93 protein-coding genes and 1 tRNA gene (1 of these 94 only partly in view) are annotated in these 115,343 nt (G+C 32.4%); 43 read left to right on the forward strand and 51 right to left on the reverse strand.

Annotation, left to right across the window (positions count from 1 at the left end; translation table 11 throughout):
• Positions 1-2: 2 nt before the first annotated feature.
• From metF to EQ921_RS09845, 3 genes are all read left to right on the forward strand, one after another.
• Entirely contained in the window at positions 3-956 is a 954-nt protein-coding gene (metF, locus tag EQ921_RS09835) for a methylenetetrahydrofolate reductase [NAD(P)H] (RefSeq protein WP_128331527.1), read from the forward strand.
• Positions 957-1,319 carry a dihydroneopterin aldolase gene (gene folB / locus EQ921_RS09840; RefSeq protein ID WP_128149279.1) on the forward strand — a complete coding sequence of 121 codons (363 nt, stop codon included), beginning with the start codon at positions 957-959 and terminating at the stop codon, positions 1,317-1,319.
• Positions 1,320-1,369: 50 nt separating this feature from the next.
• Positions 1,370-1,440: transfer RNA gene (locus tag EQ921_RS09845), tRNA-Cys, on the forward strand.
• A 196-nt stretch (positions 1,441-1,636) separates the two neighbouring features.
• On the opposite strand, the gene EQ921_RS09850 is transcribed toward EQ921_RS09845, so the two are convergent.
• A complete protein-coding gene (locus EQ921_RS09850) occupies positions 1,637-2,089 on the reverse strand; it encodes an HAD domain-containing protein (protein ID WP_128331528.1) in 453 nt (150 codons plus the stop codon).
• A gap of 168 nt (positions 2,090-2,257) precedes the next feature.
• Between EQ921_RS09850 and xrtK the strand changes: the two genes are divergently transcribed.
• Both xrtK and EQ921_RS09860 read left to right on the forward strand, forming a co-directional pair.
• Positions 2,258-2,803 carry an exosortase K gene (xrtK, locus tag EQ921_RS09855; RefSeq protein ID WP_255424479.1) on the forward strand — a complete coding sequence of 182 codons (546 nt, stop codon included), beginning with the start codon at positions 2,258-2,260 and terminating at the stop codon, positions 2,801-2,803.
• A gap of 280 nt (positions 2,804-3,083) precedes the next feature.
• Entirely contained in the window at positions 3,084-5,633 is a 2,550-nt protein-coding gene (locus EQ921_RS09860; protein WP_255424480.1) for an MSEP-CTERM sorting domain-containing protein, read from the forward strand.
• A 34-nt stretch (positions 5,634-5,667) separates the two neighbouring features.
• On the opposite strand, the gene EQ921_RS09865 is transcribed toward EQ921_RS09860, so the two are convergent.
• On the reverse strand, positions 5,668-6,849 hold the full coding sequence (locus EQ921_RS09865; protein ID WP_128331531.1) for an acetyl-CoA C-acyltransferase: 1,182 nt from the start codon (positions 6,847-6,849) through the stop codon (positions 5,668-5,670).
• Positions 6,850-7,169: 320 nt separating this feature from the next.
• On the opposite strand from EQ921_RS09865, the gene EQ921_RS09870 reads away from it, so the two are divergent.
• From EQ921_RS09870 to EQ921_RS09880, 3 genes are all read left to right on the forward strand, one after another.
• Positions 7,170-7,880 (forward strand): DUF981 family protein, encoded by a 711-nt coding sequence (locus EQ921_RS09870; protein WP_128331532.1) that lies wholly within the window; start codon positions 7,170-7,172, stop codon positions 7,878-7,880.
• Positions 7,881-7,978: 98 nt separating this feature from the next.
• Positions 7,979-8,479 carry a GbsR/MarR family transcriptional regulator gene (locus tag EQ921_RS09875; protein ID WP_128331533.1) on the forward strand — a complete coding sequence of 167 codons (501 nt, stop codon included), beginning with the start codon at positions 7,979-7,981 and terminating at the stop codon, positions 8,477-8,479.
• 29 nt (positions 8,480-8,508) lie between these two features.
• Positions 8,509-9,216: a YqjF family protein gene (locus EQ921_RS09880; protein WP_128331534.1), complete on the forward strand. Its 708-nt coding sequence runs from the start codon at positions 8,509-8,511 to the stop codon at positions 9,214-9,216.
• Here the strand turns inward: EQ921_RS09880 and EQ921_RS09885 are convergent.
• From EQ921_RS09885 to EQ921_RS09905, 5 genes are all read right to left on the reverse strand, one after another.
• Entirely contained in the window at positions 9,206-9,925 is a 720-nt protein-coding gene (locus tag EQ921_RS09885; RefSeq protein ID WP_128331535.1) for a DUF4184 family protein, read from the reverse strand. The two genes, EQ921_RS09880 and EQ921_RS09885, sit on opposite strands and share 11 nt — an antisense overlap.
• Positions 9,926-10,990 (reverse strand): 2Fe-2S iron-sulfur cluster-binding protein, encoded by a 1,065-nt coding sequence (locus EQ921_RS09890; protein ID WP_128149325.1) that lies wholly within the window; start codon positions 10,988-10,990, stop codon positions 9,926-9,928.
• 124 nt (positions 10,991-11,114) lie between these two features.
• On the reverse strand, positions 11,115-11,522 hold the full coding sequence (locus EQ921_RS09895; RefSeq protein WP_128149327.1) for a hypothetical protein: 408 nt from the start codon (positions 11,520-11,522) through the stop codon (positions 11,115-11,117).
• A gap of 261 nt (positions 11,523-11,783) precedes the next feature.
• Positions 11,784-12,761 carry a hypothetical protein gene (locus tag EQ921_RS09900; protein ID WP_128149329.1) on the reverse strand — a complete coding sequence of 326 codons (978 nt, stop codon included), beginning with the start codon at positions 12,759-12,761 and terminating at the stop codon, positions 11,784-11,786.
• A 148-nt stretch (positions 12,762-12,909) separates the two neighbouring features.
• A complete protein-coding gene (locus EQ921_RS09905; protein ID WP_128149332.1) occupies positions 12,910-13,365 on the reverse strand; it encodes a type I restriction enzyme HsdR N-terminal domain-containing protein in 456 nt (151 codons plus the stop codon).
• A gap of 10 nt (positions 13,366-13,375) precedes the next feature.
• Here EQ921_RS09905 and holA point away from each other — a divergent pair, with 10 nt between their 5' ends.
• The 13 genes from holA (at position 13,376) to hisIE (ending at position 24,099) form a co-directional block, all read left to right on the forward strand.
• Entirely contained in the window at positions 13,376-14,386 is a 1,011-nt protein-coding gene (gene holA / locus EQ921_RS09910; protein WP_128331536.1) for a DNA polymerase III subunit delta, read from the forward strand.
• Between the two features lie 8 nt (positions 14,387-14,394).
• A complete protein-coding gene (locus tag EQ921_RS09915) occupies positions 14,395-15,210 on the forward strand; it encodes a hypothetical protein (protein ID WP_128331537.1) in 816 nt (271 codons plus the stop codon).
• Between the two features lie 153 nt (positions 15,211-15,363).
• Positions 15,364-15,654, forward strand: a complete 291-nt coding sequence (locus EQ921_RS09920) for a putative quinol monooxygenase (RefSeq protein ID WP_128149338.1) — start codon at positions 15,364-15,366, stop codon at positions 15,652-15,654.
• A 317-nt stretch (positions 15,655-15,971) separates the two neighbouring features.
• Positions 15,972-16,829, forward strand: coding sequence for an ATP phosphoribosyltransferase (gene hisG, locus EQ921_RS09925; protein WP_128149340.1), 858 nt, complete (start codon positions 15,972-15,974; stop codon positions 16,827-16,829).
• Between the two features lie 24 nt (positions 16,830-16,853).
• Positions 16,854-18,128, forward strand: coding sequence for a histidinol dehydrogenase (gene hisD / locus EQ921_RS09930; RefSeq protein WP_128331538.1), 1,275 nt, complete (start codon positions 16,854-16,856; stop codon positions 18,126-18,128).
• Between the two features lie 6 nt (positions 18,129-18,134).
• Positions 18,135-18,725 (forward strand): hypothetical protein, encoded by a 591-nt coding sequence (locus EQ921_RS09935; RefSeq protein WP_128331539.1) that lies wholly within the window; start codon positions 18,135-18,137, stop codon positions 18,723-18,725.
• 10 nt (positions 18,726-18,735) lie between these two features.
• Positions 18,736-19,767, forward strand: coding sequence for a histidinol-phosphate transaminase (gene hisC / locus EQ921_RS09940; RefSeq protein WP_185144513.1), 1,032 nt, complete (start codon positions 18,736-18,738; stop codon positions 19,765-19,767).
• A gap of 6 nt (positions 19,768-19,773) precedes the next feature.
• Complete coding sequence (hisB, locus tag EQ921_RS09945; RefSeq protein ID WP_128331541.1) at positions 19,774-20,868, forward strand: bifunctional histidinol-phosphatase/imidazoleglycerol-phosphate dehydratase HisB; 1,095 nt, start codon at positions 19,774-19,776, stop codon at positions 20,866-20,868.
• A gap of 15 nt (positions 20,869-20,883) precedes the next feature.
• Entirely contained in the window at positions 20,884-21,462 is a 579-nt protein-coding gene (gene hisH / locus EQ921_RS09950; RefSeq protein ID WP_128331542.1) for an imidazole glycerol phosphate synthase subunit HisH, read from the forward strand.
• Positions 21,463-21,510: 48 nt separating this feature from the next.
• Positions 21,511-22,233: a 1-(5-phosphoribosyl)-5-[(5-phosphoribosylamino)methylideneamino]imidazole-4-carboxamide isomerase gene (hisA, locus tag EQ921_RS09955; protein ID WP_128331543.1), complete on the forward strand. Its 723-nt coding sequence runs from the start codon at positions 21,511-21,513 to the stop codon at positions 22,231-22,233.
• Between the two features lie 30 nt (positions 22,234-22,263).
• Positions 22,264-23,022: an imidazole glycerol phosphate synthase subunit HisF gene (gene hisF, locus EQ921_RS09960; protein WP_128331544.1), complete on the forward strand. Its 759-nt coding sequence runs from the start codon at positions 22,264-22,266 to the stop codon at positions 23,020-23,022.
• Between the two features lie 83 nt (positions 23,023-23,105).
• The gene (locus EQ921_RS09965) at positions 23,106-23,465 is read left to right on the forward strand and encodes an MmcQ/YjbR family DNA-binding protein (protein ID WP_128331545.1); all 360 of its coding nucleotides are present in this window, start codon (positions 23,106-23,108) and stop codon (positions 23,463-23,465) included.
• Between the two features lie 34 nt (positions 23,466-23,499).
• Positions 23,500-24,099, forward strand: a complete 600-nt coding sequence (gene hisIE, locus EQ921_RS09970; RefSeq protein ID WP_128331546.1) for a bifunctional phosphoribosyl-AMP cyclohydrolase/phosphoribosyl-ATP diphosphatase HisIE — start codon at positions 23,500-23,502, stop codon at positions 24,097-24,099.
• Positions 24,100-24,655: 556 nt separating this feature from the next.
• On the opposite strand, the gene EQ921_RS09975 is transcribed toward hisIE, so the two are convergent.
• The 3 genes from EQ921_RS09975 to EQ921_RS09985 form a co-directional block, all read right to left on the reverse strand.
• A complete protein-coding gene (locus tag EQ921_RS09975) occupies positions 24,656-25,525 on the reverse strand; it encodes an AraC family transcriptional regulator (RefSeq protein WP_128149358.1) in 870 nt (289 codons plus the stop codon).
• A gap of 687 nt (positions 25,526-26,212) precedes the next feature.
• A complete protein-coding gene (gene ligA, locus EQ921_RS09980; protein ID WP_128149360.1) occupies positions 26,213-28,210 on the reverse strand; it encodes an NAD-dependent DNA ligase LigA in 1,998 nt (665 codons plus the stop codon).
• 108 nt (positions 28,211-28,318) lie between these two features.
• Positions 28,319-29,116, reverse strand: a complete 798-nt coding sequence (locus EQ921_RS09985; RefSeq protein WP_128331547.1) for a glycosyltransferase family 25 protein — start codon at positions 29,114-29,116, stop codon at positions 28,319-28,321.
• A gap of 149 nt (positions 29,117-29,265) precedes the next feature.
• On the opposite strand from EQ921_RS09985, the gene EQ921_RS09990 reads away from it, so the two are divergent.
• The gene (locus EQ921_RS09990) at positions 29,266-30,075 is read left to right on the forward strand and encodes an enoyl-ACP reductase (RefSeq protein ID WP_128149364.1); all 810 of its coding nucleotides are present in this window, start codon (positions 29,266-29,268) and stop codon (positions 30,073-30,075) included.
• A 65-nt stretch (positions 30,076-30,140) separates the two neighbouring features.
• On the opposite strand, the gene EQ921_RS09995 is transcribed toward EQ921_RS09990, so the two are convergent.
• The gene (locus EQ921_RS09995) at positions 30,141-30,698 is read right to left on the reverse strand and encodes a hypothetical protein (RefSeq protein ID WP_128149366.1); all 558 of its coding nucleotides are present in this window, start codon (positions 30,696-30,698) and stop codon (positions 30,141-30,143) included.
• 100 nt (positions 30,699-30,798) lie between these two features.
• Between EQ921_RS09995 and EQ921_RS10000 the strand changes: the two genes are divergently transcribed.
• From EQ921_RS10000 to EQ921_RS10030, 7 genes are all read left to right on the forward strand, one after another.
• A complete protein-coding gene (locus tag EQ921_RS10000) occupies positions 30,799-32,709 on the forward strand; it encodes an ATP-binding cassette domain-containing protein (protein ID WP_128331548.1) in 1,911 nt (636 codons plus the stop codon).
• Positions 32,710-32,834: 125 nt separating this feature from the next.
• On the forward strand, positions 32,835-33,710 hold the full coding sequence (locus tag EQ921_RS10005; RefSeq protein ID WP_128331549.1) for a sulfite exporter TauE/SafE family protein: 876 nt from the start codon (positions 32,835-32,837) through the stop codon (positions 33,708-33,710).
• Between the two features lie 13 nt (positions 33,711-33,723).
• Positions 33,724-34,122, forward strand: a complete 399-nt coding sequence (locus EQ921_RS10010) for a DUF1634 domain-containing protein (RefSeq protein WP_128149372.1) — start codon at positions 33,724-33,726, stop codon at positions 34,120-34,122.
• Positions 34,123-34,236: 114 nt separating this feature from the next.
• A complete protein-coding gene (locus tag EQ921_RS10015; RefSeq protein WP_164875622.1) occupies positions 34,237-36,384 on the forward strand; it encodes an FUSC family membrane protein in 2,148 nt (715 codons plus the stop codon).
• Positions 36,385-36,776: 392 nt separating this feature from the next.
• On the forward strand, positions 36,777-37,001 hold the full coding sequence (locus EQ921_RS10020) for a hypothetical protein (RefSeq protein ID WP_128149376.1): 225 nt from the start codon (positions 36,777-36,779) through the stop codon (positions 36,999-37,001).
• A 184-nt stretch (positions 37,002-37,185) separates the two neighbouring features.
• Positions 37,186-37,893, forward strand: a complete 708-nt coding sequence (locus EQ921_RS10025; RefSeq protein WP_128331551.1) for a GLPGLI family protein — start codon at positions 37,186-37,188, stop codon at positions 37,891-37,893.
• Positions 37,894-37,913: 20 nt separating this feature from the next.
• Complete coding sequence (locus EQ921_RS10030) at positions 37,914-40,535, forward strand: carboxypeptidase-like regulatory domain-containing protein (RefSeq protein WP_164875623.1); 2,622 nt, start codon at positions 37,914-37,916, stop codon at positions 40,533-40,535.
• Between the two features lie 6 nt (positions 40,536-40,541).
• On the opposite strand, the gene EQ921_RS10035 is transcribed toward EQ921_RS10030, so the two are convergent.
• From EQ921_RS10035 to pepE, 4 genes are all read right to left on the reverse strand, one after another.
• Positions 40,542-40,985 (reverse strand): YqaA family protein, encoded by a 444-nt coding sequence (locus EQ921_RS10035; protein ID WP_128331553.1) that lies wholly within the window; start codon positions 40,983-40,985, stop codon positions 40,542-40,544.
• A gap of 12 nt (positions 40,986-40,997) precedes the next feature.
• Positions 40,998-41,747: a 1-acyl-sn-glycerol-3-phosphate acyltransferase gene (locus EQ921_RS10040; RefSeq protein WP_255424475.1), complete on the reverse strand. Its 750-nt coding sequence runs from the start codon at positions 41,745-41,747 to the stop codon at positions 40,998-41,000.
• A 7-nt stretch (positions 41,748-41,754) separates the two neighbouring features.
• Entirely contained in the window at positions 41,755-42,723 is a 969-nt protein-coding gene (locus EQ921_RS10045; RefSeq protein WP_128331554.1) for a type I phosphomannose isomerase catalytic subunit, read from the reverse strand.
• Between the two features lie 70 nt (positions 42,724-42,793).
• On the reverse strand, positions 42,794-43,486 hold the full coding sequence (gene pepE / locus EQ921_RS10050; protein ID WP_128331555.1) for a dipeptidase PepE: 693 nt from the start codon (positions 43,484-43,486) through the stop codon (positions 42,794-42,796).
• Between the two features lie 151 nt (positions 43,487-43,637).
• Here pepE and EQ921_RS10055 point away from each other — a divergent pair, with 151 nt between their 5' ends.
• Together EQ921_RS10055 and EQ921_RS10060 are read left to right on the forward strand one after the other, a co-directional pair.
• On the forward strand, positions 43,638-44,264 hold the full coding sequence (locus EQ921_RS10055; RefSeq protein WP_128149389.1) for a hypothetical protein: 627 nt from the start codon (positions 43,638-43,640) through the stop codon (positions 44,262-44,264).
• A 14-nt stretch (positions 44,265-44,278) separates the two neighbouring features.
• Entirely contained in the window at positions 44,279-44,692 is a 414-nt protein-coding gene (locus tag EQ921_RS10060; protein WP_128331556.1) for a hypothetical protein, read from the forward strand.
• A gap of 75 nt (positions 44,693-44,767) precedes the next feature.
• Here the strand turns inward: EQ921_RS10060 and EQ921_RS10065 are convergent, their stop codons facing one another.
• Positions 44,768-45,430: a murein L,D-transpeptidase catalytic domain-containing protein gene (locus EQ921_RS10065; RefSeq protein WP_128331557.1), complete on the reverse strand. Its 663-nt coding sequence runs from the start codon at positions 45,428-45,430 to the stop codon at positions 44,768-44,770.
• Positions 45,431-45,634: 204 nt separating this feature from the next.
• Between EQ921_RS10065 and EQ921_RS10070 the strand changes: the two genes are divergently transcribed.
• Genes EQ921_RS10070 through aspS form a run of 3 tightly spaced genes read left to right on the forward strand, consistent with a single transcriptional unit; the run spans position 45,635 to position 49,346 of the window.
• Complete coding sequence (locus EQ921_RS10070; protein ID WP_128331558.1) at positions 45,635-46,528, forward strand: CorA family divalent cation transporter; 894 nt, start codon at positions 45,635-45,637, stop codon at positions 46,526-46,528.
• Positions 46,529-46,558: 30 nt separating this feature from the next.
• Complete coding sequence (locus tag EQ921_RS10075; RefSeq protein ID WP_128331559.1) at positions 46,559-47,533, forward strand: hypothetical protein; 975 nt, start codon at positions 46,559-46,561, stop codon at positions 47,531-47,533.
• 58 nt (positions 47,534-47,591) lie between these two features.
• A complete protein-coding gene (gene aspS / locus EQ921_RS10080) occupies positions 47,592-49,346 on the forward strand; it encodes an aspartate--tRNA ligase (protein WP_128331560.1) in 1,755 nt (584 codons plus the stop codon).
• A gap of 291 nt (positions 49,347-49,637) precedes the next feature.
• On the opposite strand, the gene EQ921_RS10085 is transcribed toward aspS, so the two are convergent.
• Positions 49,638-52,082: a M48 family metallopeptidase gene (locus tag EQ921_RS10085; protein ID WP_128331561.1), complete on the reverse strand. Its 2,445-nt coding sequence runs from the start codon at positions 52,080-52,082 to the stop codon at positions 49,638-49,640.
• Positions 52,083-52,230: 148 nt separating this feature from the next.
• Between EQ921_RS10085 and EQ921_RS10090 the strand changes: the two genes are divergently transcribed.
• Positions 52,231-52,989, forward strand: coding sequence for a Kdo domain containing protein (locus tag EQ921_RS10090; RefSeq protein ID WP_128149403.1), 759 nt, complete (start codon positions 52,231-52,233; stop codon positions 52,987-52,989).
• On the opposite strand, the gene EQ921_RS10095 is transcribed toward EQ921_RS10090, so the two are convergent.
• The 3 genes from EQ921_RS10095 to EQ921_RS10105 are packed head-to-tail and all read right to left on the reverse strand — an operon-like array spanning position 52,975 to position 55,989.
• On the reverse strand, positions 52,975-54,561 hold the full coding sequence (locus tag EQ921_RS10095; RefSeq protein ID WP_128331562.1) for a glycosyltransferase family 39 protein: 1,587 nt from the start codon (positions 54,559-54,561) through the stop codon (positions 52,975-52,977). The two genes, EQ921_RS10090 and EQ921_RS10095, sit on opposite strands and share 15 nt — an antisense overlap.
• 43 nt (positions 54,562-54,604) lie before the next feature.
• On the reverse strand, positions 54,605-55,276 hold the full coding sequence (locus tag EQ921_RS10100) for a lipid-A-disaccharide synthase N-terminal domain-containing protein (RefSeq protein WP_370449523.1): 672 nt from the start codon (positions 55,274-55,276) through the stop codon (positions 54,605-54,607).
• Positions 55,273-55,989 carry a glycosyltransferase family 2 protein gene (locus tag EQ921_RS10105; RefSeq protein WP_128149407.1) on the reverse strand — a complete coding sequence of 239 codons (717 nt, stop codon included), beginning with the start codon at positions 55,987-55,989 and terminating at the stop codon, positions 55,273-55,275. Before EQ921_RS10105 ends, EQ921_RS10100 begins: the two co-directional genes overlap by 4 nt.
• A gap of 160 nt (positions 55,990-56,149) precedes the next feature.
• On the opposite strand from EQ921_RS10105, the gene mdh reads away from it, so the two are divergent.
• Entirely contained in the window at positions 56,150-57,088 is a 939-nt protein-coding gene (gene mdh, locus EQ921_RS10110; protein WP_128331563.1) for a malate dehydrogenase, read from the forward strand.
• Positions 57,089-57,399: 311 nt separating this feature from the next.
• Here the strand turns inward: mdh and EQ921_RS10115 are convergent, their stop codons facing one another.
• On the reverse strand, positions 57,400-58,182 hold the full coding sequence (locus EQ921_RS10115; RefSeq protein WP_128331564.1) for a hypothetical protein: 783 nt from the start codon (positions 58,180-58,182) through the stop codon (positions 57,400-57,402).
• Positions 58,183-58,359: 177 nt separating this feature from the next.
• Between EQ921_RS10115 and EQ921_RS10120 the strand changes: the two genes are divergently transcribed.
• From EQ921_RS10120 to EQ921_RS10130, 3 genes are read left to right on the forward strand one after another with little or no spacing between them, the layout of a single operon-like run.
• The gene (locus EQ921_RS10120; protein ID WP_128331565.1) at positions 58,360-59,643 is read left to right on the forward strand and encodes a solute carrier family 23 protein; all 1,284 of its coding nucleotides are present in this window, start codon (positions 58,360-58,362) and stop codon (positions 59,641-59,643) included.
• Positions 59,644-59,696: 53 nt separating this feature from the next.
• On the forward strand, positions 59,697-60,974 hold the full coding sequence (gene murF, locus EQ921_RS10125) for a UDP-N-acetylmuramoyl-tripeptide--D-alanyl-D-alanine ligase (protein WP_128331566.1): 1,278 nt from the start codon (positions 59,697-59,699) through the stop codon (positions 60,972-60,974).
• A gap of 2 nt (positions 60,975-60,976) precedes the next feature.
• Positions 60,977-61,861 carry a bestrophin family protein gene (locus tag EQ921_RS10130; RefSeq protein WP_128331567.1) on the forward strand — a complete coding sequence of 295 codons (885 nt, stop codon included), beginning with the start codon at positions 60,977-60,979 and terminating at the stop codon, positions 61,859-61,861.
• Between the two features lie 55 nt (positions 61,862-61,916).
• Here EQ921_RS10130 and EQ921_RS10135 read toward each other — a convergent pair whose 3' ends face one another.
• The 5 genes from EQ921_RS10135 to EQ921_RS10155 all read right to left on the reverse strand — a co-directional run bounded on the left by EQ921_RS10135 (position 61,917) and on the right by EQ921_RS10155 (position 67,936).
• Positions 61,917-62,432, reverse strand: a complete 516-nt coding sequence (locus tag EQ921_RS10135) for an OmpH family outer membrane protein (RefSeq protein WP_128331568.1) — start codon at positions 62,430-62,432, stop codon at positions 61,917-61,919.
• 26 nt (positions 62,433-62,458) lie between these two features.
• Positions 62,459-63,622, reverse strand: coding sequence for an OmpH family outer membrane protein (locus tag EQ921_RS10140; protein ID WP_128331569.1), 1,164 nt, complete (start codon positions 63,620-63,622; stop codon positions 62,459-62,461).
• A 105-nt stretch (positions 63,623-63,727) separates the two neighbouring features.
• Positions 63,728-66,307 carry an outer membrane protein assembly factor BamA gene (gene bamA / locus EQ921_RS10145; protein ID WP_128331570.1) on the reverse strand — a complete coding sequence of 860 codons (2,580 nt, stop codon included), beginning with the start codon at positions 66,305-66,307 and terminating at the stop codon, positions 63,728-63,730.
• A gap of 20 nt (positions 66,308-66,327) precedes the next feature.
• Positions 66,328-67,074 carry an isoprenyl transferase gene (locus tag EQ921_RS10150; protein ID WP_128149425.1) on the reverse strand — a complete coding sequence of 249 codons (747 nt, stop codon included), beginning with the start codon at positions 67,072-67,074 and terminating at the stop codon, positions 66,328-66,330.
• Between the two features lie 10 nt (positions 67,075-67,084).
• Positions 67,085-67,936 (reverse strand): DUF6089 family protein, encoded by an 852-nt coding sequence (locus tag EQ921_RS10155; RefSeq protein WP_128331571.1) that lies wholly within the window; start codon positions 67,934-67,936, stop codon positions 67,085-67,087.
• A gap of 263 nt (positions 67,937-68,199) precedes the next feature.
• Here EQ921_RS10155 and EQ921_RS10160 point away from each other — a divergent pair, with 263 nt between their 5' ends.
• Both EQ921_RS10160 and EQ921_RS10165 read left to right on the forward strand, forming a co-directional pair.
• Positions 68,200-69,177 carry a polyprenyl synthetase family protein gene (locus tag EQ921_RS10160; protein WP_128149429.1) on the forward strand — a complete coding sequence of 326 codons (978 nt, stop codon included), beginning with the start codon at positions 68,200-68,202 and terminating at the stop codon, positions 69,175-69,177.
• A gap of 271 nt (positions 69,178-69,448) precedes the next feature.
• Positions 69,449-70,606, forward strand: coding sequence for an acyltransferase family protein (locus tag EQ921_RS10165; RefSeq protein WP_128331572.1), 1,158 nt, complete (start codon positions 69,449-69,451; stop codon positions 70,604-70,606).
• A gap of 5 nt (positions 70,607-70,611) precedes the next feature.
• On the opposite strand, the gene EQ921_RS10170 is transcribed toward EQ921_RS10165, so the two are convergent.
• From EQ921_RS10170 to EQ921_RS10220, 11 genes are all read right to left on the reverse strand, one after another.
• The gene (locus tag EQ921_RS10170) at positions 70,612-71,184 is read right to left on the reverse strand and encodes a pentapeptide repeat-containing protein (RefSeq protein WP_128331573.1); all 573 of its coding nucleotides are present in this window, start codon (positions 71,182-71,184) and stop codon (positions 70,612-70,614) included.
• A 179-nt stretch (positions 71,185-71,363) separates the two neighbouring features.
• The gene (locus tag EQ921_RS10175) at positions 71,364-71,579 is read right to left on the reverse strand and encodes a hypothetical protein (RefSeq protein ID WP_128331574.1); all 216 of its coding nucleotides are present in this window, start codon (positions 71,577-71,579) and stop codon (positions 71,364-71,366) included.
• 354 nt (positions 71,580-71,933) lie between these two features.
• Positions 71,934-74,102: a S9 family peptidase gene (locus tag EQ921_RS10180; protein ID WP_370449524.1), complete on the reverse strand. Its 2,169-nt coding sequence runs from the start codon at positions 74,100-74,102 to the stop codon at positions 71,934-71,936.
• Positions 74,103-74,235: 133 nt separating this feature from the next.
• Positions 74,236-78,513 carry a leucine-rich repeat protein gene (locus tag EQ921_RS10185; protein WP_128331575.1) on the reverse strand — a complete coding sequence of 1,426 codons (4,278 nt, stop codon included), beginning with the start codon at positions 78,511-78,513 and terminating at the stop codon, positions 74,236-74,238.
• A 287-nt stretch (positions 78,514-78,800) separates the two neighbouring features.
• A complete protein-coding gene (locus tag EQ921_RS10190; RefSeq protein WP_128331576.1) occupies positions 78,801-83,759 on the reverse strand; it encodes a leucine-rich repeat protein in 4,959 nt (1,652 codons plus the stop codon).
• 293 nt (positions 83,760-84,052) lie between these two features.
• Positions 84,053-88,780, reverse strand: a complete 4,728-nt coding sequence (locus EQ921_RS10195; RefSeq protein ID WP_128331577.1) for a leucine-rich repeat domain-containing protein — start codon at positions 88,778-88,780, stop codon at positions 84,053-84,055.
• Positions 88,781-89,180: 400 nt separating this feature from the next.
• Positions 89,181-89,858 carry a MarC family protein gene (locus EQ921_RS10200; RefSeq protein WP_128331578.1) on the reverse strand — a complete coding sequence of 226 codons (678 nt, stop codon included), beginning with the start codon at positions 89,856-89,858 and terminating at the stop codon, positions 89,181-89,183.
• A 174-nt stretch (positions 89,859-90,032) separates the two neighbouring features.
• Positions 90,033-91,277 carry an NADH-quinone oxidoreductase subunit D gene (locus tag EQ921_RS10205; protein ID WP_128149442.1) on the reverse strand — a complete coding sequence of 415 codons (1,245 nt, stop codon included), beginning with the start codon at positions 91,275-91,277 and terminating at the stop codon, positions 90,033-90,035.
• Between the two features lie 32 nt (positions 91,278-91,309).
• On the reverse strand, positions 91,310-91,804 hold the full coding sequence (locus tag EQ921_RS10210) for an NADH-quinone oxidoreductase subunit C (protein ID WP_128331632.1): 495 nt from the start codon (positions 91,802-91,804) through the stop codon (positions 91,310-91,312).
• A 22-nt stretch (positions 91,805-91,826) separates the two neighbouring features.
• Entirely contained in the window at positions 91,827-92,372 is a 546-nt protein-coding gene (locus tag EQ921_RS10215) for an NADH-quinone oxidoreductase subunit B (RefSeq protein WP_128149444.1), read from the reverse strand.
• 42 nt (positions 92,373-92,414) lie between these two features.
• Complete coding sequence (locus EQ921_RS10220; RefSeq protein ID WP_128149446.1) at positions 92,415-92,780, reverse strand: NADH-quinone oxidoreductase subunit A; 366 nt, start codon at positions 92,778-92,780, stop codon at positions 92,415-92,417.
• Positions 92,781-93,039: 259 nt separating this feature from the next.
• On the opposite strand from EQ921_RS10220, the gene EQ921_RS10225 reads away from it, so the two are divergent.
• Positions 93,040-95,496 carry a TonB-dependent receptor gene (locus EQ921_RS10225; RefSeq protein ID WP_128331579.1) on the forward strand — a complete coding sequence of 819 codons (2,457 nt, stop codon included), beginning with the start codon at positions 93,040-93,042 and terminating at the stop codon, positions 95,494-95,496.
• A gap of 166 nt (positions 95,497-95,662) precedes the next feature.
• Here the strand turns inward: EQ921_RS10225 and EQ921_RS10230 are convergent, their stop codons facing one another.
• The 8 genes from EQ921_RS10230 to EQ921_RS10265 all read right to left on the reverse strand — a co-directional run bounded on the left by EQ921_RS10230 (position 95,663) and on the right by EQ921_RS10265 (position 106,032).
• A complete protein-coding gene (locus EQ921_RS10230; protein ID WP_128331580.1) occupies positions 95,663-96,427 on the reverse strand; it encodes a TIGR03915 family putative DNA repair protein in 765 nt (254 codons plus the stop codon).
• Positions 96,428-96,445: 18 nt separating this feature from the next.
• Positions 96,446-97,708: a putative DNA modification/repair radical SAM protein gene (locus tag EQ921_RS10235; protein ID WP_221410489.1), complete on the reverse strand. Its 1,263-nt coding sequence runs from the start codon at positions 97,706-97,708 to the stop codon at positions 96,446-96,448.
• A gap of 154 nt (positions 97,709-97,862) precedes the next feature.
• Positions 97,863-98,996 (reverse strand): efflux RND transporter periplasmic adaptor subunit, encoded by a 1,134-nt coding sequence (locus EQ921_RS10240; protein WP_128149452.1) that lies wholly within the window; start codon positions 98,994-98,996, stop codon positions 97,863-97,865.
• An 8-nt stretch (positions 98,997-99,004) separates the two neighbouring features.
• Positions 99,005-103,312, reverse strand: a complete 4,308-nt coding sequence (locus tag EQ921_RS10245) for a CusA/CzcA family heavy metal efflux RND transporter (protein WP_128331581.1) — start codon at positions 103,310-103,312, stop codon at positions 99,005-99,007.
• A gap of 313 nt (positions 103,313-103,625) precedes the next feature.
• Positions 103,626-104,024 (reverse strand): hypothetical protein, encoded by a 399-nt coding sequence (locus tag EQ921_RS10250; RefSeq protein WP_164875624.1) that lies wholly within the window; start codon positions 104,022-104,024, stop codon positions 103,626-103,628.
• Positions 104,025-104,134: 110 nt separating this feature from the next.
• Complete coding sequence (gene rfbD / locus EQ921_RS10255; protein ID WP_128331583.1) at positions 104,135-104,983, reverse strand: dTDP-4-dehydrorhamnose reductase; 849 nt, start codon at positions 104,981-104,983, stop codon at positions 104,135-104,137.
• Entirely contained in the window at positions 104,980-105,537 is a 558-nt protein-coding gene (gene rfbC / locus EQ921_RS10260; protein ID WP_128149460.1) for a dTDP-4-dehydrorhamnose 3,5-epimerase, read from the reverse strand. Before rfbC ends, rfbD begins: the two co-directional genes overlap by 4 nt.
• Positions 105,538-106,032: a thioesterase family protein gene (locus EQ921_RS10265; RefSeq protein WP_128149462.1), complete on the reverse strand. Its 495-nt coding sequence runs from the start codon at positions 106,030-106,032 to the stop codon at positions 105,538-105,540.
• Between the two features lie 160 nt (positions 106,033-106,192).
• Between EQ921_RS10265 and der the strand changes: the two genes are divergently transcribed.
• Positions 106,193-107,500 (forward strand): ribosome biogenesis GTPase Der, encoded by a 1,308-nt coding sequence (der, locus tag EQ921_RS10270; RefSeq protein ID WP_128331584.1) that lies wholly within the window; start codon positions 106,193-106,195, stop codon positions 107,498-107,500.
• A gap of 120 nt (positions 107,501-107,620) precedes the next feature.
• Here the strand turns inward: der and EQ921_RS10275 are convergent, their stop codons facing one another.
• The 6 genes from EQ921_RS10275 to EQ921_RS10300 all read right to left on the reverse strand — a co-directional run.
• Positions 107,621-108,220 carry a hypothetical protein gene (locus EQ921_RS10275; RefSeq protein ID WP_228427688.1) on the reverse strand — a complete coding sequence of 200 codons (600 nt, stop codon included), beginning with the start codon at positions 108,218-108,220 and terminating at the stop codon, positions 107,621-107,623.
• A gap of 203 nt (positions 108,221-108,423) precedes the next feature.
• The gene (locus EQ921_RS10280; protein ID WP_128149466.1) at positions 108,424-109,764 is read right to left on the reverse strand and encodes a quinol:cytochrome C oxidoreductase; all 1,341 of its coding nucleotides are present in this window, start codon (positions 109,762-109,764) and stop codon (positions 108,424-108,426) included.
• 4 nt (positions 109,765-109,768) lie between these two features.
• Entirely contained in the window at positions 109,769-110,407 is a 639-nt protein-coding gene (locus EQ921_RS10285) for a cytochrome c (protein WP_128149468.1), read from the reverse strand.
• Complete coding sequence (locus EQ921_RS10290; protein ID WP_128149470.1) at positions 110,391-110,933, reverse strand: DUF3341 domain-containing protein; 543 nt, start codon at positions 110,931-110,933, stop codon at positions 110,391-110,393. Before EQ921_RS10290 ends, EQ921_RS10285 begins: the two co-directional genes overlap by 17 nt.
• Positions 110,920-112,320 (reverse strand): NrfD/PsrC family molybdoenzyme membrane anchor subunit, encoded by a 1,401-nt coding sequence (gene nrfD, locus EQ921_RS10295; protein WP_128149472.1) that lies wholly within the window; start codon positions 112,318-112,320, stop codon positions 110,920-110,922. Before nrfD ends, EQ921_RS10290 begins: the two co-directional genes overlap by 14 nt.
• A gap of 18 nt (positions 112,321-112,338) precedes the next feature.
• Positions 112,339-115,343, reverse strand: the 3' portion of a protein-coding gene (locus EQ921_RS10300) for a TAT-variant-translocated molybdopterin oxidoreductase (protein WP_128331585.1). Its footprint extends 187 nt past the window's final position; 3,005 of the gene's 3,192 nt are visible here — the last part of the coding sequence; the start codon falls outside the window, past its right edge; its stop codon occupies positions 112,339-112,341.

A 115,343-nucleotide genomic window follows, 5' to 3' on the forward strand; every position in this document is an offset into this window, starting at 1 on the left:
TTATGAAAGTTACTGAACATATAGAAAAAGCACAAGGGAAAACCCTATTCTCTTTCGAAATTCTTCCTCCCAAAAAAGGAGATAACCTCCAAAGCATTTTTTCAAATATAGATCCTTTAATGGAGTTTGATCCTCCATTTATCGAGGTAACCTATCACAGAGAAGAATATGAATATAAAGAGACACCTGAGGGATATATACAAAAAATTGTTACGCGTAAACGACCGGGAACGGTAGGTATTTGTGCTGCTATACAACACAAATATAGCATTGATGCTGTTCCGCATGTTATATGCGGTGGATTTGACAAGGAAGAAACTGAAAATTTATTAATCGATCTTAATTTCCTTGGGATAGATAATGTTTTGGTACTAAGAGGTGATCCAATTAAAAGTGAGGGCGTTTTTAAACCTGTGCCTCACGGGCATTCCTATGCCAATGAACTTACCCGTCAGATTTCGGATATGAATCATGGAAAATATCTCCATGAGGAATATGCCGATGGTGCTACAGATTTCTGTATAGGTGTGGCCGGATATCCGGAAAAACACTTCGAAAGCCCTAACATGGATACGGATTTACACTATCTTAAGAAAAAAATAAACGCAGGCGCCAATTACATCGTCACTCAATTATTTTACAACAATCAAAAATATTTTGATTTTGTGAAACGATGTCGTGAAATTGGGATTACTGTTCCGATAATACCTGGTATTAAGCCTATATCTATTAAAAAACATTTAACCATACTTCCTAATATATTTCATATTGACATGCCACAGGAATTGGTTTTAGAAGTTGAAAAATGTAAGACAAACAAAGAAGTATATGAAGTAGGTATTGAATGGGCAGTAAATCAGTGTAAAGAATTGATGGATCATGGAGTGCCGGTTCTTCATTTTTACTCTATGGGCAGAAGTGAAAATATTCGAAGAATAGCAGAAAAATTATTTTAGATGCAGAAAATAGAATTAAAAAATATAAAAATATACGCCTATCATGGATGTATGGAGGAAGAAGCAATAGTTGGTTCTTTTTATCTGGTAAATTTAATCGTATGGCTTGATTTGTCAGAGGCTGGAAAAACCGATAATCTTGAACAGACAGTTAATTATGGAGAACTCACTCAAATAGTAAAAGACCAAATGGCTATTCGTTCTAATCTTTTGGAGAATCTTGCCTATCGTATTCTGACAGAAATTGAAAACAAATATAAAAGTATTAAAAAAGCCCGGGTTTCAGTTTCAAAAATTAATCCACCGGTGAACGCAGACTTAGATGAAGTAAAAGTTACATTTGAAAAGAATTTTTCAATATAATATATAGTTTAATTAAAAAATAATTGTAAATTTGCAGTCCTATTAAACAAGGCTTCGTGGCCGAGCGGCTAGGCAGAGGTCTGCAAAACCTTGTACAGCGGTTCGAATCCGCTCGAAGCCTCAGAAGAAACCACCTATGAAAAGGTGGTTTTTTTATTATATTTCTTATCTAAAATATGACTAAATTTAAATTAGTTTATCCACGGTTTCTTTTAGATTTCTTTCTGAACAAGTATTTTTCTGCTTCTAATAACAGAGCTTCTTTTATTGATTCCAGTTCATTTTTCTACATTCCTAAGCTTATTGCAATAATAAATTTATACGTTTTTTAAAAGTACAATTGCTTCATTTGCTAACTCATCTGTCAGGCCAATCAGAGGACTGGTTAGAATTAATCTTTTTTTCAGTTCAAAAGGTAATCCATTAAGTGATTTATCATCATCAATAATTATAAATTGATTATCATACTTACTATTCTGACATTCAATCAATATTTCTTGTTTTCTACTTAAATAAGGCTGTTTACTTTCAAATCTATCAACAGATACAAAAATATTTCTGGATGCAAAGACCTTATTCCATTGTTCAAGTGTGAATCTAAACCTATGAGAAGTTGTTAATATTATTGAAGCATTTGTTGCCTTAATAATTTTATTTAAGGATTCTACTGCAATATCTTTAAATATATAAAAACCATCATTTAAAACTTCAGGTTTCTTCCAAGAAGCTGCTGAAACCATTACTCCGTCAATATCCAATAAGATATGCATACACAAAGATATGTATTTTATGTATGTTATAAGTATAAATATATAAAAACCAGATTTTAAGCGAATATAAATTATTTCTTTTTGACAAAAAACTTGTTATAATTAAAAATGTATTAACTTTGTTTTTCAAAGTACTTTATACATTTAATTACTTTTAAATAAAATATGATGAAACATAGAAATTTTACACACAATCTTATAGTACTAATAATCATAACTATTTTAAAATTAATATATAAATATTCGGAAATGGATGATCTTCACTTTCTTCTGGAACCAACAAGCAAAATCGTCGGTTTCCTCAACAATTCATCTTCAATTTTTATCAAGGACGCCGGATATTACCACGAAAGTTTAAATATAATAATCAATAAATCCTGTTCCGGATTTAACTTTTTAATCTTATGTTTTGCTATCCATATATTCTCAATAATTCCTTTACTATATACTGCTCAACAGCGAGTGTATGCATTTTTCATATTGTTTCTAGGTAGTTATTTTTTAACGATAGTTATTAATTCTTGCCGAATAGTACTTATTATTTTACTAAATAAACTCTTGGTTGCTTACGGATTTTCCATCAACTGGATGCATCAGGCTGCCGGAACTTTTGTATATCTATTTTTCCTCATAGTTATTTACTTAACTTTTAATCACTTAATCGCTCGATTCGCTTTTATTAAATCAATGAAAAACGATGAAAAATTTGCTTAATCCTAAGTGGCTTTTGTTTATAAACAGCCTACCTGTAATTATATTGTTTATTCTTCTGAAAAATAACTATGATACAATTCTAAGCCTTCTTGATGAGTCATCAATAAAAACGGCTCATTATATAGGCACATTCTTATTACTCATAGGAATAGTAAATCTGATTTATGCACTATTCAGCATTTTCAAAAAAAAGAAGGTTTCTTTATATTGTGGTATTTTCTCACTTATAATCAATATTTTGTTTCTATATATTTTCACATAATACTTCAGGGATATTTTCCTGTTTTCAATTCCCCAATGGATGATTTCTGAATATATACAACTTTATCCCTGGACTTTTCTAATGCCTTCTCTTTTTTATTCTTTATTAGTAATTGTGCTAAGACTTACACCTGAAAATAAAACTTACAGTGTTTGGCAAAGTTTTTTATATGCTGTACTGATTCCTGTTTTCTGGTTTTTAATTATTCAAGTAATTATTCCTCTACGACTAAATTTGCCTTACAATTTCAGCGAACATCTTACCATAGTCTTTATCATTGTTACTATACTTTTATTCTTTTTTTTACTGATACGGGGAATTTATATTCTTACCTTAAGAAAAAATGAACTATGGAAAAAATATGAATTACTATGGAAAATTCCTGTCGCTTTAATTTTACCTCTTCTAGGGTTGTATATTAATAATTCTGAATTTAAACATTGGAATTGGACCTTATTTAATCAAAAAGGAGGTATTTTTGGAGATTTTAATAGTCTATGGTTTTATATTCTGGCAATCATTAATGGATCTTTGATTTGTATTCCTGATGCAAAAAAAACCATCATCCGATTGCTTCTTTTTCTAGGAAAAAGTATAACCTTTGCTTATACCTTGTACTTTTTTCTAGTATTTATTCCTTTTCTCCCTTTATCCATATTTGCTATAGTCATTTTGGGTCTCGGTTTTTTACTACTCACTCCTCTTATTTTATTTATTCTCTATATTCATGAACTATCTAAAGATTTCCTATTTCTACAACAATATTATTCAAAAAATATTCTTCGAATAACTTCTTTCTTAGCATTCTTACTCATACCCACATTCATTACTATTGTTTACCTAAACGACCGTAAAAATCTAAATGAAGCACTAGATTATGTATATCATCCGGATTATTCACAAGAATACTCTATTGATACTCAATCTTTATCTAAATCACTTCAAACAATCAAGTATTATAAACAAAAAAACAACAATACATTACTAAGTACTAGCAATATACCCTATTTATCTTCTTATTTTAATTGGCTGGTATTAGATAATCTTACACTTAGTGATACTAAAATCGATTATTTAGAACAAATATTTTTCGGATATAATAAAGATGAAAACAGGGGTATTGCACAAAACACTTTTATCCCTACTCAATCTAAAGACTCTGTAAAAATTTCAAATATTGAAGTCAAGAGCCATTTTGATATTCAACAAAAAGCATGGAAAAGCTCAGTTGACTTTAAAATTACCAATTATACAAATTCTAGAACGGCAGAATACCAAACCTTTTTTGAACTTCCAGCTGGTTGTTGGATAAGTAATTATTATCTATATGTAAACGATAGAAAAGAATCAGGGATTTTAGCTGAAAAAAAATCTGCTTTATGGGTTTATTCGCAAATTGTTAATTATAGACAAGATCCGGGGATTTTGTATTATCTTACAGGAAATAAAGTTGCTTTTCGGGTTTTTCCATTTTTAGAAAATGAAACACGAAAAACAGGGATAGAATTTATACATAAGGACCCCATACAATTGTCTATTGACGGACATGCTATTCAGTTAGGGAAAGTTGAGTATAACAACCAAATTATTGAAAGTGCTAATAAAAATATTCTATACATTCCTGCCGAAAGAAAACAGTTTCTTTCTAAGGTGCAAAGAAAACCTTATTATCATTTTATTATTGATATTTCCTCGGACAGCAAACAGGCTAAAAACAACTATATACAAAGAATTGAATCTTTGCTTTCCAGAAATTATTTAGACGTATCCAAGACTCGAATATCTTTAGTAAACAGCTATATTTCTCCAGTATATTCTGCTAATGATAATTGGCCAAATGTCCTAAAAAATGAACATAATAAAGGGGGATTTTTTTTAGACAGGGCTATTAAGAGTCTTCTTGTTAATACTTACCTGAAAACAGAAGAAATATATCCTATCATAGTGATAGTTACAGACAGTTTAGAAAATGCTATTATTGAAAATAATTTCGCAGATCTATCTTTTACTTTTCCTGAAAGTTCTATTTTTTATCATTTAGATAAAAATGGAGTTTTAAATTCCCATTCATTAATTTCAAATCCTAAAATTATCTTAGAAAGAAATATTTATCCTGATTTTACCGCTGAAGTACTTGCTTACCCAAACGTTGAAAAACCGATTGGTTATTTGACAGATGATGATTCTGCCTGCTATTTATTAAAGAAAGAAATGATTTCACTTAATGAAGCTGAACTTAAAGCAAAAGACTGGAACTCTTCTCTGGAGATCCAAGGAGTGTGGATGTCACAGATAATAAACCCTAAAGCATTTAAAGAAAACTGGACTCAACTTGTAAAATACAGCTTTCTCGCTCAAATTATGAACCCCGCCACCTCTTTTATAGTTGTAGAAAACGAGGCTCAAAAAGCAGTATTGAAAAATAAACAAAATCAGGTATTAAAATCAAACCAAGCTCTTGACTTTGATGATGAAACCGAACGTATGAGCGAACCAGGAATCATTTTACTTTTTATTTTTCTATTCATTTTTATATTGATCAAAAAAAAGAAAGTCAGACTCAATTGAGTCTGACTTTCTTTTTTATTGTATAAATGTTTATCTATAAATTTTCAATAATAATAGCACTCGCTCCTCCTCCTCCATTGCAGATAGCTGCAGCTCCGTATCGGGCATTATTTTGCTTTAACACATTGATAAGAGTAACTATTATACGGGAACCACTATTTCCTAATGGATGCCCTAATGATACAGCTCCTCCATTTACATTAACCTTTTCAGAATTTAAATTCAGCAGATGTGTATTTGCCAAACCTACTACAGAGAAAGCTTCATTAAATTCAAAATAATCTATATCTTCTAATGACAAGTCGGCTTTTTTAAGAGCTACAGGAATTGCTTTGGAAGGAGCTATAGTAAATTTATCGGGCGCACACGATGCATCGCCGTATCCAACTATTTTAGCTAAAGGCTTTAAATTTAATTCCTTTGCTTTTTCCGCAGTCATTAAAACTAACGCAGAAGCACCGTCATTTAATGTTGACGCATTGGCTGCTGTAACCGTTCCTTCTTTTTGAAAAGCTGCCGATAGTTGTTTTAATTTTTCAAAATTAACATTTTTATATTCTTCGTCTTCCGACACAATCACAGGTTCTTTCTTTCTCTGAGGTACAGTTACAGGAATTACCTCTTCATTAAAACATCCGTTATCCCAGGCATTTTTAGACCTCGTATAAGAAGCAATTGCAAACTCATCCTGTTCTTCTCTTGTAAAATTATATTCTGTAGCACAGGCATCAGCAAACATACCCATATGAAGCTGGTCATATACATCTACCAATCCGTCTTTCAACAAACCATCTATCATTTTTTGGTCTCCAAATTTATTACCGGTTCTGCCATTAGTAACATAGTAGGGAACATTTGACATTGATTCCATTCCTCCGGCAACTACAATTTCGTTATCTTCAGACTGAATAGATTGAGCTCCGATAATAACAGCTTTCATACCTGAGGCACAAACTTTATTAACAGCAGTACATGGAACCGTATCCGGTATTCCTGCAATTAAAGAAGCTTGTTTTGCAGGAGCTTGTCCCAGATTAGCCTGCATGACATTGCCCATAAAAACTTCCTGAACCAACGATTTATTTAGTTGTATTTTATTTAATGCACCTTCTATAGCTACTGCTCCCAGTTGAGTCGCTGAAAGAGAAGACAAACTTCCTAGAAAACTTCCAATTGGAGTTCGTACAGCTGATACGATAACAATATCTTTTTTCATTTTTATTACTTATTTTACCAATTTTTGAGAATAGTTATAACAAATATACAGTATTTAATCAGAAATAAGTAGTACTATTATTAAGAACTCAAAGGTTTACATAACTTATTTTACTCTATTTGATTTTAATTATGAATTTTAATCCTATTGAATTTGTTCTCTAAATTGATTAAGTAAACTTAAAATGGTTCACCACTAAAAAAGAAAATTTTAAATATAAAATAGATCAAAAAATATATAGCGATTCAGATAAAAAATCTTTGATTTATGAATCTATAATTTTATAAATTTATAGTCAGTAACTTAAAATACATAAATAAATGGATCATTTACATATTGACTGGTCACAACTGCCAACGTATAATACAATTATGGCATTATTCTCCGGAGCTTCTTTGATTTCTGTTGCTCATACTGGTAAAAAAATATTAACCGGGGAAGTAAACCCTAAAGGGTGGAGCCTTAATTTTTTTGTATTAGGATTTGTTCTTACTTTAACCGGAGCTCATATGACACTTACCTGGCCGCTAGCTAAATATTTCCCATTCGATAATATCATTTTTGGAGAACCAGTTCTAGCCCTTGGTGTTCTAAATTTAGTACTTTCTTTTCTCTTTTGGAACAAAGCGGATGAGATACTTCACAGTATTTATCCTTTGCAATATATTTGTAAACTTTTATCTCCTCTAAAAATTATTTTCTATGGATTAGGCTTGATGTTAATTAGTATCAGCATAGCGGGTGTAAATTTTGAATTCTTTGCAGCTCCTAAAGAAGAACCTGTATCAGGATATTTTGCAGACTATCCATGGCTGGAGGCCTGGGGATTATCTTCTGTTTTCTTTGGAGCGGGTGTAGCCGCTTTTTTATCTGCTTATTTTATTACTCATTATCAAAAGCAAACAATACAAACCAGCTGGATTGCAATGTTGGATTATATCGCTCTTAATGTTACGGGATGGTTCTTCCTGATTTTCGGGGCATTAAACTATTATACTCATATTGGATTAATTCTGAAAACCGGCCAATGATAAAATATTTTTTTTATTTAAAATATAAATATCAATAAATTAAAATATTTTATTTTCAGTAATTATTGAAAGTTTAGAATTTTTTGTATATTTGATTCATGGAATTAAATGAAGCAAAAGAAAAATATATCAAGACTTGGGGAACTTTAGCCTCACAATGGGGTACTAACAGAACCATGGCCCAGATTCATGCACTTTTACTTATAAGTCCCAAAGTCTTATCTACAGAAGAAATAATGTTAGAGCTTAAAATATCCAGAGGGAATGCTAATACAAATATTAGGTCTTTGATGGATTGGGGACTCGTAAAAAAAGAATTGATTGCTGGAGACAGGAAAGAATATTTTAAGGCGGAAAAAGACGCTCTTGAAATGTTTAAGCGAATAGTTAAGGAACGTAAGAAAAGAGAATTAGAATCAATCATTCAGACTATGGATGAACTTCAAAGCATTGATGATCAATCAGAGGAAGGAAAAGAGTTTAAAAAGGTTATTGGAGATATTCATAGCGTTACTAAGAAGTCTAACCGTATTATTGAAATAATATTGAAACTAGACAATCACTGGCTTTTTGAAAGAGTAGTAAAAATACTCAAATAAATTAATTTATTAACATTAAATATTACATTATGAGCTTTTTAACCGCAGAATGGAGAAAACTAATTATGGCAAATTATATAATTCCTAAAGAATTAGTTACTCCTTATCTTCCTAAAGGAACAGAAATAGACACCTGGAATAACAACTGCTACGTAAGTTTGGTTGGCTTTATGTTTTTAAACACTAAAGTTTTAGGTATAAAAATACCTTATCACATTAACTTTGAAGAAGTAAACTTACGTTTTTATGTAAAACGCAAAGAGGGTAATTCAATAAAAAGAGGTGTTGTTTTTATAAAAGAAATTGTACCCAAAGCCGCTATAACGCTAGTAGCTAATAATTTATATAAAGAAAACTACGAAACAAAAAAAATGAATCATCAATGGGATATTTCAGATAAATTAAATATTTCTTATCAATGGAAAGCTAAAAAAGAATGGCAAAGTATGGAAGTTACGGCATTGAATACACCACAAATTATGGAGAAAAACTCTGAAGCTGAATTTATAGCTGAACATTATTGGGGATACGCAGAAATTAACAAAAATAAAACCATGGAATACGAAGTGACTCACCCCAGATGGAAAACTTACCCTATAGAAAACTATTCTATTCAAGTTGATTTTACTAAAGTTTACGGCAATGAGTTTGCCCTGCTGAATTCTATACAACCAGCATCTGTATTTCTTATTGAAGGTTCTGAAATTACAATAGAAAAAAATAAAATTACATCTTAGCTGGCTTAATAAATTTTGAATAACAGCCAATAACTATGGTCCCAATAAAAGCAACAAAAATAGGTGTAACTATCATATTTCCAATGGCTAATTTTTCAGGTTCCAGTACAAAGCGTATGCATGTAAAAATAATTGTCCATAGGATTAAAAAATGCCAATAATTATTTTCGGATTTTAAATTTAAACACTTATTATCAGGAAGAATTATTATTGACCAGCAAATCAGAATAGCTCCTAACAAAGTACTAATATGCTGAAGTAATTTATATACAGGAATATGAGAAACTTCTCCTTGTAAGATGCTTAATTTAGTTACAAAATATCCATCAAAATGGGTAAATGCATCCCAGAACAAATGTGAAAATGTTCCTAACAAAATTGAAAAAATTACTTGAATTTTATGATTTTTCCAATACACAATCCAATTGAAAGATTTAAATTTATATACTTTTGATTTGATAAATAAAGGTAAATGATCTATCAAAGGGTTACGAATTAATTGATGATACAGAAAAGCGAACAACAAACATAAAGGTAAATCCATATAGAAAATCCCAGCCAGGGTATGACCTTGTTTACCTATCACCTGCATTGATATAAAATACTCAAAATCAGGGCTCATACTTCCCAACACTAACCCTGTAAATGAAAAATACTTACAGCTTTTCAAAGGTAAAATTAAAGCCGGATGGCTAAAAGTAAAGGGCATTTATTGTTCATCCATATTAATAACCAAAGCTTCTGACTTAGGCTGAGCTACACAAGTTAATATTTTACCTTCAGAAATATCTTCTTCTGTTAATATTAGATTTTCACCTAGTACTACATCTCCAGAAATTTTAATACATTGGCAGGTACCGCAAACTCCGCCTTTACAGGAGAACGGAGCATCAATCCCGCTGTCAAGAAGAGCATCCAGTAAAGAAGAACCATTATTTATCCAGTTCATACTACGGGTTTCACCTTCATAAGTGTACGTAACTTTTACTTCTTTCACTGTAGATCTTTGAATTTGTTCATCATAAAAAACTTTCTCAATTGGCTCATATAATTCGTAATGAATATTTTTCTTGGGAATCCCATTCCCATAAATAGCATTAGCCAGAGTAACTATCATCTCTTTGGGGCCACAAATCAAAGCTTCATCCACCTCATCCCAATCCATGATTTGATTAATGATTAGCTCAACTTTGTGTTCATCTAAAATTCCTTTATATAATTTATCTTTAATATCTTGTTCAGAGTAGAAATGGTGAAGAAAAAAATTTTCAGGATAAGCCTGATGCAATTCTTCTAGCTCATGCTTAAAAATAACTTCTTTTTCGTGAGAATTACCATAGAACAAATAAAAATTAACTCCTTTTTCTTTATAGAGTGTATCTTTAATTATACTCATGATAGGAGTAATACCACTGCCTGCAGAAAAAGCTACAATAGTCCTTTTTTCATTGGGACGGGAAGGTATTCCAAAGGTTCCCATAGGGGCAGAAACGTTTAAAAATGTGCCATTTCTCACATTATCCTGAATATATCCCGACACTAGAGAATGAGAAGTTTTTTTGACTGCTATGGATATATAATTTTCATACGGTGCTGTACATATAGAATACTCCCGCTCTATTATTTCTCCATCAATAGTAAATTGAAATCTTAAAAACTGACCGGGCTTCCATATAAATACATGTTTTAAATGCTCCGGAACTAATAGGTCAATTTGTAAAGTACTTGAAGTCAACTTTTTTACATTATGTACTACTAACGAATAAAATTTCATAATTTAACTAAACATTTTCTTTATCCGCTAAAATTAACTATAAAAACAGGTAACAATCAACAAATAATAATTAAGTTTTTAAATAAGTCTATAAATGAAACATAAAGTTAGCATCTGCATCTTATTAATTCTGAGAAGGCATATCTTCTATTGAGATAATACTATCTACAATATATTTGGTATATCCTCTCCAAGGCAAAGCTCCGAAATATTCTTTATAATGTAATTTTACATCCTTTCCTGTAACACTCATTAATTTTTGTGCCAATTCTTTATTTTTTATTGAAAATTCAAATTCATTGGACTGAACACCCCCTGAAACCGGAGATTTGAACCCTGTCTGAATTAGCTTTCCTTCGTAGGTTTTAAAGAATATTCCCTTATGCATAACATAATTTAATTGGCCTGCTTTGACGCTACTATCTCCATAAGGAAGATAAAAGTACACAAAAAAAGCTCCTATGCTTACAATGATAATTCCAACTATTATTTTTATTATAGTACTTTTCCAAGTACCCGACTTTTTTTCCATATTATTTTTTAAAAGTATTTAACACAAAATCCCTGCTATTTTTATTGATAAATAAATAAAATGCAAGATAAGAAATATACTAACTTCTTTAATTCTTTTTAGACGACTATACAGTAATAAAAAAGTAGCTTTGAAGAATTATGGAAGTAGCTACCATATATTATATATTTTGTTGTAAAATCACAGCTCTATACTTTTTATAAAACATTGCAATTTATTTATATACAATATAACCAGAATTATCATTTAATATGGCATTACTTACTTGACAATTGCAAGAGATTGAGTTTTAACTGTAAGTTCATCATCATCAAAAACGCTGTATCGGATAATCACATTACCTTCTTTCTGTTTATCTACCTCTATGGGTACTACTCCATTTTCCCATTGACTACAATGCGTAGAAAATGGCTCAACTGCATATACCCAAGCTCCGTTTTTAAATGTCCATACATAATAACTATGCCAGCAACTGGTAAACCACTCAGGCAAAAATCCAATCTCATCACTCCCATTATTATTTAGATCGCCTTCGTTAACCAAGGTTCCACCAATACAATTTTTAACGGGTATTGAGGGTAAGTCCTGAGTTGAAAAACGTATGTAGCAAATGCACTCTCCTAAACAATCGGCTTCTTCTTCTTTGATTTGAGGCTTTTCTATCCACATATATTCTGACAGACCATCTCCATTGTAATCACCCTTAACCGCATTTTTAGGAATACGATTCTCTCTGTTTGAATGTTCCTTACCCAAAACTTTATCCGTAAGTAAATCACCCTCTACTTTAATTTTCCAGTTTTTACCTGCTTTTTTAAAAATCAGATAGGAAGGATATTTAAGTTTCTTACCTCTAATTACCACTTCTTTTTCAAAACTGCATTTAACTTCATTATCATTTAAGTTTTCCAGACTGATATCATTTACAATAATTTGATTAAAATCAGGATATTTTCTAAAAAAAATCAATTTATCCTCTATACACGAATTTTTATCTTTATATGCCCCATAATACATCACAGAATCTGAATACAGAGCGGCAAATATCCCTACATCTTTCAAAATATGAGCTCTATTCCAGTTCCAAACCAGATGATTAAAATCAATTTGCTGATTCACTTCTTCTGCTATAGTTTCTTTATTTTTTGATTTACACCCTATCATTATAAGCTGTAAGAATATTAACAACCATATAGCGGATATATATCTATATTCTTTATTAATTTTATACTTTTTCATTATCAGATTAAAAAAAACTATACTAGTCTTATTTTATTTAACTATAAACAAAAATAAGAACTCAAATCAATTAATCATAATTAATTATAAAAATAATTGATTAAATTTTTATTGTTAAAAAATATTGAGAAAAAATTCAACTAACTGCTTAGATTTTACCCCTGTAATTTAAGGAATCAATTACTTTATATTCGTTATGATTTTGATCATAATAAAAGTAAATATGATGCATCCCATTAGTAAGCATTAAGAAATCAGCTTTTATTTGTAAATTATATCGGGCTGCCTGTTCAAAAGTTTCACGAGTCAACAATATTTCCGGAGCTTTACATTCTACCAGTAACCATGGCTGTAATTTATTATTTATTAAAATGTCTATACGCTTGGTTTGCCTGTTAAGCTCTATTTTCTTTTCAATTACAAATGCTGAATCTGTAATTTGATTTTGTTTTTTTAAAAAACGAATCGTGTGTTGTCTCACCCATTCTTCAGGTGTCAGGATTAACCATTTTTTCCTAACTTCGTCAAAAATATACCAAAGAGAATTACTCTCTTTGATTTGAAATTTATACTTTTCAGGAAAATTTAAAATTGGCAGTTCCATTATTCTGATTATGAAAGAATACAATAATTTGGTCAAAGATATTAAAAACAAAAAGTTTTTACCTATTTATTTTTTAGAAGGCGAAGAACCTTTTTATATAGACAAAATAAGTACCCTTCTTGAAGAAAATGTATTAAATGAGGATGAGAAAGCCTTTAACCAGAATATTATATACGGCACGGAATCCGATTTGGATCAGATTATTTCTCTGGCCAAGCAGTTCCCTATGGGATCCGAGAAACAACTGGTTATAATTAAAGAGGCAAAGGGGCTTGCCTTTGATAAATCAGATACTTTTGAAAATTACATAAAAAACCCTCAGCCTTCCACCGTGTTGGCTATTAATTATAAATATAAATCGCTTGACAAAAGAAAATCCTTAACCAAATTACTTAATAAACAAGGATACCTATTTTCCAGCGAGAAGCTTTATGACAATCAGGTTCCTGCATGGATAGGCTCTTTATGCCAGTCATTAGGGTTGGACATTGATGAAAAATCAAAAGCACTTCTTTCTGAGTTTTTAGGAACTGACCTTTCCCGCATTGATAATGAAATACATAAGATAAAGCTTATACTGGGAAATTCAAATAAAATTACTCCGGAAATAATCGAACGTAACATTGGAATAAGCAAAGAATATAATAACTTTGAATTAAGGAAAGCCATAGTAGAAAAAAATTTAAGCCAGGTGTATAAGATTGTGGATTATTTTGAAAAAAACCCAAAAGCAAATCCTATTGTATTAACTTTTGGAACCTTAATTAGTCTTTTTACCAATATTCTTATTGTACATACGCTTCCGATTAAAACACCTCAAAATATAGCGAAAGAATTAAGAATCAATCCTTTTTTTGCCAATGAATATTTAACCGCCATTAAAAACTATTCGTTAAAAAAAACAACGGCCTGCATAGCTTTTTTGAGAGATGCAGATATGAAATCTAAGGGTGTGGATGTATCTTCACAAGCAACTACCAAAGACATACTAATGGAAATGCTTTACAAAATTTTACATTAAACACACGTATGAATTTACCTCAAAGCTCTCATAAAATCGGAATTATTGGATGCGGATGGCTTGGATTTCGTTTAGCTAAATATCTGTCTGCTCAATATGCTTTAACTGTTACTACCACGACTCCATCAAAAGTCCCTTTATTGAATAGTGAAGGTTTTTCATCTCATCTGCTGGATTTATCGAGCATTTTTTTTGAAAGTAACACACATTTAAAAAATGAATTATCAGAAACCACTCATATAATTCTCAGCATTCCATTCTCTAAAAAAGCCCTCTTGTCTGAGATAAAAATTAAAATTAAAAATTTACTTACTCTTTTAGAAGGATATAGGGGTATTGTTATTTTATTCAGCAGCATTGGCATATATCCGGATACAGGGCAACCCATATCAGAAGATACCATTGATCCTTGCTTATTAAATAAAAACCTACACTATGTCGAAAATTCTTTGCAAAGTGCTTTCTCTGATCTTTTAATTTTACGATTAGGAGGATTAATGGGCGATGATCGTTTCTTTTCAAAGTACTTTAAAAATAAGCCTATTCCCAATCCTTACAGCAGAGTCAATCACATTCATTATACTGATATCTGCAGGCTTGTGAAAAAATTGATTGAATATAATTACAATAAAAAAACTTACAATCTGGTTGCTCCTTTACACCCAACCAAAGTTGAGTTATTTAATTTCCAAATGAATAAAAAAGAAAATGATATTGTTCAATCAGAAAATACTTTTCAATCCGGAAAAATCGTTTCTTCAGAAAAAATAACTACGGAATTAAACTATCAATTTACTTATCCGGATCCACTTAACTTCAAATAATATATAATATACATATACTTTCATCACAGAAATAAGTTGATGTTTTTGTCCCCTAATAAAGATTTAATATAAAGCATTGCGGTTTACGAAATTAGTTGTGTACATGTAAAATATTAGTATATTTACTGAGAACACAAATAAATTTAAAATCACATGTCCGAGTTAAAAATCATAGCAGGAATCCTTTTAAAACCTGAACATAAAGAAGAAGTAAAAAAAGCACTTTTTACTATTGTAGACGAAAGCAGAAAAGAAGAAGGAAATATATCTTACGATCTTCATCAGGACACCAAAGAACCTCTTAAGTATATATTTATAGAAGTCTGGAAATCTCAGCAAGCTATTGACTCACATAATACAAGTATCCATTTTCGAAATTTCGTCAAAAGTATAGAAGGTAAATTTGATAGCCTCGAAATAGATATTATAAAAAAAGTATATTAAACAAAATACCTAATCAGTCAGTAAATAAAATCGGATTTTAATTTAAGAGTTGATAAACAAATACGAGACAAAAATATATTTATTTATAATATTTTTATCAGATTAGTATTGCCATTTAATATTTTTTTATACATTTGTATACAAATAAAGAAAGAAATGACTTTTACACATTTACATCATCATCATTTAAGATCTTGCAAGCAGGCGAGCTAGATGTTGATTTTGTATATGTAATAACAAAATAGATAAATAAAAACCGCCTGAGTAATCCGGCGGTTTTTTTATTGGGGATTATTCAGGTCTAAAAAATACAGAAAATGAACAAACTGAAAATTGCTATTCAGAAAAGCGGTCGCCTAAGTGATAAATCTCTGGAATTACTAAGAGAATGTGGTATCAAAATATCTAATGGAAATCAAAAACTTAAGACGGTATCTTCCAATTTTCCCATTGAAATACTTTTTTTACGTGATGATGATATTCCGCAGTATGTTGAACAAAACGTTGCTGATGTCGGAATATTAGGTGAAAACGAAGTTTGGGAAAAAGAACGAAAAGTGGAAACCATAAAAAAAGTGGGTTTTGGAAATTGCAGGTTATCTTTAGCTATTCCTAAAGATGAAAACTATACCGGCATTTCCTATTTTAATCACAAAAAAATTGCTACCAGCTATCCTAAAATTCTAAGTAAATTCTGCAAAGAAAATAACCTGAATGTAGAAATTGAAGAGATAAGCGGAAGCGTTGAAATAGCACCCGGTATAGGACTTGCCAATTGTATTTTCGATATTGTAAGCACCGGTAGCACTCTCTTAATGAATGGATTAAAAGAGGTTGAAACTATTACAGAAAGTGAAGCTGTCATCATTAAATCTACTAATCTTTCCAACGAAAAACAGCAAATACTGAATCAATTACTTTTCAGAATTCAATCGGTGCTATATTCAAGAGAAAATAAATACATACTGCTTAATGCACCCAATGATAAAATAAAAGATATTATTTCTCTACTTCCCGGAATGAGAAGTCCGACAGTTCTACCTTTGGCTGAAGAAGGCTGGAGCAGTATTCACTCGGTAATTAAAGAAGATGATTTCTGGGAAATTATTGATCAGCTCAAAGAAATAGGTGCACAGGGAATTTTAGTTATTCCGATTGAAAAAATGATTCTTTAATTGATGCTTTTAAATTCATAAATAATGAAAATTGTAAATTATCCCGATAAAGAAGTATGGACCGATTTAACAAAGCGGCCGGAAAATGAAAAAAAATTTTTACAGGAAACCGTACAAAATATATTTTCTGAAGTTGAAAAAGACGGAGATTCTGCATTACTAAAATTTACTCTTCAATTTGATCAGGCAGAAATTAATGAAATTAAAGTAAATCAGACAGAATTTATTGAAGCAGAAAAATTAGTGTCTGTAGAACTTAAAGAAGCAATTAAACAAGCTATTCTAAATATAGAAAAATTTCATAGTTCGCAACAGGAAAAACCTAAAACTATTGAAACCCAATCAGGAGTTGAATGTTGGAGAGAATCCAGGGCAATAGAGAAAGTAGGTTTATATATACCCGGAGGAAGTGCTCCCCTGTTTTCCACCGTATTAATGTTGGGGATTCCGGCAAAACTGGCTGGATGCAAACAAATAATTTTATGTACCCCTCCGGACAAAAACGGAAATATTCATCCCGCTATCCTATTCGCTGCACAATCTGTCGGAATTTCGGAAGTTTACAAAGTTGGTGGAATACAAGCTATTGCAGCACTTACTTTAGGCACCGAATCCATACCTTCTGTATATAAAATATTTGGACCCGGAAACCAATATGTTACCGCAGCCAAACAATACGCTCAGGAATTTAAAGTCTGCATTGACCTTCCCGCTGGTCCGAGTGAAGTATTGGTGATTGCCGATTCTCAGGCAAACCCGGAATTCGTTGCGGCAGATTTACTTTCTCAGGCAGAACATGGTGCAGATAGCCAGGTTATTCTCCTGAGTACTGATGAATCAATCTTAAAGCAAACCGTAAATGCTGTAACAACTCAGTTAGAAAAACTCCCACGAAAAGAAGTTACACAAAAAGCACTCAATAACAGTAGGGGAATTTTATTTAATTCTTTAGATGAATGTTTCAATTTCAGCAATTTATATGCTCCCGAACATTTAATTTTAGCTATTGGTAAAGCTAAAGAATATACACAGAAAATAGAAAATGCGGGGTCTGTTTTTTTAGGAAATTACAGTTGTGAAAGTGCTGGTGACTATGCAAGCGGAACCAATCATACCCTTCCCACCAATGGATATGCCCGAAATTATAGCGGAGTTTCTTTGGATAGTTTTATTAAAAAAATAACTTTTCAGGAATTGAGTAGAGAGGGACTTCAGAATATTGGACAAACCATTGAACTAATGGCAGAAGCAGAAGAACTATTTGCTCATAAAAATGCAGTAAGCATACGATTAAAATAACCTTATATGAACAGTGAGATCAAATATATAGAACTAAAATCAGGTTATTCTCATAATGGCCCTGCTTGGATTGGATTTGTGAACTTTTCTAAAAGTAAACAAACTATTTATTTTAATGGTAAAGCTTTTAAAAAAATTGGTGCATCAAAAATTCTAGGAAACTATTATGATCTCCAAACAATGGAAAAATATTGGATTTCTGGAGTTAAAAAAGATATGACTGATCGTTATAAAAGCTCAACAGGTGAAATGTTTATAGAAAAAAAAGCTATTGAAGAATATTTAAAAGTTATACAAAAAGGCAATTTGGCAAAACATTTTACTATTTGTAAAGTTATAGAATCACCTTCTATTGATGAAACTTATGAATTAGAAAATGAAAAACTAAACTTTCTAAATCAATCTATTCATGTCAATAATAGACTTAAAAAACCTAATGAAATGACCGATGAAGAACTTGGTTATTTCATTGATTATTTTGAAGAAGAATCAATTAGATTACCTTTTCTCAAAGGACGAAAGTTTGCAAGAAATAAAGTAAAAGAACTAGAATTAGAAAAATTAAAACGAAATAAAAAAGTTATACCTACAATCTAAAATAAAAATAATGCAAATAAATATAAATCAATTAGCCCGTCCCAATGTTATCGCTATGCAACCCTACTCTTCTGCAAGAGATGAGTCCGGCGGTGTAGAGGGTATTTTTCTAGATGCCAATGAAAATCCTTTTGGGGAAAACAACCGATATCCCGATCCTTATCAACAGGAACTCAAACAAAAATTAAGTCAGGTTAAAAATATTTCTACCGATAAGATTTTTGTAGGTAATGGAAGTGATGAAATTATTGATCATATTTATCGGGTTTTTTGTAATCCCGGAAAAGACAAAGTTATGTTTTTCAGCCCTACCTTCGGAATGTATCAGGTTGCCGCAGAACTTAACGAAGTAGAGATTATAGACATTCCCTTAACTTCCGATTTTCAAATTAATTTAGAGGAAGCTCAAAAATATTTTGCAGACCCTCACTTAAAAGTAATAGTAATTTGTACCCCTAACAATCCTACCGGAAATAACATCAATTCTAAAGACATTGATTTTATTTTAGATAATTTTAAGGGAATTATTGCGATTGATGAAGCTTATATTGAATTTACCGATCAAAATTCCTATTTAGATAAAGTAAACAATTTTCCGAATCTTATTATTTTCCAAACTTTAAGTAAAGCTTGGGGTATTGCGGGTGCCCGCGTAGGAATTGCCTATGCTAATCCAGAAATTATTCAGTTATTAAATAAAGTAAAGCATCCGTATAACATCAGTGTTTTAAATCAAAAAGCAGCGTTAGAGTCGTTAAGCCAGAAGGAAGAGTTCGAAAAAAGAAAAAAAATAATTCTTGACGAAAAGGAAAAAATACGTCAAGAACTTGAGAAGTTATCTAAGGTTACTAAAATATTTCCTTCGGATACGAATTTTTTTCTGGTTGAGTTTACCGATGCCAATCAAGTTTTTCAGGAACTTCTAGACCAGGCTATAGTGGTTAGAAATCAATCTTCTAAAATTAAAAACTGCCTGCGAATCACAGTAGGATCTCCTGAAGAGAATGAAAAATTAATTGCTGCTTTAAAAAAACTAAACTAACTGACTATGAAAAAAGTATTATTTATAGACAGGGACGGAACGTTGGTAATTGAACCTCCTGTAGATTATCAGCTGGATAGTCTGGAAAAACTTGAATTTTATCCGGGAGTATTCCAGAATTTAGCTAAAATTGCGACGGAAATGGATTATGAACTGGTTATGGTAACTAATCAGGATGGTTTAGGCACTGATTCTTTTCCGGAAGAAACTTTCTGGCCTGCACAAAATAAAATAATTCAGGCTTTTGAAAATGAAGGAATTAAATTTTATGAAATTCTCATTGATAAAAGCTTTGAACATGAAAATCTTCCTTCCCGAAAACCTGAAACCGGAATGCTCACGCATTATATAAAAGGAAATTACGATTTAACCAATTCATATGTGATCGGAGATCGTCTTACGGATGTTCAGCTGGCAAAAAATCTAGGGTCAAAATCCATTTATATGGGGAACGAAAAAAATTCAGAAGCTACTTTACAAACTCAAAACTGGGCTGAAATTTATCAGTTTCTTAAAAAACAACCTCGTAAAGGAAAGGTTGTACGAAATACCAACGAAACCAAAATATCAGTAGAAATAAATCTGGATGGTTCCGGAAAAAGTTCTATTCATACCGGTTTAGGATTCTATGATCATATGCTGGAACAAATTGCCAAACATGGAAACATGGACTTATACATACAAGTTAATGGCGATTTATACGTAGATGAGCATCACACGATTGAAGATACAGGGATTGCCTTAGGAGAAGCTATTCTACAAGCATTAGGTAGTAAAAAAGGTATTGAGCGCTATGGATTTCTTCTACCAATGGATGATTGTCTGGCACAGGTAGGCATTGATTTTGGGGGACGCCCGTGGATTGTCTGGGATGCTGAATTTAAACGCGAAAAAATTGGCGAACTTCCTACGGAAATGTTCTATCATTTCTTTAAGTCTTTTAGTGATAATGCCAAATGCAATCTGAATATAAAAGCAGAAGGTGAAAATGAACATCATAAAATAGAAGCTATATTTAAGGCTTTTGCCAAATCAATAAAGATGGCTGTAAAACAAACCGATGATAATTTTTCCTTACCCAGCACCAAAGGGGTATTATAATTAAATCCAAAATTCATGATAGCTATAATCAAGTATAACGCCGGAAACATCAAATCTGTACAAAATGCGCTTTCCCGATTAGGGGTTGAATCGGTAGTTACAGACGATAAAAAAACCATTCGGAATGCCGATAAAATTATCTTTCCAGGAGTTGGAGAAGCCGGTAGTGCCATGTCTTACTTACGGGAAAGAGGTATGGATACTTTAATTCGATCTCTTACCCAACCTTTCTTGGGAATTTGCTTAGGTCAGCAATTAATGTGTAAACATTCCGAAGAAGGAAATACGGACTGCCTGGACATTTTTGAGGTAGAAGTACGAAAATTTCCACCCGCGGATATTGTTCCGCACATGGGCTGGAATACCATTTATGATTTGAGGGGCGAAATTTTTAAAAATAATTCTGAAAACGAAGATGTTTACTTTGTACATAGTTATTATGCCGATATATGCATTAATACGGCTGCAACATGTAATTACATTTTACCATTTAGTGCTGCCCTGCATAAAAATAATTTTTATGCCACCCAGTTTCATCCGGAAAAATCTGCCGATGTGGGAGAAAAAATACTGAAAAGTTTTGTTGCATTATAACAGAAATAAAACCAATATTTAATAAATCCATATTTAGAATCTTTTATTATGAGAATTATACCCGCCATTGATATAATTAACGGTAAGTGCGTACGACTCACCAAAGGTGATTATTCTACGGAAAAAATATACAGGGAAGATCCTTTAGATGCTGCCAAAGAATTTGAAGATGCTGGAATCAGCTATTTGCATCTAGTTGATTTGGATGGTGCAAAATCCAGCCGAATTATTAACTATAAAACCTTGCATAAAATAGCTTCTCAAACTTCTTTAAAAATTGATTTTGGAGGAGGATTGAAAAGTGATGAGGATCTGAAAATAGCATTTGAAAACGGTGCTTCACAAATAACAGGCGGAAGTATTGCCGTAAAAAATTCTGAGATATTTAAATCCTGGCTTACAACCTACGGAAATGACAAGATTATTTTAGGAGCCGATTGTAATAATCGTATGATTGCCACTCAAGGCTGGCTGGAATCTTCATCTTTGGAGGTCACGGATTTTATTCAAAAATATGAAACCCTGGGGGTAAAATATGTAATTTGTACAGATATATCTAAAGACGGAATGTTGGAAGGTACGTCTAACGAACTATATAAGGAAATTTTAGATAAAACTTCTGTAAAACTTATTGCCAGCGGTGGGGTTTCTTCTATGGATGATTTATACACACTTAGAGAAATGGGATGCGAAGGTGCCATTGTAGGTAAAGCAATTTATGAAGGTAAAATCCGTATTCAGGATCTAAATTCATTTAATACGAAACAATAATTAGAATTAACAACTTAATATTAATAAATTTTGCTAAAAAAACGTATTATACCCTGCCTGGACATAAAAAACGGAAGAACGGTTAAAGGAATCAATTTTGTTAGCCTTATTGATGCCGGAGATCCTGTAGAACTGGCAAAAGCGTATGTTAATCAGGGAGCCGATGAATTGGTATTCTTAGATATAACCGCTACGATAGAAAACCGCTCAACCTTATTACATCTAGTAGAAAGAATTGCTCATGAAATTAATATACCCTTTACCGTAGGTGGAGGAATTAATTCTGTCGATGATGTTTCTTCTCTTATAAAAGCTGGAGCCGATAAAGTAAGTATAAATTCTTCTGCTGTAAAAAGGCCTGAATTGATTTCTGAAATTGCCTCGCAATTTGGTAATCAGTGTGTAGTAGTAGCCATTGATACCAAACATGAAAATGACGGATGGAAAGTTTACACTCATGGCGGGCGTACTCCCACTCCTTTATTTACTATCGACTGGGCTAAAAAAGCGGAAGAATTAGGCGCAGGTGAAATACTGCTCACTTCCATGAACAATGATGGCACTAAAAATGGATTTGCTATTAATATAACCGGAGAAGTTGCCTCACAAGTCAATATACCAGTAATTGCTTCGGGAGGTGCAGGTAGCGAAGAACATTTTTCTGATATATTTATTCGAACAAGTGCATCGGCAGCACTTGCTGCCAGCATTTTTCATTTTAATGAAATTCCGATTCCCAGATTAAAAAGTTTCCTTGCTGATAAAAACATCCCGGTGCGTCAAAGCTAATAATGAATTGAAATAAAGATCTCATAACAGATAATTTTCAATGGAACAATAAATAAATTGATAACTTACTTTATATTTTTAAAATGGATATTGAAGCGTTCAGAGATTATTGCTTATCCGTAAAAGGAGCTATTGAAAGTTTTCCTTTCAATGATAATACTCTTGTATTTAAAGTAATGAATAAAATGTTTGCTTATGGCTCTATTGACCCAAAAGATGGTGAATTTAATTTTAATATGAAATGTAATTCTGACATGAGTATTGACTTGAGAGAAAAATATTGCGGAATATGCAAAGGAAAACATACGACTTCTAATTTATGGAATGCAGTATACCTGAATAGAGATGTACCTGATTCACTTATCAAAGAACTTATACAACATTCAGTGGCAGAAGTAATAAAAAATTACCTAAAACAAAACAAGCTGAATATCGCCAATTAAATCATAAATAACTTATATTACTATTATTAATCAAATGAATATAGATTTTACTAAAAGTAACGGATTAGTTCCTGTGATTATACAGGATTATTTAACATTGCAGGTGCTCATGCTGGGCTATATGAACGAGGAAGCCTTTGAAAAGACAAAAAATGAAGGTAAAGTAACCTTTTTTAGTCGTAGTAAAAACCGTCTTTGGACTAAAGGAGAAACATCTAAAAATTTCCTATGGGTTAAAGATATAAAACTTGATTGCGATAAGGACACCCTTTTAATTAAGGTTTTACCAGACGGTCCCACCTGCCACACAGGAAGCTATTCTTGTTTTGACGAACAAACTTCACAAGGATTTGTTTATGAATTACAAGATATCATAAACCGTAGAATTAATGAAAAAACAGAAAATTCTTATACTTATAAGTTGTATCAGCGTGGAATAAACAAGGTGGCTCAAAAAGTTGGAGAAGAAGCTGTGGAAGTTGTAATTGAAGCTAAAGACAATGACGATAATCTTTTTAAAAATGAAGCGGCTGATTTATTATACCACTATTTAATATTACTAAAAGCTAAAGGTTTTAAACTCGAAGATATTGAAAATGTATTAATGAACAGACACAGGGATCTAAAAAGATAAGCTGTAAAGGGATATGGGCCTTTACAGCTTATTAAAGTAGTAACTTAAAAAGATAGTTTTTTTGAAAATTCAATGTTTAGTTTTTATTATTTTATCTATATCTTGTGTTTATAATTACATTCAGTAAGTCAAAACATTGAATTCAATTTTAAATTATACCAAATTAATTAGTGCTAACATTACCTGTTTTTCTATAACACAAAATTAGACTTATTTCTTTGGGTATAATTACATAAAACTTCCCGATGTTTACATAAACCCGCCTTTTTTAAAATAAAAAAAATAAAAAGAAAGAGCTACATCTATGAGCCTGATTAAAAAAACCAAACTGATAGATGTAGCTCTTAGTAATTCAATGTTTTCTAATTATTAATATAATTTATACCCTTTTTAATTATACTAGATTATAAATTCATTGAATAGTTATATATAGATGATTAGTGTTAAAATCTATAATAAATCAATCCTCGTTTTCATTCATTCTGACAAAATTCACCTTACATTTAAACACTTTATGGTCTTATTATCTTATTTAATACTCAATACTTATATTGACTTATTTAGCGATATTTTCTTTTCTTATTTTTCCAGGTGTAATTCCAAAATAGGATTTACAAAATTCATTCAGATGTGCCGGTGAGGCGAAACCAAATTCTAAACTTATTTCTTTTAAAGTTTTATGAGTACAGTTTATCTCATGATAGATATTCTTAGCTCTTTGTTCCTTTAACCATTGGGATGGAGGAACGTTAAAAGCTTTTTTAAATCTTTTTTCAAATCCCGATACACTATAATGGGTCAAATCTGCCAAATCCTTAACCGTTTTAGCCTTGTAATGATTTAAAAGTATCTGATTAGAGAAACTGGTATCATTAGTCAGCAAAGGATAAAAAAACCCCAACAACTCTTTCTTAGGATAATAGCCTCTTAAAATAAAAAACAATTCTTTAAGTTTTATTTCAAATAACGAGATACATTTTAGTCCGTCTTTAACTATAATGTATAACAGCTGCATATAACTTTGTAAAATTTCGTTGCCTTGAAGTGTGGTTTGTTCTTCCAGATCGGAAACATTTTCATCTTTCAGAAGTCTTTCAATTGAATATCTGTCGCACAATTTTATATGCGATCGGAGTCTAAGTACACAAATAGATGTATCTTTTTCCGCTTTTGATACAAATTTTGTTCCAGCCGGAAGAATTATAGCTTTCGACTGTGATAAATTTTCTCCCGAGAAGCCGTTAAACAAAAATTTAATTTTTCCTTTAACAACGTATACTATTTTATTTTCCTGAGTTGAAATATCCCAATTTTCATTCTTATGTAAATCCACCACTTCTATCAAAGGGTTAGCTCCGTCATCGTAGTTACGACAAGAAATATGCTCCTTTGTATAAAGTAATTCAATATCTTTACTTCCCTGCATTAGTTTTATCTCAACTTATAGTATAAACTATTATCGTTTAAAATATTTCAATAATCCACATTCTTTATTCTATAATAAAAATTCAAACAAATTATTTAAATTTTTATTAATATATCTTAATATTTACTAAATAGCTATTTAACAAACACTAAAATTACAATCAGGCAATTAAATTAATTATAAAAAAAATAGTTATACACAATAATGTAGACAAAAGTAAACAAAAAGCCTATACGAAACAAGCATATAGCTAACAATTTGTAATAAAATCTAAACATTTTCAAAAAAAATGACAGATAAATTATCATATTTTACTCTCATTTATTTCATTAATTAAATATATTAAAATACAACTAAGCTTCTAATTACATATTTAATAAAAAAAAATAACAAAAATTTTTATATTGGCAACTAATTATTTTAACATATATTCAATATTATCTGCATAAAAAACAAATTAATTTAATTACATCCCCTAATTAATTAGAACTTTTACAAAAAAATCAATTATTTAATACGTTACACTACTAAAAAAACACCTCATTTACGAATAATTTATATTTTAAAGAAAAAATAAAAAAATTATGAAAATATAAATATTACATAAAATTAAACTTATCCGTAAAATATTATAAATTAATATGAAGTTAATATTTTTAATTTATTAAGCTATAGAAAAATTTTATTTTATTGTTTTATTAATTCAAGAAACTCGTATTCATCTAAAATTTGAACAGTTCCAAGTTGTTGTGCCTTTTTCAACTTAGATCCGGCTTTTTCGCCAACGATCAAATAATTTAAATTTTTACTTACAGACGATACATTTTTCCCACCATGCTCTTCAACCATCTCTTCTGCTCTTTCTCTGGTAAATGCTGTTAGTTTTCCTGTAAATAAAAATGTCTTATTTTCAAGAACATCCGACACCTGTGAATTTATTTCTTCAGACTCAAATTTAAGGCCAGCCTCTTTTAATTTACGTATAACTTCCAGATGTTTGGGTTCTTTGAAATACTCCTGAATACTTACAGCTATTTTTTCACCGACATCATCTGTATGTATCAATTCTTCTAACGTTGCTTCTCTTAACTTTTCAATATTTTTAAATCGCTTGACGAGTTTTTTTGCCATCGTTTCCCCTACATGTCTGATTCCCAAAGCAAAAAGAACCTTTTCAAAAGGCACTTCCTTTGATTTAGCTATTCCGTCAATTATATTTTGAGCCGATTTATCAGCCATTCTATCTAAATGTACCAATTGCTCTTTCTTCAGTGAATAAAAATCAGAAACATCAGTTACCAAGCCCTGCTCATGCAACATAATCACAGTTTCAGCACCAACACTATCTATATTCATAGCTTTACGTGATACAAAATGTTCAAGCCTTCCGGCAACCTGAGGGGGACAAGTTTCCTCGTTTGGACAAAAGTTTGCCGCTTCTCCCGGTTTTCGGATCAATGCAGTTCCACATGCCGGACAATTTTTAATAAATTGAATATGCTGGGTATCAGGTTCCCTTTTATCGTAGCTGACATCTACAATTTTGGGTATAATCTCTCCTCCTTTTTCAACAAATACATAGTCATTGATACGCAAATCCATATTGTTGATAAAATCTTCGTTGTGCAAGGAAGCTCTTTTGACGACTGTTCCCGAAAGTAATACCGGCATTAAATTAGCTACCGGAGTGACAGCTCCAGTCCTTCCTACCTGATAATCTATACTCAGTAATTGTGTTTCAACCTTTTCTGCTTTAAATTTATATGCTATAGCCCAACGAGGTGATTTTGCCGTATATCCTAATTCTTCTTGTTCCGATACAGAATTTACTTTAATTACCACTCCGTCGATTTCAAATGGAAGCTGGTATCTTTCAGTATCCCAATGATGAATAAACCCGTATATTTCATCCAGATTTTTACACAGTCGAGAATAATTCCCAACTTTAAAACCTAATTCTTTTGCGTGTTTTAATGAATCCCACTGAGTTGAATATTGTATATCATCTGAAATTACGTAATACAGGTAACAATCCAAACCTCTTTTCGCAGTTTCAGTATTATCCTGCAGTTTCAAACTTCCACTTGCCGTATTTCTAGGATTTGCATAAGGCTCAAGTCCCTCTTTAATTCGTTCAATGTTTAACTTCTCTAATGATTTTTTAGGCATGATTATTTCTCCACGCACATAAAAACGCTCGGGAAAATTCCCTGACAGCTCTAAAGGAACAGAACGAATAGTTCTTACATTGGAGGTAACTTCATCTCCCTGAAATCCATCCCCACGGGTAACTGCCTGAACTATTTTCCCATTTTCATATAAAATACTGATGGATAAGCCGTCATACTTCAATTCACATACATATTCAACCTCATCGGATATAGATTTAGTTACTCTGTCCACCCAATCTTTTATATCTTCAAATGAATAACTATTATCAAGAGAATACATTCGTTTTTCGTGAACAACAGTTGGGAAGTTTTTAGTAATTTGCCCGCCTACCCGATGTGTAGGTGAATTTGGATCATCGTATTGAGGATAATCCTTTTCTAACTGCTTTAATTCTTCAAGCATTTTGTCAAACTCGTAATCAGAGACTTCCGATTCATCCAATACATAATACTTGTAGTTCAGTGTATTTATATCTTGACGTAAAACTTGGATTCTGGCTTGTATATCATTCATATTTGGGATACAATTTAAAACCAAAAATACTAAAAGAAGTACTTAAAAAAAATTTTAGTCCCAAGATTTACTTAAATGATAAGAAATATACAGATATATTAACTAATATTAAGATATTTTTTTATTTTTCTTAGCTATAAAACTATCATAAAAAGGTTTCCATCCATGATGATGTATCAAATAGAAATATTTAGGAAAAAAACGGTTTATTTCATAGACTATCTGACGAGGAACATTCGATTTTCTCAATTTTTTAACCAGCTGTATCTGGGTTGCCATACCGCCTGATCTTACTATTGAAGGTAATAAATTATAAATTCTAAGGTTGAATTCCCACGGATGTTGAAGATCGCAATCAATAGGTCTTCTGACAATCGGTCGAGCACTCATTATTTTGCTTAAAAACTTTTCAGCTGCTGAACGTGTCCATATTGCTGCAATAGTTGTAATGGGAACACTGGTACCACAGGCTGCAATAAAGTGATTTTCATCAATATCTTCAATCTTAATGTGCCTTCTCTTACCATTAAAAAGTTTTAGGACATCCCAATCAGCTTTTTTATCCTGATTTATGTGATGAACTGCAATACTTTTTTCAACTACTTTTTTAAAATCATCACTTAACACAGCATCATCTTCAATAATAACAGCATATAAATATTCCGAAGCAACTAAAGTCTGAAGAGCTTTGACATGACTCAGATAACAGCCAATTTCACCAGGTACCAAATTTCTATCATATTTATTTTTTAATAAATATTCACTCCCATTTAGTAATGCTCCATCCACTGCCGGAATCCTCTCAAAATGTATCTGCTGTTTATCAAATTCTTTTTTCATAAACTCCAGCCGATCCTGAGACCTATCCAGGTTTATTAAGTAGGTTGTATAAAGAGCATTATTCATTTTTATCTCGTTTAATTTCCATATATATTTAGGGGACAAAGGTACTTATTTTTATAAATTTTTGTAGAATATTTTAATATAATGCCTTAGAATTATGATATAAAAAAATAATTTCTAAATTTGTCTCGTTAACTTTTTAAAAGAATAATATGTCTTACGGATTATTGAAAGGTAAAAAAGGAATTATTTTCGGAGCTTTGGATATTAACTCTATTGCATGGAAAGTAGCTGAACAAGCACATGCAGAAGGTGCAGAATTTGTTTTAACAAATGCACCAGTAGCTTTGAGGATGGGAGAACTTAATGCCCTTGCCGAAAAAACAGGCTCAGATATCGTTCCTGCAGATGCTACTTCTATGGAGGATCTGGAAAAACTTTTCGATCATGCACTTGCTAAATTTGGGAAATTGGATTTTATTCTACACTCTATAGGAATGTCTATAAATGTTCGTAAGGGAAAAGAATATACTGATATAAATTATGAATGGCTGGCTAAAGGATGGGATATATCTGCTGTTTCATTTCATAAGGTAATGAAAACCGCGTGGGATAAAGATGCGATGAATGAATGGGGAAGCATTCTGGCTCTTTCTTACATTGCTGCTCAAAGAACCTTCCCTGGCTATAATGATATGGCTGACAATAAAGCTTATCTGGAAAGTATTGCCAGAAGTTTTGGTTACGAATGGGGATTAAAGAAAAAGGTAAGGGTTAATACTATTTCTCAGTCTCCTACCCCTACAACTGCCGGACAAGGAGTTAAGGGTTTTGGAGGATTTATTGAGTTTGCTGAAGAGATCTCTCCTCTTGGAAACGCTTCGGCCGACGATTGTGCTGGTTATTGTATTTCTTTATTCTCTGATTTTACTAAAAAAGTTACTTTACAAAACCTATTCCACGACGGAGGTTTCTCTAATGTTGGAGTAAGTGAATTAGTAATGAAACGTTATGGAAAATAAAATTTCACACTATATAAAAAAAGAGACTCTAAATGAGTCTCTTTTTTATTTATTATAAATTATTTTTATTTGCTAACTTCTGTAGATGTCGAAATATTTTTCATTTTTGATTCATCAATATTATAGTATTTTATTACACTTGCATAGTCATTATAATCAACTGCAGGTGTAGTACTTTTTGTACTTGGAAAAAAGCCGGGAATTATAACTATTCTAAATACTTGATTAGTTAAGAAATTAGGTGTAAGTGTTTTTATATCGTAATTTGCATCCATATAAATTGTAAAATCTTCTTTACTGAAATCAAAACTGTGAGTAATAGTTCCTGAGTCATTAGTAAATGAACTAGGCAATAGCACCCAAACCGGTGAGCCGGAAGTTGTAGTATCTACCTGTCTGTATATTAACAATTGATCTGAATCATAATCCAATCTAAAATTTAGTCTATACTGATAAGAATAAATTGAATTTGCTGTAAACACCGGATTAACCAACTCATGAACTTCTGCAATAGTATCCTTATCTACTGTATTAACAGGTTGTGGATTGTCATCATTGCTACAGGATACCGTATTAAGACTGAAAAATATAGTCAATACTAAAAGTGGAATAATTTTCTTCATAAGATTTATTTTAAACAAATATAATTATTTCTATTTGACAATATAAAACGCAATTAAGTTTAAAATAGTATTTTTGCATGTTTAAAAAATTTAAGAGAAAATGATTTTAGTTCAAAACCTGGGATTACATTTTGCAGGAAGATATTTATTTGAGAGTGTTAATTTTAGAATTAATAAAAATGATCGCATTGGACTCGCAGGAAAAAATGGTGCAGGAAAATCTACATTGTTGAAAATTCTTTCCGGAGAACAACCTTCAACTGAAGGTAACGTGGAAAAGGAAGGAGAAGTACGTATTGGCTTTTTGAAACAAGATCTGGATTTTGAAAAAGGGAGAACTGTTTGGGATGAAGCAAAACAGGCATTTAAAGAACTTAATCTTATCAACGATCGTATAGATACCATTAATCATGAATTGGCTACACGTACTGATTATGAATCAGACGATTATCACAAACTGATTCACGATCTTACTGATCTTACTGATCGGTTTTCACATCTTGGGGGATACAATACCGAGGGTGAGATTGAAAAAATCTTAAAAGGTCTTGGATTCCGGGAATCAGACTTCACCAAACTTACTGATGATTTCTCAGGTGGATGGAGAATGCGTATTGAATTAGCAAAACTGCTGCTTGAGGAGAATGATGTTCTTCTTTTAGATGAGCCTACCAACCATTTGGACATAGAATCTATCATCTGGCTGGAAAGTTTTTTGGTTAATTATAAAGGAGCTGTAGTATTGGTTTCGCACGATAAACAATTTCTTACTAATGTTACGAATCGTACTATTGAAATTTCAAACCGTACCATACAGGATTATAAAGCCAATTACACCAAATATCTTATTTTAAGACAAGAAAGAAAAGAAAAATTACTTCAATCCCAAAAGAATCAAGAGCAGGAAATTAAGCGTACAGAACAATTAATTGAAAAATTCCGTGCTAAAGCGAGTAAGGCTTCGTTTGCACAATCTTTGATTAAAAAATTGGATAAGGTTGAACGTATTGAAATAGAAGACGAAGATGTTACCCGATTCAATATCAGATTTGAACCTAGTGTTACTCCCGGTAAAATAATTTTTAAAGCAGAGGGACTTGGAAAATCATTTGGAGAACATATTGTTTTTCAGGGAGCTGATTTTTTTATAGAACGAGGCGAAAAAATTGCTTTTGTCGGACAGAACGGGCAAGGAAAGACAACATTGGCAAAAATTATGGAAGGTTTACTTCCTTACGATGGTGCTTTAGAAACAGGACATAATGTACAAATAGGATATTTTGCTCAAAATCAGGCTGAAGTCCTGAATGGAAATAAAACCATACTGGAAGAAGCGGAAGATTCTGCTACTGAAGAATCAAGACCAAGAGTAAGAGATTTGTTAGGCTCATTCCTTTTTCAAGGAGATGAGGTACAAAAAAAAGTTTCTGTCTTATCCGGAGGTGAAAGAAACCGCCTGGCTCTTTGTAAGCTACTGCTTCGTCCTTTTAACACGTTAATTATGGATGAGCCTACCAATCACCTCGACTTGCAATCGAAAGCCATTCTTAAGCAGGCCCTCAAAAATTTTAAAGGCACCCTTTTACTGGTATCTCATGACAGGGAATTCCTGGACGGGCTGGTTGATAAAATTTTCGAATTTAGAAATGGTGAAGTTAAGGAATTCTTAGGCGGAATTACTGAATATCTCGATTATCGTAAGAAAGAGAATATGAGAGAGGTGGATATGGAAAAATCTACAATGGCCGTTAAAAAAGTTTCTGTTTCTGAGACATCTAATAAAACTGATAAGGAAACTGAATTTAAGTCTAAAGAACAAAAAGCCTTAGAAAACAAATTAGCTAAGGTTGAATCTGAAATAGAACGTGTGGAGTCTAAGATTCAAAAAGCAGAAAAACATTTTGCAGAAAAAAATCCTGCTGAAAAGGAACTTGAAGAATACACCCATATGAAAGAACAGCTAAGTAGCTTAAATCAGGAATGGGAAAAAATTTTTAATCAAATAAATTAAACTATTAAGCCTGATAAAATCAGGCTTTTTTTACAGGAAAAGGTAATACATTTTTCTCTTTTATACATATCTTAGATTTAATCTGTATTCTTTACCTTTGCTGAAACCAATAATACTCATAAGCTGTGACTATACTTTATTTTACCCTGATTTTATTTTTGGGAGCCATTGCAGCCGGAATGCTAGGCTCATTAACAGGACTTGGCGGCGGAGTTGTAATTATACCTTTACTCACTTTAGGCTTTGATGTTGATATTAAATATGCTGTTGGGACAGCTTTGGTAACGTCAATCGCAACATCCTCAGGAGCAGCTGCAGCCTATATTAAAGAAGGCATAACCAATGTACGTATAGGTATGTTTCTGGAAATTGCAACTACAGCTGGTGCCGTACTTGGAGCTTTAGTCGCCGTTTATTTACCTATTTCATCTATATACATTATTTTAGGAATTACCCTTATTTTTTCTTCAGTTATGACTGTCAGAAAGAAAAATCAAAGTATTGATTATTCCAAACCGGGAAGTAAATTAGGGACAATTTTAAAGCTTAATGGTTCATATCCTACTTCTGAAGGAATACAAAATTATAATGTAAGAAATGTAGCCGGAGGATTTTCTTTAATGACTCTTGCTGGTATTCTTTCCGGAATTTTAGGAATTGGTTCTGGTTCCTTGAAGGTTTTAGCTATGGACACGGCTATGAAAATTCCATTTAAAGTTTCAACTACAACTTCCAATTTTATGGTGGGTGTAACAGCTGCTGCCAGTGCTGTAATATATTTTCAAAGAGGACAGATTAATCCGGAATTAGCTATGCCTATCGTATTAGGAGTTCTGATTGGTGCTTTTTTTGGTTCAAAAATATTAATGCGGATTGATGTATCATTACTGCGAAAAATTTTTAGTATTGTAATTGCAATTTTAGCTTTACAAATGATATATAGAGGTATAGAACCTAGCCTGGTAGAATGGTTTCCACATATCAATTTTCCAAAAATTTAATACATCTGGTAAAATGGCAAATTTATTTACTAAATCGTTTTGGGTAGAACGTGATGTTGAACTTCTTATTGGCAAATTATTACGCTATGGTGTAATAATTTCTTCCTGTATAACCATTTTGGGTGGTTTAATTTACATATATCAACACCCTCATGAAAAACCGAATTTTGAAGTATTTACCGGAACCTCTGAATATTTGAGGGAAATACCTACTATTATCCCCAGAGTCTTTGAATGGGATGGATTAGCTATCATTCAATTGGGGGTTGCTGTCCTTATCGCAACTCCTATTGTCAGAATAGCTTTTTCAATTTTTGCTTTTGCTGTTGAAAAAGATCGTATGTACGTTATTATTACCTGTATAGTTCTGGCAATCATCCTTTCCAATTTATTTTTTGGTATCGAAGGATAATCTTAAAAGACTTACTTTTCTTTAACCAGACTTATTCAATTAATGTATCAAAAAATAAAACATATAGTTTCCGAAAGTACTTTTTTTATTTTCAGCTTTTATTTTAGCAGGGGTTTGAGAATAGCTTTTGTAATGCTTATGCCTATGATTATTGGTATTTTGTTTAACCGTTTGGACATTGGCGTACTGGCTTCTTCTGGTGCTTTGGTAGCAGGAATAGGAGATAATCCGGGAACTATTAAAATAAAACTATATACACAGTCTATAGGAGCTGTATTTTATTTTTTGGTCGTTCTAATCAGTCAGTTGTTATTGCCTTATACCTCTCATGTCGTGTCTTTTGGTTTATGGGTAACCTTTAGTGGTTTCTTTTTTTCACTTTTATTTATCTATGGTTCCCGAGCAGTAAGCATTAGTACTTCTGCGTTATTATGTATTGTATATGCCTGTAGTTTTCAATCACATGATATATTTACGAATACTTTAGCCATGATGTCCGGTGTTGTGTTTTACGGAATTGTTTCACTGGGACTTTGGCGTATTCAACCCTATCGCGTTATAGAGCAAAAGCTTAGTGAGAATATTAAACAGTTAGGAGAATATACCGACCTTCTCTATCATTATTTTCTGATAAAAAGTAATTCACCGGGAAAGAAGCAAAAACTAAACGATATTCTTATTAAAATTTTTGAAAAACAGGAAAAAATTCATGCTACCCATGAAGATATACGTGAAAATCTCTTTCGACTGCGTATCAACGCAAAAAGCTTTTCCGCTAAAGGAAGGAGAATGACGCTTATTTTCAGTGCTTTGATAGATTTATATGAGCAGCTCATTTCTTTAAATATCCAAGATGATAAGCTTATTTACTCGCTGGAAAAAAGCGGATTAAAGCAGGATTTTACTACCGGTTTATTAAATATGAGGCTGATTCTTGATGGTATTAACTGGTCTATAAATTTACATAAAAAAGTTACTATTACTATAGATACTTCTTTGCTTACTAAGTTTAAAGAACATATTTTAAATATTGAAAACGGTAGTGTTGCCTGTAGGGATGTTAATGTTCATGCGTTAAAACATGTAAGATTTATTTTCAGATCCTTTTACAAACAAACCCAAATTATTAAATCCATTATCAACGGAAACTTCAATAATGAAAAAACAACTTATGAGGATTTACAATTAGAAAAATTTACACAAGAATACAATTATAATTTTACCACATTAAAAGCTAATTTAAACTTACGTTCCAACATATTCAGGCATGCCCTACGTGTAAGCATGGCAATACTTTTATCATATTTTATATGTATTGCCTTGGAAATCAAATATTTTTCATGGGTTTACCTGACCATTATTCTTATCCTTAAACCTGTATACGGAAATACAAAGAACTATGCTATTCAACGTTTACAAGGAACGGCTGCCGGGGCAGTTATTACTTTGCTTTTGCTTTTACTGACTCAAAACGTATATGTTATTACTTTTCTGACGGTTATCTGTATTGTAGGTGCTTATAGTTTTATTCCCATCAACTACAAGGTAGGAGTTGCTTTTGTAACTATTTTTGTCATCCTTTTAATTTTCTTGGAACATCAGGGGAGCGATAATTGGATTAATATATATCACAGACTGGGAGGAACTGCCATTGCCGTAATTATAGCTTTTATTCTCAGTTTTCTCTTTTTACCTACCTGGGAGTATAAAATTCTCCCCACTCTCATCAGTAAATTATTAAATTATAATTTAAATTATTTTAAAAAACTGACTTTTAATTTACAACATGAAGATAAATTATCTGATACTGAGGTTAAATTGGCCCGAAAGGATGTTTTGTTAGGAACTTCAAATTTATCCAGTTCTTTTCAACGAATTATATCTGAACCTTCTTTATCTAAAGATTATAAATCTGATATTTATAATATTCAGACACTTATAAACTTACTTTCTACGAGAATTTCTGCATTAAGAACTTATACTTTTACATCGCAAAAAAATACAATTACAGAAACAGATAATCGTTTGATACAATTAATCGAGCAAACATTAACCAATTGTATTAGCTTGATACAAAACAGGAATCCTGGAGAAGAAAGCAACTGGCAGGAAGAGGAATTTAATTTGAATTTAAATAATCAAAGTTTAAATACTTATCAGCTTAAAGAAATTTATATACTTTCCCAGCAAATATATAACTACGTAAAAAAATTAAAAGAATTTCATGAATGGAAAAATTCTCAATTCGAATTTTCTTTGTGATATTTCTTTTCTATTAAAATCTTATTTTATAAATATAAGTTAATCTTATAAAAAATAGCAAAAAAAAACATACTATGTTTTTATTAAAAAAAACGAGTATGTTTTTACAATTTATTGATTCTTCTTCTTAAAAATTTATAAAATGCTGAATATTTCACAATTGAAGGCTTACACAAAAATCAAACCAATATTTTAGCTTATTGCATTGTAATAATTTAATATTTACTTTTGTTTCATATTAAGATTAAAACATTAGTATAATCATCAATTATATATTTTAAATATTGATAGTCGCGAATATCAACATAAAAATTAATTGATGATTATGTCGGAAAATCCGAAACAGCGACATTTAAAAATCTGAAAGTAGGAATTTTTAAACTTATTAAATTATGAAAAAACTATTATTTTCGGCAGCGATTATAGTTGCCGGCCTTGCCACTTCAACACAGGCAAAAGCAGACACGTTACCATTAGCCATTGAAAACAATTACACAACCGTAACAACTACTTCCAAAATGTCACTGGAAGATGAAGCTGTTTACAGATGCGTTTACTGGTATTCATATTGGTTGAATGGAAAACTATATCATAGATATAGATGCTATGTAGCTTAAATGTCATAAATATTATTATTTTCAGTTTATTATACTTAGTTATTTTATCCTGATTTTAATTATAAATCAATCAAACATAGTGTATAATTCATAGTATAAACAATGTACATCGCTAGTGTATAAATTTTATACTATGAATTATCTTATTTACTATTGAAATTTATCACAATTAAAGATCCGAAAAATGAAAAGATACTTACTTAATACTATTATAATTATAATAACAGTTTTCACTCCGTTACACTTATACAGCCAAACATATAAAATAGTTTATAAAACTATTTTTAATTTAGACAAAATTAAAAGTGAAAGCCCAGAGGGAGAAGCAGTTCAAAATTTAAATTTATTTTTTTCGGAACCGTTTACTTATAATTTATATTATAAAAATGGAATTTCATTATTTTTAAAAGACAAGTCTATACAAAATAAAGACAACACTAAAATCATTGAAATTGGTGCAAATGATCAAACCTATAAAAATATGCAAGAAAATTTATATGTATATCAATCTGATTTTTTTGGAAAACTTTTTCTTGTAACAGACAAACTTAATAATACAAAGTGGAAATTTACAGGAGATGAAAAAAAGATTGATTCTTATACATGCAAAAAAGCCACGACTTTATCTGAAAGTCAAGGACCTATAACTGCATGGTATACTACGGATTTAGCTATTCCGGATGGTCCGGAAAACTATTGCGGCCTGCCGGGATTAATTGTTGAACTTGAACAGGAATACCAAACTTATAGACTTGTTTCAATTGATTTCAACTCCGATTATGAAATTGTAAAACCTACGAAAGGAAAAGCTATATCTCAAAATGATTATAATATTTTATTAAAAGAAAAAATTCAAGAAATACAGGACGGAACTATTGAAGAAACATTTTAAAAACAACTACTTTGAAAATTTTGTCTTTTAAATTTATATGTATATTTTCAGCCTCCCTTATTGCTAATTTTACGATTGCTCAAAATCTCTATTTTATCGAAGGGAAAATATATAATTCTGACGATACGGCTATACCTTATGCATCAGTTCAACTAACTGATTCAGCAAGCAACCTAACCATCGGATATAGTATTTCCGATCATGAAGGTTACTACAAAATTGAACATATTCCTTCCGGAAATTACCATATTGAGATAAATCATATTGAATACAATAAAAGTATAGAGAGTCTGTTTTTATCTAAAAGCAAAACTCAAAATTTCAATTTATATAAAAAAGAAAAAGAATTAGAAGAAATTACTATTATAAATAAAGTTATAAAAAGTAAGGGAGATACTATTTCTTATAATTTAAATTCTTTTACCAACGGGCATGAAGAAAAATTAAAAGATATTCTTAATAAATTACCGGGAATTGAAGTAAACGATGGAAATATAAAGGTAAACGGAAAAATTATTGACAAATTATTAATTAACGGAAACGACTTTTTTGGAAACAATCATAAACTAGCTACGGACAATTTAAATGCTCAGATGATTAAGTCCGTTGATGTATTAAAGAATTATCAAAATTCTCTACTAGCTAAAAACTTGGAAGGAGGCCAACAAACAGCCCTAAACGTAGATATAAAAAAAGAATATCAAAACAAAATTACCGGAGATATATCCTTATTTTCATCGTATAAAGAAATGTATAACTCTCAACTCAATTTATTTAAATTTGGATCTAAATCATCTATAAGTTTTATAGGAAATGCTGGAAATACCGGAAAAAACGGATTTACTATCGATGATTATCTGAAATTAAACACGGATGTCCGAAATGAACTTATGAATAACGAAATTTCTTCTATGAAAGAAATGAGTGATTTCCTACCTAACTTTTTACTGACCGATAATAATATTATAAAAAGAAATAATCAATTGGGAAGTTTAAATATCTCTTTTATACCCAATGAGAAGTTAAAAATATCGGCTTATTCTATACTAAACAATGTAAGCCAAAGAGAAAAAATATTTTCAGAAAAATTATTTTTAGATAACAATTCAGAGATATCTGATAAAAACAACACAAAAGGAAATTTATTATTTAATCAGACGTATTTAAAAATTAACTATGATATTAATAACCACATATCAATATCCTATTCCGGAGCTTTGGAACCTGCTTACAATAAAGGAACTGGAATTACTGAATCAAATAATAAAATTAATATTCTCTCTTACGATGAAAATTTATCTACTAAAAATTTAAAATTTTCTCAACAATTTAGTTTTTTATATAAATTTTCAGAAAAAAATTTAGTCACCTTTAATCTTTATCAGGAACTAAAAGATGATAGAAATAAATATACAATTTCCTCATCTGAACCTCTATTTCACTATAATAACCTTAGCCTACAACAAAGAAGTTATCGAAAAAATGACGAAAAAGGTATCATTTCTAAGTTTACTCATAAATTTAATATATTTACTTTGAAAGGAAATTTGGGATATATATGGAAAAGAAATATATTTAAAAATACAATTGTTCAGGAGCTTACTAATGAACACATACCTATATCAACTAATTATTTGTTCTTAAAAACCGGAATCAGTAATTCTACTCATTTTTTACAATACCTACTTGACTTTGAAATAAGAGACTATAAATTATCCTTTAATCCTGAAAAATCTAAATCTACTTTTTTTTTACCAAAAGCTAAGTTAAAACTTGAGTTTACTCCAACTCACACTCTTTCCATTTATTACACAAAAGATATTACATATCTCTCTGCTGATAAATTTAATCAACAAAATTATTTAAACGACTATTATAGCTTGTTTACAAAAAGTTTAATTGAAAGTAACAAAGAGCTTTTGAATTCAACCACAGGCATTGAGTATTTATTCTTAAATCTTTATAATGGTACAAATTTAATTATTAATACTAATTTTAATCAGACTTCAAACACTCCTGTAACAAATAACAATTCACTAAATAATTATACAGTTATTAATTACATAAACTCAAAAAATAAAAAATCATGGAATGTAAATCTGATATTTGAAGCTAAACTAAAATTTATTAAATCCAGAATCAGCTTTAACAATGATTATAGCCTTTCGTTTGAAGATACTTTCACAAATCAGGAAAAAGACCCCATGAAATCTTCATTTATTTTTAATGAAATAGCCTTAAAATCTTACAGTAAGAAAGCATTTTTAAATTATGAATCCGGTATTAAATTATCAAACAATATTTCTAGTTATAAAAACCAAAAAAACTCACTAAAAAGATCTCAAATTACTCCTTTTTTCAATTTATACTTTAAATTTTCAGAAAACTTAAAAGGATCATGGACTAATAATTATACTGTTTACCGAAGTGGTCAGATAAAGAAAGATATTTATAATTTGGGCTTTAAAATCATATACAAAAATAAACTGTCTTCCTGGAAATACTGGATCGAAGGAAATGATATTTTAAATATAGCTGGTTCAGAAACAATTGAAACCTCTACCACTAATAATATTTTACAAAGAAATATTTATCATAAGCTGCCAGGTTATGCCGGAGTCGGAATGAGTTATAATTTGTAGCTGAAACTATTTAAACCACTCAACACCATACATTATGATTATATAACGAGCCAATTTACCTAAAAACATAGAGAATGTTACTATATAAATATTAGCTCTCATATACCCTAAAGCAACCGGAATTATATCGCCAACAACCGGAAGAAATGAAAAAAAAGCCATGGATGCTCCTTTACCTTCTAACCAATTATGCATTTTATCAATTTTATCTTTCTTTATTTTCAGGTATTTTTCAATCCATTCAATCTTACCCAGCTTACCCAAAAAATAATTAGTCATTCCTCCTAAGCTATTTCCAAGGGTTGCTATAATAACACAAAGCCAAGGTTCACCTCCTATTGCTAAAATTCCCCCTAACACTACCTCAGAACTAAATGGTAAAATTGTAGCTGCTAGAAAAGAAGCTAAAAATAACCCATAATACCCATATTCTATCAATCCATCTAACATAACTGAATGAATCTATTTAAGTTCCGGATGGATAATCGGAGTATCTTTAATTTGTTCATAAATCAGATGATATGTTTGATCTTTTAACTCTTCTTTTGATTTATTTAAAGGATACAAAATATCTAACCTTTCCACCTTCACTTTTCCGGGATAACCTAGAGTAAATACAAACGGAAACATATTATTAAGATTATGAATAGCATAAACAACTATGGGCGCATTACAGTAAAGAGAAGATATAAATGCTCCATCTTTAAAATTTGCGAGAATAGTATCCCTGTCAGGCACACCTCCCTCGGGGAAAAGAACCACATTTTTATTTTCCATAGTAATAGTTTTCTTAACAGCCGGAAACACATCCGCTCTGCTTTTTTTATCTGATCGATCTACCGAAATTGAAATCTTCTTAAAAATTCTTCCAAAAACAGGGTACCTCTCCAGTTCCTTTTTACCTACAAATACAATAGGATGATTGGGATGAAGAATAAACATTAATGCTACATCCATAACAGATGTATGATTTGACACTAAAATATAATTTTTTTTAGGATCCAGTTTTTGGCTGTACTTAAGAGTATAAGTAAAACCCATTCCATAAAACAAAACATATGACCACAATCTCATAAAAAAATAGGTCAGTTTATCATTTTTCTGGTACGTTAACAAATAAATGGTTGTACCGATAAAAAGGGTACATAAGGCTGCCAGAATATAAAACCATATTTTCCAAATAATGACTAAAATTTTTCTTATAAATTCCATAAAGTAGTTAAATATGAACTTCTAAAAGTGTTAATGGTTGGTTTATTAAAGATTTTATCGTTACTTCATCAAGCGAAGCTGGAAGTAAAACAGTTTGACCTTTGTTTATTTCTATTTGACCGGATTCACTTTCTAAAACCCCTTTTCCTTCTAAAATAATTATTATTTTAAATGTATTTGTTAATTTCTCAATTTTCAACAATTCATGAATAATCTTTTTGGAAGTTGTAAAGTATGGCGATTGAACCAACAGCTCATTATCAGAAGTTTTATTATAATGTATAAAAGGATCCTTAATATATGAAAAATCAGAAACATCTGCAGCTTGTTGCAGATGCAGTTCTCTTTTCTTACCGTCTTTATCTACTCTATTATAATCATAGATACGATAAGTAATATCTGAGGTTTGCTGAATTTCTGCAACCATAATTCCTTTACCTAAAGCATGAACCCGGCCTGCAGGAATATATACAACATCACCTTTTTGAGGGTGAATTTTCCGTAAAACAGATTCAATTTCCCCTTCTTTTTCCTTTTGTAAGAAAATTTCTTTATTCACATCTGGTTCGAAACCCACGATAATTTCTGACTCAGGATCAGATTCTAATACATACCACATTTCGGTTTTACCAAAAGAGTTATGATACTTTTTTGCATATGCGTCATCTGGATGAACCTGTACGGATAAAGGCGCATCAGCATCTAAAAACTTTATCAGAAGAGGGAAGTCCAAACCAAATTTTTTATAAACTTCAGTACCTAAAAGCTTTTCTTTATATTCAGTTATTAAATCATTTAAATTACGTCCTTTATGAGCACCATTTGCTATCTTACTTACAAAGCCCGGAACAGTAGATATCTCCCAGCTCTCTCCAATATTTTCTTCAGTAATCTTTTTCCCAAAAGCAGTTAATTTATTCCCTCCCCATATTCTATAGTGGTAAGAAGGCTGAAATAATAATGGATATAATGACATATATTGTAAAATTTAATTAATACAAAATTAATACATTTAAATAAATTGAATTTACGAAAGGCAATTCTGCTTACTGAATTAAAAAGGATAAATCATCATCAGAATTAAATTCTTTGGGTTCCTCTCCATATTTAAATATACGAACCGTACGGTTTCCCTGCAATTTGATTTTGCCTTTATGATAAGACAGCAATGTATTTTCTCTTAATCCGGCTACATATATATTTCTGTTCAGTTCTATAAATTCTTCTATTCTTTCCTCTCTTGTTTCCCCTCTATGCCCATCAGGGTTAGCATCCATATAATGAGGGTTTATTTGGAAAGGTATTAATCCTAATGTTTCAAAACTTGAGGGTTCAACAACGGGCATATCATTAGTAGTCCTTAAAGTCGGACATGCAATATTAGAACCTGCACTCCATCCAATATATGGAATCCCCGAATTTACATGTTCTTTAATCTCATTCATTAAATCATATTCGTGCAAAGTTTTAACCAACTGCCAGGTATTCCCTCCACCTACCACTATAGCTTTAGATTTTCTAACGGCCTCTTTAGGATTACTAAAATGATGAATGCTCTTCACCTGACGTTCAATTCCACTCCAAGCCAGATTAACTCGTTCCTCATATTGAACATAAGAAAGCCGAACCGCTGCATAAGGTATAAATAATATATCCGTATCAACCTTATCTAAAAATTCATGTATATAATTGGTTGAAAAATCAGCATGTGTGGAATTACTTAATAATAATAACTTCATTAGACTATTTTATTGTAAAATTAACTTTTATTAACAAAACACGGTGTTTCATAAAATTATTTATCCATTCATCTTATACGCAAACAAAGAATTAAAATATTCATAACGTATAAATTTTAATTTTAATATTTTTGAATAAAATTTATAGAAGATGGAAATTAAAACTCTTGCAGAGCGTTTATTAGGCAGACAAATACTAACTAATGAGGGAACTAAAAATTCTGAAATTGAAAAAGTGGAATTAAAATATGACCTTAAATTACCCAAATCTTTAAAAGATCTATATTTATTTGCCGGTAAAAACACCCTACTTCTTGAAGCTTTTAATCGCTTTGCATTACCTGCACAACTGGAAATAAGCGACAATAAAATGGTTTTTCTGGAAGAAAATCAGAATATATGTTACTGGGGGTTTGAAATTGACAAAAATACGAATAACCCTAAAGTATACCAGCTAATTAATGAGAATGAATGGTATGAAGAACAGGTACTATTAAACGAATTTTTAACAATCATGCTTTATTATCAATGCGCTCAGGGCGGGTATGAGTATTGTGCAACTTCAGGTATAACTTTTGAAGATTTAGATATTTTTGTTCACACTGAATGGGAGGATGTTGTTCGTTACAATGGCTTACAAATTTATTGGAAAGCAGATTGCCTTTTATGGTATGTTTACGATAAGGAAAATAAAATCGTTGACGATCTATATTTTTCCGCTAGAACACAAGAGGCTTATAAATCGCATGTACAAAAATATGAGTTAGAAGAATTGTAACATAAAGTATAAGTATGTTATCTAATCCTAATTTCAGAAAATTGGATGCCTCGGATCAATGGTATTTGGGACATGAATTTGAGGATATTTACTTAGTAAATCTAATAACTTTGAAAAGTATTGAATTGGGAAGCATGTACGGCGACCCAACATGCGGAATTATTGATAAAAATGACCAATGGTGCATAGCTGGTGGAGAATATATTGTAATTTGGTATAATCAGAAAATATCTTTTATCACTGATGAAATTTTAAAAGATACCCACGCGATACGACAAATCGGCTCATTGAAAGTTGAAATATTAACTGATCCCTGGTCTGAGAATTGTGCTATCTGGGAATTAGATATAAAATCGGATACAATTAGAAAACTAAAAGATTTCAACTACTATAACGATAAAGAATATACAGAGAATGTGATATGGTAAAGTTTTGACATAAAAGAATTTGACTATATATATTGATCACACGAAAAATCTGTTTAACAAAATTACACTTTGTGTTTAATAAAAAATCCATAAAAGTGTAGGTCTTTTCTGCGCCTTTAATTTAGAGTCTAAATACCTCATCATAGGATCACTTGTTACAGGACAACCCAAACTCCAGCCCATCGGTAAATGCTTAGGAGCTATTTCATTGTCAGGAACGGGAGTATAGGAATGTAACACAATGACTCTTTTATACGCATTGGAGTTGGTAGGCTCCAAACCATGCATTTTATAATGTATGTTAATACCCCATTGGCTATAAGAACGAACTCCTAACTTATACTTTCCCAAAGAACTACAATAACTTCCATCTTTATTACTGAAAACAGGGGTTTCTTCAGTGCTTTTTAAGTCTCCAGTTCCCATTCCATGAGCACATAAAGCATTTCTGATAATTGTATCTTTTTTAAAATCCCAAACAAACATTCGGTTCTTTCCTGATGGTATTTTCATATCTATCAAAATACAAAAATCCTGATTGAAATTATTTTTTTTACAAAATGTATAGGATTCTTTTGATTTCTTTTTAATATCATCATAATTATCCTTATTTTGTGAATAAACATCTTTTAGTATTGTTTTTGCCCCTATATCTTTACATTTATAAAAATTGGAGAAAATATACCCGAAAATACATACAATAATAAATAATCTTAGAATTTTAACGAATCTATACATATAATTAATACAGTTATAGAATATTTAACTGTAATTTATATAATTTTATTGCACAATAACTATATGTATTGAACTTATTAATTGACATAAGTTCCGTGTTCACTAAAATAATAGTCATAACTTGTAACTATACATAGAGTTTACTATTTATTTATTAAATAATGAATTTTAAATTAGTAAATTTACTGAAAGAAGATTTTTTTTATGTCAGTAAAAACCTTGCAACAGCCAAGTTACCAATGGATTGATTTATTAAATCCGGAAAAAGAAGAGTTACAAACCATTGCAAATCAGTGTAATCTTAATTACTATAACCTTGCTGACAGTCTGGAGCCTAATCACCTGCCTAAATTTGAGACGGAAAACGATATTAATTTTTTTATTGTCCGGATGGTTCATAAAAATGCTAAAAAAGAATCTAATATTGAAAATCTTTCAAACAAAATAGCTATTTTTTATAATGATAAAATTATTGTATCCATCCATCGTGTCAAAATGGACTTTCTTTCCGCTATTGAAGAAAAATACATAAATTCTGGGAAAGCTGCTACAACCACCAGTGTAATTATAAAAATTCTATATTCAGTCTTACAAACATATAACGATTCTATTATTGCAACAATAAATAAGCTCGATTTTTTCGAAAACCGCTTATTTACGAAACATCCCTCCTCTTTAGTTCTTCAAAATATTTATTCATTAAAACGTAAAACCAATCTTTGCACAAAAATGCTCATTCTTACAGAAGAGGTTATAAAATCAGTTAAACCCTCAAAACAAGAAAAGGCATCTTATCAGGATTTAAAAGATTTATATGTTAAATTAACTACCCTGCATGAACAGGTGATTGAAGATTTAAACAATTTGCTGAATCTTTATATTTCTCTTTCCTCACAGAAAACCAATGAAATTATGAAGACACTCACCATTTTTTCCATTTTTTTTATGCCACTTACGTTTATTGCCGGTATTTATGGAATGAATTTTAAATACATGCCTGAGCTTGGCCAAAAATGGGGTTACCCCATAATTATGCTTTCTATGTTGCTAATTACCCTTCTGATATATTTCTGGTTGAAAAAAAAGAAATGGTTATAGTTTATAATTAACACGCATCAATAAATTGCTATGAAAAAAATTATTTTATTTGTAATCCTAACTTTACTAATTGTTTTTTCTATTTGTTTATATGCCTTAGGCTTTAAAATACCACAAAAAGACATACATAAAGATTGGCCTCATTTTCCTGAAACAACATTTTCTGAATTTAAAACTACAAAATACGATTCCATGCATATCATTTTTGCTTTTAAAATTCCGAATCACCCTTATATGTTTATTTACTATAATACAGAAAATATTGATCCAGCACAAATTCGTGAACATCCTGAATTACTTAATAATAAAAACAAAATAGGCGTTTTTGATATTAATTTAAACCCTGTTTACTTCAAAAAATTTTCAAATACTTTGAATAAAAGTTATCTCTTTATAAAACAAGACCGTATTTATGAGCTAATTATAGATGAAAAAGATAGTTTAAAAAGCGAACTTTATTATTCTTCTATCTCACCAAATTTATCTTACCATAAAAAAGCATTTTTATTTGTAAAAGATACAAATGAAGCATTTCTAAATAATCACGGAAAAGATTTAATTCCTGAAGAATCTATTGGCAGTCGTTATGAGGACAAATTTTATTACTTTTTATTAATAGATAAATATACAGATGAAGTTTATGCATATAAACAATTAAAAAATCAAGAAGACATTACCCGTAAATATTCTTCTTTACAATATAGTGATGATTCTATGGATGAAGAATATCCGAAAATTCAACTTATTGATTCTATTTTTTCGAAAAACCATCTGACAACCAAACCTCCTCTTAGTTTCACTCCAATGATTAAGTCATATTACACGTACTACTATAGCTTAACTATTAACAATAAAGTTACTTATTTTAAAATTAAAGCATTAGATTCCGATTTTATAAACCGAAACTTCACCCCCATTTTAGTTTCACAAAAAAAATATTTTTTTTTAGAAAATAATCTTGCCTATCCCGGAGAGAGAATTCTCTTCAGTATATCGACTGATTAAAATTTCTATTTTTATTCGGTTGATTATCGCTATTTTTGTAAACAAATATTGTTAAGATATGTACAGAACAAATACTTGTGGTGAACTGACCGAATCAAATGTGAATGAAACCGTAACCCTTAGCGGATGGGTACAAGGTGTGCGGGATATGGGTTTTGTGATTTGGGTGGATTTAAGAGATCGCTACGGAATTACCCAATTGGTTTTTGACGAACAAAGGTCTTCCCCGGAGTTAATGGAACAAGCTCGCAAACTAGGTCGTGAATTTGTTATACAAACAACCGGAAAAGTGATTGAACGGACAAGCAAAAATCCTAATATTCCCACCGGAAATATTGAATTATTGGTTGAAAACTTATCCATTTTAAATTCTTCTTTAACTCCGCCTTTTACTATTGAAGATGAAACTGATGGAGGCGAGGAATTACGAATGAAATACAGATATCTCGATATACGAAGAAATCCGGTAAAAGATAAATTAATTTTCAGAAGTAAAGTAGCACAGTTAGTTAGAAATTATCTTTCTAATGAAGGTTTTATTGAAGTAGAAACTCCGGTTCTCATTAAATCAACTCCTGAAGGAGCCCGTGATTTCGTAGTTCCGTCAAGAATGAATCCGGGGCAGTTTTATGCTCTCCCACAATCACCACAAACCTTTAAACAGCTCCTTATGGTAGGTGGTCTGGATAAGTATTTTCAGATTGTAAAATGTTTCAGGGATGAAGACCTTAGAGCAGACCGTCAACCCGAGTTTACTCAAATTGATTGTGAAATGTCTTTTGTTGAGCAGGAGGACGTTATTCAAACATTTGAAGGTTTAACCAAGCATTTACTAAAAAAGCTTAAAAATGTTGAATTTGAACAATTCCCTCGTATGAGCTATGAGGAAGCAATGAGAAAATACGGTAATGATAAACCCGATATTCGCTTTGGAATGCAATTTATCGAATTAAATGATGAATTGAAAAACAACGGATTTAAAATATTTGATGAAGCTGAATTGGTTGTCGGTATTAATGCCGAAGGATGTGCCAGCTATACCCGTAAGCAGATAGACGCTTTAACTGATTGGGTAAAACGTCCGCAAATAGGTGCCAGTGTAATGGTATATGTGAGATATAATGAAGACGGAACTATTAAATCTTCTGTTGACAAATTTTATTCCGAGGAACAATTACGTAAAGTTATCGAAAAAGCAAAATCTCAACCTGGCGACTTAATCCTAATTCTTTCTGGAAATGCAGATAAGGTTCGACCTCAGCTTAGTGCGCTACGTATGGAAGTTGCTGAAAAACAAGGATTAAGAAATCCGGAAGTTTTTGCACCTTTATGGGTGGTCGACTTTCCGCTGTTAGAATGGGATGAAGAAGAAAAACGATTTGCAGCCATGCACCACCCGTTTACATCTCCCAAGCCGGAAGATATTCCTTTACTTGAAAAAGAGCCCGGAAAAGTGCGTGCAAATGCTTATGATCTGGTTCTAAACGGAAACGAAATTGGAGGAGGTTCAGTACGTATATTTGATAAAGAACTACAATCAAAAATGTTTTCTTTATTAGGATTTAGTCCGGAAGATGCTGAAGCACAGTTTGGTTTTTTAATGAATGCATTTAAATTTGGAGCTCCCCCTCATGCAGGTCTGGCTTTTGGCTTTGATCGCCTGGTTGCTCTACTTGGAGGGCAGGAAGTCATTCGTGATTATATAGCATTTCCTAAAAACAATTCAGGAAGAGATGTTATGATTGATGCTCCATCCCCTATTCATCAACAACAGCTTGATGAGCTTGAAATAGCATTATCTCCGAAAAAATGATAAATAAACTTTTTAAATAAAAAATAAAGCCTTTGTTAAATAACAAAGGCTTTTCTTTACAAACTAATAAAATAAAACCAATTTATGTGAATACACAGAAATGAAAAAATTACTTTTTATCACTATAAAAATGAATCGTAAGTAATTTTCATTTTTTTATTACTGCAAATATAGTTTATTTATTTAGAATGATTATAAATAATTTACTGATTTTAATCATATCTTAATTTTTTACAGAAAAAATACAGAGAAACCCACACTTATTAGAATCTTAAGATGCAACTTACAACATTAATCTTCAGGAATTCCCGGATTTCTGCGATCAATATAAGAAGGTTGTTGATTTGTATTTTCAATTCTTCGGCCTTGTGGATCATAGCTTTTATAAACATTGTCCGGATCTGTAGGATCTAATGTGTTTATATCTTTCCTTTGATTTACATTGTGTGGTAGTGAAGTATTTTCTTTTTCCTTTTTTGTGAAAAAATCTAGTAATTCAGCTGCTTTTTTTCCTTCCTCTCTATTTTCAAAAGCCGTGGCAACTCTTTGCAGACCGTCCATAAAAGCCTGTTTATTTCCCATTCTTCCATCACAAAAAACGGAAAGAAGAGAAAACTTAGCAATAATCTCATCTGTCGGATAGTTTTTCAATGCCTGCTCAGACATCTCTTTCACTTCTGAATATTTTCCCTGCTCATATTTTTTATATGCCTCTTCGTAATACCTTGTTGCTGTACCAGATTTTGATTTAAAAATATCTATATCTGGATTTAAAATACTTTCTGCATATTTAGATCCTGGATATTTAGATAACACCAAATCGGCGTACTTACGAGAAATTTCAGGATTTATTTCTTTATTGTAACGATAGAGGTTATACATGGCAGAAAGTGCTACAGACTCATCCATTGGAGGAGTAGATAGTAAATGTTCTAAAGAAGTATTGGCTGATTTTAAATCTCTTAACTTATCATAATATAAGATACCTAAAGCTAGTTCAGTGGTATCCCGTTCCATTTTCAACTTTTCAAGATCCACACGGCTGGAAGGTATTTTTTCAGTATAGAATTCTACTTCAAATCTCCTAGGATTTTTAACTTCTTTTTGTCCTAACAAATCATTTTTAACTTCATCCAGACTGGATATTTTTTTACTCATCCTCCAATTATCTACAAGTGAACGACTTCCCCATAATTTTCTGAATTCAGATTGTCCGGATTGTTTAAGATTGCTATTATAAAAATACCATTTTCCACCTGTCGTAGGAGTTCCTGAAACTAATCCCATTGAACCATCTGCTAAAGTTTCGGTAGCAAAAACAACATTATTGTCTCTTTGCATCTGCTTTTCCATCTCTATTCTAGCTTTTTCCTCCTGATCTTTCAGCTTTGAGATATATTTTCCGTAATACTCATTTCTCTGTTCGGGAGTCATATTTGCAACCGAAAGTATACTATCATTTTTTTTAACCAGATAATATTTTGATGTTAAATCTTTCAAGGCCTTGTTTTTAACTTCAAGTCTGGCTTTCATAGAAGGATCTACAAATCTGGAAACTGCACTATCATAATAAGCTCCTGCATATACATAATCGGGTTTTGAAAAATAAACATCTCCTACTGCCTGGTATGTTAATGCCCGTACCTGAGGATCACTCTCTCTCTCCTTCAATGATTGTAAAAAACATTCCATTGCCTGTTTTTCTCTGCTTTGTTTAGCGGCAACCAGTCCCATAGCATAATACAATTCATTTTTTCTTGATTGATACAGTCCCTGTCTGGTCAGCTTTTTCAGAAAGGACATTCTTTCCTTATAGGCTAGGCTGTCACCTGTAAACAACCTGGACAAAGCTATTTGTGATTTGATTTCAAGTTCTGGAGAAGGCTTTTTATCATAAGCCATCTGATAGTACTCTGCTGCTGATTTTTCTTTTTTCAGCTTTTCCGAAAGCTGACCCTGAATAAAACTATAACGTCCCCTTTCATATTTTCCTTTATGATATTTTTTTGCAACCTCCAATGCAGCAATCCCTTCTTTAAATCTATCTTCATCCATTAAAAATTGAGAATATGCTTTCGTCAGTAATTTAATATCTTTCTTTTTCAAATCTTCTTTCAGTAATTTATCAAACTGTTCATTAGCTTCAAAAGAATTACCCGCAAGTGCGTGGGATAGAGCTATATACACCTTACCTTCATTAACTTTATTATTTTTAACCATTGCAGCATTCATATAGTTTAAATAATTTAAAGCTTCAAAAGGATCTTTTTTATAATAACTGGCTTTTCCTAATAGAAGATAGGCTTCAGCAAGCATAGAGTTATATTCTTTGCCTTTGACCTGCATAGAATGATTTTCAATAGCTTTTTTTCCTTTTTCAATTACCCTATCCAAACCCTGAGCCTGAGATTGCACTGTATTCTGATTATTTCCGTTTAATAATCCGTAAGGATTAAATTCTTTTTTGGATGGATTGCTGTAAGTAGTAGAAAGACTCAAATCTTCCGAACTTTCCGTAAATGGATCTATCGGATCAACTTTTAACAAAACAGAAAAATTATCTTTATATCCTTCTCTTTTTGATTTCTGATCTTCTTCAAGAGCTACATTTCCATTAAATATAGTATTATACCAGGAAGTAATTCTGTGATAAGTGCGGTTAGTAATTCCTGTTTTTTTAGTAGAACATGAAACTATAAAACTCAATAAAAGTAAGATATAAAGTATTTTTTTCATTTATTTTATTAACTTATAGCAAAGCTACTAAAAAAACGAAAATATCTTATATTTGTTGTCTTAAAAAGCACAATTAAGCTACTAACTAAAAGATTATCTGAATTGATAAATTTTAATTAGTAAATTTAATGTTAAATTGAATAAATTAATGCAAAATTATATACTTGCTGAAAAATATATAAGTTACAAAAAAAAATTGTATTCTATTATAGAAGATTTTGATACATTCACTGATATTTTAGGTAACCCGGAGAGAAATATAATCAAAAAGATTCCTTTTCAAAATGATTGCATAGCTGTAAAAAGCTTTAAAAAACCACATTTCATCAATAAAATTGCCTATAAATATTTCAGGAAATCTAAGGCCGAACGCTCGTTTTTACATGGAGAAAAACTTTTAAAATTAGGAATATTAAATCCTGAACCTATCGCTTATATTGAAAATTCAGACCTTATAGGTATCACTTCCAGTTTTTATATATCCTATTACACTCCTTATGACTTTACTATTCGCGAAGTGTATGATCAACCTGATGCCATTCAATGTGTTCGGGCATACGCCAGATTTTCTCATTTTGTACATTCCAAAGGAGTTTTTATTAAAGATAATACGCCGGGTAATACGCTGGTCATTCGGAAAGATAATAAATATGAAATGTATTTAGTGGACTTAAATCGCATGCAGTTTCATAATGAATTAACTTTTGACCAAAAAATGAAAAGTCTTTCCAATAATATTAAAGAACAACCTTATCTTGATATTTTTATGAATGAATATGCTTTGGCTTCCGGATATGCCATTGAGGAAATAAAAGAAAAAATATTCTTTTATCAGGGAGAATTTGCAAGAAAAATGAAGTCTAAAGCTAAATTAAAGAAAAGGCTTAGAAAATTATTTCCTGTATAGTATAAACAATTCTCGGTGAAGTCGATCTCTGTAATCTTCTGAGCCCGGAGAAACCGTATTCAGATCAACGTAAGAAAGATTTTTAATTTCATATTTACTACTGAACTTTTTCATTAAAGACTCCGAATCTCCTTTAATGCATAATATTCCAATAGGCTGCCCAGATTCATTTTCCAGTTTTTCTGCAAGCTCGTATTCGTTAATTACCGGCATTTTTTTCCCATACTCCCATACAATTTCCGGAGTCATGCTGTTAAATGTATAAAGTTCAATATTCTTATTTAGAACTCGCTTTAAATCCTCTACGGATTTGTAGTTGGAATTATGTAAGAAACTTTTTGACAAAGGAAAAATAAAGGCGATTACTACACATTGTACTACTACTACCATGTAAAAAGCTTTGTCAAATATTGTTTTGGTTAGATAATAGCAAATAAGCACTCCTGAAATAAACATAGCTACAGAGGACATTATTACCCATACTTTCTGACTATAGATACTATCCTTAAAAAAGAAATAAAGAACTGCCGGATATACAATACCGACAATACCCACTAAACCTAAAGATATATTGCCAAGAATTCTATCAATTTTCTTTTTTGTTCCACAAGTCAGATAATTAATATAAAAACCTGTATTTAAAGCTAATGGGATAAGTACAGGTAATAAATAACGGGTCTTTTTTTCAGGTATAATACTTAGAAGGATTACTGATGCCAGCGTCCATATTAAAGTAAATTGATAGGCTTTGATATTAGAAACTCTTGATTTCATGTACGGGTATAATAGACCTAAAAATGCTGCGAGAGTCCAAATCCCAGATTGCGTAAAGAAACTCCAATAGTAAAAAACTGATTTGGAATTATAATCGTTAACCCATCGGGAAGTTTCAACTTTTGCCATTGAAGCAAAGGTTTCGGGATCTGCCCAATGCACGTAGGTTGTCCAGGAAATACCTGTAAATATTCCTAAAATCGTATATAAAAGTATTGCCAGAATATGTTTTCTTTCATTTCTGAATGAATATCTGTACACCCATCCATAGGCAATTAAAAATGGCAATAATAATGCATATAATGAGATAGGACCCTTACTTAAAATAGAAAATGCTAAAAAAACGGCTCCTATAACAGCATTTTTAAAAGGATTTTTACGTATTCTGAGTATTTCCCATAAATAGTATATGGAAACAATCATAAAACTGTGACAATACATATCCCACTGGTTATCTCTTCCAGCAAAATAAATATAAAAAGATGTAATTGCAATCAATCCGTTTTGCAGACTATTAAGTCCGGAAAGACCTAATTTCAAAGAAAATTTATATAAGTATACCACTAATAAAATGGTTATAAAAGCTACGGGTAAACGTAAAGACAAATTAGAGTCAAATCCCAGGATTGATCCAAAGACAGCCGTTATCCAGGTTGGCAAAGGAGGTTTCTCGTAGCGAGGTTCACCATTCATTGTCGTTAAAATCCAATGATTGTCCTGAACCATTTCACGGGCTGTAATAAAATTTCTGGCTTCCATAATATTAACCGGCAGAATCCCAAGGTTGGAAACTAACATGATTAAGGAGACGATAAAAAGAAATATAAGATGTTTTCCAGGATTATTCAGCATAATTACTTTTTCTTACTATTATAATATTTCTTGTGTAAACAATAATTCCCATACAATGTCCTGCAAAAAGCACCGGATCTTTTCTTATGATAGAGTAAATAAAAATCATTAGGGAACCGGTAAGACTGAGAATCCAAAAACCTAAGGGCAATTCTGATTTCTTTATCCTTTCTGAATAAATCCACTGATAAATAAATCTCATAGTAAATAATACTTGTCCTAAACTTCCCCAAATTAAAAGCCATAAGGGTATATTTTCTCTACTAAAAAGCTTATTTATATTGATAGTCCCATTCCAAAGAGCTAAGGAAATAGCCAAAATCGGAAAGAAATACACAAAATAACGAAACACTATATGATATTTCATCCAGGCATTATGTAATTGGATATTACGAATATAAATATAATAAGTAATAACCTGGCCTAACATAATTGAAAAATCGTGTCTCAGATATCCATAGATAAATAAAAAGAAAGAGGCCACCAGACTTACCTGCCAAAAAATGAGATCAGAGGTTACTTTTTTATTTTTTTCAGCAGAAATCCACTGTATAATCATACGGCTTGAAAATAGCAATTGTGCTAAAAAGCCTATAGACAGTGTTATGTACTTAAGCATTTTAACATTGACAATGAAAACTTCTGTGAACGAATGATTCATAATTCTTTTTCTGAAACCACATAGTTAATATATTTTTTCTTCATCCACAGGTAAGCAAAACAATCACTTAAAGGACCAAACAAGCGGTTCCATAAGTGAAATTTAGATTTCCCTGCTATTCTTTCAAAATGCTGAACAGGAACCTGTTTCACTTTTCCACCCTGAAGCAATATCATTGCAGGGAGAAAACGATGCAAACCTTTAAACATAGGAATTTTTTTAGCAAAGTCCGTACGTATAATTTTCAATGGACAACCGGTATCATCCATACCGTCATGGGTAAAAGCTCTGCGTATTCCGTTAGCTATCTTTGAAGATAAATTCTTAACGAAGCTGTCTTTACGCTGAGCCCTTACTCCGGTTACCAGCTGATATTCTCCGGCATATTCCAAAAGAATGTTAAAATCGGAAGGTGCTGTCTGCAAATCGGCATCAATATATCCCACCCAGGGAGTATCGGCATAATCAAAGCCTGCTTTTATTGCGGGACTCAGACCGTAATTACGATCAAAAGAGATATAAGTGAAATTAGAATCCTGACTGCATATAGTCTTTATAGCCCCCAGACTGTTATCTTTAGAACCATCGTTAACAAAGAGAATTTTAGTTTTTTTATTAGCATTATTTATGTAAGCTTGCATTTCTTTAACTACACGCTCGAGATTATCTTCCTCGTTATAAACGGGAATAATAATCGTTAGTTCGTATCCCATTAAAATACCTGATTATTATTTTATATAAAATTATTATTTTTTTTTAAATTACACCTACAAATTCAAGTTAAAAAAAGCTGACAAACGACATTTTATTTGTTGTACGAATGGCTTAACTTTGAATAAATTTAATAATAACATAATTAAAAAATACAAAAACATGAAAGTAACTGTAGTAGGTGCCGGAGCCGTTGGAGCCACTTGTGCCGATAATATTGCAAGAAAAGAAATTGTTGACGAACTGGTAATTGTTGATATAAAAGAGGGATTTGCCGAGGGAAAAGCTTTGGATTTGACCCAGACCACTTCTCTTTTAGGTTTTGATACAACTATAACCGGAAGCACCAATGACTATTCTAAAACGGCAGGCACCAGTGTTGCTGTAATAACTTCAGGTATCCCCAGAAAACCTGGAATGACCCGTGAAGATTTAATCGGAACCAATGCAGGAATTGTTAAAGAAGTTGCTTCCAATATTTTAAAATATTCTCCGGATGCTATTTTAGTCATCATTTCCAACCCTATGGATACGATGACTTACTTAGCTCTTAAATCTTTAGGTTTACCTAAAAACCGTGTAATAGGTATGGGAGGTGCCTTAGATTCTTCTCGTTTTAAGACTTATTTATCTTTAGCCAGTGGTGCTTCTCAGAATGATATTCAAGCTACGGTTATCGGCGGACATGGAGATACGACTATGATTCCTTTAACACGTCTGGCTTCTTGTCAGGGAGTGCCTTTCTCTAAAATATTAACTAACGAACAACTTGATAAAGTGGCTGCAGACACTATGGTTGGTGGAGCTACTTTAACTAAATTATTGGGTACTTCTGCATGGTATGCACCGGGTGCTGCCGGAGCTGCCGTAGTGGAATCTATCATCCGTGATGAGAAAAAAGTGATTCCTTGTTCTGTATTTCTGGAAGGTGAATATGGTGAATCTGATATTTGTATTGGTGTTCCTGTAGTTTTAGGTAAAAACGGTATTGAAAAAATTGTAGAACTGGATCTTAATGAAGAAGAAAAAGCAAAATTCAAAGCTTCAGCTGATGCCGTTAGAAATATGAATAATGTATTACATGAAATGAAAGTTCTCTAAGAATTTTCGTTAAAATATTTTCATTCAATAAAAAAACAGCTTACATGGTAAGCTGTTTTTTTTATTATTGAAGAATTCTTTATTTATTATCGTGGAAAATTAATACTTATTTCTTATAAATATTTTATCTTTTAAAAATACCCGATAAATTTAATAGTATTTTTAATAAACCAATACTATTATCGAATTAATATTTACTTATTATCTTATTTAAATTATACTTATGTTTTTACATCTAAGGCTTTTTATTCAGTATTAATATATTTTAATATTATCTCATTAAACATTACCAATAAAATTTAATAAAAACATTAGTCAATTTCTTCAATTAGACGATTTACTAATTCCTGACTAAATTTTCTTAACTTTAATTCGTAAGAGTTCAAATAATTGTTTAAAAAGTTTTTAGGTTTAGTATTTTTAGCATTATCAAACATGACATATTCCGGTTCTTTAAAAATGGGCTGTCCCAGATTATTATATAATTTTTTACTTTTTGCAAAAGGAACCATGGTAGACGATGAGCCTTCACTGTAGTTAGAATAATCTATATTTTCTATAGTAATCCTTCCTTTTTTTTGAATTTCACCAAATTTTTCACTTAAAAGCTTATAATCTACGATTAGATTTGAAATATCTGATTCTGCTTCTCCTTCTCTGGATGTTATATTTATTAATATTATAAGAAGAACTCCTTTACTGAATTTTATATTAAAATAATTGGGAATACTTTTTACCGTTAATTCAATTTTCCTACCATGTAATTTTTCTTTTAATGAGTCTGTACCTGAATAATCTTTAATGTAACGATTTACTAAGCCTATCGGAATGGATTTTAAACTAACCTTATATTCGCTTTCACCTCCCCATGCTATAATATAGGGATAAATGGCTGTTCTTATTTTTTGTACTGCGAATAAGGTGTCTGTAAATTCTTCATTTACAATACTTACATTATTTTCTTTTAACCGGTTATCATAAGTTTGCAAATATGCATAACGATTGTTAAGTGAATCTGTCAGGAACTTTTCACCTTTGCATCCGGTTAATAGTAGTAAAAGAACAAGAACACAAAATAAACGGTAGGCACTCATATCTTTATTTTTTTTAAAAATACTATTAATACTTAAAAATCAGAAATGATTTTAATCATAGGTGATAAACAATTTTTTAAGCAAAATCACTAGCATGCTACGTTTTTACTAATTGATTGTTTTTTTAAGAGTGGAAATCTTAATTTTGCGAAAAAATCATATTAGAAACAATAATTAATGGAAAACAAATCGATAGTCTTAAATATTCATGATAAGCCTAAGTTCTTACAATGGTTTACACTAAGCTTTCAACATCTTTTTGCTATGTTTGGATCGACAGTTTTGGTACCTACACTTACAGGAATGGATCCTGCAGTAGCCCTGGTATCTAGCGGATTAGCTACCCTTGCATTTATAGCTATTACTCAGGGAAAAGTTCCTTCATATCTGGGTTCTTCATTTGCTTTTATAAGTCCTATTATAGCTATTAAAGCAGCCTCAGGTGCAGAAGGAATAATGGTCGGAAGTTTTATAGTGGGATGCATTTATGCTCTTATTGCCCTAATCATAAACCGTACAGGGGTTTCCTGGTTAATGAAATTACTTCCGCCTATTGTAGTAGGTCCTATTATTATGGTTATTGGGTTAAGCCTTTCATCTACAGCGATAGATATGATTACTAATAATTCGGGTTCTTATGATATTAAGTTTGTTGCCGTAGGTTTAATCAGTTTAATTATAACTATTATAATAGCCATTTTCACTAAAGGTTTTATTAGTGTTATTCCTGTTTTGATAGGAATTGTCGGAGGCTACTTATTTTCAATACCTATGGGTCTTGTAGATTTTGAACCGATCAAAAACGCTGCATGGTTTCAAATTCCTGATTTTGAAATTCCATTTTATACTTTTACTCCACATTTTTCATGGTCTATTTTTTTGTTGATGGCTCCTGTAGCCATTGTTCCCATAGCTGAGCACATCGGACACCAATTAGTTCTGGGAAAAGTTATTAACAAAGATTTAGTTAAAGACCCGGGCCTAGATAAATCCCTTTTCGGTGATGGTATGGCTACCATTATAGCTTCTGTCATTGGCGGGCCTCCTAATACGACTTACGGTGAAAACATAGGCGTTCTTGCAATTACGAGAGCTTACAGTATATATCTTTTTATAGGGGCTGCTATTTTTGCTATCGGTTTTGGCTTTTGCGGGAAGATAGCTGCTTTACTTAAATCAATTCCGGTTCCTGTCATGGGTGGAATTTCAATACTGCTGTTCGGTATTATTGCTTCGAGCGGCTTACGTATGGTGGTAGACAGCAAGGTAAATTTCGCTTCTAAGAGAAACCTTATCATATCATCCGTCATTCTCGTTTTAGGTATCGGGGGGGCATCCATTCATCTCGGAAATTCGTTTTCACTGGAAGGCATGGCTTTAGCATCCCTTACCGGTGTTATGCTTAACCAAATTCTTCCGGGGAAAGAAGTAGTTAATTTTGATTCCATGTTTAAAGAGTAACTACTATACATTTAATTTTTTCTTAGTTTTACGCATATTTATTTTTATATATCATGACCGTACCAGAACTTTACTCTCTATATCTGCAATCGTCAGGAATTACAACTGACAGCAGAAAAATAAATAAAAACCAACTATTTTTTGCTTTAAAAGGTGATAATTTTAATGGAAACCTTTATGCTTCACAGGCAATGGAGCAAGGCGCGTTAGCCTGTGTAGTAGATGAGCAAAAATATGCAGACCCTCAGAAAGGAATTTTTTATTTTGAGAATAGCTTATTTGCTTTACAGAACCTTGCCAGACATCACAGAAAACAACTCAATATACCTGTTATAGGTATCACCGGAAGTAATGGTAAAACGACTTCTAAAGAACTTATTGCTTCTGTATTAAAGGAAAAATATAACGTTTTGTTTACCCAAGGGAACTTAAACAATCATATTGGAGTTCCTCTTACTGTATTATCTATTCAGCCTAAGCATGAAATAGCTATCATAGAAATGGGAGCCAATCATCAGAAAGAAATAGAATTATTGGCTGGTATTTCCATGCCTGATATAGGTTATATAACCAACTTTGGCAAAGCTCACCTGGAAGGATTCGGAGGATTTGAAGGAGTTATTAAAGGCAAATCTGAACTCTATGCTTTTCTGAAAGAATCTAATGGTACTGCATTAGTTAATACAGACGATCCTAAACAAGTTGAATTAACCCAAGATATTAAACAAATCACATTTGGTTCAGAAGGTGTTTATAGGTTTGGTTTGAAAGAATCTGATCACTTTGTCAGTGTATCCTATAAAGATAACAAATTCAATTCACAACTCACAGGTATTTATAATTTTTCAAACATCTGCGCAGCTGCCAGCCTTGGCTTTTATTTAGGATTAACAGCATTTCAGGTTAAAAATGGAATTGAAAATTATCAACCTCGCAATCAACGTTCTCAGATAGTTAAAAAAAATGGTGTCAGGCTATTATTAGATACCTATAATGCTAATCCTAGCAGCATGGAAGCTTCATTGAAAAATTTCTCTTCTTTTGAAGGCTCTAAAGCAATTATTATAGGGGATATGTTTGAGCTGGGAGATAGCTCCGCAGATGAACATCAAAAGATTGCCGAATTAGCTCAAAATTTGAATTTTGAATATATATTCTTAGTAGGAAGTAATTTTTCCACAACCACTACTACGGCTTCTCAAATTAAAAAATTTAAGTCTACGGAAGATATGAGTAATTATTTAAAAAATAATTCTCTTACATCCGAAAATATTTTATTAAAAGGTTCCAGAGGTATGGCTCTAGAAAAATTAATTGATTTTATTTATTAATTATGATTATTTACAATCCTAAAGGTTGGTTTTCTTTTGTATTTAAAATATATAAAGCGGATACTATTACCAAGCTATGGCCTATGCTGGTAGTAACCGGAATTTTTGCTTTTATCATAGCTTATGTAGAAATTAATTATATAGAAATTGATAAAATGAAAGCTTCCAGCTATGTGACCGTAGGACAAAGTCTTGTGGGTTTCGTACTATCCTTGGTATTGGTTTTCAGAACCAATACAGCTTATGATCGCTGGTGGGAAGGAAGAAAGTTATGGGGGCAATTAACAAACATTTCCAGAAATCTGTCCATTAAGCTTCATGCCTTGCTCCCTTCTCATGATAAAGAAAACAGGGAATTTTTCATTAAATATATCCCTTTATTTGCACAGATTCTTCACAGACATTTAACCAATGATACCACTCGTTATACTTTAGATGAGCATGAAAATTCTGATGATACAACAGAATTTCGATACTCTCCAAGTCAGGTAGCCGTTAAGCTAACTCATAAAATTGTTCAATTAAACAAAGAAAATATACTTACAGGTGAACAATTATTGTTTATTAATCAGGAACTTAAAGGTTTTATGGATGTTTGTGGAGGTTGTGAGAGAATAAAAAATACGCCTATCCCGTTTTCCTATGTTTTATTTATCAAAAAGTTTATTGCTTTGTACGTATTTAGTATGCCTATAGGATATGTTATAAATTTAGGATATTGGGTAGTCCCTCTGGTAATGTTTGTTTTTTATGTACTTATTAGTTTGGAACTGGTAGCAGAAGATATTGAAGATCCATTTAATAACGGAGATAATGATATACCTACAAAAAAAATTGCTGAGAACATAAAAAAGAGTTGTTTAGACATTCTTGCAAAAAATAAATAATAAAAAAAGCTATCCTTTGCGGATAGCTTTTTAAACTTAGCTTGTAAATTTAATTTTATTTTAAGCCTAATTTAGCTTTTACTTCGTCTAAGATGTTTGGACCTGCAGCATAAATAAGTGAAGGCTGAGATGTATCAAAAACATAAAGATATCCTTTAGCTTTAGCTACATCATTTACAGCATTCTGAGCTTTTTTAGTGATCGGATCATATAAGTCATCTTGTTTTTTCTCTAATTCTTTAGCTGCTGTTTCTCTCAAAGCCAACAGGTTTTGATTGTCTTTCTGAAATTCTTCCTGATATTTCTGGAATTCTTTTTCTTGCTCTGCTTGAGGTTTTTTAGCTATTTCCTCCTGAATCTTCTGATATTTAGCCGTAAAAGCATCTTCTTGTTTTTTTAGTTCTGCTTTTTTCTGATCTGCTAAAGTTTTTAATTGATCGTCAGCTGATTTTTTTTCTGGCATTAAATTCAGTAATTCGATGGAATTAAGGTGAGCTATATTCTGAGCTTTAGCTAACTGGAAAACTCCTGCGAATACTGTTAAAAGGAATACGAATGTAATTTTCTTCATTTTATTTCGCTTTTTGATATTATTAATTAATTATTCTCTTGTTTCTTTTTTTTTGGAACATACTTACTGCCGTATCCAGATTTTTGCTTGGTTTCGGTAGTAGATGTTTCTTTAGTTTCCACTTCTTTTGATTCTGCTTCTTCTTCTTTTACCGATTCTTTAGTTTCTGTTTTTTCTTCTGTCTTTTTAACCTCTTTCTTTTTTGGTACATATTTATTACCATAGGAAGATTTAGTATCTGAACTTGTAGTTTTCTTTTCTGTAGTTTTTATCGTACTATCCTTTGCCTTTGTATCGGAAGTCTTAGTATCCTTATCTGAGTTTTTCTTAACCTCTTCGGATTTTACCTCCGTTTTTTTTATTTCTTTCTTTTTAGGTACGTATTTACTACCATATCCTGATTTTTTGGTTTCAGCTTCTTCTTTAACTTCTTCCCCTTCATTTAACTGAATGTCTTCCCTGATTGATTCACTATCTTCAACTGATTCCTGATCCGTTTCCTGATTAGCATTCTGCTTGCTTTTAGGTACATACTTGCTACCATATCCGCTTTTAGATTTGGATGTTGATGTTGTGTTTTTATTTCCTGAATTTTTAGCTTCTTTATTAGATTGGACTTTCTTAGAAGAATCTGAATTTTTTCCTGAACTTCCTGGCTTGTTATCTTTTTCAGAATCAATGCTAGTTCCTCCTAATTGTTTGATAACTTTATCTGTTAAATCATATTTGGAATCTGTAAACACCATGATTAAATCAGAAGACTTATCAAAAATAAAATTATATCTGTCTTTAGCTGCTAAAGTATTAATAGCATTCCAAATTTGATCCTGTAACGGTTTAATCAAATTGCGACGTAAACTTGTAGACTCACCATTAGCACCAAACTTTTTTTCTATGTAACTATTTAATCCCTTTTCAGTACTATCTATAACAGCTATCTTAGTTTTTCTCTGTTCTTCTGTTAATAAAACTTTCTCATTTTCATATTCAGTCCTTAACTTATCTAAATTAGACTGTTTACTTAATATTTCATTCTGCCATTTTTTTACTTCTGCATTAAGCCTATCTTCCGATTGTTGATACTGAGGCATTTGCTTAAGTATGACCTGAGTATCCACATAGCCCATTTTCTGAGCGTTGATTTGGCTAAAAAACAACAGTATTAATGTATATAGTATCAGTTTTTTCATTTGAAATGTTTTAAAATCTTTTCTAAAATCATACCAAGTTTAGACAAAAATATAATTAATTGTGAATCTATCCTAATTAATTTTATCTGTTTTTAAGTTAAGGTTTTAAAACTGCTGTCCGAATATAAAGTGAGTTTCCCATCCATTAGCACTGGTTGAGTTAATAGTTTTATCAAATCCTTTAGCAAAGTCAAACCCTAGCATACCGAACTGAGGCATAAAAATCCTAACTCCGAAACCGGCCGATCTTTTTAATTCAAACGGATTAAACGATTTATTATTGCTCCAGGTATTACCTGCTTCTACAAAACCTAAGGCATATATTTTAGTAGCTCCTCCCATCAGTACCGGGTAACGCAATTCCATCATGAAACGCGCATAAGAGGTACCTCCTCCTAAAGGAGTTATATCATTAGTTTGTCCTCCGAAAGAAGATGAATCTTTATATCCTCGTAAAGGAATAATTTCCCTTCCGTCAAATCTGTTTCCGTATAGACCTGTACCTCCAAGGTAAAACCTTTCAAAAGGCGGTGTTCCTATATTGTTATTATAACTGCTTAAGAAACCAAATTCTCCTCCGGCTTTCAATACAAATTTACCCACTAACTCTTTATACCAATAAGCCTTCATTTTTATTTTATAATATTCAAGCCACTTGTATTTTTCCCTATCCGTTTTTTTGCTATAATCTTCATTATTTAATGCTGAATATGGAGGAGTTAACTTTAATGATAATTCGAATTCTGAACCCATAGTAGGGAAAATCGGATCTAATCCAGCGGAATATCTTCCTATGTTAGCATATACACTGAAATTGTTACTTTCTCCATCAGTCCAGTCTTTAGCACCAGACTCATTAACAATACTAAAAGGATAGTTTTTAAATGAATATAATTGATAATTAATTCCGTAGGATAATCTGAAATAATCATCCGGCCAGTTTAAACGAGTAGTTAGCCCAACCTGTGCTCCATAAATGTTTAATTTATTTCTACCGGTTGTTGTATAATACCTGTCATAATTTAAAATAGTACTATATAAAGATACTGTTAATGATGTTGGTCTTTTCCCTGTAATCCAAGGCTCTGTAAAAGAAACACTATAATTCTGATAATTACTTCCTGCCTGAGCTCTTAAAGATACACTTTGTCCATCTCCCATAGGAATAGGCTTCCATGCTTTTTTCTTAAAGAAATCATTGAATGAAAAGTTACCAAAAGTTAATCCTAACGTCCCGATAAATCTGTTACCTCCATAACCACCTTGTAATTCTACCTGGCTGTTAGAACCTTTTTCTTCTAATTTATAATTAACATCTACTGTTTTAGTTTCTGCATTTGGAGTTATGTCCGGACGTAATCCCTGAGCTTCGAAATACCCCATTTGGGCTAAATCCATAATAGTTCTTTGTATGTCTTCTTTCGAGAATAATTTTCCGGGTACAGTTCTCAATGATCGTTGTATTACATGATCATGGGTTCGGGTGTTACCGGAAAATGTTACCTTATCCCAATAAGCCTGCTCTCCTTCTCTAATTTTAACCTCAACATCTATGGTATCATTTCTCACTGCCTTTTCTATAGGAACAACACTTGAAAATACATAACCGTTGTTGTAGTACAAAGTAGCAATATCATCATTTTTTTCAGAACCGGATATTTTTTTATTTATACCTACTGCATCATACGGTTCTCCTTTTTTATATCCTACCACTTTGGTTAAAATTTCGCTTGAATATGCCGAATTACCTGAAAATGTAATATTACCTAAATAATACCTCTTTCCTTCAGCAACATTTAACTTAATATCGTAATTCTTTTCATCCGTTCTGATTACTGTATCTGAGGTAATTTTAGCATCTCTGAAGCCATACGATTGTAAGGTTTCAACAACCTTTACCAAATCCTCCTCATATTTTTCAGGTACATATTTGGATTTTTTCCAGAATCTGTATATTTTTTTCTGTTTTGTGTTTTTGAATGATCGAGCTCTGATTTTTGAAGCACTCAACTCTTTATTTCCTGTTATTTGAATTGATTTAACTTTAACCCTCGGACCTTTCTCTATAGCTATAGTCCAGTTGATTGATGAAGAATCAGCAGGATTCACTTTTTCTTTAATCACAGCATGAGCATCTGGAAATCCTTTTTCCGTATATTGATTTCTTATCGAATTTTGAAGTTTTGTTCGTAAGTCATCAGTTATTTTAGTTTTGGATTTTAACCCGTTTTCTTTTATTAACTTTTCATTTTTAGACTTACTGGCTCCTTCAAATTTTACAGAACCTAATTCGGGTAATGCTTTAAGGTTGATACGTAAATACACATCTTTACCTTCAACTTTGCTCAGGAAAATTTCAACATCAGAAAACAATTTGGAGTCCCAAAGTTTTTTCACTGCGCTGTTTAATTGCATACCCGGAATATCAACATAATCTCCTTCGTAAAGTCCGGTATAACGCATAATCTGATTTTTGGAATATTTTGAAGTTCCGGTTATACGTATTTCTTTAATTTTAAAAGAGGATTCATCAATGGTAGAAGATTCATTTTCAGGAGAACTACTATTTTCTGCATCTGCTTTTTCAGTCTGTACTGACTGATTTACTGATACTGAATCTTGGGTGACTTGCGATGAAAGGGATATTTGTATTAAAATTGCAACAACTGCTAATAACTTCTTCATGGATTATTTACACTACTTTTTTACTTGACATTTAATTGTTCACTTATCTTTCCAAACCTTCGTTCTCTAGATTGATAAAATTTTATTGCTTTTAAAAATTCTTCTTTATTAAAATCAGGCCATAATACCTCAGTAAAATATAGCTCGGCATACGCTATCTGCCACAATAGAAAATTACTGATTCTTTGTTCTCCGCTGGTTCTGATTAAAAGATCTACATCAGGAATATCTTTCGTATACAAATGATTCTGAAGTAATTGCTCATTAATTTCTTCGAGAGACAACTCATTGTTAATCACTTTTGAAGTGATATTTTTAACAGCGTCAACAATTTCTTCTTTAGAACCATAGCTTAAAGCCAATACTAAAGTACCTGAAGTATTTTCCTTTGTATCTTCTATAAGCTTTTCCAGCTCTTTTCTGGCTTCTTTGGGTAGTTTTTCTATATTCCCTATAACCTTAACCCTTACTCCTTTTTCTCTGAGTTTATTGGTTTCCTTTTTTATTGTACCAATAAGAAGATTCATCAGTAGGGAGATTTCTAATGGAGGTCTTTTCCAGTTTTCGGTGGAAAATGTATATAGTGTGAGATAAGGAATATCATTTTCATTACAAAACTCAATGGCATCTCTAACCGCCTTGATAGCGTTCTGATGACCAAAAGTTCTCATCATTCCTTTTTTCTTTGCCCACCGACCATTACCATCCATAATAATAGCTACATGCTGAGGCAGTTTTTCCTTATCTATTACAATCTCTTTAGACATTTATAAATATTTAATAACAATAACAAGGTGGTCTTCCGAAAGTATATGTAATATTAAATCCCCAAATCAGATACCAGTCATTACTTTTAAATGTATTTCCGGTTTGATGCCTTCCTATAATTTCGGCATTCCTTTTTCCAATTTCGCTCTCATAAGCAGGCTCATTGAGCAAAGGACTTGTGTTAATTTCAAATTTATTAGTTTCAATTGCACTGTAATCCAGATTGTCCTGCAAGGTATATCTAGCTCCTACTTCAAACGAAACTAACCAGTTATAATTAAACTTAAATTTATACCCTACTCCAAAAGGAATACTAAAATCAAAGCGATTACTTTTTTTCGTATCTACAATAGTTTGAAAATCCGTTGGAGAAACAGGAGTTCTCGGAGAACCGTCTGCGTTATAATAGGTATCATGATTTATTTTAAAATCCAAATCGTTGGAAGCGTACGCAGCTATTCCTCCAAAAATATAAGGAGAAGATCCGGAACGTTTTATATCATTTATATCGAAGAAATAATATTCAAATACAGCAGAAGCTTCAATTATTGTATTATCACCGGCTAAACCACGATTATACCTGTAATCTTCACTAGCTTCATAGTCGTCGAAAAACACACGATTGTATATAAGATTAAAGCGGAGACTTTGCCTGTTATTTAAATTTAAACGATAAAGCGCACCTATAGAAATAGGTAAACGTTCCATATCCATGGGAAATAATTCTATATAATTAGATTTACCTATATCGCCTATTATATTAGCCTTACCTATAGAAATTCCTATCTCATGCTTTTGAGCAAACAAAGGCATAAGGCAACTGGTTATTATAAAGGTTGCTAATAAGAAATATTTTCTCATATTTAGTTTTAATTATTTTACAATAATTATGTTTAACGGAAAACACGTATATTTTGTTGCATCAATATAAGTATTTTGTCCGATTTTCAGACGACAAATATAATAATTCTTTTTGGGTATGCAGGTTTTATTTCACATTTAACTTATTTTTATGAATGCATTTCAGATGTCTTACCTTTCTTGGAAAGACTTCGCATTTTTCTTAAAATAAATTTGATATTTAAAATTAAAATTTCTAAAAATTCACTATTTTTGACCTCTGAATGTCTAAAGTTACCGAACAAATTAAAACTCCTATTGCGGATGAGATGAAACTCTTCGAGAAGCGATTCTACGAGTCTATGAAGAGCAAAGTCCCCCTTTTAGATAGAATCACTCATTTTATAGTTAGAAGAAAAGGAAAGCAAATGCGTCCGATGTTTGTTTTTCTAACAGCTAAACTTTCAGGGAAAATTACAGACAAAACTTATCGTGCGGCTTCATTGATAGAACTTATCCATACGGCTACGTTGGTTCATGATGATGTTGTAGATGAAAGTTATATGAGAAGAGGTTTTTTCTCAATCAATGCTTTATGGAAAAATAAAATTGCCGTTTTAGTAGGTGATTATCTTTTATCCAAAAGTGTTTTATTAGCTACAGACAATCAGGATTTTGATCTACTTTCTATCATTTCCCGAGTAATAAGAGAAATGGCTGAAGGAGAATTACTTCAACTCGAAAAAAGCAGGAAATTAGATATTACAGAAGAAATTTATTTTGAGATTATACGCCAAAAGACAGCTGTTTTGATTTCTGCCTGTTGTGAATCCGGAGCACGTTCTACTTATGCAGCTGATGAAGTAGCAGAAAAAATGAGTCTTTTTGGTGAGTATACGGGAATTGCTTTTCAGATTAAAGATGATTTGTTTGATTATACAAGTACCAATCTTATTGGTAAGCCTATAGGAATTGATATTCAGGAACGCAAAATGACCCTACCGCTTATTTATGTTCTTAACACTACAACTCCTGACAAAAAGAAATGGTTAATAAACTCTATTAAAAATCATAATAAGAACAAAAAGCGCGTAGCTGAAATCATTGAATTTGTTAAACAAAACGGAGGACTGGAATATGCTAGGGCTGTTATGAATGACTTTAAACAAAAAGCGTTGGAAATCCTTCTTTCTTTTCCTAAAAATGAAAATAGAGATTCTCTTGAATTAATGCTTACTTATGTAATTGAAAGAAAAAATTAAATCTTCTTAATTAGTTATATTTATTCTGTTCTTTTTTACTTTCAAATCATTTAAATAATTTTTATCATCTAAATTACACTTGTATTTTTGTTATTAGTATTTATTAATCACATTATAATAAATCTTAGTATAAAGGAGGTATTTGCGCCTAATATCAAGGTTTAAAAGCATTAAAAATATTTAGATTATACTAAAATACCAACATTTTATTTTTTTTATTACATTTACTAACTGTTTGTTTTTATCAATTATTTTTAATAAAATTCACAAAATGACTACTAATAATCGTTTACTTTCATTGGATATTTTGAGGGGAATCACTATTGCCGGTATGATTCTCGTTAACAATCCGGGATCCTGGAACTTTGTTTATGCACCTCTAGGACATGCAGAATGGAATGGCCTTACTCCTACCGATCTCATATTCCCCTTTTTCATGTTTATCATGGGAGTATCCATGTATATTTCTCTTAAAAAACTGAATTTCAGTCATACGAATGATACTTTATATAAAATTCTAAAACGTTCGATTATTATTTTCATCATCGGACTGGGAATAGCTTGGTTTTCATTATTTTGCAGAACTTATCAACAAACTGATAATTTACCATTTATAGATCGTTTTTTAAATTCCCTTTTGAATTTTGATAAAATAAGAATTCTTGGTGTATTGCAACGCTTAGCTTTATCTTATTGTTTTGCCTCTCTCCTTGTAATCTTTATACGTCATAAGTATATTCCATATATAGTAGGTTCAACCTTAATTGTGTATTTCTTGATTTTATACTTTGGAGACGGTTTTGATAAAAGTGAAAATAATATTGTATCTGTGATAGATAGGGCTATTTTAGGTGTAAACCATATGTATAAAGATGCAGGTCTGGCTATTGATCCGGAAGGTATATTAAGTACTATTCCTTCAGTCTGTCAAGCACTCATAGGTTTTTATTGTGGAAAAATTATGCTTAACAGTAAAGATAATTATTCCCGGATAGTCAACTTATTTATTGTTGGAACTCTTCTCACATTTACAGGTTTTTTACTAAGTTACGGTTGTCCTATCAATAAAAAAATATGGTCTCCTACCTTTGTATTAGTATCCTGCGGAATGGCTTCCAGTTTTTTAGCTTTGTTAATATGGATTATTGATATACATGGATACCATAAATGGACATTCTACTTTAAATCCTTTGGAGTAAATCCTCTGTTTATATTTGTTATGGCTGGAATCTTATCTACTATACTTAGAGTTATTTCTTTCTCTTCCGATTCGGAAAGTATTAATTTACATGGTTTTATATATTCTGATATCTTACAACCTATTTTCGGAAACTATCCGGGCTCTCTGATATTTGCTATAAGTTTTATGACCTTATGCTGGCTGATCGGCTATATATTGTATAGAAGAAAGATTTTTATAAAAGTTTAATCTTATTATTCAATGATTAATTTGTATTTATCTAAAAGGCCTTTGATATCATTAATATAAAATTTAGAATTTTTTAGTTTATTACGTTCGGGATCTAAAGAAAAATTATAAGCAGTTCTAAAATCAGAAGTTTCCAGATTATTTTCCTGAAAAACAGCTCCCATCAGATCTGATTTTTCGAAAGTTGCCTGAGGAAGATCTGATTCAATAAATTCTACTTCGTGAAGACTACAATTTATAAATTTTATTTTTTTCATTTTAATCTTATAAAAGGAGCTGAAATTAAGTATTGAATTTTCAAATGTAAAATATAAAAGAAAAGGATTACAGTTTTCAAAACGTAAACCCAGCAGTTTGCAATTTTTAAAACTAACTTTTTGTAATGACGTATTATTTAATTTTGCCATGCTTACATCGCAATTTTCAAACTTACAATCTATAAAATTGTATCCGGAAATATCCGCTTCTGAAAAATTACAATTTGTAAAAGAGCAATTTTCATAATCTCCTATAATAAATTTATCCACTAATAAATCCTCTCCTTTAAAATCCTGGTCACGTATATACAGAGTATTCATTTTTTATTTATATTAAACATTTCTAATTATTGAAATAAACTTTTATCTAATTAAGCATAAATTAATTACAAAGACTTCGATCTACATAGGTTTTATTGCCTTTACTATTTATATAATAACAACCTCCCCTTGGCCCTCTAATATATTGTTTTTCAGATTTTTTTTTTAGATTTATTCCTCTATATAGATTTATTAGGTTGATATATAGTCCCTTTTTGTTTCTCTTTACCTTTTATACCAGATATTCTTTTTGCTTTCTCTGTGTTTATTGAACTTAAAACATTCTGTTCATTTTGTGGAACTAACTTAACTTGCTGTAATTTTTTTTCTTGATTGAAATCTACTTTCTCCTCATTTTTTTGTTCAGGAACAAAAAAACTGCCTTCATTTACCAATGACTATTGTTTTTTAAGTGTATTACTATCCTCTATTTTTCCATTAAAAATTATCGATAAAATACCCGAGAACAAAACTATTTCATATTTCAAAAACCTGCTTAATTTAAAACCTAATAAATTCTCAATACACCTTCTAATTATAGGAAAACAAATTAATCCCCCTATTAAAATAATTATGCATAAGAAACTATATTTTTGTTCATGTTTGAATATCAAAACAGATGATAAAGTCAGAAAAATCCCTATCAGACATCGTATACTTATCATTATAACCCTTATCACATCTTAATATTTAATATAAAGATACGATAATTCACCCTAATATAATATAATTATAAAATTTTACGTACGTTATTTAACTTTATTTTCTAATAATAAATAAAAAGCATATTCCAAAGCTACTTCTTTGAGCGATTCAAATCTTCCGCTGGCTCCTCCATGTCCAGCATCCATATTGGTTTCCAAAAGTAAAAGATTGGAATCAGTTTTAAGCTCTCTTAATTTGGCAACCCACTTAGCCGGTTCCCAATATTGCACCTGAGAATCATGTAGCCCTGTAGTGACCAGCATGTTAGGGTATTCTTTAGCTTCTACATTATCATAGGGGGAATAGGATTTCATGTACTCATAATATTCTTTATCGTTAGGGTTTCCCCATTCATCGTATTCTCCTGTAGTCAGAGGAATGCTGTCATCTAACATGGTAGTTACCACATCTACAAAGGGTACATCTGCCACTACCCCGTTAAACAACTCAGGAGCATAATTTACAACAGCCCCCATCAATAATCCGCCGGCACTTCCTCCATTAGCGTATAAATGCTGGGTTGAGGTGTAATCTTCATCAATTAAATACGAAGCACAATCTATAAAATCAAAAAAAGTATTTTTCTTTTTTAACATCTTCCCATTTTCATACCAGGGTCTTCCTAAATCCTCTCCTCCCCTCACATGAGCAATAGCATAGATAAACCCTCTATCCAGCAAAGACAAACGAAGAGAACTAAATGTAGGATCCATAGAATATCCATACGAACCGTAAGCGTATAAAAGCAATGGAGTTTCTTTGGATAGCGGTGTATTTTTATTTTTAACCAGAGATACAGGTATCTTTACTCCGTCTCTTGAAGTAGCCCAAAGTCTGTGAGTTTCGTAATTGTTTTTATCGAATCCTCCTAAAACCTCCTGCTCTTTTAAAATGGTTTTTTCCCGGGTTTCCATATCAAAATCAATATCACTCCAGGGGGTTGTCAGGGAAGTATATCTGTATCTAAGAATCTGGGTATCAAAATCTCTGTTTACCGATATTCCTGCTGTATAAACTTCTTCTCCGAAAGGGAGTAAATAATTTGAAGACTGATCCCAACGGGTTACTTTTATCTGAGTAAGACCATTGCTTCTTTCTTCTACTACCAGATATTTTTTAAAGAGCTCAAACCCTTCTAGTAATACTTCTTTATTATGTGGAATTACTTCTATCCAATTTTCTTTAGAAGTCTTATCTACCGGCGTTTTCATTAATTTGAAATTGAAAGCCTGATCTTTATTGGTGAGTATATAAAAATTATTTTCAAAATGATCGAAAGAATACTCCAAATTCCTTTGTCTTTTCTGAAAAATTTTCCATTCACCATCGGGATTTGAAGCGGAGATGAAACGATATTCATCGGATACCGTACTTCCGGACGATATCACAAGATACTCCATCGATTTGGTTTTACTAACATATACCGTAAAGGTTTCATCCGTTTCATGATAGATCTCAACATCTTCATTCTGGTCAGTTCCTACAACGTGTTTATATACCTTGTCAGATCTTAAGGTTTCAGAATCCTGAACACTATAAAACAAAGTTTTATTATCATTTGCCCAAACGACATTTCCGGTCGTATTTTCCAGTCGATCGGCCAGTATTTCTCCCGTTAACAGATTCTTTATCTGTATAGTATATATTCTTCTCCCTACAGTGTCTGTTGAAAAACATGCCCATTGATTATCCGGACTGATACTAATTCCTCCCAGCTGATAAAATTTATACCCGGAAGCCATCTGATTCACATCAAACATCAGTTGTTCCGGTGCATTTAAATTATCTTTTTTTCTTATATACAGAGGATATTCTCCTCCCTTCACAAACTGTGTAAGGTACCAATATCCGTTAAATTTGTAAGGCGCAGATTCGTCTTCTTCTTTTATTCTGCTTTTCATTTCTGCAAAGAGATCTTTCTGCAATTTTTGAGTGGATTGCATTTGCTCTTGGGTATAGGCATTCTCCTGTTCTAAATATTTTATTACGTCCGGATTTTCTCTATCGTTAAGCCAATAATAATTATCAATTCTTGTATCATTGTGAATGGATAATGTTTTAGGGATCTTTTTTACTTTAGGTGCCTCCATCTTTTTTGTTTCTTGTTTATTCTGCGCTTCAAAATTAAGTGGAAATAAAAACAAAGACAACAATATCAGAGTTTTTATTTGAACTAAAAAGCATCTTTTAACCAGTAATAGTTTATATATCATACTAATCTATATCTTATTTATACCAGCTAAATATAACTATTTTTTTGATCCTGAATTGATAATAAAAACAGATATGATATTACTTGAATAAAAAAACCGGCAAATTGCCGGTTTTTTAACTATAAATGATTGGTTACTTTTTTATTACTTTTTTATTCACTACCTGCCCCTGAGCTTGTACCTGTACCACGTAAACTCCCGAAGGCTGATTCTGTATATTCACATCCACTTCGGTGCTATTAGCAAACGTTTGGCTATGAATTACTGTTCCGTTGATGTTCACCACACTAAGTTTTCCTTCCGTTACACCTGTAAGCATTACTTTAAATAAGCCTGAAGTAGGATTCGGGGTAATTTTTATCTGTGATTCTGTTAGCGTTGAAGTTTGAGCTTCTATTGACTGAACTTCTACATAATTACGTCTTACGGAAGAATTTACCGATGTGTTGGCTATGGATTCTTCTGTAAATCTCGGTTGGTCTTTTGCACATCGTACTGATACACCCCAATAAGGTCTCATTGTTCGTGCCACATTCATCTCATCAGTAGTATCAGATTTTTCAAAATACAAGCCCATAGCATATTGTGATTCTGTATTAGCCATAGATGCAGTCCATAAAGCTTGTGATTTACGAGGAGTAACAACATCTCCTTGATATTTTCCTCCAAATATACCTCTTATACCTGTCCCCGGAATTTGCCCCAGATTATACTCCGGATCATTAAATATCCTGCCTCTAACTCCACCTTTATTATCATCATATGGTATTATCTGTACTTTATAATCCGAAGGCTTTATCATTCTTTCCGAATCCCAATATTCCACTTTTACCTCTTCTCCATCTTTTATTACAGTTTTTTCTTTCAGTATGTAAGGTATGTCTAGTTCTTTGCTCCAAGGAGAATTAGCCGCGCTTACACCTCCATCAGGAACTCTCCAGCCCTCCGGACACGGATCAAACGGTGACTTTACATCAGCATGCCCCCATAACTCCGGAGCTGGTTTAGGTAACCAATTGTCTAACCCACTTTTTTCAAATCCCGCAGTGAATAATAATGGATTTTCAGAAGCCTTTCTTACCGCACTCATAACCGTGGGAGTTTCCTTATAATCGGGATGTTTTGTAAAGTTACCAACATAATCCCCTGCATGAATACTTTTATACGTAATTGATCCTCCTTTATTAGATCCTAAAAAAATCATATGATCCCATTCATGAACATGTTCATTTATGAGCAAAACCTGCCCTACTTTTTGGAATGTAGGAATTGGATCTTTTCTCCCCCATTGGTAATGAAAACCTCCTGTTTCCCCATAGATAGCCGGATCACTAGAAGCAACGTTGTACTCTAAGGCTCCTAAATTCCTGTCCATAAATTCTGTAGTTAAAGGTACTAAGCCACTCTTGGTACTAAACATCAAAAAATCTTTATGAACCGATGGTTTGGTATCTGCAAATCTTTTTTCTGTGGTGTGGGTATAGGTTTTTTCTACCGGGCTATTATTGGGAACCCAAATATGCCAGCTCCATAATACCGGATCCTCTGAATTTGCATTAGCTCCGGAATGTAAGGATACCACTGCGTTTCCAGATTCATTTGCATTTACTTTTACGCGAATATCTGCATTTTCATTGGCCCCGTTAAGTTTAACGGCTTTAATCAGCTGTTTGTTTGTAGTCCAGTAAACATTGACAGATAAATTCCCCACAGGCCATTCATGATCCGTTAAGTACTGGTTGTACACAGCATAGGCTTTATTTACAGGAATAATAATTTCTTTTTCTTCCTTGCTTTTTACCTGTAAGTAACTATTAGGATTTTCAAGACCTTTTGTATACTCTTTTACTTTGGAAGCTAAATAAGTGGTTTCATAGAATCCAATTTCCTCAACTCTCGGATCCTTTGAACAACGGACAGCCCCTGCACCGCTATAGGTATCAATTGAAAACCAACCCTTTCTTCTATCAGGATAATCAGATAAATTCTGATGTGGATCAGCAATAAAATGCAACCCTCTGGTAGAGCCATTAGTGTCCATACTAGCACCCCATATATAAGTTTCTGATCCATTATCCTGAAAATGCACCTCGCCATTATTCGGTTTTTTCTTATCTGGATTTTTTACATAATTCCCTGTAAGTGGATACTCCCCTAGGTAATAATTATCTTTTCCCTTACCAAAATAAATACCCAATCCGGGATAAATTTTTGCAGACGGGTACCTGTTGTTCTTATCTACAATATCATTTTCACTTTTCCCTTCAACATAATTATAAGAATTACCCCAAGGAGAATATTTAGGATGTCCATTTCTTGCATTTGCATACGATGGAATTCTCCAGCCGGAAGGACACGGATCAAAAGGTGATTTTAATTGAGTTTCGTAAGCGGTTGAATTTTGATATCCTTTAGTATTGTCTGACCATAAATCGAATCTACGTCCATTATTATGCAAGTCTTTTGAAAACCAGTTTATATCATTACCACCAAATATATCAATGAATTTTAACGGATTTTGAATTGCATACGTTATATTTTCATTTATTTCATCACTCGGCCTAAGTATCATTACATTATTACGATAATTAAAATTATGCAGAACCCCATAGAGCAAGGTAGATATAAAGGCTGAATTACCGTCTTTATATACGGTTGGAGGAAACGGATCTTTTCTACCCCATTGGTAAATTAACCCGCCTGATTTACTCCATCCATTTCCTAAAAACGAATTGGAAGTAGCTCCCAGATTACGATCCATAAACGTATTGGTCCAATCTATATCCGGAGCATTATTTTTATAGGATATTGCATTTTTAACCGGATCATCAGTCACCCACACATGCCAGCTCCAGTATACCGGATCTTTTAACGGATCTCCTGTATTTCCGACATGAAGGGCTATTACTGCATTTCCTTTTCCTTTGGCATTGTTAATCCTTACCTGAATTTTGGAATCTTTTCCATTCTGGTCTATCGAAGCAGTGCGTACCAAGCCTTCTATATCTTCCCAGTATACCGAAGCTGAGAGTTTTCCTTCAGGTACTCCTTTTCCTTCTAAATACTCATTGGTTTTCCACACGGCATAAGCTTTCGCTACCGGTATTTCCAACCCTCCATAATTATTCGCTTTTGCAGCATCTACATCATAGATATAACTATTTGGCAATCCCTGAGCCAGCGATTCAGAATCATCTGTAATTTCGCAATAGTTAGCAAAATCACTCCATTGTTTGGCGGCTTTATATAGAGTTACTGACTCTTTGGGTACACATATTTGTATTGAATTTTTATCAATACCTTCAAATATTACTCCTTCTAAAGCTGGTGGAGTAGAATTATGGCTAACAATTTTTTGTAGTTGAGTACAATTTTTAAATGCTCTTGTTTGTATGAGATTAACCTGAGAAGGAATTTCAATTTTACTGAATGTAGCTACTTGGAAAGCATCAGTATGAATTTCTTCTATATTTTCGGGTAATTTAACTTCACCTTTAAAAGAAACAAAAGAACTCGCCGGTATAATTTTCAGGTTTGAAGGTAAAATTACTTTTCCGGAATAGTCAGAAAAAGTTCCCTGAAGCCAATAATCTGTATAAAAATTGGTTAATTTCAGATTCTTGGACAAATCTATAACAGCTACTTTTGCATTTTTAACCAAAAATTTACCTATAGATTCCAATTCCGTACAATTAGAAAAATCCAATTGGTCTATCGCAGCATTTTCAAAAACAACATGTTCAATCTTTTTTAAATTTTTAGGTAATTTAAGCAATTTAAGGGTAGAACCATAAAATGCCCCTGGTTCTATTACCTCTACTGTTACCGGTAACTCAACCTCTCCGCTAAAACCTGCAAATGAAGAGTTTTTTACTATTTTTAGATTTTCAGGTAATATTACTTTTCCAGAGTAACTGGAGAATGCTCCTTGTAGCCATCTATCCGTATGAAAATCCGTTAATTTAAGATTCTTGGATAAATCTATTACAGCGATTTTTGCATTTCTTACAAAGAATTTATTTACCTGTATTAAATCTGTACTTGCTGTAAAATCAAGATCGTTGATTGTACTGTATGTAAAAGCATTATCTGCAATTATTTTTAATGCTTTAGGTAATTGAACTTTATTTAGAGTTTTATATGCTAATGCATCTTTGGGTAATAAGCCATCTACTAAATAAACATTCAGCATATCCAAATTCTTTAGTGCAGTCATTTGACGAATGGTCAAAAAGTCTGCACTATTCAGAGTTCCTGTAAGGCTGAGATCGGTTATCTTAGCCTTATCCGTTCCTACCAGCTGGTATAGGGTTCCGGGTGTCGTCACTTCGTAGTTCTTACTAAGCTGCCCCCACGAAAGAGAAAAGCATAGAAAGAAACACAAAAGCGATAAATAATAGCTTTGTTTCATATAATATAATTTAATGTGATTTCTTATTTTTGATTAAAAACCGACTTTTGATTTTTTACTATTCCGATATGTTTTTTAGAATAAAAGAGGTAAGAGCAGAATTTGGCAGACAGTCTAAATTCATATATTTATAGTTGTTTTTTATACAATATTAGTAAAAATTTATTAATAATTCAAACACAAATGAAACAACAAATAGTGCTTGATTAGATAAAAAACAGCTTTTCAATGAACTAACTCTAAAAAAAAACCGGCAAATTGCCGGTTTTTTAACTATAAATGATTGGTTACTTTTTTATTACTTTTTTATTCACTACCTGCCCCTGAGCTTGTACCTGTACCACGTACACCCCTGAAGGCTGATTTTGTATATTCACATCCACTTCGGTGCTATTAGCAAACGTTTGGCTATGAATTACTGTTCCGTTGATGTTCACCACATTAAGTTTTCCTTCCGTGACACCTGTAAGCAGTACTTTAAATAAGCCTGACGTTGGATTCGGGGTAATTTTTATTTGAGACTCGGTTAGTGTTGAGGTTTGAGCTTCTACTGACTGAGCTTCTACATAATTACGTCTTACGGAAGAATTTACCGGTGTGTTGGCTATGGATTCTTCTGTAAATCTCGGTTGGTCTTTTGCACATCGTATAGGCATAGCTATTCTGGGATTCATATTATATCCTATATTAATTGTATTAAGATCTGGTCTATAATGCAATGCCAATGATCTATTCTCTACCCCAGGCGCCATAGTGGCTGTCCAAAGTCCTCCTATGTTTCCTGGATAATATACTCCATTTGGTTCTGAAACCTTAAGAGGATAAGCTCTAAATCCTGAAAAAGGCAATTGTCCTATATTATATGATTCTGAGGTAAATGTAACTCCTCTATCCGCAATAATAATTCCTTTATAATCTTTAGTAATACTACCTTCTATGTCTATATTTTCTTTTTTCCATGGGGAATTTTTACTATCACTAAAACCATGATCAGGTACTCTCCATCCCTCCGGACATGGATCAAAAGGTGATTTTTTGGTGGCATGCCCCCATAAGGTAGGATCTTTTTCAGGCAACCAGTTAGATTCAATTGTATTAGTTACTGGACTATATCCAGGACCGAACATAACGGTTAAAGGATTTTCCACCGATCTTTTCATAACCGATCGGTTTGAATCTCCTTCTCTGAACATATCTCTATAACTTACATCATAAACTTCATATTCAGCTATACCTAATCCATGCCAGTAAGTATTAATACTATTGCCCTTGAATATAGAGTAATTTCCAAGAAAATTTCCACCAGCAGGGTGCGTCTCGTAGGTATAAAAGGATGGTATAGGATCTTTTCTCCCCCATTGATACAACATACCTCCGGTGTGTCTATATAAGTTAGGATCTGAAGAAGCTATATCAAATTCCAGAGCTCCCAGATTTCTGTCCATAAACTCCGTTGTTAACGGAGGATAAAAACTCTCCGTATTATACGCTAGTTGTTTGAAGTCAGGCTTGCCTGCCCCAAATTTTTCCTCTGTAGTATAGCTAACCGGATTTTGAACAGGGCTGTTATTAGGTACCCAGATATGCCAGCTCCAAAGTATTTTGTCGTTAGAGTTACCGTTTACTCCAGAGTGAAGGGATACTACGGCATTCCCCGATTTGTTTGGATTTACCGTTACTTTAATGGTCGAATTTTCATTCGTTCCTTCTAACACAGGTTTTTTCAACAAATTGGTATCTGTGGTCCAATATATATTCACTGATAATTTTGCCTCTTTAGCCGGCCATTCATGATCGGTCAGATATTGGTTATACATAGCATAGGCTTTGTTTACCGGTATCTGAATGGTTTGGGCATTTTCATCTTTCACAACCATATAACTGTTCGGATTATTAATTCCTTCGGTATATTCGAGCACATCGGGTGCTAAATATTGGGTTGGATAACTGCCAATCTCGGATATACGGGTATCAATTACACAACGAACCGCTTGTCCTGAATAAGTTGCATTTGCATTCATAGACTCTATCCCAAAAAGACCCAATTTATTATTCTGACTTGCATCAGATATTATTCGTAACCCAAGTCCTCTTCCATCAATTTCTCTTATTTCATTTTTATACGCCTGAGTAGCTCCCCATAAATATGTTTCTGAAGCTTCATCCTGATAAACTATATCATCACCTGAATATCTCTTATAATGCCCGGTAAGCGATAACTGGCCTAATGGATAATTTTCTTTTCCAGATTTAAAATCCATCCCTAATCCCGGATATATTTTTACCGATGGATATCGTGCCCTTACAGATTCATTTTCTAAAGATTCCATATCTTTATTTAATGGTTCAGTTATCCCCAGCTTATATCCGTTCCCCCAAGGCGAGTAGGATGGTAGTTTTATGGTGTCTACATTAACCGAATAGGCAAAGGATGGAACCCGCCAGCCGGACGGACACGGATCAAAAGAAGATTTAAGTGCCGGTTTATAAGTCACCAATCCTGTTTTCGCCTGATTGTTATCTCCCCACAAATCGGCTCGTGCTCCTACTCCTGAAAACCAATTTAATAGGTCTTTATTACCATTTTCATTCGGATCCAATTTAACTATTCTCAGTGGATTCTGGGTTGCATACTGGATATTTTTATTTGTATCGGTACCTCCCGGTTTTATAACTGAAAAATATTGTAAACTATTTTGGATTTTACCAAACGGTAGTGTATATATTTTTGGAAAGGTATTGTCTATGTATCTCATAACAGGAAGAGGATCTTTTCTTCCCCATTGATACATTAATCCTCCGGAACGATTCCAGTCATGTCCTAAAAATGAATTAGACAAGGCTCCCAGGTTACGATCCATAAAGGTATTTGTCATTTCTCCGTTTTGATTGTTTGTATACGTCTTTCCCTGGGTAGGATCATCGGTCACCCAGACGTGCCAGCTCCAGTATACCGGATCCTGTAAAGGATCTCCTGTTGTTCCTGAATGTAAGGCTACTACTGCATTTCCTTTTCCTTTGGATTGGTTTATCATTACCTTTATCTTGGAATCTTTTCCATTCTGGTTTACAGATACTGAGCGTACCAAACCTTCCACATCTTCCCAATACAAGGAAGCTGATAAAGTTCCTTGCGGTATGCCTTTTCCTTCCAAATAGGAATTGGTTTCCCACATAGCGTATGCTTTTGCCACGGGTATTTCCAACCCTCCATAGTTATTGGCTTTCGCTGCATCTACATCATAAATATAACTGTTAGGAGCATTCACCTGTGGATCTTTTATTATTTCCGGCCCTGCTAAACAAAGATCAGTTTCAACTGATACATTAAAATTCTTCCACTGGCTGGCCTGATTGTATTTCGCTAAAGTGTTTTTTGGTACGGATAATTCAACTTTTGAAAAGTTTATCCCTTTGAATACTTCCGTTCCTAATTGTGGAGGAGTTATGGCACAGATTGAAAGTTTCTCCAACTCACCACACTCCATAAATGCCCCTGTTTCTATTATTTTTAATGATGACGGCAGATAAATTTCTTTAATTGAAGAATATTTAAACGCTTGGTTGCTTATTTTCTCCAGTCCATTTGGTAAAACTACTTCTCCTTTGAATTGAATAAAGGCTACTGGAGATAAAACTTTTAAACTCAAGGGTAAGATAACTTTACTTGTGTTATTTGTAAAGGCTCCTCCATTCCACCCTCTTAAAAAGTTTACCAACCGGGAATTTTTTGAAAAATCAAGTACGTTCTCTTCTAACTGAATGTTTGAAAACGCTAGATTATCTATGGTCTCCAAGGAACTGACCTTAGTAAAGTCTAATCGACGGGTCTTCATACTTTCAAAAGCAGAATAACCAATCTTTTTTACACTACTGGGGATGCGTAATTCCGTTGATGGTGCTGAAAGTTTAAATGATTCATTTCCTAATTCTTCTAATCCTTCTGGTAAAACTACCTCTCCTTTGAATTGAATAAAGGTTGCTGGAGATAAAACTTTTAAATTCAAGGGTAAAATAACTTTACTTGTGTTATTTGTAAAGGCTCCTCCATTCCACCCTCTTAAAAAGTTTACCAACCGGGAATTTTTTGAAAAATCAAGTACGTTCTCTTCTAACTGAATGTTTGAAAACGCTAGATTATCTATGGTCTCCAAGGAACTGACCTTAGTAAAGTCTAATCGACGGGTCTTCATACTTTCAAAAGCAGAATAACCAATCTTTTTTACACTACTGGGGATGCGTAATTCTGTTGATGGTTCTGAAAGTTTAAATGATTCATTTCCTAATTCTTCTAATCCTTCTGGTAAAACTGCCTCTCCTTTGAATTGAATAAAGGCTACTGGAGATAAAACTTTTAAATTTAAGGGTAAAATAACTTTACTTGTGTTATTTGTAAAGGCTCCTCCATTCCACCCTCTTAAAAAGTTTACCAACCGGGAATTTTTTGAAAAATCAAGTATGTTCTCTTCTAACTGAATGTTTGAAAACGCTAGATTATCTATGGTCTCCAAGGAACTGACCTTAGTAAAGTCTAATCGACGAGTCTTCATACTTTCAAAAGCAGAATAACCAATCTTTTTTACACTACTGGGGATGCGTAATTCTGTTGATGGTTCTGAAAGTTTAAATGATTCATTTCCTAATTCTTCTAATCCTTCTGGTAAAACTGCCTCTCCTTTAAATTGAATAAAGGTTGCTGGAGATAAAACTTTTAAATTTAAGGGTAAAATAACTTTACTTGTGTTATTTGTAAAGGCTCCTCCATTCCACCCTCTTAAAAAGTTTACCAACCGGGAATTTTTTGAAAAATCAAGTACGTTCTCTTCTAACTGAATATTTGAAAACGCTAAATCATTAATGGTCTCTAAATTTACTAAATGTTTAAAATCCAATTTGATTACTTTGCTTGCGTAAAATGCATAGGATGAGATAATCTTTAAAGATTTTGGTAAAACAATTTCATTTAAAGTTATCCCACTAAATGCTTCACGAGGTAGAATATTATCAACTAAATTAACGTGTAACAAATTTAAATTCTTTAGAGCATTCATTTGACGAATAGTCAAAAAATCTGCGCTATTCAGAGTTCCTGTAAGGCTGAGATCGGTTATCTTAGCCTTATCCGTTCCTACCAGCTGGGATAGGGTTCCGGGTGTCGTCACTTCGTAGTTCTTACTAAGCTGCCCCCACGAAAGAGAAATGCATAGAAAGAAACACAAAAGCGATAAATAATAGCTTTGTTTCATATAATATAATTTAATGTAATTTCTTATTTTGATAAAAACCGACTTATAATTCTTTGTTAATAAGATGTATCTTTTTAGAATAAAAGGGGTTAAAAGCAGAATTTGGCAGATATTCTAAATTCATATATTATTAGTTGTTTTTTATACAATATTAGTGAAAATTTATTATTAATTCAAACACAAATGAAACAACAAATAGTGCTTGATTAGATAAAAAAAAGCTTTTCAATGAACTAACTCTAAAAAAAAACCGGCAATTTGCCGGTTTTTTTATTTACAATTTAAATGATTTGTTATTTTTTTATTACTTTTTTATTCACTACCTGCCCCTGAGCTTGTATCTGTACCCCGTACACTCCTGAAGGCTGATTTTGAATATTCACATCCACTTCGGTGCTATTAGCAAACGTTTGGCTATGAATTACAGTTCCATTGATATTTACGACACTTAGCTTTCCTTCCGGTACACCTGTAAGCAGTACTTTAAACAAGCCTGACGTCGGATTCGGTGTTATTCTTATCTGTGATTCTGTAAGTGTTGACGCTTTTTCTTCTACTGACTGAACTTCTACATAATTGCGTCTTACGGAAGAATTTAAAGGTGGATTCATTATGGATTCCTTCGTGAATCTTGGCTGATCTTTTGCACATCTTACTTGTAATGCAGTTCTTGTAATTTCAGATGGAAAATCTAAATTATTTGCATTCTTTCTATTGTAAAAAGCAAACTTTGTAGCTAAAGCCTCTCCTTTATCTATAGCCCTATCTATCATTGCTGCAGACCATAATCCTCCCGATAAATTAATATCGTAAACTCTAAACTTCCATCGTTCAGGTTCGTCAGAATGTTTAGGTAAAATACTCATTCTTGCTCCTTGAAAAGCTATATATCCAATATTGTAGAAAGGATCATCAAATATAACTCCTCGAAATCCATTGTCAGTATCTTGTTTCGCTTCTAAAATTCTACCTTTATAATCTTCTGCTTTTTTCAATACAGGTACCCATTCGTTATTGTCATTTTTCTTGTAAGAACTTTCCTTATACCATGGAGTATTTTTTGAATCTAAAAAACCTAAATCTGGAACTCTCCAACCTTCCGGACATGGATCAAAAGGAGATTTTACTGTAGAATGCCCCCATAATTCAGGCAAAACAACTGGTAACCAATTATATGCTAAATTATCGTTACCAAAAACAATACTAGTTAAAGGGTTTTCAATAGATGTTTTTAAAATTGATTTTACGCTACGATCAATATTTGATTTTAATACATCTAAAGTAAATAAATCCAGATAATTATAATTATTATAATAGTTGGTAGGAGGAACTACTTTGTACTCCAAATTTCCTCTCAAAGTTGAACCTTTATAAATAAAATAATCACTTCCATGATAAGAATCACCATTTGTTCCAACATTATAATAAGTAGGTAGCGGATCTTTTCTTCCCCATTGATATTGCAATCCACCTGTAAGTGAATATACTGATTTATTATTAGATGAAATATCATATTCTAATGCACCTAAATCCCTATCCATAAACTCAGTAGATAAAGGGACTAAGCCTGAAGTAGTATTAAACGCTAAGAAACTGCTATAATCATTTTTAGTATCTGAATATTGCTTTTCTGTAGTATAAATATGACTTTTTACTTCGTTATTTGCAACCCAGATATGCCAACTCCAAAGTATGGGATCGCTTGAGTTCCCCTGACTTCCTGAATGTAAGGAAACAACAGCATTTCCTGATGTATTAGGTGTAATCTGAACCTCTATAGTTCCATTCTCATCTGTTCCGTGTAATAAAACACCTTTTATCAACTTATTAATTTTATTAAAATCCTTTTCATCGTTAGGCCCTATAGTCCAATAAACATTAGCAGACAAACGTCCCTGAGGCCATTGATGATCGGTTAAATATTGATTATAAATTGAAAATGCTTTATTTACTGGTATAAACACCTTTTGTTCTTTACTATTTTTAACTAACTGATAACTATTAGGATTATATAATCCTTCATCATAATTTTTAATATTCTCTGAAACATACTGAGTTGTTAAGTCGGATACAGGGGAATTTTCTTTGACACAACGAACTCCGTTAAGGCTTATTGTGTGTCCGGCTGTTAACTCTCTTGTATCAATTATGTACGCTCCTTCTCTTCCTTCATATGTATTATATTGATCTGCTATCATATGAAAAACATTAGCTGTACTGGCATCGTTTAAAGTTGCTCCCCACAAAAAGGATTCAGATCCTTCATCTTGATAAACCATTTTATCAGCATACGACATATAATGACCTGTCAAAGGATATTGACCTAAATCATAACCAGATACTCCACTGAAATCGAAACCTAAACTTGGATAAATTTTAATTCCTTTAAAAATAGTTCTTACTTTCTGAGATCTAGTATTTAACTTTGGATCAGAAAAATCTGATTGTGGGAAACCATCTGTACCAACCTTACCCCATGGTGAGGATGCATGATTATCAGTCCACATATGAGCATAAGAAGGAATCCTCCAACCTGACGGACATGGATCAAAAGGAGATTTAGGCTGTTGCTCAAATACCTGTCCAGGCATACGTTTTCCATTTGTGTTATCTGCCCACAAATCGTAAACCCTACCGTTCTTTGCATAATCACGTTCTAAATCATCTGTTATCCATGAACTTTTTGAAAGATATACTAATTTACCTTCACTATTTAATATTAGTTCTTCTTTAGGGGGAACAATAATATCAAATGGTGATTGAACCGACTGCTGTATATTTAATGCAACTTTTGATGAAATTCTAAATTGCTGAATTTTATATTCATAATTACTCCTGTTTAATTTCCCTTTATTTAATGTATTTATATGAGCCGATGTTTTGTCTTTATAAGCCATAGGTGGAAAAGGATCTTTCCTACCCCATTGGTACATTAAACCTCCGGAACGATTCCACTCATTGCCTAAAAATGAATTGGATATGGCTCCCAAGTTACGATCCATAAAGGTATTGACTAAATGATCTTTACTATCCGGATTATTATCATAGGTTTTTCCTTGTGTCGGATCATCAGTCGCCCAGACATGCCAGCTCCAGTATACCGGATCTTGTAAAGGATCACCTGTTGCACCTACATGTAAAGCAACTACCGCATTTCCTTTGCCTTTGATTTTGTTTATCATTACCTTTATTTTGGAATCTTTTCCATTCTGGTTCACAGATACCGAACGGACCAAACCTTCCACATCTTCCCAATACACGGAGGCGGAAAGAGTTCCTTCAGGAATCCCTTTTCTTTCCATAAATTCATTAGTTTCCCACATAGCATAAGCTTTTGCCACGGGTATTTCTAAACCTCCGTAATTATTTGCTTTTGCTGCATCCACATCATAAATGTAACTGTTAGGAGCATACACCTGTGGATCTTTTATAATTTCCGGCCCTGCAACACAACGATCAGTTTCAACTGTTACAGTAAAATCCTTCCACTGGCTGGCCTGATTGTATTTCGCTAAAGTGTTTTTTGGTACGGATAATTCAACTTTTGAAAAGTTTATCCCTTTGAATACTTCTATTCCTAATTGTGGAGGAGTTATAGCACAGATTGATAATTTCTCCAATTCTTTACATCCTGAAAAAGCTCCATTACCTATGTTTTTCATTGTAGAAGGTAAAAAAAGTTCTTTTACAGAAGAATTACGGAAGGCTTCTTTTTCAATTACCTCTACGGTAGAGGGGAAATTTACCTCGCCTTTGAAATTTACAAATGTATATGCTTTTACTGTTTTTAGATTTTCAGGCAAAATTACTTTTCCAGAATATCCTGAGAACGTCCCCTGATTGAAATCATCTGTATAAAAATTGGTTAGTTTAAGGTTTTTGGATAAATCTATAACTGCAATTTTTGCATTGCCTGCTAAATTTTTACCTATGGATTGCAATTCCGTACAATTCGAAAAATCTAATTCATTCAGGGTACTGTTTGAAAAAACACCATGTCCTAACGTTTTTAAATTTTTTGATAATTTAAGTGATTTAGGAGTTGATTTACTAAAGGCTTCTCTTTCTATCACCTCTACGGTAGAGGGTAAATCTACCTCGCCTTTGAAATTTACAAATGTATACGCTTTTACTGTTTTTAGATTTGCAGGTAAAATTACTTTTCCGGAATATTCTGAAAATGTACCCTCATGCCAATCATCTGTATAAAAATTGGTTAATTTAAGATTTTTAGATAAATCTATAACTCCTAGCTTCACATTGGATACCATACCTTTACCCATGGATTCCAGCTCTGTACAATTTGAAAAATCTAATTCATTAAGAATACTATTAGCAAATGCTCCATGCCCTATCGATTTTAAATTTTTTGATAATTTAAGTGATTTAGGAGTTGATTTACTAAAGGCTTCTCTTTCTATCACCTCTACGGTAGAGGGTAAATCTACCTCGCCTTTGAAATTTACAAATGTATACGCTTTTACTGTTTTTAGATTTTCAGGCAAAATTACTTTTCCGGAATATTCTGAGAACGTCCCCTGATTGAAATCATCTGTATAAAAATTGGTTAGTTTAAGGTTTTTGGATAAATCTATAACTGCAATTTTTGCATTGCCTGCTAAATATTTACCTATGGATTCCAATTCCGTACAATTCGAAAAATCTAATTCATTCAGTGTACTGTTAGAAAAAACACCATGCCCTAACGTTTTTAAATTTTTTGATAATCTAACTTTATTAAAAGTTTTATTTGCTAATGAATAGTTAGGTAATAAACCATTTACTAAATAAGCATTTAGCATATCCAAATTCTTTAGCGCAGTCATTTGACGAATGGTCAAAAAGTCAGCACTATTCAGAGTTCCTGTAAGGCTGAGATCGGTTATCTTAGCCTTATCCGTTCCTACCAGCTGGGATAGGGTTCCGGGTGTCGCTACTTCGTAGTTCTTACTAAGCTGCCCCCATGAAAGAGAAAAGCATAGAAAGAAACACAAAAGCGATAAATAATAGCTTTGTTTCATATAATATAATTTAATGTGATTTCTTACTTTTGATTAAAACCGACTTTTGATTTTTTATTATTCCAATGTGTATTTTTAGAATAAAAGAAGTAAAGGCAGAATTTGGCAGGCAGTCTAAATTCATATATTTACAGTTATTTTTTATACAATATTAGTAAAAATTATGCGTAAAACCATCAAATTTTAGATTTTATATTAACGATTTCACAAATATTATAGATAAAAAACAAGAACTGAATGGTTTATAAACTAAAAATATTTGATAAAATATAATGAACTAAATTTTATTCAACAATGATTGATTTTTTAACTATTTAAAGTCTTTAAAAAAAGCAGAATTTTTGTTACACCGACTATAATTATAAATTTAAAATAGCTCGTTAACTTACTTTGGATTATATTACATAATATCTATATGAAAAATTTTGAATATGCCTGTCAAGGTTATTTGTATGCCTATACAAAAGGTGAAAAAAGCTATAAGTTTATTAATAATTATATTCCCAGAGCTACCTACCTTATCAACAATCTTTGAAGCATTTGACAAAAAAAAGTATACTAAAATACAAAGAACAAGTATAACCAGAGCAATAGTCAGATAGTTAATCAAAGTCAGGTACATGTTTTCTTCAATTGAGCTGTTAGCGGTTAAAGTAAATATAACGGAAATACTACCTGAGCCCATTATAATGGGAAAGGTAATAGGATAAAATATATCTTTTTGAATATTTTCATTATCTAAATCGTTTATGGTTTTCTCTTTTTTTTCTTTACTTTTTCCTTTATTATTCCCATCGGATAACCAGCCCAAGGCTGTCTTACAAATCATGAGACCTCCTCCCAGCTGTATAACAGGAATGGACAGACCAAACAGCAGTAATATTAAACGACCGATAAGTAAGCTTCCTAACCCAATGGACAAACAATAAATGGTGATTTGCTTTACTACAGATTTTCTTTGTTTTTCCCCTAATCCCTCCAGAAAATTATTTACAATAAATGCGTTGCCAATAGGATTAACCACGGGAAACAAGGCTACCATAGCCGCTGAAAATACATGTATAAAATTTTGTACCATTTCTTTAGGTTTTTTGAGTTGTAAAGATCGTATTTTAACTCAAGTGAACATCATTTTTTATAAAAAAATATTTATTTAACCTAAATTTTTAAATTTAATATATAAGCTACTTTATATAATAAAAAATCCCCTTCAAATGAAGGGGATTTTTTATTATACTATTATTTTGTACGATTAAGCGTCTAACTCACCTGCAATTACATTTAAACTTCCCAGTGCAATAATGGCATCGGATAACATTTGTCCTTTAACCAGCTCTTCAAAAGCCTGATAATAAATAAAGCACGGTCTTCTGAAATGTAAACGATACGGACTTCTTCCTCCATCACTAACTAAATAAAAGCCTAACTCTCCATTACCACCTTCAACTGAATTATATACTTCACCGGTTGGAATTTTTGTTTCCCCCATAATGATTTTAAAATGATAAATCAGCGCTTCCATACTATTGTAAACATCCGGCTTATCCGGCAGATAAAAGTCCGGTACATCTTCATGGTAATTTCCTTCCGGCAAATTTTCATACGCATTTTTTATCAGCTTGAAACTTTCTCTTATCTCCTGCAATCGTACCATGAAACGGTCATAAGCATCACCGGCAGTACCTATAGGAATGATAAAATCAAAGTCATCATAGGAAGAATAAGGACTCATTACCCTAACGTCATAATCCACACCGGCAGCACGTAAGTTTGGGCCTGTAAATCCGTAATTTAAGGCTCTTTCTGCAGATATTCCTCCCACCCCAATCGTTCTGTCCATGAATATCCGGTTTCTTTCAAGTAAGCTGGCAAACTCTTCCAGTCTTTTCGGAAAATCAGCGATAAATTCACGAATTAACTGATGAAATTTAGGACTGAAATCTCTTTCAAAACCTCCAATACGACCAATATTGGTAGTCATTCTGGCTCCACATACCTGTTCGTAAAGATCATAGATTTTTTCCCTGTCCTGGAACATATATGTAAATCCGGTTAATGCACCTGTATCTACTCCCATGACGGAGTCGCATACCAAATGGTCTGCTATTCGCGCCAGCTCCATAATTATGATTCGCATATAATCTATTTTCTTAGAAACTTTTATACCTAAAAGCTTCTCCATAGTCATATGCCAGCCCATATTATTGATTGGTGACGAACAATAATTTAAGCGATCTGTTAAAGTCGTAATCTGAGCATAGGTTCTTCTTTCGGATATTTTCTCAAAAGCCCTGTGAATATATCCAACAGTAGAGGATGAAGAGACAATTCGCTCTCCGTCCATTAATATATGATTTTCAAATATACCATGAGTTGACGGGTGGGTAGGTCCTAAATTTATTTTCTGAAGCTGACCGTCTAATTGTTCTTTAACGATATAATTATCAACGACACCCGCAAGGTTTATCAACTCACTTTTATTATTTTCCTGAGACATTTTTCTTTTTTTATCTTTTAATATTAGACGGGTTATCTACCAAACATGGCATCATCTTTATCTGTACGTGTTGCATCTTCCAGCTGATATTGTTTCAGCATAGGATGATATTCCATTTCTTCCATATTAAGAATCCGCTTTAAATTGGGATGTCCTTTAAAATTGATTCCATAGAAATCGAACGTTTCTCTTTCCATCCAGTTAGCTCCGGAATAAAGAGAAGTTAAAGAATCTACTTCTGGCTTATCAATAGACAAATAGGTTTTTAACCTCAGCCTGAAATTATTAATAAAACTATGTAAATGGTATATTACTCCTAGCTCAGCACCTTTGTGATCCGGATAATGGATACCGCATATATCTGTAAGAAAATCTATTTTAATCGTATGCTTTTTTACAAATTCGACTAAAGGCAGAACAGCTTCATCCTTAATTTCCAATGTCAGAATACCATCTGGCTCATAAGCTCTAAGAATAGAGTCACCGAATTCATCTGTTAAAAGCTGTAAAACAAATTGATTGTCTATAATTGTATTTTCTTCCATCAAATTACGAAATATTATATGATTCTAATAAAGCTTTATACTCTGGTGAATCTCTTCTTCTCAGGCTTTCGTTTTGTACCATTTCCTGAATCTGCATAAAACCTTCAATAATTTGCTCCGGTCTTGGAGGGCATCCGGGTACATAAACGTCTACCGGAATGATCTTATCAATTCCCTGAAGTACAGAATACGTATCAAAAATACCGCCACTGGAAGCACAGGCACCCACTGCCATTACCCATTTAGGCTCTGCCATTTGAGAATAAACCTGTTTAAGCACCGGGGCTAGTTTTTTAGATATGGTTCCACAAACCATCAGTAAATCCGCCTGTCTGGGAGAAAACCTCATATTTTCAGCCCCAAAACGGGATAAATCATAGTTTGATGCTTGTATAGCCATAAACTCAATACCGCAGCAAGAGGTTGCAAAAGGTAAAGGCCATAAAGAATATGAGCGGGCCAACCCAATAATTTTATCTAAGCTCCCGGCAAAATATCCTGGTCCGCTTACTCCCTCAGGAGGTTCGACCATCGTAACTTTTTCTGACATATTTCTCTTTCTAAATCTAAAGTATATTGTAAATAGTATCTTTTATTTTTCCCAATCAAGAGCTCCTTTTTTCACTACATATAAAAAGCCTAGTAAGAAAATAGAAATAAAGGTCACTACAGCTAAAAATCCGGCAACGCCGAATTCTTTAACATTAAGTGCGTAAGGATAAAAGAAAACTATTTCTATATCAAATAAAACAAATAAAATTGCAGTTAGAAAATACTTAATTGAAAACGGTGTACGTGCATCTCCTTCGTATGCTACACCACATTCAAAAGTATCATCTTTTGCCTTACCATGAATTCTTGTCCCTAACATAGCTGAGCCGATAAGTGTCATTACACTGAAACCTAATGCTACAGCTACCTGAATTAATATAGGTACATAATCAACGGGTAAACTCATTTTTTAGTAATTTTTTTAATTATTATACAAAATTTATCGCCTTGCAAAGTTAATACATTTTTTAAACTATACCTTCATTTTTTAGTATTCTAATCTTTTATCTGTTAACGATAAACTAATTTTTCATTAAGTATCATAAAGCCTCTAACAGATTGGGATTTAAGCACCCCATTATTCAAATGATGAATATCATATATTTAGTTTGTAATTAGTCTAAATAAAAATTATATTTGCCGTAACTTTCTAAATTTTAACTAACATGAAAAAATTATACTTAATTTGTTCTTTAATTTGTTGCGGTCAGTTTCTTATGGCCCAAAACACTTCATCAATCAAAGGGAATGTTTCTAATATTGAAAACCTCCCTGTTGCAGATGCTGTCATCCTTGTAGATGGACAGTCAGTATCTGAAACTACAAAAAGTGATGGTTCTTTCGAAATTAAAGGTTTATCTCCCGGTAAACATAAAATTACCATCATTAGCCCTGATTCTGGTCATTATACTGAATCTTTTTCTTTAGACTCAAATGAAACTAAAGAATTGAGAATGACTGTATATCAAAAGGGAGATCTAGATAAAATTTTAATTTACGGACAAGGAAAACAGCCCAAAGGTCTTGATATGATCACCCGTATACCTTTATCTCCCAGAGAATTACCTCAAAACATTTCAGTTATATCTGATGAAATTATTAACGAGCAGGGTGCTCTTACTTTAACTGATGCTGTAAGAAATGTTCCCGGCGTTACGCTCTTCGGAACTTACGGTGGAACTACTGAGAGTATGTCTATCAGGGGATACAGAGGTACTCCGGTATTAAAAAACGGTATTCAGGTTGATTCTGATTTTAGAACATCAGGAATTTTGACAGATATGCAAGGGGTTTCAAGTATTCAGGTTTTAAGAGGATCTGCGTCAATAACCCAAGGTATCGGTAACGGATTAGGCAGCCCTGGAGGAGTTATAAACGTAGTTACCAAAACACCTCTATTTTTAAAGGATGCCGGACAGGTAGCATTGGAGTCCGGTAGTTGGGGATTATTCAGGTCTACACTTGATTACCAAACGGTTCTGGATAAAAAAAATACTTCGGCATTCCGATTAAATGCTGCTTTTCAAAGTGCAGACAGCTATAAGCCAAGAGTGGACAACAATCGTGTATATATAAACCCTTCTTTTGAATGGAGACCGGATGATAAAACAACGGTGACTCTTGAAATGGATTACATGAATGATAATACTACCCCAGACAGAGGTACAACAAATTTATCAAATCTAAACGAAAATAACTTACTTAATACCAGACATAATTTTTTAGGTTGGGGAACGGATAATGTTAACACAAAAACAACTACTTATTCTGCTAAAATAGTTAGAAAACTGAGTGATAAACTTAGCTTGCGAGCCGTATATGCCGGTTCGGTAAACAATGACGAATCATACGGAGTGGGTTCTATGGCTAATCCTTATACGTATATAGATGAAACTACAAATAAAGAAATTAAAGATTATACAAGGCGAGAAAGAAATCTTACTTGGTCTGAAAGTGAAGATAAAAATAAAGTTATTCAAATTGACTTAATTGGTAAAAATTTATTTACCGGTAAAATTAAGCATACGTTTCAGGCAGGTTTTGACTACAAATCCAATGAAAAAACAACTATTTCTCATTTAGGTACTTATACAAAAAACAATCAAACATATACTGGCTCAGATATATATGTTGATAATATAAATCTTTTAGATAAAAAAACACCAAACAATTTACTTCCTGGTTTTAGTAAATCTTCATTTAATGCAGGGACTAAAAATACTAAAACTAATTCTGAAGTGTATGGTTTTACTGTTCAGGATGCTATAGAATTTAATCCATATATACGCGCAAACTTTGCTTTACGATACAGTGTTGACGGACGAAAATCGAATGTAGGTGCCGCTAACGATGCATGGGACCCGTTTGTTGGGATAATGATAACGCCTGTAAAAAATATCAGCCTGTTTGGAAATTTTGCCACTACGACAAACTTACGTTCAGCCAGTAATCCAACTCAGGATGGTGGAACCGTTGGAGCATCAGTAACCAATCAGTGGGAAGTCGGAGTAAAATCGGACTGGTTTAATAAAAGGCTGGATTTTAATGTGACATATTATTTTATCAATAATAGCGACATTGCTTATCAGGTCTATGAAAATGGAAAAGGTACTGGTTACTACAAAAAAGCAGGAGATTTAAGAAGGAATGGGATTGAGATTGAAGCCAATGGCCGGATTCTTGAAAACCTGAGAGTTATTTTAGGATATTCATACTCAGATGTTCAATATAAAAATAGCGTAGCATACGTAAATGGCTCTAGACCTATGAATGCCCCTTATTCAACGGCAAACGGATGGGTACAATATTTATTTAACCAGGGTGCATTAAAAAATCTTTCATTAGGTGTAGGTGTATATTATGTAGGCAACAGACCTGTTAACGATTATAGTTCAGATTTAAGAACTGACGGACATGGAACTACTCCAGGAGTAAAACCATTTAATATGCCTGGTTATACAACTATTAACGCCCAGCTTGGTTATACTTATAAAGATGTGGGACTAAAAGTTTTCTTTAACAACATATTTGATGAACTGGGATATACTTCTTACTATCGTGGTGGTTATATAAATCAAATAGATCCTAGAAACTTTAAAATTCAGTTATCATATAATTTCTAATTTCCACATATAATTATGTTTTTTAAACCTACCCCCTCATTTTGGGTAGGTTTATATAAAAGTTTTCAAATTAAATTATACACAAAAGATCTGAAAAGATAAAAAAACTACAGAATGTATTCTGTAGTTTTTTATTTATCCTATGTATAAAAAGTTTTACTTTTAATTACTGTTTTTCGGTCAGGAATTTCCAATATCTCTTAGGCATATATTGTTTTTGCAATTTTAAATTGATTCTTTCTTTGATTGATACTGATGTATGATATTTTTTCCACAATTCCTGAAATAACTTCTCATCCGGATGCAACATTTCCTCATCAACAAAACCTGTTCTGAGGTGTTCTCCGCTTCCTTCGAGAACCATGGGATGAACTTCCGACAAATCGTAATAAAAACCATAGTTTCGTTTAAGATCATACAGAATCCATTGTTGAGAAGAAAAGCGATCTTTAAAATGAGGTATAACTAATGGTAAACTATTATACACGGGATGTACGGGTGCAAAATAAATTTCATCTTTAGACTTTTGAAACCTTACAAACTGTTGCCATGCATGAACTTCTTTAGATACCTTTTTTGCTATTTTATGTATTTCAAGAACTACCGGATGACCAAAGTTAGCTGAGTGTTCGAATTTACTGTCAATCGCATATTTTATATATTGAAACAAAAGAAAATCACTATTTTCAATTTCAGACAACCAAACCGCATTCAGCCTGTTTAATTCCATCACTGACATTTTATTTTTAAGCAAGGTTAAAACGCGCAAATATTTTTCTGCTTGAGTTTCAATAGCAACAACCTCACGGGTAAGTAATGGTACTATCTGTTCCTGGGATATTAACGACTCAGGATATTTTTTTTTATCATAGGCCTCGAACACAGCGCATAAGAGACCTTCAAAGGATTTATCATATTGAAAAACTACCATAAGCATCCAAAGATATTGTTATTCACTGAAAAGTAATGACATTTGATTACTTGCTACTGAACGAGGCGTTTTTTTTACCAGTAAACTTCTTATATATTCAGGACTGGAACTGTTAACATTGAGTCCTCTATAATCTCTGCAAACGATGAAAAATTTTGCTCTTTTCATACTTACTCCTATTTTTTTTAATTGATATGTATCTAATAAGCCAAATCTTCTTGAAGCAAGAATGAGCTTTGCAGACTTAACTCCTATTCCGGGAACTCTTAAAAGCAAGTGATAATCACAAATATTTATATCTACAGGAAAATATTCGGGATGACGTAAAGCCCATGATAATTTAGGATCTATTTCCAGATCCAGATTGGGATTTACATCGTCTAATATCTCCTCTGATGAAAACTGATAAAACCTCATAAGCCAGTCAGCCTGATACAAACGATTTTCCCTAACTAAAGGCGCTTGCCTGATTGCCGGAAGTCTAGTGTCACCCGGATTAACGGGTATAAATCCGGAATAATAGACTCTTCTCATACTAGACTGTAAATACAAAACAGACGAAACTCGAAGTATATCCTGATCAGTTTCATTAGTTGCTCCAATAATCATTTGAGTACTCTGGCCAGCAGGTGTAAATTTTGAAACCGATTTAGATTTCTTTCGCTCTTCCTTATATTCAGTTACTCCGTTCTGTATGTATTTCATGGGAGTAAAAACACTGGCATGATCTTTTTCAGGAGCCAGATATTTTAGATTTTTTTCCGAAGGAATCTCAATATTAACACTTAGTCGGTCTGCATATAATCCGGCCTGATATACTAATTCCTTACTTGCCCCAGGTATACTCTTCATATGAATATAACCGTTATATCTATGAATGGTTCTAAGCTCTTTGATTACCCTAACCATTCTTTCCATGGTATGATCGGGATTTTTGATTATTCCTGAACTTAAAAACAAGCCTTCAATATAATTTCTTTTGTAAAATTCCAATGTCAAATTAACCAATTCTTTCACACTAAATGCCGCTCTTTTTATATCGTTACTTTTACGATTAATACAATATGCACAATCATAAATACAATAGTTAGTCAATAGAACTTTTAACAGAGAAACACACCTTCCGTCTTCAGTATATGAATGGCATATTCCCCATCCGGACGATGAACCTATATCACCGGATTTACTCTTTCTTGTAACTCCACTTGAGGAACAGGAAACATCGTATTTAGCTGACTCAGATAAAGTTGCAAGTTTGTTAATGAGATTTTCATTCACCATATACCAAAGTTACTAAACATATTTTCAATAATAAACTAAATATACGATAAACAATAATAAAACACTAATTACCAAACACTTAAACTCTAAAATTAAAAAATCCTCTCTACTGATTATAGTGGAGAGGATCTAAATTGTATAAGGTTAAATTTTATTAATGGCTATGCCCTGATTCCATTTCACCGGCTTTAAGATAGTAAACTCCAGATACGGCAACTTGTAATTGATTATCCCAATCCATTATTTCAACAAACTGTTCATTTTCTGCTCCTGTTTTTACTTCTTTCTTTTCGACATGCTCTCCTTTTTTGACAAATACATATTTTTTTCCAGCTTCTTCAAAAATGGCTTCTTTAGGTAAGGTAAGAACGGAATTCGTTCTGTTAATAATTGAAGCGTTCACAAATCTTCCTTCATAAAAATTTGTTGGAGGAAGTTTAGAATCTATATCCACATGCACCTGAATAGTGTTGTTTTCAGTATTAGTTACTTTTCCTATTAAATGTATACTCCCTCTTAAAGTATCTTTAATTTCCGGTAACATAAATTCTACATTTTGTCCGGTAAACAAACCTGATGCATGTTTTGAAGGAACATTTAACTCTATATGCAGTTCATCCTGATTAATAATCATAAATAATTCATCAGCCGTAGTAATTTGTTTGCCTGGAGAAATTTCTTCTGCATGTACAAAACCACTTTTCGGGCTGACAATGGCCAATATTGGATTTATTTTTTTTGTTCTGATTATCGTTGAAGGATTGAATCCTAATAATTGCAACTCAGAACGTAATCCTTCATATTCTGCTGATGAAACCTGATATAAAGCCTGAGATTGTTCATAGGCTTTTCGACTTATTGCATCGGCAGATAGCAAAGATTGCTTTCTTTGGTAATCTTTTAGATTCAGGTTCATGTTGTAGTAAGCTTCTAAAAATTGCTTTTGTAAAGTGATAAAGGAAGGATTTCTAACGGTAGCCAAAACCTGACCTTTTTTTACAAATTCTCCGGTAATAAAGTTTACTTTGTCTATAAATCCATCTACCTGGCTGTGTATTGATGACTTATTTTCCGGTAAGGCATGAATTACTCCACTTACTGTTATTTTAGTATCAATATATCTAAGTTCAGGTTTTCCAAATTTTATTCCATTGGTTTTGATTTGTTCATCTGTAAGAGTAATTTCTTCTGATTTATTTTCATTTTCAGCAGAACTTGCTTTATTCTCAGTTCCTGAACAAGAGAATACCAGCCATATAATACTATTTATGTATACTAGTTTTTTCATTATTTCTATCAATTTTGTTTGGTAATGTATTTAAGCTCGATGATTGATTGATTATAATTATTAAGAAGCTCGAGATAAGTTATGTTGGCATCTACAGAAGATTTTAACATACTGCAATATTGCAAATAGTCTATTTCTCCGTATTTATATTTTGTTGTTGCCACCTCTCTCATCTTTTGAAGTTCTTTAAAAGGATTATCTCCAAAAAACTCCAATTCATTTCGATACATTTCCTCTAATTTTTGCAATTGCTTGATTCTTACCTGCAAATCATGTACAATTTGTTCTTGTTGATTATTTAAAATTTGATTATCAATACTATTTTGCTCCTTTGCTTTTTTATATGAGTTGTTAAATAAAGGAACCGATAATCCTACAATTCCTGCATAGTACCCGGAACTTTGATCAATACTTTGGACCAATCCTCCCAAAGATAATTCCGGTCTTCTTTGTGCCTTGGTTAAGGCGATAGTTTTTTTATTAACATCTCTGGCTTTGTCAAATTGTTCAATATATACTGAGTTGGCACTATCTGACTGAAACCTATGGGAAATACGGGAAAATTTCTCAACCGGTTCTAAGTTTTCTTGATTTTGAATATAACAAAGCGAAAATAACTGATTTTCTATAGTAAGGAATTCTTGTTCATTCATTGCTTTTTGTTTGAGTACCTGCTCCAATTCTACTTTAAAAAACTGCTTTTCCATATAGTCAGTTTCACCTTTTTCATATCTGTATTCGGATCTTTTTAATCCGGACTTGTATAATGAATCCATTGATTCAAACATTTTTCTCTTTTCCAGTGTATACATCCATTGATTATACAACTGTTCCACCTGAAATTTTAAAGTATGCTGCTTTAAAACAAATTGAGTGCTTAACCAGTTTTTTTTCGTTTCGGATAAATTTCTGACATCTTTATAACTGAAAAGATTTCCAAAATCCTGTAACGCTTCTATCTGATAGTCTCCTTGTTTATTATTGTATTGACCGTATCCGGCAGTTACCGTTGTATTTTTCAAAGAATACGCATACTTTTTTTCAACGTTTTCTCTTTGAATTTCCAGCTCTTTCTGTCTAAGCTCTTTATTATTTTCAGATACTCTCTGCAACATCTGTTCAAGAGTTACTTTGGTTTGCGCATTAACAGAAATTATCCCACCTATAAAAAAAATAATTAGGGTAAGTCCTTTTCTATTTAATTTCATTTTAAATCTTTTATTTTCAACTATATAATAAATAGCTGGTACAATAAGCAACGTTAACAGAGTAGAAGTTACCAGTCCTCCTATAACAACTGTAGCCAAAGGTCTTTGAACTTCTGCTCCGTTTGAAGTGGATAACGCCATTGGAAAAAATCCTAAGGTTGCTACCATGGCTGTCATAAAAACAGGTCGTAAACGAGTAAGAGCCCCTTCTTTTATTAACTCTTTTAAAGAAGCATGATTTTTAGTTTTTCTCAGGTAATTTAATTCGCTTACTAATACAATTCCATTTAAAACGGCTACTCCAAATAATGCGATAAAACCAACTCCTGCTGATATACTAAAGGGGAGTCCCCTGACAACCAAAGCAATAATTCCGCCGATTGACGCCAAGGGTACTGCAGTGAAAATAATTAAAGCATCTTTCATACTCTTAAATGCCATATATAGTAACAGTATGATAGTGGCCAAAGCTATAGGAATTGCTATGCTAAGCCTGGCACTTGCTTCCCGTAAATTTTCAAAGGCTCCTCCATACTCAAAGGTATAACCCGGAGGTAATTTAATATTTTTATCCAAATTTTCTTGTATATTCTCAACAAGGGTAGCAACATCTACTCCTCTTACATTTACCCCAATATTAATCTTTCTCTGTGCCTGTTCTCTTGATATCATCATGGGGCCGGATTCATAATCTATTGTAGCCACTTCTGAAAGAGGAATAAGAGTATTCTTTGATGTTCTTATATAGAGTTGATCCAGATTTAATTGATTACGGTATTCTTGGCTAAGCCTTACTATCAACTCAAACCTTTTTTCGCCTTCCAGAATAACTCCTGCATCCTGGCCTGCTATAGTGGATCTTATAATTTGATTCAAAGAATTAATTGTAAGTCCATACTGGGCAATTTTAAGTCGGTCATAACTAATTTTCATTTGTTTTAACCCCTCTGTCTGTTCCACTTTCACATCAGCAGCGCCTTTGATACTCCTAATAATCTCCGCAGACTTATCTGCTAATTCTTTAAGCTCTCTGGTATCATCTCCGAAAATTTTAACTACTACATCTGCCTTTGCTCCTGTCATCAGTTCATTAAATCGTAACTGAATAGGTTGTGAAAACTCAAAAGCAGCACCTAAGATAGAAGATAATTTTTCTTTCATTTTACTTACTAATTCTTCCTGAGTTTTAGCCGTTACCCATTCATTTTTCTCCTTCAATACTATCATAATATCCGCATCCTCTATACCCATAGGATCGGTAGGCACTTCTGCCGTTCCTATTTTTGAAACCACATGAAGCACCTCCGGAAAATTTTCTTTTAAAATTTTCTCTGCTTTGGTAGTGGTTTGTATACTTTCGGTTAAAGAACTTCCCGGCTGTATACTCATCTGCATAGCAATATCTCCTTCTTGTAATGTGGGAACAAACTCTGAGCCCATTTTCATGAACACGATAACAAAGATTACCCAAACAATAACAATTGCACTTACTATAGTATAAGGTATTTTTAAAACTCTATCTAACACGGGTACGTAAAGTAACTTCAACTTATTCATAATCTTATCCGCAAAGGTTACTTTATGAACAATATTCTTTTTAAGAAATATTGTTGTCATTACAGGCACATAGGTAAGTGATAATATAAAGGCTCCTAAGATTGCAAAACTAACCGCTAAGGCCATAGGACGGAACATTTTCCCCTCAATTCCGGTCAAAGTCATGATTGGCACAAAAACAAGAATAATAATCATGATACCGAATGCAGCTGATTTATATATTTCACCTGCAGTATTGCCTATTACCTCATCCATTTGTTTCTGGGTCAGTTTTTTCCCGACATAACCTGTATATAGTACATGTATAACGCTTTCTATAATAATTATGGCGCCGTCAACTACAATTCCAAAGTCCATAGCTCCTAGGGAGAGTAAATTAGCCGAAACACCAAAGGCATCCATCATGGTTAATGCAAAAAGTAATGACAACGGAATCACAGAGGCTACTATCAAGCCTGCTCTTAGATTACCCAAAAGTAAAATCAAAACAAATATAACAATAAGCCCTCCTTCAATTAGGTTTTTTGTAACTGTAGATATGGTTTTATCAATTAATTTTGCTCTATCCAGATATTCATAAATATCTATTCCTTCCGGAAGATTTTTTTCTATCTGGGCAACTCGTCGTTTTACATTTTCAACAGTTTTATAAGAATCAGCGCCCTTAAGCATTAATGTTATACCTCCAACAACCTCTCCTTTTCCATCCATAGTCATCGCTCCAAATCTTTGGGCAGAACCTATTTTTATTTCAGCTATATCAGATATTTTTACCGGTACGGTTTCATTTACCGATACTACTACATTTTCAATGTCCTGAAAATTTTTAAGCATTCCTTCCGTACGTATATAAAACAGATTGTGTTTTTGCTCTATATATCCAGAACCCGAATTTTGATTATTGCTTTCTAAAGCGGTATAAACATCTTCTAAAGTAAGATTATAACTTTGTAAAGCCACCGGATTTATGGAAACTTCATACTCTTTTACTTTTCCGCCAAAGCTCGAAATTTCAATAATACCTTCTACTCCGCTTAACTGACGTTTAATTATCCAGTCCTGAATAGTTCTTAACTTTTCTGTATCGTACTGATTTTCGTACCCAGGTTTTATTCTAATAACATATTGATAAATTTCGCCTAAACCTGTAGTTATAGGCATAAGCTGAGGTTCTCCTAAACCCGAAGGAATGTCTTCTTTAGCAATATCGATCTGTTCTTTTACCAGTTGTCGTGCCTGAAGTGTCGGTGTACTTTCTTTAAATACAACGGTTATGATAGATAAACCAAATCTTGATATGGATCTGACCTGGGTAGTCCCCGGTATATTTCTGAGCTGAGATTCTAAGGGAAATGTAATGAGCTGTTCTACTTCCTGTGGTGCCAGTGTAGGCGATGTTGTTACTACCTGTACCTGATTGTTGGTTATATCCGGAGTGGCATCTATCGCTATATCTTTCACAGAATAAATCCCGCCTATCAGTAAGGCTAACGTGCCTACAATAACCAATAACTTGTTTTGTATAGATAATTCAATAATTTTTTTAAACATAAATTCTGTATTTTTTTATGGTTAACATAAAACTTATACTACTTGATTCTATGGTAAAATTAAAATTAACAAAATGCAATTCAATTGCAAATCAACATATTAACATCTTAATTATACTGATTTATATATAAATATTTAATCAGATTTTAAATTATTAAGAATTATTTGTTTATTGAATAAATGGATACAATTATATAAGAGCTATACTTGTAAATAATAAAAATATTCAATTTTAATTTTATCTCAAATAGTAGATATTACAATATTTACCTCGTTATTTATAAAGATAAAATTGTAATTTATATCAATAGAATTATATGCTGGGTGGAGCTCTTAATCCGCAACCTAAATCATTTTCTACGGATGAGTAATTGAAGTTATAATAAAATGTATGAGCTACTTTTTCAGGATCTTTCAGCTGAAATTTTAACAGAGATAATACTTCAGGTACCTGAAATATAATTATCGGATTAAAATTATACTCGAAATTAGATATCCTAAAGTTTTCTAAATGTTTTTCCCCCAAATTAACATGCTTAATGATGTCTTCAAATTTATCGAAAAGATTAGCAAATGAATCCTCATCTGAATCTGCAAAGAAACACTCGTGAATAATATTTTCCAACTGGGCTTTGTGTTGATGGGGTATAACCGTATGCGCCAATATGATAATAGTGGCAATAGTCATTGATATGTTTCTAATCAACTTCACAACTTTGCAAAGATAATTAAAAATTGAAAGCCAAATATAATTTGGCTTTTATTTATAAGAAATTGTATTTTATTATTAATTTAAATATCTATTCTATTGTACTGAGTTTTTTATAGTATGCTTTTTAAACTTTCTTTCCAATCCGGAACAGATACTCCAAAGGTTGTCTTAATTTTAGTTTTATCCAACAAGCTATATTTAGGTCTTTCTGCGGGAGTTGGATACCCTGAAGTAGGAATAGGTTCTATTTTTATTGCAGAACGTGATAATTTTTTAATTTCTTCTGCAAACTGATACCATGTGCATTCTCCCTCGTTAGAATAATGATAAACTCCATAAGCCTGTATATCATTTTGAACTATAGTGAGTATGGCATCTGCCAAATCTAAAGCATTAGTAGGAGAACCTAATTGATCATTAATAACGTTAACTTCTTCCCTTTCTTTAAACAATTTCAACATGGTTTTAACGAAGTTATTACCAAAGGGAGAGTATAGCCATGCAGTTCGCAAAATATATGTTTTCGGATTGTATTCCAAAGCAAATTTTTCTCCTGATAATTTAGTTTTACCATATACTCCGAGTGGTCCTACAGGATCATCTTCTTTTCGTGGAGTAGATTCATTTCCGGAAAAAACATAATCTGTTGAAATTTGAATAAATGTCGCTTTTTGTGCAGCACTTGCTTTAGCCAGATATTTTACTGCTTCTGCATTTAATTTTTCTGCTATTTGTTGATCTGATTCTGCACGATCAACTGCTGTATAAGCGGCACAATTTATTACGTAATCAAATTTATTTGAAAAAAAATACGTTTTAACAAACATTTCATCCATAATATCTAATTCCTGAACGTCTGTAAAAACAAAAGTACTTTCCGCAATTGGTTTTTCTTTGATTTTTTGTTTAAGAGACATACCCAGCTGGCCGTCTCCTCCTGTAACTAATATTCTTTTCATTTTAGTTCAACCGGGTTTAGTTTATCAAATGTAATTGCCTGTAAATCTTTTTCCGATAATACTTCTTTACCTTTTTCTATTTTCCAGTCAATATTTAAATAGGTGTCTAAAGGATTTATCCCCATTTCACTTTCTTTATGGTAATAGCCTTCACATTTATATGCAAATATAACGGTTTCTGAAAGTACTGAAAAACCATGTAAAAATCCTTTGGGTATAAATAGCTGTTTTTTATTTTCTGACGATAGTTCTACAGCAATGTGCTGACCAAAGGTTGGCGAATTTTTTCTTACATCTACTGCTACATCAATGACCTTTCCTTCCAAAACATACACCAGCTTAGATTGGGCAAATGGAGGTAATTGCTGATGTAAACCTCTTATAACCCCATAACTGGATTTTGAAAGATTGTCTTGGACAAATACTGGTTTTAGGCCTGTAACCTTGTTAAATCGTTCTTGATTAAAGGTTTCCATAAAAAATCCACGTGAATCTTCATAAAATGCAGGTTCAATTATAAAACATCCTTCTAAGGGAGTATCAACAATATTCATTTACTTGTTCAGATTTAATTTATTTAAATTTCGTAAACTGTTAACCCTATCTTCAAATAAATGCTCTGGTATATCTACATTAATATTATGAAATAAATCCATAAAATATTCCGGCTGATCTTCAGATTTACGACTTGTTAAATTGAAATAGATTGACGTTAACCATAGTACTGCATGTATAACGGTTTTATCCTTATTACACATTAGAATTTCTACGGTGTTGGTTCTATCAGAGAATTTAACTATTTTACTTGTAATTGTAACTTCCTGATTAAATTTAACTTCCTTAATATAAGCTATCTGATTTTGTAATGCAACCCACAAACGGCCGGTTTTTTTAGATTGTTCAAAATTATCTATCTGATAATATTCAAGACAATGATCTTCTCGAGCATTTAGCATATAATCAAAATAACGAATATTGGAAAGATGACCAATCGGATCACAATCCATAAAACGTACTTTATGCAGAGATTCGGGTTCTTTAATTAACATATTTTTGTAAACTATAATTTCAGCACACAAATATAACCGTTTTTGCCATACCTAAATTATTATTTCAATGATAAAACTCAATGTAAGTATTTGAACTTAGAAACAAAAATCCTATTTCTCTTAAAATTAATTACCTTTGCAAAAATTATATACAGTTTATATGGCCAACATAATAGCATTAGTAGGAAGACCCAATGTAGGTAAATCGACTCTTTTTAACCGTTTATTACAAAAGAGAGAAGCTATTGTTGATAGTGTAGCCGGGGTAACCCGTGATCGTCATTACGGAAAAAGTGATTGGAACGGTGTCGATTTCTCAGTAATTGATACCGGTGGATATATTGTTGGTTCTGAAGACGTATTTGAAGAGGAAATCAGAAAGCAGGTAGAGCTTGCTATAGAAGAGGCTTCTGCTATTGTTTTTCTGGTTGACGTTACTGAAGGAATTACTGAAATGGACCAAGAGGTTTCAAGTCTTTTACGAAGGACTGATAAACCTGTTTTTCTGGTTGTAAACAAAGTTGATAACGCAATGTTAGAAAATGATGCCATGGAATTTTACAGCCTGGGTTTTGATAAATATTATACGATTTCCGGAATGACGGGAAGCGGAACCGGAGATCTGCTGGATGACATTATACCTACTTTTAAAGAAATTGAATATGTAGATCCTTTTGAAGGATTACCTAAAATAACTATTGCGGGAAGGCCAAATGTCGGGAAATCTACTCTGACAAATGCTTTACTGGAAAATGACAGAAATATAGTTACCGATATAGCGGGTACAACCAGAGATAGTATAGAGACTTTATACGATAAATTCGGATACAAATTTGTTCTTATAGATACTGCAGGAATGCGTAAAAAAAACAGAGTAAGTGAGGATTTGGAATTTTACTCAGTTATGCGTTCTATACGTTCTATTGAGGATTCTGATATAGTTATTTTAATGACGGATGCTACCCAGGGTTGGGAAAAACAGGATATGAATATTCTTCATCTGGCACAAAAATCCAGGAAAGGTATTGTAATTGTTGTTAACAAATGGGATTTAGTTGAGAAGGAAACTAATACACTTAAGCAATACGAAAATTATATTCGTGAAAAACTAGCTCCTTTTTCTGATGTTCCTATCATTTTTACATCTGCAATAACCAAACAGCGGGTATTTAAAACTGTGGAAACCGCTATGAAAGTATTTGAAAACAGAGCAAGAAGAGTAAAAACCAGTCAGCTTAATGAGATTATGCTTCCTATAATTGAGTCTACTCCACCTCCAAGTATTAAAGGAAAGTATATTAAAATTAAATATTGTACCCAGCTTCCTACTAAAACTCCTCAATTTGCTTTCTTTGCAAATCTACCTCAATACATTAAAGAACCGTACAAAAGATTTGTTGAAAATAAATTACGCCAACATTTTGATTTTACCGGAGTTCCTATTGAAGTATATTTCAGACAGAAATAAACTTTACTCTTAATTTTTGACTATATAAAACATATAAAAACATAAAAAAAGACGGTAGAGAAATTCTACCGTCTTTTTTTATGTTTTTATTACTAATATAATAATTTAAAAAAGGGATATTTATAAATCTCCCGGATGCTTAACTGCATTTTTGATTCTGGAAGAAGGTAAATAAATTTGTAGACCCAGTGCAAAAGTAATATCATGCTGATAACCTGTGTTTCCACCTCCGGCTAAACCTTGATATTTTACAAGTGCTTCAAGTCCTACGTTAGGTGTAATAAAGTAAGAATAACCAGGTCCGAATCCAAAACCGAATCCGTTAGTAGTAGGTTCTCTTTTTTGACTAGCTCCCTCAAAACCAGCATTTGCTTCAAAGAAGAAACGTCCGTGTTTAAGCAGGTTGTTAATATCCTCTTTACTAGCGTAGTAACGCCCGAAAGCACCTACTCCGTAACCAGTTCTGGTTGTGCTACCAGTTCCCTGTTTAGAGATATTCAAATTAACGTAACCACCGACAGCCAGATTATCTTTAATAAAATACCCTGCTTTTGGAGTAACACCTATACTCCATGCTTGTCCTTTTTTCAATCCAAAGTCCATATTAGTGATAGAACCTCCCCACATAACATTTCCTTGTTGAATTTGCGCCTGTACCAGGTTATAGCTTCCCATTACAAAAAACATAATCAATGGTAAAAAATGTTTAATTTTACTCATAATATTTTATAATTTTAATTTATACAATTATAAATAAGAAAATACCATGCCAACTTATAATATTCAGTAAATAAAATAAATATTAATTTTTACTATTCTTTTTTCTAATTAAGTTTGGCAAAAACTATCAGAATTTCATTAATATAATAACTTATAAAAAAAGCGACTCAATGAGTCGCTTTTTAAAATATTTTGATTTCTGTTTAGAATGGATATTCAAATAATTCACTTTCGTGATAATATGGGTTTCCTTTTGCTTCAAGATTTAATTTACTAATAGCAGTCATAACTGTAAATATAAACAATCCTAAAACAAATATAAATGAACCTATTTCTAATAAACCTATATTCCAGAATGCACCTACCGTACCTGGCATAATTATATTAAAGAAATCCATATAATGTCCAAAAATAACAACACAAGCCATAATAGGAACAATTACAAAATTTCTTTTTACCTTACTACTTACTAGGATTAGGAATGGTAAAACCAAATTAGGAATTAACATGGTGAAATAAGTCTGACTGTAAAGCTTGTATCTTCCAAAGAAATAGTTGGCTTCTTCTGCTATATTTGCATACCAATAAAGCATGTACTGTGCAAACCAAAGGTAAGACCATAGTAAACTAAATCCGAATAAAAATTTAGTTAAGTCATGCATATGATTATCATTAAATGCAGGAAGATTTCCTTTTTTCTTCAAATATATTGATATAATCAGCATAACCGCTACGGATGATACCAAACAGCTTATCATCGTGTACCACATATATAGGGTTGAATACCAGTGCGGATCTATTGACATTAACCAATCCCATGCCCAACAAGCAGAAGCTAGGGCAAAGAAAACTATAAATCCAACACTCCAGTTATAAACTTTTTTATGATCTGCAATTGCTTTGGTTTCGTCCAGTTTTCTTGTTAATGACTTAATTTTCCATAAAAAGAATATTGAACCCGCAATATAAATTAATGTTCTTATTACAAAAGAAAATCTGTTTAAGAAAGGTTCTTTTGACTTTATTAGCAAATCAAAATGTGAAGATTTAGGATCTGTTAAAGCCGGATCCATCCAGTGATATAAATGATTTAACCCTCCATGCTCTCCTCCATAGGATGAAAGAATAATAAAAATTACCATTAATATGCCTCCCACAGGAATAAAGGAAGCCACTCCTTCCATTACTCTGATCACAACCATTGACCAGGCTGCCTGTCCCGCATGTTGAACTGATGCAAAAAACAAGGCGGTTGCAGAAATTCCAAAAAACAACATTAATGGAACGAAAAATGCTGCCCAAGGCCGGTTATGAACCTGTACAAGCGCATGCTCCATATGTTCTTCAGAATGAGGTTCATCATGAAGATATGCGGAATTCATAGGTTGAGCATTCGCTATAGCTTCATTCTGGCTTATAATAAGTTCTATGTCTTTATGATCTATATTAGAGTTTTGATAATAACCAATTCCAAAGGCTATTAATCCTACTACGATTAATACTATGGATGTTAATTTAAGTCTTGATGAAAATGTATATCTCATAGTTTTATTTTTGTTCTGTTGATTGTTCTGTTTTCGGGGCTTGCTGACCTCCTTTAAACTCATTGATTACATACTCTGCAACTCTCCATCTGTCACCAGGCAAAAGCTGTCCGGCATAAGATCCCATTGCATTTCTTCCATGTTCAATAACATAATAAACAGACCCAACAGTTATTACTCTATCTTTATAATTAGGAACTCCTGAATAAGCGCCTGATTGTACAATATTTCCCTGTCCGTCTCCAGCAGTTCCGTGACATGCAGAACACGTCTTTACGTATAAATCTTTTCCTCTTGCTAAATCTTTTTCTCTGTTATCTGGATTTAAAGGAGATTTTAAAATTTGTTTTGATGCATCATATCCTTCCGGTGTATTGGGCAGTTCCATAGGTAAAACTCCTTCCGGATTTCGGGAAATAGAACCCGGCACCGGAGCCAATGCGGTTGCTCCTGATTGTTTTGAAAACAAAGGCACTGTTGTACTTTGTTCACCGTAAGCGACTACTGCTTCCTGATAAGGATCATAAGCCACCGGATAATACATATCTGGAAAATAAACTATACTCGGCTGTTTTTTACTACATGACGCAATAATCAAGCTACCAGTTACAGCTATTAAAATATATTTAGTCAACTTTTTCATCTTCAACTTTTTTAACAGTTATTTCTTCAACTCCTGTAGCTATAAGAATTTCCTTAGCTTTCTCGTAATCCTGATTAGTTAATTCAACCAAAAATTTATCATCGGTTGTTCTTGGATCCGGATTCTGAGCTTTTTGCCCCGGAAAATGTTTATTTAAAACCAAATAAGTTATAGACATAAGGTGGGCCGCAAAAAACACTGTTAACTCAAACATGATTGGAATAAACGCTGGTACGTTTTCTCCCCAGCTAAAACTTGGTTTCCCTCCTATGTTCTGAGCCCAGTCATGATTCATGGTATACCAGGTTAATAAACCTGCAACAGTAATACCTATTGATCCATAAAGAAATGCAAATTCCGACATTCGGGATTCTTTAAGTCCCATGGCTTTGTCTAGCCCGTGTACCGGGAAAGGCGTATATACTTCTTCTATCTGAATTCCTTTTTCACGAAGTTGTTTTACTCCATCTAACAAGAGATCATCATCTCCGTATAAACCGTATATTATTGTCTTAGTGGTGTTCATGTTCTGAATGATGTTTTTTATGACCTTCACTTGATGATTTTACAATAGTCTTAAGCTCAGCTTGTGCTATCACAGGGAATGTTCTTGCGTATAATAAATATAATACCGAGAAAAATCCAATAGTTCCTACGAAAATACCTACATCAACAAATGAAGGCTGGAACATAGTCCATGAAGATGGTAAATAATCTCTTGAAAGGTTAATAACGATGATATCAAATCTTTCAAACCACATTCCGACATTAATAACTATTGAAACGATAAATGTCCAAAGGAAATTCCTTCTTAATCCTTTTATCCAAAGACTAGCAGGTATTAATACATTACACAAAATCAATAACCAGAATGCCCACCAGTAAGGACCGGTTGCTGCACCGATTGAAAAATAAGTAAAATCTTCATATCTGCTTCCTGAGTACCAACCGATAAAAAACTCGGTAATATAAGCTACGGTCACCATTCCTCCAGTAACAACAATAACTATATTCATGTACTCAATATGTTTAATCGTAATATAATCTTCTAAATGACATACTTTACGAGCAACACTCAAAAGAGTCTGTACCATTGCAAAACCAGAGAAAATAGCCCCGGCTACGAAATATGGTGGATATACGGTGGAGTGCCATCCTTTTATAACGGATGTAGCGAAGTCAAATGATACAATGGTATGCACGGAAAATACTAACGGTGTAGCTAAACCGGCCAAAACCAAAGACACTTCTTCAAATCGCTGCCAATGTTTGGCTTTACCTCCCCACCCAAAACTTAATATACTATATATTTTTTTTGTAATTGGTTTAACAGCTCTATCTCTGACCATAGCAAAGTCAGGAATTAATCCTATATACCAGAAAACAACAGATACAGAAAAGTATGTACTGATGGCAAATACGTCCCATAACAACGGAGAATTAAAGTTGATCCATAATGATCCGAATTGGTTGGGAATAGGAAATACAAAATACATAAGCCAAGGTCTTCCCATGTGAATTACCGGGAAAAGTGCAGCCTGAATAACTGCAAAAATAGTCATAGCTTCCGCTGAACGGTTAATTGACATTCTCCATTTTTGACGGAAAAGTAACAACACTGCAGAGATAAGGGTTCCTGCATGCCCGATACCTACCCACCATACAAAGTTGGTAATATCCCAACCCCAGTTTGTAGTTCGGTTTAGCCCCCATACCCCTATACCTGTACCGACAGTATAGGCTATACAACCTACTCCGTAGATAAATGCAACTAATGCTATATAGAAAGAAAACCACCACAATTTTCCGGCTTTACTCTCAATAGGTCTGGCTATATCTTCCGTTATATCATGATAGGATTTATCTCCTAAAATTAACGGCTCGCGAATAGGTGCTTCGTAATGTCCTGACATAGTAACTTTCTTAATATTTTATGATTCTTTTCTGTTTCTTACTTTATATTGATAGAACACATTCGGCTTGGTTCCAACTTCTTCTAATAATACATACTTTCTTTTATCCTTAGATAATTTAAGTATCTCTGAATTTGGATCATTCATGTCACCAAATTTAATAGCTCCTGTAGAACATGCAGTTGAACAAGCCACCTGGAATTCTCCGTCCTCTACTCTTCTTCCTTGTTTTTTAGCTTCAAGAATTGTTGATTGTGTCATTTGAATACACATAGAACATTTTTCCATAACCCCCCGTGAACGAACCACTACATCAGGATTAAGAACCATACGCCCTAAATCGTTATTCATATTGTAATCAAACTTATCATTTAAAGCATAGTTAAACCAGTTAAATCTACGTACTTTATATGGACAGTTGTTAGCACAATATCTTGTACCAACACATCGGTTGTAAGCCATTTGGTTTTGCCCCTGTTTTCCATGTGAAGTTGCTGCTACCGGACAAACGGTTTCACATGGTGCATGGTTACAATGCTGACACATAACCGGCTGAAAAATTACATCCGGATTGGTTGGATGAGGATCTATAAGTTCTTTATACATAGGAACCTGATCCAAGTTTTCCAGAATTTCCTGCTTTTGTTCAATTTTCTTTTTAGATGAGTAATATCTATCAATACGTAGCCAATACATATCTCTTGACATTCTCATTTCTTCTTTTCCTACTACCGGCACATTATTTTCTGCCTGGCAAGCAATAATACAAGAACCACAACCTGTACATGCATTTAAATCAACTGATAGATTAAAATGAGGTCCATCGGTACTGTCATAATCTCTCCAAAGGTCTATCTTTCCAATCGGCATTTCTCCAACATAAGTCTGCATAGACATTTGAGGATTCCATTCTTTCGAATCTGTATTCAAGTAGGTATCTAATGGAACTTCTCTCGCTATTTCATACCTTCCCATTAAGGTACCTTGCATCTGCATAGAGGCAAATTCATGCATTCCCTCAGCAGGCTTTATTTCCACACTGTATTGTGAAAAATTTGACTTATAATAAGCCGGATAAGCATTAATTCCGGTTTGACCGACTTTTCCTGATTTTGCCTGTCCGTATCCTATGGCTAATCCTACAGAACCATGTGCCTGTCCCGGTTGAATAAATACGGGAATGTTTTTGATTACTTCTTTTCCGTTAATTGTTAAATTAACTAAAGAACCATCTAATTGCATTCTTCCATTTACTTTATTTTTAATTCCTAATTTTTTAGCGTCTTCTTCAGAAATAGTTAGATAGTTGTCCCAAGCTATTCTTGAAATAGGATCTGGTAATTCCTGTAACCAAGGATTATTGGCCTGTGTTCCATCTCCTATTGCTGTTTTTGTATATAAATTTAGTTCTAAATTACCCGCTTTTATAGAAGAAAGTGCAGATAAAGCTTTTTGAGCATCCCCACCACTAGCGGTTAATGATATACTTTCTGATGTTTCGTTGTATCCATTATATAAAGCCTGATTAAAGCTATATCCTAACATACCTCCTAGTTGAGATTGCCAGAATTGTTTTAAAAAGGTATAATATGCATTCGTTTGTACCGGTGTCGCGGTAGCTGTAGTATATGCGGAGTTAAACTGTGTAGTTCCATCTGCACTTACTGATGAAGCAGCTATTGACACAGAATCGTTTGAGGTAGAATCTGAAGTGATTTTATTAGCTTCGGAAGTGGATGAAATATTTTTTGCCGGCTGATTTTTCCATACTAGAAGTGAATCTTGAAACTGGCGAGTATCAAAAATTCTCTGTATTGTCGGCTGAGATAACAAATAAACTCCTGTAGCTGGATTTAAATCTCCCCATGATTCTAACCAATGAGGAACCGGAGCTAATGCTTTTGCGGTTGAAGCTGTTTCGTTTGCATATTCTGTTAATGATACTGAACATGGTATTTTAGTTAACAATTGAGTTAACTTAGCACTGTCATAATAAGAATAAACAGGATTTGTATTAAAGTTTAATAAAACACCTACCTGTCCGGATGACATCCAATTTACAAATTCTTCAAATCTGGTGTCATCAGATTCTTTACTTAAAAGAACTTTATCTTTTCTAATAACTTCAGAGTTTATTTTCTGATTAATCAGATTAGCCAACACATATGAAGATTTATCTCCTTCAGCAAAAACAACAGCTTTTGAACCTTTTGCTTTTAACAAGTCCGCAATTTTTTTTGCATTTGCATCGGTTGATACACCATCGATAGCTTTATAAACTTCTGCTAAAAATTTTTGTACGGCAGAAGGTTTTAAAGGAATTCTTTCATCTGAATTAGCCCCTGATAAGCTTAAATTTGATTCAATTTGAATATGTTTAAGCATATTCTGACCCGGTGTTTTCGCTTTCGCATATCCTTCTTCTAAATGCCCTCCATTCCAGTCATTTAGAAAATCTGCTCCAAATGATACCAATAATTCGGCTTTGGAGAGATCATATATAGGTAATGCACGAACCCCGAAAACCTCCTGAGCTGCATCTAGTGCAGGTGCGTATGATATTGAATCGTATACTACATGCTCAGTAGTCGGATATTCGGCTTTAAAATCTGAAATAATTTTTTTGGTTGATGGAGAGGGTAATGACGGTGTTAAGATTACTACTTTTTTTCCTGTCGATTTTGCCTCATTAAGACCTTTTAATACATAAGCATCTAAAGTTTTCCAATCTGTATCTGCATTATTAAGTACCGGTCCTTTGGCTCGATTGTTATCATAAAGGGACAGCACGGAAGCTAAACTTCTTGCTGTGCAACCACCAAATAAATTAGCATTTGTATTTTTATCTATTTTGATAGGTCGACCTTCTCGGGTTTTAACTAAAACGCTAGCAAAATCGAATCCGTCAAAAAGAGTAGATGCATAATAATTAGGTATTCCCGGAATTATTCCTTCAGGTTTTACTACATAAGGAACAGATTTGGTAATCGGAGCCTCGCAGGCAGCAAGAGTGACTGCTGCTG

The organism is Apibacter sp. HY039, assembly GCF_004023655.1.
Classification (GTDB): Bacteria; Bacteroidota; Bacteroidia; order Flavobacteriales; family Weeksellaceae; genus Apibacter; species Apibacter raozihei.

What these genes read in the sequence shown, in the direction of transcription:
- EQ921_RS10025 (WP_128331551.1), top strand. Translation starts at nt 37,186, where the DNA reads ATGAAAAGATACTTACTTAATACTATTATAATTATAATAACAGTTTTC.
- hisA (WP_128331543.1), top strand. Translation starts at nt 21,511, where the DNA reads ATGAGAATTATACCCGCCATTGATATAATTAACGGTAAGTGCGTACGA.
- der (WP_128331584.1), top strand. Translation starts at nt 106,193, where the DNA reads ATGGCCAACATAATAGCATTAGTAGGAAGACCCAATGTAGGTAAATCG.
- EQ921_RS10240 (WP_128149452.1), bottom strand. Translation starts at nt 98,996, where the DNA reads ATGAAAAAACTAGTATACATAAATAGTATTATATGGCTGGTATTCTCT.
- murF (WP_128331566.1), top strand. Translation starts at nt 59,697, where the DNA reads ATGACCGTACCAGAACTTTACTCTCTATATCTGCAATCGTCAGGAATT.
- hisG (WP_128149340.1), top strand. Translation starts at nt 15,972, where the DNA reads ATGAACAAACTGAAAATTGCTATTCAGAAAAGCGGTCGCCTAAGTGAT.
- EQ921_RS10130 (WP_128331567.1), top strand. Translation starts at nt 60,977, where the DNA reads ATGATTATTTACAATCCTAAAGGTTGGTTTTCTTTTGTATTTAAAATA.
- EQ921_RS09905 (WP_128149332.1), bottom strand. Translation starts at nt 13,365, where the DNA reads ATGGAACTGCCAATTTTAAATTTTCCTGAAAAGTATAAATTTCAAATC.
- EQ921_RS10285 (WP_128149468.1), bottom strand. Translation starts at nt 110,407, where the DNA reads ATGAAAAAGTTGACTAAATATATTTTAATAGCTGTAACTGGTAGCTTG.
- EQ921_RS10190 (WP_128331576.1), bottom strand. Translation starts at nt 83,759, where the DNA reads ATGAAACAAAGCTATTATTTATCGCTTTTGTGTTTCTTTCTATGCATT.
- EQ921_RS09895 (WP_128149327.1), bottom strand. Translation starts at nt 11,522, where the DNA reads ATGGAAAAAAAGTCGGGTACTTGGAAAAGTACTATAATAAAAATAATA.
- EQ921_RS09965 (WP_128331545.1), top strand. Translation starts at nt 23,106, where the DNA reads ATGGATATTGAAGCGTTCAGAGATTATTGCTTATCCGTAAAAGGAGCT.
- metF (WP_128331527.1), top strand. Translation starts at nt 3, where the DNA reads ATGAAAGTTACTGAACATATAGAAAAAGCACAAGGGAAAACCCTATTC.
- EQ921_RS10230 (WP_128331580.1), bottom strand. Translation starts at nt 96,427, where the DNA reads ATGGTAGTTTTTCAATATGATAAATCCTTTGAAGGTCTCTTATGCGCT.
- hisC (WP_185144513.1), top strand. Translation starts at nt 18,736, where the DNA reads ATGCAAATAAATATAAATCAATTAGCCCGTCCCAATGTTATCGCTATG.
- EQ921_RS10275 (WP_228427688.1), bottom strand. Translation starts at nt 108,220, where the DNA reads ATGAGTAAAATTAAACATTTTTTACCATTGATTATGTTTTTTGTAATG.
- EQ921_RS09975 (WP_128149358.1), bottom strand. Translation starts at nt 25,525, where the DNA reads ATGCAGGGAAGTAAAGATATTGAATTACTTTATACAAAGGAGCATATT.
- EQ921_RS09920 (WP_128149338.1), top strand. Translation starts at nt 15,364, where the DNA reads ATGTCCGAGTTAAAAATCATAGCAGGAATCCTTTTAAAACCTGAACAT.
- EQ921_RS10165 (WP_128331572.1), top strand. Translation starts at nt 69,449, where the DNA reads ATGACTACTAATAATCGTTTACTTTCATTGGATATTTTGAGGGGAATC.
- EQ921_RS10070 (WP_128331558.1), top strand. Translation starts at nt 45,635, where the DNA reads ATGTCAGTAAAAACCTTGCAACAGCCAAGTTACCAATGGATTGATTTA.
- rfbC (WP_128149460.1), bottom strand. Translation starts at nt 105,537, where the DNA reads ATGAATATTGTTGATACTCCCTTAGAAGGATGTTTTATAATTGAACCT.
- folB (WP_128149279.1), top strand. Translation starts at nt 957, where the DNA reads ATGCAGAAAATAGAATTAAAAAATATAAAAATATACGCCTATCATGGA.
- ligA (WP_128149360.1), bottom strand. Translation starts at nt 28,210, where the DNA reads ATGAATGATATACAAGCCAGAATCCAAGTTTTACGTCAAGATATAAAT.
- holA (WP_128331536.1), top strand. Translation starts at nt 13,376, where the DNA reads ATGAAAGAATACAATAATTTGGTCAAAGATATTAAAAACAAAAAGTTT.
- EQ921_RS10280 (WP_128149466.1), bottom strand. Translation starts at nt 109,764, where the DNA reads ATGAGATATACATTTTCATCAAGACTTAAATTAACATCCATAGTATTA.
- EQ921_RS09990 (WP_128149364.1), top strand. Translation starts at nt 29,266, where the DNA reads ATGTCTTACGGATTATTGAAAGGTAAAAAAGGAATTATTTTCGGAGCT.
- EQ921_RS10180 (WP_370449524.1), bottom strand. Translation starts at nt 74,102, where the DNA reads ATGATATATAAACTATTACTGGTTAAAAGATGCTTTTTAGTTCAAATA.
- EQ921_RS10095 (WP_128331562.1), bottom strand. Translation starts at nt 54,561, where the DNA reads ATGTTAGTTTCCAACCTTGGGATTCTGCCGGTTAATATTATGGAAGCC.
- hisH (WP_128331542.1), top strand. Translation starts at nt 20,884, where the DNA reads ATGATAGCTATAATCAAGTATAACGCCGGAAACATCAAATCTGTACAA.
- EQ921_RS10205 (WP_128149442.1), bottom strand. Translation starts at nt 91,277, where the DNA reads ATGTCTCAGGAAAATAATAAAAGTGAGTTGATAAACCTTGCGGGTGTC.
- EQ921_RS10220 (WP_128149446.1), bottom strand. Translation starts at nt 92,780, where the DNA reads ATGAGTTTACCCGTTGATTATGTACCTATATTAATTCAGGTAGCTGTA.
- EQ921_RS09875 (WP_128331533.1), top strand. Translation starts at nt 7,979, where the DNA reads ATGGAATTAAATGAAGCAAAAGAAAAATATATCAAGACTTGGGGAACT.
- EQ921_RS10155 (WP_128331571.1), bottom strand. Translation starts at nt 67,936, where the DNA reads ATGAGAAAATATTTCTTATTAGCAACCTTTATAATAACCAGTTGCCTT.
- EQ921_RS10085 (WP_128331561.1), bottom strand. Translation starts at nt 52,082, where the DNA reads ATGAAAAAAATACTTTATATCTTACTTTTATTGAGTTTTATAGTTTCA.
- EQ921_RS10290 (WP_128149470.1), bottom strand. Translation starts at nt 110,933, where the DNA reads ATGAACACCACTAAGACAATAATATACGGTTTATACGGAGATGATGAT.
- EQ921_RS10265 (WP_128149462.1), bottom strand. Translation starts at nt 106,032, where the DNA reads ATGTTAATTAAAGAACCCGAATCTCTGCATAAAGTACGTTTTATGGAT.
- EQ921_RS10245 (WP_128331581.1), bottom strand. Translation starts at nt 103,312, where the DNA reads ATGTTTAAAAAAATTATTGAATTATCTATACAAAACAAGTTATTGGTT.
- EQ921_RS09865 (WP_128331531.1), bottom strand. Translation starts at nt 6,849, where the DNA reads ATGAAAAAAGATATTGTTATCGTATCAGCTGTACGAACTCCAATTGGA.
- EQ921_RS10000 (WP_128331548.1), top strand. Translation starts at nt 30,799, where the DNA reads ATGATTTTAGTTCAAAACCTGGGATTACATTTTGCAGGAAGATATTTA.
- EQ921_RS10020 (WP_128149376.1), top strand. Translation starts at nt 36,777, where the DNA reads ATGAAAAAACTATTATTTTCGGCAGCGATTATAGTTGCCGGCCTTGCC.
- EQ921_RS09915 (WP_128331537.1), top strand. Translation starts at nt 14,395, where the DNA reads ATGAATTTACCTCAAAGCTCTCATAAAATCGGAATTATTGGATGCGGA.
- EQ921_RS10100 (WP_370449523.1), bottom strand. Translation starts at nt 55,276, where the DNA reads ATGAATCATTCGTTCACAGAAGTTTTCATTGTCAATGTTAAAATGCTT.
- EQ921_RS10065 (WP_128331557.1), bottom strand. Translation starts at nt 45,430, where the DNA reads ATGTATAGATTCGTTAAAATTCTAAGATTATTTATTATTGTATGTATT.
- hisB (WP_128331541.1), top strand. Translation starts at nt 19,774, where the DNA reads ATGAAAAAAGTATTATTTATAGACAGGGACGGAACGTTGGTAATTGAA.
- aspS (WP_128331560.1), top strand. Translation starts at nt 47,592, where the DNA reads ATGTACAGAACAAATACTTGTGGTGAACTGACCGAATCAAATGTGAAT.
- EQ921_RS09880 (WP_128331534.1), top strand. Translation starts at nt 8,509, where the DNA reads ATGAGCTTTTTAACCGCAGAATGGAGAAAACTAATTATGGCAAATTAT.
- EQ921_RS10055 (WP_128149389.1), top strand. Translation starts at nt 43,638, where the DNA reads ATGGAAATTAAAACTCTTGCAGAGCGTTTATTAGGCAGACAAATACTA.
- EQ921_RS10195 (WP_128331577.1), bottom strand. Translation starts at nt 88,780, where the DNA reads ATGAAACAAAGCTATTATTTATCGCTTTTGTGTTTCTTTCTATGCTTT.
- EQ921_RS10045 (WP_128331554.1), bottom strand. Translation starts at nt 42,723, where the DNA reads ATGTCATTATATCCATTATTATTTCAGCCTTCTTACCACTATAGAATA.
- EQ921_RS10035 (WP_128331553.1), bottom strand. Translation starts at nt 40,985, where the DNA reads ATGTTAGATGGATTGATAGAATATGGGTATTATGGGTTATTTTTAGCT.
- EQ921_RS10170 (WP_128331573.1), bottom strand. Translation starts at nt 71,184, where the DNA reads ATGAATACTCTGTATATACGTGACCAGGATTTTAAAGGAGAGGATTTA.
- EQ921_RS09985 (WP_128331547.1), bottom strand. Translation starts at nt 29,116, where the DNA reads ATGAATAATGCTCTTTATACAACCTACTTAATAAACCTGGATAGGTCT.
- EQ921_RS10120 (WP_128331565.1), top strand. Translation starts at nt 58,360, where the DNA reads ATGGAAAACAAATCGATAGTCTTAAATATTCATGATAAGCCTAAGTTC.
- EQ921_RS10160 (WP_128149429.1), top strand. Translation starts at nt 68,200, where the DNA reads ATGTCTAAAGTTACCGAACAAATTAAAACTCCTATTGCGGATGAGATG.
- EQ921_RS10185 (WP_128331575.1), bottom strand. Translation starts at nt 78,513, where the DNA reads ATGAAACAAAGCTATTATTTATCGCTTTTGTGTTTCTTTCTATGCTTT.
- EQ921_RS10010 (WP_128149372.1), top strand. Translation starts at nt 33,724, where the DNA reads ATGGCAAATTTATTTACTAAATCGTTTTGGGTAGAACGTGATGTTGAA.
- EQ921_RS10105 (WP_128149407.1), bottom strand. Translation starts at nt 55,989, where the DNA reads ATGGGATACGAACTAACGATTATTATTCCCGTTTATAACGAGGAAGAT.
- EQ921_RS10115 (WP_128331564.1), bottom strand. Translation starts at nt 58,182, where the DNA reads ATGAGTGCCTACCGTTTATTTTGTGTTCTTGTTCTTTTACTACTATTA.
- EQ921_RS10135 (WP_128331568.1), bottom strand. Translation starts at nt 62,432, where the DNA reads ATGAAGAAAATTACATTCGTATTCCTTTTAACAGTATTCGCAGGAGTT.
- EQ921_RS10075 (WP_128331559.1), top strand. Translation starts at nt 46,559, where the DNA reads ATGAAAAAAATTATTTTATTTGTAATCCTAACTTTACTAATTGTTTTT.
- EQ921_RS09890 (WP_128149325.1), bottom strand. Translation starts at nt 10,990, where the DNA reads ATGAAATTTTATTCGTTAGTAGTACATAATGTAAAAAAGTTGACTTCA.
- hisIE (WP_128331546.1), top strand. Translation starts at nt 23,500, where the DNA reads ATGAATATAGATTTTACTAAAAGTAACGGATTAGTTCCTGTGATTATA.
- nrfD (WP_128149472.1), bottom strand. Translation starts at nt 112,320, where the DNA reads ATGTCAGGACATTACGAAGCACCTATTCGCGAGCCGTTAATTTTAGGA.
- EQ921_RS10090 (WP_128149403.1), top strand. Translation starts at nt 52,231, where the DNA reads ATGCAAAATTATATACTTGCTGAAAAATATATAAGTTACAAAAAAAAA.
- EQ921_RS10215 (WP_128149444.1), bottom strand. Translation starts at nt 92,372, where the DNA reads ATGTCAGAAAAAGTTACGATGGTCGAACCTCCTGAGGGAGTAAGCGGA.
- EQ921_RS09850 (WP_128331528.1), bottom strand. Translation starts at nt 2,089, where the DNA reads ATGCATATCTTATTGGATATTGACGGAGTAATGGTTTCAGCAGCTTCT.
- EQ921_RS09995 (WP_128149366.1), bottom strand. Translation starts at nt 30,698, where the DNA reads ATGAAGAAAATTATTCCACTTTTAGTATTGACTATATTTTTCAGTCTT.
- EQ921_RS09885 (WP_128331535.1), bottom strand. Translation starts at nt 9,925, where the DNA reads ATGCCCTTTACTTTTAGCCATCCGGCTTTAATTTTACCTTTGAAAAGC.
- xrtK (WP_255424479.1), top strand. Translation starts at nt 2,258, where the DNA reads ATGAAACATAGAAATTTTACACACAATCTTATAGTACTAATAATCATA.
- EQ921_RS10040 (WP_255424475.1), bottom strand. Translation starts at nt 41,747, where the DNA reads ATGGAATTTATAAGAAAAATTTTAGTCATTATTTGGAAAATATGGTTT.
- EQ921_RS10200 (WP_128331578.1), bottom strand. Translation starts at nt 89,858, where the DNA reads ATGGTACAAAATTTTATACATGTATTTTCAGCGGCTATGGTAGCCTTG.
- EQ921_RS09935 (WP_128331539.1), top strand. Translation starts at nt 18,135, where the DNA reads ATGAACAGTGAGATCAAATATATAGAACTAAAATCAGGTTATTCTCAT.
- bamA (WP_128331570.1), bottom strand. Translation starts at nt 66,307, where the DNA reads ATGAAGAAGTTATTAGCAGTTGTTGCAATTTTAATACAAATATCCCTT.
- EQ921_RS10225 (WP_128331579.1), top strand. Translation starts at nt 93,040, where the DNA reads ATGAAAAAATTATACTTAATTTGTTCTTTAATTTGTTGCGGTCAGTTT.
- EQ921_RS10060 (WP_128331556.1), top strand. Translation starts at nt 44,279, where the DNA reads ATGTTATCTAATCCTAATTTCAGAAAATTGGATGCCTCGGATCAATGG.
- EQ921_RS09900 (WP_128149329.1), bottom strand. Translation starts at nt 12,761, where the DNA reads ATGAAAAAGTATAAAATTAATAAAGAATATAGATATATATCCGCTATA.
- hisD (WP_128331538.1), top strand. Translation starts at nt 16,854, where the DNA reads ATGAAAATTGTAAATTATCCCGATAAAGAAGTATGGACCGATTTAACA.
- EQ921_RS10140 (WP_128331569.1), bottom strand. Translation starts at nt 63,622, where the DNA reads ATGAAAAAACTGATACTATATACATTAATACTGTTGTTTTTTAGCCAA.
- mdh (WP_128331563.1), top strand. Translation starts at nt 56,150, where the DNA reads ATGAAAGTAACTGTAGTAGGTGCCGGAGCCGTTGGAGCCACTTGTGCC.
- pepE (WP_128331555.1), bottom strand. Translation starts at nt 43,486, where the DNA reads ATGAAGTTATTATTATTAAGTAATTCCACACATGCTGATTTTTCAACC.
- EQ921_RS10235 (WP_221410489.1), bottom strand. Translation starts at nt 97,708, where the DNA reads ATGGTGAATGAAAATCTCATTAACAAACTTGCAACTTTATCTGAGTCA.
- EQ921_RS10150 (WP_128149425.1), bottom strand. Translation starts at nt 67,074, where the DNA reads ATGTCTAAAGAGATTGTAATAGATAAGGAAAAACTGCCTCAGCATGTA.
- EQ921_RS09870 (WP_128331532.1), top strand. Translation starts at nt 7,170, where the DNA reads ATGGATCATTTACATATTGACTGGTCACAACTGCCAACGTATAATACA.
- rfbD (WP_128331583.1), bottom strand. Translation starts at nt 104,983, where the DNA reads ATGAAAAGAATATTAGTTACAGGAGGAGACGGCCAGCTGGGTATGTCT.